We start from the raw sequence: 111,135 nt of genomic DNA, 5'->3' as shown, positions 1-111,135 counted from the left end.
CGCGCCCAGCAGGGCCAGGCGCGTGCCATCCGGCTCGGTGAACGAGACCTCCTGGGTGCGTGGCAGGTTCTTGCTGACCTGGGTGATGAGCAGGCTTTGCAGGCTGTAGGTGCCGATGACGAAGCCGACGATATGGCCGCTCTGGGTCAGCGGCAGGCAGACCTCCATCATCTCGGTGCCCATGCCCTCGGACAGCAGCTGGAAGTAGCTGGGCGAGTAGGCGGGGCCATTGAGGCGGCGCGCATGGGTGCAGGTCAGCACGGCCTCGGGATGGGTGTTGTGCGTGCGCAGCTGGTCTTCCCATTGCACGTTGCGGTAGGGCGTCTCCGCATGGGAGCGCACCTGCAGGCCCGCATCGCGCCATTCGATGCGCATGAGTTCGCGGCGTACCTGCAGCAGCTCGGCGGCGCGCGTCTTCCATTCGGCGGGGTCGTTGTCGGGCGCGTTCAGTGCCTGCAGGTCCTGCAGGTTGCGGTTGAGCGCGGCGCGGATGTCCGCCACCGCGTTGGCCGTGTCGCGCTCGAGCTTGTCCTGGACCTGGGAGGCTTCGTAGCGCCCGGCCAGCCAGACCATGGTGATGAGCATGCTGACGACCAGGGCCACCAGCAGGCTCCACAGCGACCAGCGGCGCCAGGCCGTGCGCCAGCGGCGCCAGGGCCAGCGGCCTTCGGCAGCGGGTGCGGTGGACGGGTGCAGCGCAGTCACAGGACGCGGTGCTCCAGGGCCGGAAGCTGGCGGCGCACATGCGCCAGGCGCTCGCGCGAGATATCGCCCAGCACCACGCCGGCCCCCTCGGCCTGCCGGGCCAGCACCATGCCCCAGGGGTCGGCCAGCAGGCTGTGGCCCCAGGTGCGGCGGCCGTTCTCATGGTGGCCACCCTGGGCGGGGGCCAGCAGGTAGGCCTGGTTTTCTATCGCGCGGGCACGCAGCAGCACCTCCCAGTGCGCCAGTCCCGTGGTGTGCGTGAAGGCTGCGGGTACGAGCAGCAGGTCCGTTCCCTGCTCGGCCAGGCGGCGGTAGAGCTCGGGAAAGCGCAGGTCATAGCACACGCTCAGGCCCAGCCGCCAGCGCTGGCCGTCGCGCGAGGTGATGTCGCAGGTCACGGGCGTGCTGCCGGCCTGGACCACGGCGGCCTCGGTATAGCGCTCGCGGCCGTTGTCGTAGTGGAACAGGTGGATCTTGTCGTAGCGTGCCACGCATTCGCCATGGGGCGAGAACACCAGCGAGCTGTTGAGCACATGGGCTTCGTCATCGGCCACCAGGGGCAGGGTGCCGCCGACGATCCACAGCTCCAGCTCACGGGCGGCCCGGCCCAGGAAATCCTGGATGGGCCCCAGGCCGAAAGCCTCGCGGTAGGCGAGCTTGTCGGTATCGCGCAGGCCCATGGCGCAGAAGTACTCGGGCAGGGCCGCGAGCTCTGCACCCTGATCACGCGCCTGGCGCAACAGGGCCAGCGCCTGGTCGAGATTGGCGCGCACATCGGGTCCCGACACCATTTGCAGGGCTGCGACTTTCATGGGTTCTCTCCTGTGGTGGCTGGCTCGCCGGGGTTGGCAGGCACGCCGGATGAAGGTACGGTCCGGCGCCGAGGCAGCGCCGTGACCTGGGGGTCGTCCCAGCTGCCGTCGATGCGGAACTCCTTGGTGGCCGCGGCGATCAGCGGCCCGCGCAGCAGCACCTGCGCCAGGAAGCTGCCCAGGCCGACCACGGGGTTGATGGCCGTGGCCACCAGGGATGCCGTCATGGCATTGATCTCCGGCACGACCACGACATGCAGATTTTGCGTCTCCCGGACCAGGTCGGCCGTGCCCTCCATCAGCACGGCGGCATTCACGCCCTTCATCTGCATGTTGTTGGTGCGCGCCACGCCGTCCGTGATCTGCACGTCGCCACGCATGAAGTCGAAGGCGAAGCCGTTGCTGAACACGTCTCGAAAGTCCAGGGTCAGCCGCCGGGGCAGCGCCTGCAGGCTGAGCACGCTCAGCAGCTTGGCCAGGCCCGGTTCGGCCTTCAGGAACTGGCCGTTCTGCACGTCCAGATGCATGCTGCCCGAAAGGCTGCGGAAGTCGGGCGTGATCGGCGAGCCGGTCCAGCCCGCCGAGCCTTGCAGCGCGCCCTTGCCATTGCCCACCACGCCGGGCATGTCAAAGCGCGTGAGCAGCTTGCCCACGTCGCGCAGATCGAGCTGGAACGCCAGCTGGCTGCGCCCGGGATGCTCGGCCTGGCCCTGGGGAAGGCGCCACTGGCCGCTGGCCGTCAGCGTGGCCTCGGGGGTGGAGATGTTGAAGCGCGACAGCTGCCATTCACGCGTCGCGGCATGGCCGGGCACCGGGCGGTTGCGGGCCTCCACCTCCAGCCGGCCCAGCGCGTGCCCCGACAGGTGCATGTCCTCCACGACGATCTGCAGTGCGGGCAGGGCGCGCGGACCTTCGCTGAACAGGGCGTCCACCCGTTCGGAGCGGGCCTCCGGCACCGTCAGCCGCGACAGCCGGGCCACCAGTTGCCCTTCGGGCTCGCTGTCCGTGCCTTCGCGAAAGCCTACGTAGCCATCGAGCTCCCTCGACGTGAGGTTGCTGTGCCAGGAGCCACCATCGCGCGAGATGCCCGCCACCACCTCATGCAGCTGCCGGCCCTTGGCCTGCAGCTGTCCGACGCGCAGCGTCAGCCGATCGGGCAGGTACTGGCGCGCGGGGTCGGCTGCGCCGACAGGCTCCGGCTTTCCTCCGGCGGGCTGGGGGGCCAGCGCCAGCCAGTCGTCGATGTTGAAGGCGGGCAGCTGTACGTGGGCCTGCACGCCCTGGCCGGAGGCGGGCGCCGCGCCTGCGTCCTGGCCGATGAGGATGCTGCCGTGCAGCACGCGGCCTTGCGGGCCGCTGATGTCGCGCTCATAGAACACCGAGCCCGTGCTGCCCAGCTGCACGCTGATCTGATCGCGCAGCGGGGCATCGGGCGAGGCAAAGGCTGCGGGGGCGAGCTGGTGGCTCACGCTCAGGGGCTGGAGGGCCTCAGCCGCCTTGCCCAGCGGCGCGGGCAGGTCGATCCGCATGCCCTGCAGGCTGGATTGCACCTGGATCTCCGGCAGGCCGCGGCGCACCTTGAGCAGCAGGGAGTAGGGCGACTGGCCCTCGGCATGGCGCGCCAGGTCGGCCACCCAGCCCAGTTCCCGGGCCTCGCGCAGTCCCTGTGCCGTGGCCGTGCCCTGTATACGCACCTTGACGGAGGACTCCGTGGCAGGGGCATTGCGCGCCAGCGCCTGCATGCCGCCGTCGGCGCGCAGCTCGCCGCCCAGGGCGCGCGCCTGCAGGCCGACCAGCGAAAATCCGGACTCCGAGAACTTGACGGCGCCGCGCAACTGGCTCAGGTGCGGTGTCTCGGCATCGAGCTGCAGCGAATTGCCGGCCAGCGTGACCTGCCCGGACACCTTGCTGCGGTCCAGATGGTCGATGGGCAGGTGCAGCTGCAGCGCCAGCTGCGCGGCACCCGTGGCTTCGCTGGTATCCAGCACATGCCCGGTCAGCGTCGACAGCGCCGAGGTCTTGACCACGCCCAGCATGTCGGCCAGCGGGCCCTGGCCCTTGGCCGTGACGGCGACCTCGGTATGGGAGAGGTCGGCGATGCCGGCCTGGATGTCGCGCATCTGCAGCTGGGGGTAGCCGGCGAAATGGCCGCGTGCGTTGCGCACGGCCATGGCGGAACGGTCGAAGACCAGCTCTCCCGACAGATCGACCAGCGCGGGCCAGGGCGCCTCGCCATGCGTGAGCAGGTGGGCCGGCACGTATTCGTAGTGCACGTCGTGCAGCTTGGCGGCGATGTGGAACTCGCCCTGGCTGGGTTTTTCGGCGGGCACATGGTCGAGGTCGCCACGCACCTTGAAGTTCACCGTGCTCGCACGCCCGGCGTGTATGGCTTCGCGCACGTAGTGGCGCGCGTCGGCGGGGATCTCCAGCGGCAGGTAGCGGTGCACGCGCGTGCCGTCGGCATTGCGCAACTGGCCCTGCAGGTCCAGCACGCCCGGAAAGCGCGGCTGCCTGTCGCTGCCCTCTCCCGTATGCCATTGCGCGCGGGCCTCGCCCTCGGTGTCGGCGTTGGCAAAGCGCAGGCTGGGCACCTGCACGCTGATGGCCTGGCCGCGCAGCTGCCAGCGCAGGCTGGCCTGAAGGTGATGCAGGGGGATCTCGGGTTCCTCGAAGACGCCGGGAAAGATCAGTGCCGCCGCCTGCTGCTGCGTGGCTTGCATCTCCAGCTGGGCCTGGCCGCCATCCTGGTCCAGCGTGAAGCGTGCATCCAAGCCCTTGACGCCCGGCATGCCGGGCTCGGAGGGCCCTTCGGGCGAGGCCACGCCATTGAGCGACAGTTGCCGGAACTCGCCGCTGGCCTTGTACTGCGGCAAGGATTCCAGCGGGCCGCGCCAGCTGGCCTGGAAGTGGCGCAACTGCCCTGCGGGGTCCAGGTCGGCGAGGTGCTGCTGCACGGCCTCGGGAAGCGGCAGGCGCCGGCCCAGCTGCGCGAGGATGGCCAGGTCGATGCCATCGGCCTGCACCTCGCCTTGTTCGCCCAGCGGCCCTTGGGGACTGGCGCCCGCAGGGCTGTAGCGGGCGCGCAGATTGCCGGCTGGCCAATGCAGGCCGTCGCCCGTGGAAAACGACAGGTTCCGGGCCGCGAAACGCCAGCCATCCTGGTGCTGCAGGCTCAACCTGCCCGTCAGGGCCTGCAATTGCACGGGGGCCAGGTTCTCGCGCCACTGCATCTGCAGTGCGTTCACGGCCACATCGGCCGTGGCCGCGACGGGCTGACCCTGGCGCAGGTCGATCCATGCGCGCAGCGCACCCCGGCCCTGCTGCAGGCGCAGGCCGGAGGTGTCTATGTACTGTCCCAACTGGGACAGATCGATCTGCGTGAACATCGCATGGGCCTGGCCGCTCCAGCGCCGCCAGTTGCCTTCGTGGGTGGACAGCAACGGCTCGCGGAACAGCCCGGTCAGCGTGAAGCGCTCGCCCCAGCCCTCGGGTGGCGTGGCGTCCAGGCGCAGCCCGTGGCCCCAGCCCTTGTTGCGCAGAACCAGATCCACGTCCCGCAGGGCCAGCGGCGGGGCCTGGCGCAGTTCATCCAGCCACAGCAGGCTGCCGCCGCGCAGGGCCAGCTCGGTCTGCGAGAACAGCCAGTCGGCTGCGGCATTGTCCCCGCCGGCCGAAGGGCCGATCTCGATGCCGGCGACGAAGACGCGGCCATCGGCAGCGCGGCGGACCATGAGTTCGGGGCGGTCTATGTAGATCTGCTCCACGCCCAGGCGCATCAGCGAACGTGCCGAGACGGCCACCACCACGCTGGGCAGGCGCAGCGCATGCGCGGCATGCGCGGGGTCCTCGACGACCACGTCGCCCAATTCGAACCGGGGAACCAGTCCTTCGCTGTGCGCCGTGATGCTGCCTATGTGCACGGGTAGGCCCAGCGTGCGTGAGGCCAGGGATTCCAGCTGAGGACGCCAATCGCCGATTCGCGGCACAATCCAGCCATGGAGCACCCCCCACACGGAGGCCAGGACCAGCCAGAAGGCCAGGACCAGCCCCAGTGACCACCGCGCAAGGCCGGCCATCCAACGGATCGGGCGTGTGGGGTGCGGTTTCGGTTCGATCATCGGCGGCATCAGCAATGACGGGAATTATGACCGGCACCCTCAGGGGCCGGGCGGTAACCAAGGGTTGCTGCGATTCCCCAGTGCGTGAGCGGCCGCTTCCTTCGCGTTCCGTATGCAATCCTCAGAGCAAGCAATGGCAGGCACGGCCTTGAATGTCCCCGCACAGGCCGCCTACTCCCGTTTCCACCAAAGGCTGCACCGCCGCTATGGCGACGAGCTGAGCCTGTTGCCGCCCGGCCCGCCCGAGCGTGCGACCATGGAGCAGGCCCTGGAGGCCCTCTTGCATCGGGGGCTGGACCTTTCGGCCGGTCTGCGCGTGCTGCGCCAGCTGGTCATGGAGCGCACCATGGTGCTCGACTGCGAGCAGCAGGCGCCGCTGGCCGTGGTCACGCGCGCCGTGACCGAATTGGCGGAACTGGCCCTGGAGCGCGCCTGCATCCAGGTCCGCGCCGAACTCGACGCCCGCCATGGTGCACCGCAAGGCGCCGAAGGCCGGCCCGTGCAGCTGTGGATCATCGGCATGGGAAAGTTCGGCGCGCGTGAACTCAACGTCTCCAGCGACATCGACCTGATCTACGTCTATGAGCAGGATGGCGATACCGCCGGCCTGCCCGACGGCCGGGGTGTCATCTCCAACCATGAGTACTTCGCGCGCGCCGTCAAGGGCATCTACGGCCTGATCGGCGACACCACCGAGCATGGCTTCGTCTTTCGCGTGGACCTGGCGCTGCGGCCCAACGGCAATTCCGGGCCGCCGGCCGTCTCGCTGTCTTCGCTGGAGGAATACCTGCAGACCCATGGCCGCGAGTGGGAGCGCTTTGCCTGGCTCAAGAGCCGGGTCGTGGCGCCGATGGACAGCGTGCGCTCCCCGCAGGTGCAGGCGCTGCGCGGCGTGGTCCTGCCCTTCGTCTTCCGGCGCTACCTGGACTACTCGGTCTTCGATGCGCTGCGCTCGCTGCACCGCCAGATCCGCGAGCACGCCTCGCGGCGCAGCGCGGGTCATCCGGGCCGCGCCAACGATGTCAAGCTCTCGCGTGGGGGCATCCGGGAGATCGAGTTCACCGTGCAGCTGCTGCAGGTGGTGCGCGGCGGGCAGTTCCCCGAGCTGCGCTGCCGGCCTACGCTGGAGGCGCTGCAGCGCCTGGCGCGCGCCGGCCTCATGCGCCAGGACGTCGCCGAGGCCCTGGCGTCGGCCTACACCTTCCTGCGCCGTGTCGAGCATCGCATCCAGTACCTGGATGACCAGCAGACCCATGTGCTGCCCACGCGTGACGACGATCTGGAGTGGATCGCGCGCACCATGGGCCATGCCGACGCCTGTGCCTTCCTGCACCAGCTCGATGCCCACCGCGAGAAGGTGGCCGAGGAATTCGATACCCTGCTGGGCGGTTCGGCCCCGCAGTCCTGCAGCTCGGGGCGCTGCAACGGCGGGGGGGCCGGCCAGGCCACGCCCCGCGAGGTCGATGGCCTCATGGAACAACTGCCCCAGGCCCTGGCCGCGCATGTGGCCGACTGGCGAGGGAATGCCCGTATCGAGGGCCTGCGCGACGAGACGCGGGCACGCCTGTTCCGCCTGGTGCAGCGCACGGCCCAATGGGTGGCCGAGCGCAATGTGCCCGAGGATGCGGCGATCCGCTTCCTGAACTGGCTGGAACCGCTGCTGCGCCGTGAGAGCTATCTGGCCCTGCTGCTGGAGCGCCCGGCCGTGCACGAGCGGCTGCTGCATCTGCTGGGCGCGGCACGCTGGCCCGCGCGCTACCTGCAGCAGCACCCTGGCGTGATCGACGAGCTGGCCAACGATGCCATGCTGGGCGAGCGCTTCTCCCCCATGGACTTCGAGCACGAGCTTGCCCTGCGACTGGCCGCCCTGCAGGCCACGGGCGAGGACGATGACGAAACCCTGCTGAACCTGCTGCGCCGTGCCCACCATGCCGAGGTCTTCCGTACGCTGGCGCGTGACATCGAGGGCCGCATCACCGTGGAGCAGGTGGCCGACGACCTCAGCGCGCTGGCCGACTGCGTGCTGCGGGTTACGGCCAGCTGGTGCTGGAGCCGGCTCAAGAACCGCCACCGCGAGTCGCCGCAGTTCGCCATCATCGGCTACGGCAAGCTTGGCGGAAAGGAGCTGGGCTACGGCAGCGATCTGGACATCGTCTTCGTCTTCGATGACGACGATGAGCGCGCTCCCGAGATCTATGCCGCCTTCGTTCGCAAGCTCATCAACTGGCTGGCGGTCAAGACCGGTGAGGGGGATTTGTTCGAGATCGACACCGCGCTGCGTCCCAACGGCAACTCGGGCCTGCTGGTGACCAGCTTCGCCTCCTATGCCAATTACCAGCAGCAGCGCGGCAGCAATACGGCCTGGACCTGGGAGCACCAGGCCATGACCCGCGCGCGTTTCGTGCTGGGCAGCGACGATCTGCTGGCGCGCTTCGATGCCGTGCGCGAGGCCGTGATCACGGCGCCGCGCGATGCGGTGGCGCTGGCCGCCGAGATCGTGGCCATGCGCGAGCGCGTGCGCGGTGCCCATCCGGTGCGGGGTGGCCTGTTCGATGTCAAGCACAGCCCCGGAGGCATGGTGGACGTGGAGTTCGCCGTGCAATTCCTGGTGCTGTCGCAGTCGGGCGAACACCCGGAGCTCGTGGCCAACGTGGGCAATATCGCGCTGCTGCAGCGCGCCGAACAGGCGGGCCTGCTGCCGGTCGGCGTGGGCAGGCAGGCCGCGAGCGCCTACCGCGAGCTGCGCCGCCTCCAGCACGTGGCACGGTTGGACGAGCGCTCCGCACAGCTCGAACCCGCGCAGGCCGAGCTGTTGAGCGCGCCCGTCATGGCCTTGTGGCAGGCAGTGTTCGCCAGGGCCACGGCGGGCTGAAGTCGCCGACGAAACCGGGGTGAAATGGCGCGGCAGACCATGCTGTCAGCATCGGTGGATGGCCGCCTACAGGCAAAAGGCGGTCATCCTCAAAATGTTACATTTTTCCGGCCCACGGCCCCTGGAACTTCTGCAAAAGTAGCTCATCTATTGAACAGCTTGTCGAGAGAGGGTATCCAGGATCACATTTCACGTTGCGAAGTCTCTGGGGCCACAGTGCTGAACTGTTCCGCCCGAAGCGCTTCTCCTCCCTCCCTCTCTTTATTCGTTTCGGGATGCTTCGCAACTTTTTTATGCCGACAAAAAGGCCACCCTCGGGTGGCCTTTTTGCATGGCGGCTGCAGCCTGGCGGCCGTCAGGGCTGCACGGGCCGCGTGGCGGCAAAGCTGGGGCGTTCGGCCAGCTTGGCCTGCAGCGTGGCCAGGTTGGGGTGCTCGGTGCGCCAGTCCAGCTCGGGAAAGCGGAAATCCAGCCAGCCCAGCGCACAGCCCACGCACACGTCGGCCAGGGTGAAGTGGATGCCGCAGCAATAGGGCTTGTCGCCAAGGCCCTGGGACATGACGTGCAGCGCGGCCCGCACCTTGGCGAGCTGTCGGTCTATCCAGGCCTGGCAGCGCTGCTCTTCGCTACGACCGTCCCAGGTGGCTTCCAGGCGGGCCAGGGCGCCAGCATCCAGCACGCCATCGGCCAGGGCTTCCCAGGTCTTGATTTCGGCGCGCTCGCGGCCGGTGCCGGGAATCAGCTTGCCCACGGGCGAAAGTGTGTCCAGATATTCGACGATGACGCGCGAGTCGAACATGGCATCGCTGCCGTCCATGACCAGGCGCGGCACCTTGCCCAGCGGGTTGCCGGTGCCGGGCGAAAGCTCGCGGCTCCAGGGGTTTTCCTCGACGAACTGATAGTCGAGCCTTTTCTCGGCCAGGACGACGCGGACCTTGCGGACGTAGGCGCTGGTGGAGGAACCTATCAGTTTCATGGCTGTTTTCCGTGGACAAGAGGCGGCCCATGGGCGGGCAGCCGATTCTATGCGCTGCCCGGCGATCTCCCCCCGGCCCCCGTTTTTGCCGCGCGCACCTACAATCACGGCCCATGAATCTGCCGCACATCTCCGCCCTTTCCCCGCTCGACGGCCGCTATGCCGCCAAACTGTCCCCCCTGCGCCCGATCATGAGCGAGATGGGATACATGCACCGCCGCGTGCAGGTGGAGGTGGCCTGGTTCATCGCGCTGTCGGATGCGGGCTTTGCCGAGTTCAAGCCCCTGACCGAAGGCGCGCGCACCTATCTGCAGGATCTGGTGGCGAACTTCTGCGAGGCCGATGCCGTGGCCATCAAGGAGATCGAGAAGACCACCAACCACGACGTCAAGGCCGTGGAGTACTGGATCAAGGGCAAGTTCGATGGGCGTCCCGAACTGCTCAAGGCCGCCGAGTTCGTGCATTTCGCCTGCACCAGCGAAGACATCAACAACACCAGCCATGCCCTGCAGCTGCGCGCCGGCCGCGACACCGTGCTGCTGCCCGCCCTCGCCGGCATCACGGCCAAGCTGCGCGAGATGGCCCATGCCCATGCCGCCGTGCCCATGCTCAGCCGCACGCACGGCCAGACGGCCAGCCCCACCACGGTGGGCAAGGAAATCGCCAACGTGCTGGTGCGCCTGGAAAAGGCCGCCGCGCGCATCGCCGAGGTCCGCATCCTGGGCAAGATGAATGGCGCCGTCGGCAACTACAACGCCCACCTCTCGGCCTGGCCCGAGTTCGACTGGGAAGCCTTCAGCAAGAACGTGATCGAGTCGCCCGAACCCCGGGGCCTGGGCCTGGCGTTCCAGCCCTACTCGATCCAGATCGAGCCGCACGACTACATGGCCGAGCTGTTCGACGCCATCGCGCGCGCCAACACCATCCTCATCGACTTCTCGCGCGACGTCTGGGGCTATGTGTCGCTGGGCTACTTCAAGCAGCGCCTGAAGGCGGGCGAGATCGGCTCCTCGACCATGCCGCACAAGGTCAACCCCATCGACTTCGAGAATGCCGAAGGCAACCTGGGTCTGGCCAACGCCCTGCTCAGGCACCTTTCCGAGAAGCTGCCCATCTCGCGCTGGCAGCGCGACCTGACGGACTCCACCGTGCTGCGCAACATCGGCGTGGCCATGGGCTACGCCACGCTGGCCTACAGCTCGCTGATGACGGGCCTGAACAAGCTCGAGCTCAACGAGGAGCGCCTGCAGGAAGACCTGGACCAGGCCTGGGAAGTGCTGGCCGAGCCCATCCAGACCGTGATGCGCCGCTATGGCGTGCAGGGCGCCTACGAAAAGCTCAAGGAGGTCACGCGTGGCAAGACCGTGCAGGCCGAAGACCTGCACCGCCTGATCAACGGCCTGGAGATTCCCCAGGCCGACAAGGACCGCCTGCTGGCCATGACGCCCGCCTCCTACGTGGGCAAGGCGGCCGAGCTGGCGCGCCGCGCCTGAACGCAAGCAGGTGGCAGGCGGGCCCGGCACGTCCCTGCGCTCCAACAATTTCGATGCCTTCAGGCTGCTTGCAGCCCTGCTGGTCATCTGGAGCCACCAGTTCCCGGTCCTGGGGCAGCCCGTCCCACGGCTGCTGTATGACGAGCCTGGAGCGCTGGGCGTAATCATCTTCTTCGCCATCAGCGGCTATCTGGTCACGCTGTCCTGGTTGGCGGATCCGCACATGGGCCGATTTGCCATGCGCAGGGCACTGCGCATCTGGCCGGGCCTGGCCGTGGCGACCGCCTTGTGTGCGCTGGTGCTCGGACCGCTGGTGAGCACGCTGCCTTCGGCGGTGTACTTCCGGCACCCGCTGACATGGGACTACTTCAGCAATCTCTGGTTGCAGGTCCGCTACGAGCTGCCCGGTGTGTTCGAGGCCAATCCATGGCGATCTTCGGTCAATGGCCCGCTGTGGACCATACCGCTGGAGGTGGGGTGCTACGCGGGGCTGGCCGTGATGGGAGCCCTGGGCCTGCTGCGCTGGCGCCTGGTGGCGCCTGTGGTGTTCCTGGCGCTCCTGGTGGCCTTGTGGTGGCGCTACAGCATCGCGCCAGGCGATCCCGTGCCGCCCTGGTCCTTCGCCCTGCAGTACGCCATGGTGTTCTCGCTGGGTGCGACGCTGGCCTGCTGGCGCCAGCTGTGGATTTCCCGACGCATGCCGGCCCTGGTCGTGCTGCTGGCAGCCTGCTGGCTGCTGCATGCCACGGCTCCGCTGGTCCTGGTTCTCCAGGCGCCTTTGCTGGCATTGGCCGTGGTGTCGGTGGTGCTGGGCTCCGCCTCCACGCCCGGGGTGCGGCAGGCGGGCCGCTTTGGCGATTTGTCCTACGGACTGTACATTTACGCCTTTCCGATGCAACAGGCCGTGGCCTGGTATTTCTCTGGCCAGCCCGGTTTCGGCGCGGCACTGGCCTGGAGCCTGGCTGGCACGACCCTGCTGGCCGCGCTGTCCTGGCATCTTGTCGAGAAGAAGGCCCTGGCTTTCAAGCCGAGTAGGCCCGATCCGGTGCCTGCATCCCATGTGTCCCTGGCACCGTAGTCCGCAACGGACGCTGCCGCCCTTCAATTTCCCATGGCCCTCAAATCCACCATCTTCAAGGCGAACCTGTCCATCGCCGACATAGACCACGGCTACTACGCCGACCATGCGCTGACCCTGGCCCGCCACCCCAGCGAAACCGACGAACGCATGATGGTGCGCCTGGTGGCCCTGGCCCTCAATGCCCACCAGCTCAACGACATGTGCAATGGCGATGGCACGCTGGCCTTCGGCGCCGGCCTGTCCGACCCCGAGGATCCCGATGTCTCGCTGACCGACTTCACGGGTGCCAAGCGCCTGTGGATCGAGGTCGGCCAGCCCGAGGAAAAGCCCATCGTCAAGGCCTGCAACAAGTCCGATGCCGTGGTGCTGTATGCCTTTCACCATGCGGCCGAGGTCTGGTGGAAAGGCCTGGAGGGCAAGCTGGCGCGCCAGGACAAGCTCCAGGTCTGGCGCCTGCCCTCCGAAACCTCCCAGTCGCTGGCGGGCCTGGCCGAGCGCAGCATGCAGCTGCAGGCCACCGTCCAGGAAGGCGCACTGACGCTCAGCAGCAACCTGGGCACGGTCTTCATCGAGCCGCTGCGCTGGAAGTAGGCGGCCGGCAGGCCCAGCCTCAGCCGGGCAGCTGCATGCGCACGGCCTGGGCGAAGGCTTCCACGGTCCAGCCCGCGCCCAGCAGCATGCGGCGCGTGGACAGCCTGTCCATCACATCGTCAGGAACATCCTGGCCCAGATGGATCAGGGACTTGCTGTCCGTGATGCCCACATAGCGGCTGTCGTAGCGCCGCGCCAGATGGTTCCACAGGCCGTGGGCCCCCGGCGATTGGCGCGCTCCGCTGACCAGGCAGGTGCCCGCGTCCAGCACGCTGCGGTAGACGGCGCTGGCGATGCCGCGCCGCTGGTAGGCCGGGGCAAAGCGCGAATGCGGCGAGCGCACGCGTCGGTCGGTGCGCTTGTCCACCTCCACCAGGCGATTGAACACCGTATAGCCCGCCAGGCAGCGCCTGTCCATGTCTTCCACATAGGCGAACCATTCCCCATCGGCCTCTCGCCAGTGCAACTGGAACTGTGGGTCGTGCAAGGGGCGGCGCTCCAGGCCGTGGAGCTTGTTGCCGGGCTGGTACAGGCGCTCGTGGATGGCCTCGAGCTCGCCCTCCACCAGGGGCTGCATCACATCGATGCGCAGCTCGGCGACCGGGTTCACGGCAGCGGGCCGCGCCAAGGCGCGGATGACCACCGCGTGGCCCCACGCGCGCAAGAGGGTGGAAAACGACGGCCCGCAGGGGGCGAGTGAAAGACAGGTCACGGCAGCGCTCGCTTCGTCGGCGGCCCCGGCCCTGGATGGTCTGGCCGGAACGTGAAGATCCAATCGCCCGCGGGCTCGGGGCACCGGGCGGCACGGAAAGGCGGATTCAGTGAAGCGGCACTGCCCGGTTCCGCTCAGGGCAGCGCGTCAAGGCCGTGCGGCCTGTCTGGGGCCGATGTTCAGCCGCGCGGCGTCCCGCTCACGCAGGCGGGCGGCCGTCGCAGGCCATGCCCTGCCGGCAGGAGCGCGCACGGGCTCCCGCCCTTGCCCGCGCGGGCAAGGGCCACAGTGGCGGTCGACGGCTGTCTGGGGCATGGCGGCCGATGTTAGGCCCTCTGCAACATCGCACTGCTCCGGTGCGGTATCCGGAGGTCAGGAGGGCCTGTGCTTGCGGTCTGCCCGTTCGGCCGCGCGTTCGGCATAGCGGGTGAAGCGCCAGGAGTCGCCTTCCACCGTGATCCGGCGCCATACGGCACGCTTTTGTGCCGGCTCCATCGCCGTCCACAACTGCACTTCGTCGAAGCTGCGGCCGCAGCCCTTGCACTTCTCGTCACCCTGGCTGGTCGAGCAGATGGCGATGCAGGGCGTGTCGGGCGTGGTGTCGTACCAGGCCAGCCAGGCGGCCATGGCGTGCGAGGGAAAGCCCTCAACCTGTACCTCGGCCTCATGCCAGAAGATCATCAGTGCATAGACTTCGGCCAGCGCCCGCACCTCGGGCGACAGCAGCACACCATCCGGCGAAGGGCTGCGCGCGCGCCAGTAGTTGATGGCGGCCTCTATGTCGGTGATGTGCAGTGTGGTCATGGATGGTCAAGGGGAGGGACAGCGATGATAAGACGCATGCACGCCTGCGGCCGGGTGGCGCCACAACACTCCGTCGTTCGCAGGGTTGCTATTGAAAGAGAAGCTGCATGGTTCGTTCCAGAAATGCTCTGATCGATGCCGCACTTGTGCTTCCCGTGGAAATGAAGGGTTTTTTGACTTGCCTGCCTTGCTGGCTTTGTGTTGCAATCCACGGGTTCGAAGGGGAGTAGCTCTCTGCCGGCAGTGGTGGTTTCCTGCAAAGCCACGGTGCCGGCATCGGAATGGTCGTCAATACGAAGCGCAAGCTTCCGGCCTTCCGGGCTGCGGTGCATGCCGCTGCCGAGCAAGACCTTTGATGGACCTGATGACGGTCGATCAAGGTGCTTTCCCCTGAGCCAGGCATGTCCTTGCCCGGGTAGGTGCTGCGGCGTTGCATCGGTCTTTCTGTGCCGGTGGGTGACTTTCCTGGAGGGAGGAGTCCTCGCCGGCTGTATTCAACAGCGAGGACCTTATGGACTTGGACTTTCTGACTCACGCCCCGTTCTGGGTGGCCCTGGGCCAAATCATCATCATCGACATCCTGCTGGGCGGGGACAACGCGGTCGTGATCGCGCTGGCCTGCCGCAAGCTGCCGCCCGCGCAGCGCAAGAAGGGCATCATCTGGGGTACGGCGGGTGCCATCATCCTGCGCGTCATCCTGATCGCCTTTGCGATGACGCTGCTGGCGCTGCCCTTCCTGAAATTCGTCGGCGCGCTGCTGCTGGTCTGGATCGGCATCAAGCTGATCGCCCCCGATGAGGACGGCCACGACAACATCGAAGGCAGCGACAAGCTGCTGGCCGCCATCAAGACCATCATCGTGGCCGACCTGGTGATGAGCGTGGACAACGTGATCGCCATCGCCGGCGCGGCGCAAAGCTCGGGCGAGCACCAGCTGCTGCTGGTGGTGCTGGGCCTGCTGATCTCGATCCCCATCATCGTCTGGGGCTCGCAGTTGGTGATCAAGCTGATGGAGCGCTTCCCCGTCATCATCGTGGCTGGCGGCATGCTGCTGGGCTGGATTGCCGGCGGCATGCTGGTGACCGACCCCGTCTTCGCCAATACCGAGAAGTGGGATTGGATGGTCAAGCTGCCCCAGACCGACATGCTCAAGTACGGCGCCAGCGTGTTCGGTGCCCTGCTGGTCCTGGCGCTGGGCAAGTACATCGCCTCGCGTCGCGCGGCTCCCAAGGCGGATGCCCACGGTGCCTGATTCCGCGAAAAGTTGAGGTTGGCGCCGGGTCGGCCTGATTGGCGATCCGCGCCGATTCGCCACAATCTACGGCAAGGGCAGCTTTTGGCTGCCCGCCGAACCCACTTCCCGCAAACCCAGTTCGACAAGGACTTGCTTTGAACCCCATCATCGTCTACGTGGATGACGCTTCCTACGCCCTGCCGCTGGTCCAGGCCCTGGCCGCTTCGCCACAGGCCCGGTCCTCGCACTGGCTGCTGGTGGCCTGCGCGCCGCGGATCACCCACCGCGTCAGCAAATGGGTGAGCCACAGCGCGCGCGAAAGCTGGCGCGGCAAATGGGCCGACAAGCTGTTCGCCCAACTGGTGCCGGTGTTCGGTGCCAGCGGTGGCCAGATCACGCCGGTGCTGGCCAAGGGCCCCCTGGCCGATCTGGTGGCCCAGCTCCAGCAAGAGCATGGTTCGGCCCAGATCGTCGATGCGCGCCGTCCCAAGCAGGAAGCCACGGCGCCCGCCGTGGCGCCTGCGGCCCCGCTAGGCCGGCGCTGGAATCTTCCCGGTACGCTGGCGGCCATCGGTGCGCTGATGGGCCTGGTGTTCGAAGAAGCGATGATCTGAGAGGAATCGGCTCCCCTTGAGCGGCTGCGCCGCTTCCCCCAAACCGGGGATGCCGTTTTTCATGGGGTTCCCGGCCCACGGTATGCAGTGCGCCAGCGCAACCCGAGAACCAGTGCCTGCTGCTATGCTCGCCCCATGAAAATCCTGATCAAGTGGCTGCTCAGCGCTGGTGCCCTGCTGGTCGTGGCCTATCTCTACGGTGGCGTCCAGGTCAACAGCTTCGGCTCGGCCATGATCGCGGCGCTGGTCATCGGCCTGCTCAATGCGGTGCTGCGTCCCATCCTCGTGGTGCTGACGCTGCCGGTGACCATCGTGACGGTCGGGCTGTTTCTGTTCGTGGTCAACGGACTGATGTTCTGGGCGGCCTCGGGCCTGCTCAGCGGCTTTCACGTCGCGGGCTTCTGGGCCGCCATGCTGGGCGCGCTCATCTACTCGCTGCTGGGCCTGGCCATCGAGTCACTTCTCGCGCGCTTGTTCCCTTAGCAGCTCCTCGACGGCACGCAGCCGCGTGTCCACGATGGAGGCCTCGATGAAATCCACCTTGGGTCCGCCCTTGCGCGCCAGTTCCTGCGCGGCCTTGAAGCGGTCCACCGCCGCCGCGTAGTCGTAGTGCGCCACCTGGGCCTCGGCCTCGGCGCGCAGCGCCCGCAGCTCCTGTCCCTGGCCACGCTGCACCTGTGCCAGGAGCTGCCAAGCCGTGGCATCGCGCGGGTGGTCCGTCACCCAGGTCTGCAGCGGGCCGGCCATGCTGGCGGCACCCTGCTCGCGCAGCAGCACCTGTGTGCGCATCAGCAACTCGGGCCTGCGCGATGCGCGGCTTTCCGTCACGGTGACCGTGGCCAGGCTGGGGCCGCTCTCCGTTGCCGCAGGCTCGGACTGCGAGGGTCGGGCCACGGCAGGCGGAGCCGAGGGCACGGACAGAGGTGGCAATGCCTGCAAGGCGGCCGCAGGCTGGTCTGCCGTCAACTCCAGCTCTGCCTGGAGCAGCCGCGCCTGCCGCAGGGCATCGGGATTGGTGGCCGTGGCTTCGAGCAAGCGCCGGGACATTTCGCGTGCCTCGGTCCAGTCGCGCAGCTGTATGGCGCTCAGTGTGGCCGCATAGAGCTGTGCCACCTGCTGCGCGGCCGCCTGGCTGCCGAAGCTGGTCGAGCGCGGCTGCTCGGCCCACTGGCGCAGCACATCCACGCCAGGGCGGGACAGCACGCGGGCGCGGGCGGCCATCATCACATGCTCCAGCGACGGCGCGGGAGCCGGTGCGATGCCGCGCGGCAGGCGTGAATGCATGTCGGCCATGCGCTCCGTGGTCAGCGGATGGCTGCGCAGATAGGGCCAACTGCCGTTGTCATTGAGGCGATTGGCCTGCTGCAGCTTGTCGAACATGGTCACGAAGCCCTGCGGGGCAAAGCCGGCGGGTGCCATCAGCCCGTAGCCCATGCGGTCGGCTTCGCGCTCCATGTCGCGCGAGAAGTTGAGCTGGTTCTGCACGGCCAGCGCCTGGCCGCCCATCATCATGGCCATGGCCGCATCGGGGCTGCGACTGGCCGCCAGCGCACCCAGGATCATCGAGCCGATCATCAGCGGCGTCTGCTTGCCCTGCTGGGCGATGAGCCGCGCGATATGGCGCTGGGTGACGTGGCTCAACTCGTGCGCCAGCACCGAGGCCAGCTCATCACGCGTGCTGACCACGCCGATCAGGCCCAGGTGCACGCCCAGGTAGCCGCCGGGCAGCGCGAATGCATTGACCGATCGGTCGCGTCCCAGAAGGATCTGCCAGGCGAAGCGTTCCTCCAGCTCGTCCGACAGTTCGCCCCGCGTGCGCGCCGCATCTACCAGGTGCTGCCAGATACCTTCCACATACTCCTGCAGCACCGGGTCGTCGATGTAGTCCGGATCGCGGTAGAGCGAGCGGATGATGCGGTCGCCCAGGCGCCGCTCGTCGCTGGTCGTGGTGGCCGCGCCATCGCCCAGCGTGGGCAGGCGCAACTGGGCCTGCGCGGGCACGTGGGTTGCGATGGCGATGGATGCCGCGAGCAACTGCAGGCCGGCGGCGATACGTGTCTTCAGGCGTGATGGGCGCATGGGCGGTTGGGAGACCAAAAGGCCGGGCCCTGCACCTGGGTGCCGGGCGGTGGAACACCCCACTATGATGCCTCGGTTCGCCGAACGTTCATGGCGGGGCTGGCGCAAGGTGCCTGAACCCGCCTGGCCGGCCAATGCATTCCCAGGAGTTTCCATGTCTTCCCTCACCCATTTCGACGCCCAGGGCCAGGCCCACATGGTCGATGTAGCCGCCAAGCCCGCCACCCACCGCGTCGCCGTCGCCGAAGGCCGCATCGCCATGCAGCCCGCCACCCTGGCCATCATCCAGGGCGGCACGGCCAAGAAAGGCGACGTGCTGGGCATTGCCCGCATCGCCGGCATCATGGCGGCCAAGAAGACCAGCGACCTGATCCCGCTGTGCCATCCGCTGGCGCTGACGCGCGTGGCCGTGGACTTCGAACTGCTGCCCGATGCCTCGGCCGTGCGCTGCATGGCCACCGTGGAAACGGTGGGCCCCACGGGCGTGGAGATGGAGGCGTTGACGGCGGTCCAGGTTGCCCTGCTCACGGTCTATGACATGTGCAAGGCGGTGGACAAGGGCATGGTGATGGAGGGGGTGAGGGTGGTGGAGAAGCGGGGGGGGAAGTCGGGGAGTTTCAAAGCGTAGTAGTGTCTTGTGGACAAGCCTGCCGGTTTTCAACCCAGAAGACGTTCCACGGAAATCGCGACGATAAAACCCGTCAATGCGCCCGCTGCAATTTCTGCACGCGTGTGGCCCATGCGCTCACGCAGGCGATCTTGGTGCGGCCTTGCAGCCGCAAGCTCATTGATGGCCTTGGCCTGTTTGCCAATCTGGCGGCGCAGGCTGTTGGCATCAAGCATTACGATGAACGCCAGGGTGATGGCCACACCGAACGCCGGGTGGTCAAGGCCCTCCTTCAGGGCGATCAACGTGGCCATGCTGCACACGATGGCGCTGTGGTTGCTCGGCAGCCCTCCGTAGCCAATCAGGTCGAACGCGAAGCGCCGAGTGTTGAGGCTGTTGATCAGGAACTTTGCAGCCCCAGCGACTAGCCAGGCAAGAAGCGGGGTGACGGCATAGGAATAGCTCATGGCAGCCTGACCGTGGGCCAGAGCGCCCAGCCGCAAACAACAACCCACAGAATGACGGTCGCCAGCAGTTGCCAGTCAACCAGCAATGCATCCGTAGGCGACTCGCCGCCATCCAGCGCCTCCACAACGAACCAGTAGCGGAATAGTCCGAACAGCACGAGCGGGATGGTGATGACCAGTTCGGACTTCTCCGACATGACGAACATGCTGTAGAACAAGAGCGCACCGGTGGCCGACATTTCTGCGTACCGATCGACGAGGGCGACCGAATATTTTTCCAGCACCTTCCGGCCCTTGCTTCCACTGAGGCTCAGCTCCTGCCGCCGCTTGACGGCCGCCAGATACAGGGCAAGGCACAAGGTCGTGATAAACATCCATGACGATACGGGTACGTCAAGTGCCATGGCCCCGGCATACACCCTCAGTACGAAGCCTATGGCGATGGTGAAGATGTCCACCACCGGCTGATGCTTGAGCGCGAAGGTGTAAGCGAGGTTGAGCACCAGGTATGCCGCAATGACGGCGCCGATCTTCGGTGCAACGACCAGACCGCAGACGAGTGCGACATAAAGGACGCCTAGCAGCATCAGGGCTGCTCGCACCGACACGATACCGGCAGCCAGCGGGCGCGTTCTGGACTTGGTCGGGTGCAGACGATCACGCTCGATGTCGTGTATGTCGTTGATGATGTAGGTGGCGGAAGATGCCACGCAAAACATCGCTGTTGCCAGCACAGCATGCATGATAGCCGTCAGTTCCAGGAATTGCCCTGTGAAGACCAGCGGTGCGAGCACGAAGCTGTTCTTGATCCACTGCTTGGGCCTCATCAGCCGCAACAAGCCCAGCAGTTGGGTCTGAGATGAGGTGGGTGCTACGGTATCATGGACCATTTTGAATGCCGGTATGTGAATCATGCGTTCTTCAACCAAACTGACGCTTAACTACGGCATTTTCGCACTAGTAGCCGCCTTGGCAAACATCTTTGCTCAGGATCTTGTGGTTCGAATCTACAGCGGCGCATTTCACGTGTTGATATCGATCATCCTGGGAACGGGGGTGGGGCTTTTTGTCAAATATTCGCTTGATAAGCGTTATATCTTCAATTTCAAGCCGAGAAGTGCAGTGCACGACGCCCGGGTTTTCATGCTCTATACGGTAATGGGGGGGATGACAACCATGATATTCTGGGGTTTTGAGCTGGGTTTTCAATATTATTTTGAAAGCAAGGGGATGCGTTATCTTGGCGGGTGTATTGGTCTGGCCATAGGGTATCTGTCCAAGTACCATCTGGACAAGCATTTTGTTTTTTCCCAGGAGATAAAATGAGGGCGGTATCTTCCTGGGGACGCCTGAGTGCACTTCCTCATCATGTTGTGGAACTGCAAAATGCAGCTGGCGTGGGAGACGTTCTGCTCAACAGCCTGCATCCAGGGCTGGCTCATGGTATGGGGCGTAGCTACGGGGATGTCTGTCTGAATCCTGGAAGAACGCTATGGAGTACATTGAAGCTCGATCATTTCATTGCCTTTGACAGGGAAAATGGTCGGCTGACATGCGAGGCCGGCGTTCTCTTGCGCGATATACAAAACCTCGTGGTCCCTTGTGGTTGGATGTTGGCGGTCAGCCCAGGAACTCAAATGGTGACTGTCGGGGGGGCGATCGCAAATGATGTGCATGGAAAAAATCATCATGCTCATGGGAGCTTTGGGGATCACGTCCTAGGCCTCACTTTGTTCCGCACGAATGGGGAAGTCATACACTGCGGACCGCATGAGCGTTCTCCGTGGTTTGAGGCAACGGTGGGTGGCTTGGGATTGACCGGGGTGATTGCGAGGGTTGAAATTCAGCTTCGAAGGATATCTGGTCCATGGATCAATGCGGAGACAGTGCCTTATGCTAGTCTGGATGAGTTTTTACTGATTTCCGATGGGTCGGAGAGTGACTGGGAGAACACGGTTTCATGGATTGATTGTCTTTCTGGCACGCAAGGGCGTGGCATATTTGTCAGAGGTAATTTTGCTGAAGAAAATTTGCAGAAGCGCCATCCACATCAAGGCCGTCAGATACAGGTTCCGGTGACGCCTCCATTTTCCATGGTGAACGGATTTTCACTCAAATTATTCAATAATGCCTACTATTTTTTGAATAAGAAAAGAGCCGGCAGAAGTCTGATTCATTATGTTCCATTCTTGTATCCACTGGATAATTTGTTGGAGTGGAATAGAATATATGGGCCCAAAGGATTCTATCAGTATCAGAGCGTGATTCCGCGAGATGTAGCTCATGATGCGGTAAAGGCCATGCTCAATGAAATCGCCAAGGATGAAAGCGGATCTTTTTTGGCGGTGTTGAAGACGTTTGGTCGGAGAAAATCGGTTGGCATGCTCAGTTTTCCCCGCGAAGGAGTGACTCTTGCACTGGATTTTCCTGACAGGGGTCGGCGCACCTCTGAATTGTTCCAGCGGCTGGATGCCATCGTGCGAGAAGCTGGAGGAGCCATCTATCTGGCCAAAGACGCACGTGTGCCTCGAGACTTGTTCGAATCAGGATATCCCCGCCTGGGGGAGTTCTTGAAATATAGAGATCCTGGAATAAGTTCCGGGCTCTCACAGAGGTTGATGGGAGGTTGAATTGTCGATCAGAAAAAAAATCGTGATTGTGGGCGCCACATCACTGATTGCACAGCACTGTGCACGGCTGTGGCTGAGGGAGGCTGCTGTCGATCTTGTCCTTGTGGGGCGGGACGAGGAACGGATTGGCGTGGTGGCAGATGATCTCAGGGTGAGGAATCCTGGCTGCAATATCAGTGTGAAGATACTTGCGGATTTCATGGATGTTTCTGAAATCGGCGGGCTTGCGCAGCAGGTTGCCGATCAGAGGCGCGTCGATATATTATTGATCGCCCATGGATCCTTGCCTGTGCAGTCCGAATGCCAGGAGTATTTGGATATTTGCAGATCTGCGCTGGAGACCAATGGCCTTTCGCCTGTCCTGTTTGCAGAGGCCTTTGCAAAGCAAATGGAGAAACAGAATCACGGAACCATTGCATTGATTGGTTCTGTCGCAGGAGATCGGGGGCGGCGGTCCAACTATGTCTATGGAGCCGCGAAAGGCATGATTGATCGATATGCCCAGGGCTTGCGGCACCGGTTCGCCGGAAAGGCGTTGAAGGTCGTTCTGGTCAAGCCTGGGCCTACGGATACGCCCATGACGGCGAGCATGAAGGATCGCGGCGCACGGCTGGCTCCTGTCGAGAATGTGGCCAAGGAGATTGTCGACGGTATCTACCGTGGAAATTCCATAATCTACTCACCTCGAAAATGGCGGGTGATCATGTGGATCATTGTCCGTATCCCGGATGTGATCTTCAAGAAGCTAAATATATGACTCTGTTTGGAGTCAGGGAGGTCACACAGGCTAGGTCACCAAGACGGATATATTGATATAGGAATTTTCGTATCCGCACCTTATGCTGGTGGCCCACCCCTAAGTAGTGCTATTCCCCGTCAGGGGGCTGGCGTGCGGTGGTACTTTAAAGCGATATCAGTGCCGCACATGATTGCCAGCGCCCATCGTCGACCATTGATCGTACCGCCCAGCCCTGACTAATACCTGTGGAGCCTGCCGGGCATTTTGTACTTTTGATATGGACTGATGTATCGTCTGTATTTTTGCAAAGATTAATCTTTGCAATGCCAGGATTCTTTCTTCAGATGGCTCAGTTCACCATTGCTGCAGAGCATTTTTTTATAGTCACTGCGCATTTTTTCAAGCGTTGCTCTGTAACTGGGTGGGTAACGGTCGCGAGCTTCATTGAAGAGGATTTCTGATCCGGGCTCATCACCCAAAGAGAAGGTAGCAAGTGATTTGAGATAGATGGCGTAAAAGCCATTCTTGTCAAAATTCAGTGCTATATCAATATATTTCTTCGACTCCTCGAAATGCCCTAGATGAAGAGTTGCCTCGCCCAAGGCAGAGAAGAATGCGTGATAGACGGATCTGTAGTTTTCTCTTGTGGCTTCTATATCTTTCAGAACTTGATAATTGTTTTCCAATAGGTATTTGTTCAAGATGGCTATCGCCTGATTGTATTGGCCTGCGTCGATGTAGGCTTGGGCTTTGATGACCGAGAGACGGAGGTGCAGCCCTTCATCAATCTCCTGGTTTCCCGACTGCGCATATGCTTCATCGGCCTTGTTTATGGCCATTTCTGGCATCCCATTTTTCAGCATGGCAAATGCAAGAGATGCCTTTGCCGCAGGATCTTTGGCGTTTTTTATGTCAACCCAGGTCCACAGTGAAAGATTGTCTTTCCAAAATGGAATTGTCGTTTTTGTAATGATGATGGATCCGGCTAAATAAAGCAGGGCAATTGAGATTGCTAAGCCTTTAGGGGTTGAGGATTCTGCCAAAAGCGCTGTGCAGCCAATTATTAATAAGACCAGCGGGAATGTCAGAAATCTATCTTGGCCAATCGAGCCTGCAATTGTGAGGGGGATGATGTGCAGAACAGGCAGGAGTGAAATGAGAAATAATACGAAAAAACAGCATTTTTTGCTTTGTTTTATTATGGATGTGATCGAGAAAATTATGAAAAAAATCAAAGAGATCATTCCAGCTGAGATCTCGATGATTCCCATTTCCTTGGGAAGTAATTTGTGATATGGATTGATTGAGAAAAATGGAAATACAGCCATCTTCACGTAGAAAATGATTGTGCAGCCAATATAGCTGATGTACTTTAAAACATCCCCGTCATAACTCTTTATGAGGGAGTCATCTACATGGACGATATTTGGAATATACGCTGATTTGATTATGGCGTATAAAATAGTGAATACGCACATTAGTGCGCAAATGATGATTGTATTGGGTGATGTTCTCAGTTTTCCATGCTCTTTTAAAAGAAAATGATCAATTACCAGTATGATTGCTGGCATTGTGAATATCATTTCCTTGGAAAATGTGCCAAGTGCAAAGGAGGTCGTAACCAGGGCTATCCTGGAGATGCCTGTTGTACTGAGAAAAAAATAAATGCAGGCAATTGAGAAAAATGTGACAAGCAGGTCGAATCTGCCTGCAACCCATATGGATGACTCAACCAATGCTGGGTGTGCAAGATAGATAAGTGCTGCAATCAGTGGTGCGATCGTATTCTTTTTGATCTCCAGTACTGAGAAGACCTTTCTCATCAATAGCAAGAGAAATATTGTATTTGCCGTATGAATTGAAATATTGATGATGTGGGATATCTTGGGATTCACCCCAAAAATCCAGAATTCTATTGCAAAGGTCAGTAGGGCGAATGGCCTGAAATAAGTGGTACCGGGTATTATGGGCTTGACAATTGCCTCAAGCCATCTTGAGGGATCCCGCAGGCCGTCTGAGCTCAAGAAGAGATTATTGTCATCCCATACATAATCCAGATGGAGTATCTGGGGGAAATAGATCAGTGCGGCAATCAGTAGGATTGCAGGGACAAGGAACTTATGTATTTTCTGCATAATAAAAAAAGCCCGCTGCTGCGGGCTTTTTTCTATTTGGTTGCTAATGCTTAGCGGCACTCGGCAGGTGCATACTTTGCAGGCAAAGTACCCGTTCCAGCTGCACCCAGGCCTCGAGTACCGGCTGTCGTTGCAGTGGTCGAGCCGCAAGCCCAGTCAATAGCACCTTGCTTGCCGTCAGCCAGAGCGACTTTTTGCACATTGGGCGTAAAGATCAAGGTCTTACCACGCACGTCAGTGGGGAAGCCGGCAGAAGTGCCACTTTGAAGCGTCACCGTGATTTGACCAGTTGCGGAGTCAACGGTCATGTCTGCGACATACTTGGTCGCTTTTTCATTAGTGGGCTTGGCATTGAACGTGGCGGCAGCGGCCTGCATGCCAGAGAAGCCGTCAGTCTGGAAGGCTTCACTGATCAGCGACTTGGGCGAAGTGGCTTGGATCACGGCCTCGCTGACCTTGGAACGCACCGTGTAATCCTGGTAAGCCGGCAGCGCCACGGCTGCCAAAATGCCGATGATCGCCACGACGATCATCAGTTCGATCAAGGTGAAACCTTGCTGGATGGAACGCTTCATGAACTTCTCCTCATAGGGGTTGATTGCTCGCTCTATTGAGCAAGAGCCGTGCCAGCTACGCTGAAGGACGGAAGATCCTTGCAATGTATGGTTTGGTTGCAACTTACACGGTTGCCGCGCATTCTCTGACAAATTGATCCAAATCTGTGTGACATTTTTGTCAACGATCTTGCGCTTGCCAAAGATGCACGGACGAGGCTGGCCGGCAGGCCCTTCAGGCCACCAGGAATTGCATCTGCGTGCCGGCCAGCTCCATCGTGTCGCCATGCTGGAGCGGCGTGGGGCGGCGGCCGATTTCCTGGCCGTTGAGCTTGAGGCTCAAGGGGTCGCCTTCCAGCTGTGCCAGCACGAAGCCATGGGGCTTCTGGGTGATGGAGGCGACGGCGACGCCGGGCTTGCCCAGGGTGGTGACGACCTTGACCAGCGGCACTTCGCGGCCGGCGGCGTTGCCGTTGAGCATGCGGATGGCGGCCTGGCGCGTGGCCAGGCCGGCCATGGAGGGCGGCAGGGTGTGGTCGAAGCCCGAGGGCGTCTCGGTGCCGAACTGCGAGGGCAGGTCGGCCTCCGCCAGGGGCGCGGGGCGGGTGGCTTCCACGGCTGCGGCGATGGCGGCCAGGGCCGACCGCGAGGAGGCGCTGGCCTGCTGCTGCACGAAGCGGATCTTGTACTTGCCGATGTCCAGCAGGTCGCCGTGGTTCAGTGCCTGGCGCAGTACGGGCTGGCCGTTGACGTAGGTGCCGTTGGTGCTGCGCAGGTCCTCGATGATGACGGTGCCGTCGACGATGCTGAGCACGGCGTGCTCGCCACTGACGGCCAGGTTGTCGATCACGATGTCGTTGTAGGGGCGCCGCCCGAGCGTGGTGCGCTCCTTGGCCAGCTGCACTTCCTTGATGACGGCGCCGTCGATGGAGATGACCAGGGTCGGCATGCTCAAAGCTCCTTTGTTCTGCCCGGGAGGCGCCATGCACTGGGCGGTCCGGAGCTGGGATGTAGTCAAATATTATGGCTGCGGCCCATGGGGCATGGGGCTGCTTCATGGTATTTGATACAGACTATGGACAGTCTTTGTCTGATTGTCGATGTTGTGAGAATTTTTGACAATTGGATGTCTGCCGGCGCCTGCTGCAAGATCGCCCGTAGGCTGGAAGGCGCCGCTGGTCGCCGTGCCACGATCAATCGATGGTCGTTCCGGGCGCTGCGGGCGAGCTGGCCTGCATCTCCAGCAGCACGGCACTGATGTTGTCATGTCCGCCGGCCTCATTGGCCGCGGTGATCAGGGCCGTCAGCAGCACGGGCAGCGGGTCCGCGCGGGAAAACAGCCGTGCGATGGCCTCGTCGTCGAGCATGTCGGTCAGGCCGTCGGAGCACAGCAGGACGCGGTCGCCGACCTGCAGCGGCCATTCGTTGAAGTCGGGCTCTATCTGCGCGGTGACGCCCATCGCATGTGTCAGCAGGTGGCCCAGGCCCGACTGGCGCGCTTCATGGTCCTGGATGCGGCCGGCGTCGATCTCCTCCTGCAGCCAGGTGTGGTCGCGCGTCAGGCGCAGCAGTCGGCCGTCGCGCCAGCCATAGGCCCGGGAGTCACCAAGGTGGGCCAGCATCAGTCGACCGGGCAGCAGGGCGGCCGCGATGATGGTGGTGCCCATGCCCCGGCAGCCCGGTGTTTCCTGCGCGGCATTGAGGATGGCGGCATTGGCCAGGTGCAACGCATCGTTCAGCGCGCGATGCAGCTCCTGGCGCGCCTGGGGGCCGTCATCAGCGGGCGCATGGATGGCAATGCTCTGCAGCGCCGCGGGCACCAGGCTGGTGGCCATGGCGCTGGCGACCTCCCCCGCGTTGTAGCCGCCCATGCCGTCGGCTAGCACCGCCATCGGCCAGGGGCGGGCATCCGGCTGGATGCTGACGGCATCCTCGTTGTTGTCGCGGCGCCGGCCCACGTCGGTGCGCGCGACCATGGTGCAATGCCGTGGCGGCCTTTCCTGGGGGGCGGGCTGTTCCGGGGTCTGGGGGGCGCTGAACATGGTGGCGGAGGAAGGGGCGCGGCATGGGCGCCATCAGTCCCTGGTGTGCGAAGGCCTGGGAGGAGCGTTGGCGTACAGCGTAAATGAAAAAGGGGTGCAAGGGGAGCCGGCCGTCGGCGCGTCGGCTTGACGCCACATCAAGGCAGGGCTGCACCAAGCAAAAACGCACTGCCGAGGCAGTGCGTTCGAGTCGGTGGAGGCGACCTTGTCTTCTTCAGGCCTGGGCCGCGTGCCGGGCGCTGGAGCGGGCCTGCAGGAGCTTGCCCACGCCCACGACCAGCACGGCGCCGGCTGCGGCGGCCGCATAGTGCAGCCAGGGATGACCGATGGCGTAGTCGTGCAGCAGGCGGTCGTTGACGATGGTCTCCCCGCCGACCCAGCCGATCAGGGCCGCGCCCAGCGTGACGATGACGGGAAAGCGCTCCATGAGCTTGATCATCAGCGTGGAGCCGAAGATCACCAGCGGGATGCTGATGGCCAGGCCCAGGATCAGCAGGACCATGTTGCCTTGCGCGGTGGCGGCCACGGCGATCACGTTGTCCAGGCTCATCACCAGGTCGGCGATCAGGATGGTGCGAATGGCCGTCATCATGCTGCCCTGGCCCTTGGATTCACCCTCATCCTCTTCCTCGCCGGTCAGCAGTTGCAGGCCGATCCACAGCAGCAGGCAGCCGCCCACGATCTGCAGGAAGGACAGCTCCAGCAGCTTGGCCGCGACCACGGTCAGGATGATGCGCAGCACCACGGCGGCGCCGGAGCCGAACATGACGGCCTTCTTCTGCTGCGCGGGGGGCAGCGAGCGCGCTGCGAGGGCGATGACGACGGCGTTGTCGCCGGACAGGATGATGTTGATCCAGACGATCTTCAACAGGCCGATCCAGAAGTCGGCGCTTTGCAGGTATTCCATGATTTCTCCGCTGTTATGAGTCGAAAAGCGCCAGGGCGTGGGCCGCTGGCGCTTTTTCTTTTTTTGGAGCTGACAGTGTAGGGCGGACTTGCCGCCTTACCGATTCGTAATTCTGCGTAATTTCTGCTGCGGGCACGCCCGCAGAGGTGGTGCAGAACCCGTGCCGTTTACAGCAGGCCCTTGAGCAGGCGGCCCATTTCGGAAGGATTGCGGGTGATGGTGAAACCGCACTCTTCCATGATGGCCAGCTTGGCGTCGGCCGTGTCGGCGCCGCCGGAGATCAGCGCGCCGGCGTGGCCCATGCGCTTGCCGGGAGGGGCGGTGACACCAGCGATGAAGCCGACGATGGGCTTCTTCATGTTGTCCTTGCACCAGCGGGCGGCTTCGGCTTCGTCGGGGCCGCCGATTTCGCCGATCATGATGACGGCGTCGGTGTCGGGATCGTCATTGAAGGCCTTCATCACGTCGATGTGCTTGAGGCCGTTGATCGGGTCGCCGCCGATGCCCACGGCCGACGACTGGCCGATGCCCAGTTCGGTCAGCTGTGCCACGGCTTCATAGGTCAGCGTGCCGGAGCGGCTGACCACGCCGACGCGGCCTTTCTTGTGGATGTGGCCGGGCATGATGCCGATCTTGATCTCGTCGGGCGTGATCAGGCCGGGGCAGTTGGGGCCCAGCAGCAGGGTACGCTTGCCGCCGGCGGCTTCCTTGGCGCGCATCTTGTTGCGCACTTCCAGCATGTCACGGACGGGAATGCCTTCGGTGATGCAGATGGCCAGGTCCAGGTCGGCTTCCACGGCTTCCCAGATCGCGGCGGCAGCACCTGCGGGGGGGACGTAGATCACGGAGACCGTGGCGCCCGTGCCTTGCGCGGCTTCCTTGACGGAGGCGTAGATTGGCACGTCGAAGATCTTCTCGCCGGCCTTCTTGGGGTTCACGCCCGCCACGAAGCAGTTCTTGCCGTTCGCGTACTCGATGCACTTTTCAGTGTGGAACTGGCCCGTCTTGCCCGTGATGCCTTGGGTGATGACCTTGGTGTCTTTGTTGATGTAGATAGACATGGTGTGTTCTCCGGGCCAGCTTACTTGACGGCTTCGACGATCTTCGTGGCTGCTTCAGCCATGGTGTCGGCGCTGATGATGGGCAGGCCGGATTCGGCCAGCATCTTCTTGCCCAGCTCTTCGTTCGTGCCCTTCATGCGCACGACCAGGGGCACCTGCAGGTTCACGGCCTTGCAGGCGGTGATCACGCCGGTGGCGATGGTGTCGCACTTCATGATGCCGCCGAAGATGTTGACCAGGATGCCCTTGACCTTGGGGTTCTTGAGCATGATCTTGAAGGCTTCGGTGACCTTCTCGGGGGTGGCGCCGCCGCCGACGTCCAGGAAGTTGGCCGGCTCGCCGCCGAACAGCTTGATGGTGTCCATGGTGGCCATGGCCAGGCCTGCGCCGTTGACCAGGCAGCCGATGTTGCCGTCCAGGGAGATGTAGGCCAGGTCGAACTTGGAGGCCTCCACTTCAGCGGGATCTTCCTCGTCCAGGTCGCGCAGGGCCACGATTTCGGGCAGGCGGAACAGGGCGTTGGAGTCGAAGTTGAACTTGGCGTCCAGGGCGATGACGTTGCCCTTGCTGTCGCGGTTCAGGGGGTTGATCTCGACCAGCGAGGCATCCGTGTCCATGTAGCACTTGTAGAGCTTCTGGCAGATGTCCACGAACTGGGCGGTGGAGTCGGCGGGCATGCCGATGCCCTTGGCCAGCTCTTCGCCTTGCGCCTGGGTCAGGCCGACCAGGGGGTCGACGAAGATGGTGATGATTTTCTCGGGCGTGGAGTGGGCCACTTCCTCGATGTCCATGCCGCCTTCGCTGGAAGCGATGAAGGCCACCTTCTGCGTGGCGCGGTCGGTCACGCACGACAGGTAGTATTCCTTCTGGATGTCGGCGCCGTCTTCGATGTACAGGCGGCGGACCTTCTGGCCTTCGGGGCCGGTCTGGTGCGTGACCAGCTGCATGCCCAGGATCTGGCCGGCCAGTGCCTTGACGTCGTCGATGGTCTTGGCGACCTTCACGCCGCCGCCCTTGCCGCGGCCACCCGCGTGGATCTGGGCCTTGACGACCCACACCGGGCCGCCGAGCTTCTGGGCCGCTTCCACGGCCTCTTGCACTGTGAACGCAGGGATACCGCGAGGTACAGGCACACCAAACTGACGCAAGATTTCCTTGCCTTGGTATTCATGAATCTTCATGATGTCTCTCTCAAACAAATAGGGGGGGATTGACCCGGTAGCCCTGGGGTGCTGCCTCAAGGCGGAGTGACCTGGCAATCGCCGAATGTACCATGCTGCACTGCGCCATCCGACACGCCCCCATGCGCAGAATCCACAATTTCCCGCGGGCCAAGCAGCCTCCCGGAATCTGTGCAATGCCTTGATATGTCAAGGAAAAGACGGCTTCCTGACATTTCATCCTGGCGCCCCAGCTCTTTTGTCTTATAGAGGAATCATGCGGTGCTCCGCGGTAGTTTTGTAACAGCCGCGTGGCGGGCGGCCCGCACCCATGCGCCTGCCGTTTTGCGACAACGCCCCCAGGGAAACCCGGTTTCGGTGAGAATCCGCAACTGGAACGCGGCAATGGTGCCGCAGCGGCCCCAAGAAGGCCGCGCAGCAGGAGAAACACAGCGATGGCAAAAGTCTTTATCGATGGCGAGGCAGGCACGACAGGGTTGCAGATCCGTGAGCGTCTGGTCGATCTGCCCGGCGTGGAGCTGGTCAGTATTGCCCCCGAGCTGCGAAAGGATCCTGCCGCCAAGCGTGCACTGATCGCCGGCGTGGACCTGGTCATCCTGTGCCTGCACGACGACGCCGCCCGCGAGACGGCGGCCATGGTCGACGCCATCGAGGCCGAGACCGGCCGCACGATCAAGATCATCGACGCCTCCACGGCCCACCGCGTGGCGCCGGACTGGGTCTACGGCTTCCCCGAACTGCGCAAGGGGCAGCTGGAGGCGGTGCGCGCCGCCAGGCGCGTGTCCAATCCCGGCTGCTACGCGACCGGCGCGATCGCGCTGCTGCATCCGCTGGTGGCTGCGGGCCTGATTCCGGCCGACCATGGCCTGAGCCTGCCTTCGGTGTCGGGCTATTCGGGTGGCGGCCGCAGCATGATCGAGGCCTACGAGGCCGGCACGGCGGCGCCCTACGAGGCCTATGCGCTGGGCCTGTCGCACAAGCACATCCCCGAGATCCTCCAGTACACGGGCCTGACGCGCCGCCCCGTGTTCATTCCCGCCGTGGGCAATTTCCGCCAGGGCATGCTGGTGCAGCTGCCGCTGCATCTGGACCTGCTGCCGGGCGCGCCCAAGGCGAGCGACCTGCACGACGCGCTGGCTGCCCACTACGCGGCGACCAACACGCCTGCACAGTGGGTGTCGGTGCTGCCCCCGACCGAGGACCTGAAGCTGGCCGCGGACACGCTGACCGACACCAACAAGCTGGAGCTGCGCGTGTTCGCCAATGAGCAGTACCGTCAGGCCGTGCTGATCGCGCGCTTGGACAACCTGGGCAAGGGCGCCAGCGGCGCCGCCGTGCAGAACCTGCAGATCATGCTGGGGCTGTGAGCCCATCGCCGTCCTCGCCGGGCCGGCAGGGCCCGGTCTGGGGCCATGCCCTGGCCCTGGCCGTGCTGTGCCTGCTGGTCGCGCTGTTCGTGTGGCAGCTGCGGCCGGCGTTGCCGTCCTCGTCGCGCCTGCTGCTGAGCCCGCTGCTGGGCAATATGGAGGCCTGCCTGGTACAGGACGGCGTGCGGGCGGATTTCCCGAAGGAGTTCCAGCAGGTGCCGGCCGGTTGCCTGGGGCCGAAAGGCTCGGCCGCCGGCATGGTGGACGCCACACTGCGGCGACTGGGCCGACCGCAAGGCGACGGGCTGGAGCTGGGCTATACGCTCAGCGTGCCGCTGCTGCGCTACGTGCGATGGAACGGACAGGGCTGGGAGGTGCGCGGCGAGGCGCTGGACCGCGTGGTGCGCACGGTGGCGCAGGCGCAGCGGCCCGTGGTGCTGTATCTGTTCGCCACGCACTTCGAGGTCCACTCCCAGGCCGAGGAGCGCCTGGCCGCCGATCCCGCCAACCTGGCCTGGACGCCCAAGGGCCCGCTGCCCCTGGACACCTATCTGGGCGCCCGCATCTTCCCCTGGTCGGTCGCCCGAAAGGACAACGAGGTCACGCGCGTGCGCCAGCTCGTCGTCGATGCCCTGGCCGAGCGCATGTGCGCCGCGGGCGACGCCGCCATGCGTCCGCTGCGTGCCATCACCGTGCTGGGCGAGACGCACCAGCTGTTCCCGGGCTTCGAGGCCGGCATGGGCTTCGCGGCCGAGGGCTATGCCGTCAGCGACTACAGCCCCGCATCCGTGGCGGGCTTCCATGATTTCCTGCGCAGGCGCTATGGCGACGTCGCGCGTCTCAATGCCCACCTGAAGTCGGAGTTTCCCAGCTTCGACGCGGTCGAGCCGCCCTCGCGCAACATCCGCACCGAGCCGCTGCGGAACTACTTCCAGCACATCGACAGCTATGCGGCCGGCACCGTGCCCGTGTCCGGCTGGGTCCATGTGCCCGATGCACGTCTGCAAAGGCGACTGGCGGTAGCGGTCTTCGTGGACGGCAGGCCCTACGCGCATGCCCCCGTGCACATGCATCGCCAGGATGTGGCGCAGGCCAAGCCTGGATTCCTCACGCCCGACGTGGGCTGGCGCGCCGATATCCGCTACCCGGCGCTGGGCGAAGGCCTGCACCGCATCGATGTGGTCCTGCAGGCGGGCGGGCGCAGCCTGGGCCTGCTGGCCACCCGCCAGATCGCCGTGATGGACCGCAGCCAGAGCGAGCCCAGGCCCCATGCCGCCGAGGCCTTGCCCGACTTTGGCCCCTTGCCTTCAGGCCTGGAGTTCTGGGTGGACAGTCCGCAGGACCGGCTGGCCCTGTTCCACAACCCGCTGGCCACCGACTGGAACGACTTTCGCGCGCAGCAGGTGGCCGACTACATCCAGGCCTTCTCCGACCACATCGGCCACGGCTGCCTGGGTCGCATCCCGCGCTTCGCTCACCAGCTCAATCCCCATGCCAACCCCAGTTGGGACGCCAACCGCTATGCCGTGGAGCGCAGCCTGCAGCGCATGCCCGGGCTGGCCCTGGGCGTGAGCCTGTATGGCGAGGACACCTATGGCCCGCTGGTGGGCCAGATGCTGCGCCGGTACGGGCATACGGCCTATGGCGTGACGGAATTCCATCCGCTGGTGGCCCTGTCGCCGCAGCGGTTGGAGAAGGTGCTGGCCATGCACCGCCGCCAGGGCGCGCGTTTCCTGTCCTTCTTCATGGAGGCCCGGCCCGAAGGGGCGGCAGGCACGCAGTCAAGCAACGAGTTCTCGTTCGACGCGGACAACCCTGCGCATGGTTCGGACAGGCTGTACCGCTCGCTGCGCCAGGTGCTGGCGCCGCACTGACCGCCCCGCGCAGCGTTCCCATGGCATCCGTGCAGAGCCACTCCCCAGCGTCGGCCGGCCGGGCCACGGCCATCGGCCTGCTGGCCGTGGTGTGCTGGAGCTGCACCGTGGGCCTGATGCGCTCGGTGGCCGAGCCGCTGGGCGCCGTGGGTGGGGCCGCCATGCTCTACACGGTCAGCGCCATCTGCGTGGCTGCCGTGCGGGGCTTGCCAGGGCCCGCGCGGTGGCGCGCCATGCATCCTGTCTATCTCTGGGGCTGCGGGCTGCTGTTCGCGGTCTATGAGATCTGCCTGTCGCTGGCCATAGGGCTGGCGCAGGACCGGTCCCAGGCGCTGGAGCTGGGACTGATCAACTACCTGTGGCCCAGCCTGACCATCGTGCTGGCCGTGCTGCTGCGCCAGCAGAGCGCACGCTGGTGGCTGTGGCCCGGCGTGCTGCTGTGCCTGTGGGGATTGACGCGCGTGCTGGGCGGCGATTCCCTGCATTGGCAGGACATGGCCGGCCACATGCGGGCCAATCCGCTGGCCTATGGACTGGCTTTCGGTGCGGCCCTGCTGTGGCCTTGCTATTCGTTGCTGGCCAGGCGCTGGGGTGGTGGCCACAACGCGGTGGGCCTGTTCCTGGTCTGGACCGCGCTGGCGCTGTGGATCCAATGGCTGTGGCTGGGCGGCGAGGGCGGCATGCACTGGTCGGCCACGGTCGTGCTGCAACTGCTGGTCGTGGGCGGCCTCACGGCCATGGGCTACAGCTGCTGGGAGCATGGAATACAGCATGGGCACCTGGCCGTGATGGCCGCGGCTTCGTACTTCACGCCGGTGTTCTCCGCCCTGCTGGCCAGCGCCTGGCTGCAGGTGCGGCCGGGCTGGGGCTTCTGGCAGGGCGTGGCGCTGGTGACGCTGGGCTCGCTGGTGTGCTGGGCGGCCACGCGACGCGTGGGTTAGGGCCTGATCACTCCAAATCCCCATCCTCGGCGCGGCCGCGCACCACCTTGCTGGCGATCTCGCCACCAAAGCCGCGCGATGCCAGGAAGCGCATCTGCTTGAGCCGCTCCTGCGGTGTGGCAGGCGCAGTGCCGAAGCGTTGGCGCCAGACGGCGAGGGCGCGCTGCAGCTCGGTGGCGCGCAATTGCTCCGTGGCGGCGCGTACCAGTGCATCATCCAGCCCCTTGCTGCGCAGCTCCTGTGCCAGGCGTGCCGTGCCGAAGCGCGCGGCCTTGCTGTGCAACACGGATTCGGCCACGCGCTCGGCGCTGATGAAGCCGCGCTGCTCCAGCGCATCGAGCATGGCGCCCAGGTCCTCGCCTTCCTGCACATGGGCGGCGAGCTTGCGTTCGAGCTCCAGCCGTGAATGCTCACGCTGGGCCAGCAGCTTCAGCGCGCGGCCCTTGAGCGACAGCTTGGCGAATCCCATGCCGCATCTTCTCCTGAATCATCCTGAATAAAAAAGGCGCAGGCTCGCACCTGCGCCAAGATGGCTAACCAGTCTGTGCAGGCGCCGTGGCTCCTGCGTCGGGGGCCGGGCTCAGGCCTCGATCACGCCGTCCTTGTCGGCCTTGGCCTTGCCAGCCTTGGGGGGCTTGGCCGCAGCTTCGCCGCCGGCCGTGGGCAGCAGGGCGATGCCCAGGCTGTCACGTACCTTGTTCTCGATCTCCACGGCCAGATCGCGGTTCTCGCGCAGGAACTCGCGGGCATTGTCGCGGCCCTGGCCGATCTTCTCGCCGTTGTAGGCATACCAGGCGCCCGACTTGTCGAGGATCTTGGCGTTGACGCCCATGTCCAGGATTTCGCCTTCGCGCGAGATGCCCTCGCCGAACAGGATGTCGAACTCGGCGGTCTTGAACGGGGGCGAGACCTTGTTCTTGACGACCTTGACCTTGGTCTCGTTGCCGATGGCCTCGTCGCCCTTCTTGATGGTGCCCGTGCGGCGGATGTCCAGGCGCACCGAGGCGTAGAACTTCAGCGCATTGCCGCCCGTGGTGGTCTCGGGGCTGCCGAACATCACGCCGATCTTCATGCGGATCTGGTTGATGAAGATGACCATGCAGTTGGTCTTCTTGATGGTGCTGGTCAGCTTGCGCAGGGCCTGGCTCATCAGGCGGGCCTGCAGGCCGGGCAGCTGGTCGCCCATCTCGCCTTCGATTTCTGCCTTGGGCGTGAGGGCCGCCACCGAGTCCACGACGATCAGGTCCACGGCGCCCGAGCGCACCAGGCTGTCCACGATCTCCAGGGCCTGCTCGCCGGTGTCGGGCTGACTGATCAGCACTTCGCTCAGGTTCACGCCGAGCTTCTGGGCATAACCGGTGTCCAGCGCGTGTTCGGCGTCGATGAAGGCGCAGGTGCCGCCCTGCTTTTGCATTTCCGCGATGACCTGCAGGGTCAGCGTGGTCTTGCCCGAGGATTCAGGGCCGTAGATCTCGACCACGCGGCCGCGCGGCAGGCCGCCGACGCCCAGGGCGATGTCCAGGCCCAGCGAGCCGGTGGAGACGACCTGGATGTCCTCGATGGCCTCGCCTTCGCCCAGGCGCATGATGGTGCCCTTGCCGAACTGCTTTTCGATCTGTGCGAGCGCGGCCTGCAGGGCCTTGGCTTTTTCACTGTTGGCGGTGGTGACGGCGGTGTTCATGCGGACTCCTGGGTTAGGTATGGGATCAGCTCTGTATTTGCATTCAGGCTGGATGCTTGAACAGTAGTTTATGGGCTTGTTGCTTTGCTTTTTCAATAAATTTGGTCAGTTTGCCTGACTTGTTGGAATTCATCCCACAATGCGCCCATGAGCGAACTGTCCCCTGTCACACCACCGGCCGATGCCTGGCGCCTGACCCACCTGGGCCGCCTGCTGGGGCACGCCATGCGGCGTTTCGATGCCCGCGTGCTGCAACTGATGGCGCGCGATGTGGAAGTGCCGCTGGCGCTGTCCAATCTCGCGGCGCGCGACAAGGTGGGCGCGGCCCATATCCACATCACGCGCCACCTGTCGCTGGCGGGCGATCGCCTCACCGATCTGGCCGAGCGCGCGGGCATGGCCAAGCAGTCCATGGCCGATCTGGTCGCGCAGTGCGAGGCCTGGGGCCTGGTCACACGCGAAAGTGACGAACGGGATGCCCGCGTGCGCCGTATCCGCTTCACCCCGGCGGGACTGGCCTGGCTGCAGGCCTTCCATGACGCCGTGGCCCAGGCCGAGGCCGAATTCCGCGAAGAGGTGGGCGAGGACATCGCCACCGTGGTGGCGCTGGGGCTGGAGGCCTACGCGGGTGGCGGCTCACTCGGGTAAGGTCGCTGCCGGCGCCGGACGACGCATCCTAGAATCCCGGGGATCAAAGGCGCGCATTTCCAACTCCCAGAGCGCGCCTGTATTTCAGGAGACATCCCCATGCGCATTCTGATTGCCGAAGACGACCAGGTCCTGGCCGATGGCCTGCTGCGCAGCCTGCGCGGCTCGGGCGCCGTGGTCAGCCATGTATCGAATGGCAGCGAGGCCGATACCGCGTTGATGACCAGCAGCGAGTTCGACCTGCTCATCCTGGACCTGGGCCTGCCCAAGATGCATGGCCTGGAAGTGCTCAAGAAGCTGCGCGGGCGCGGCGACGCACTGCCGGTGCTGATCCTCACGGCGGCCGACAGCGTGGAGGAGCGCGTCCAGGGATTGGACTATGGTGCGGACGACTACATGGCCAAGCCGTTCGCCCTGTCCGAACTGGAGGCGCGCGTGCGCGCACTGACGCGGCGCGGCATGGGCGGGGCCAGCAGCACCATCAAGCACGGGCCGCTGGTCTATGACCAGGCGGGCCGCGTGGCCACCATCGACGGCAAGATGGTCGAGCTGTCGGCGCGCGAGCTGGGCCTGCTCGAAGTGCTGCTGCAGCGCGCGGGCCGCCTGGTCAGCAAGGACCAGCTGGTCGAGCGTCTGTGCGAATGGGGCGATGAGGTCAGCAACAATGCCATCGAGGTCTACATCCACCGGCTGCGCAAGAAGATCGAGCGCGGCCCCATCCGCATCGCCACGGTGCGCGGCCTGGGCTACTGCCTTGAGAAGATCGCCGCCTGAGGGGGCTGTCAGCCCCGGGTCGGCTTGCCTGCGCATAGTGGCGGCTGCCGCAGGGCCGTGAACCTGCCGGGAGGGCCGCTCGCCGATGAAAATCTTCCAGCGTGAACAGCGCTCCCTGTTCGGCGAGATCCTCGACTGGATGCTCACGCCGCTGCTGCTGCTGTGGCCCGTGAGCCTGGCGCTGACCTGGCTGGTGGCCCAGGGGCTGGCCAACAAGCCGTTCGACCGGGCGCTGGAGTACAACGCCCAGGCGCTGGCACAGCTGGTGATGGTGCAGCAGGGCAAGGTGCTGTTCAACCTGCCGCAGTCGGCCAGCGAGATCCTGCGTGCCGACGAGTCGGACACCGTGTATTTCCAGGTGCTGGGCGTCAAGGGCGAATACCTGGCCGGCGAGCGCGAACTGCCCCAGCCTCCCGAGTCCGATACGCCGGCCGGTGGGGGCGCGGTGCAACTGCGCGATGCGGAGTTTCGCGGCATCGACCTGCGCGTGGCCCATGTCTGGGTGCGCATGCCGCTGCCCGGCGAGCCCCTGGCCCTGGTCCAGGTGGCCGAGACGCGCGAAAAGCGCAGTGTGCTGGCCACGGAAATCATCAAGGGCGTGATGCTGCCGCAGTTCGTCATCCTGCCGCTGGCCGCGCTGCTGGTGTGGCTGGCGCTGGCGCGGGGCATCAAGCCGTTGCACCGGCTGGAGGAACGCATCCGCGCGCGCCGGCCCGAGGACCTTTCGCCCATCCACCACAAGGACGTGCCGCTGGAGGTCGTGCCGCTGGTGGATTCGGTCAATGACCTGCTGGGTCGGCTGGGCGATTCGCTGGCCACGCAAAAGCGTTTTCTGGCCGATGCGGCCCACCAGCTCAAGACGCCACTGGCCGGATTGCGCATGCAGGCCGAACTGGCGCAGCGCGAGGGCATGAGCACGCAGGAGTTGCGGCAGTCACTGGCGCAGATCGCGCGCTCCAGCATGCGTGCCACGCACACCGTCAACCAGCTGCTGGCGCTGGCCCGTGCCGAGAGCGTGGGCCGTGGCCTGGCCATGCAGCCATGCAACCTGGTGCGCATCGTCACCGACGTGGTGCGTGACTGCCTGCCGCGTGCCATGGACAAGCATGTGGATCTGGGCTACGACGGTGCCGAGGCCTCGGCGGCCGGCGTCTGGCTGCAGGGCAATGCCACGCTGCTGACCGAGCTGGTGCGCAACCTCGTGGACAACGCCATCAACTACACGCCTTCCAGCAGCGAAAGACCCGGCATGGTCACGGTGCGTGTGCTGGCCGACCCCTTCGGCCAGGTCCTGTTGCTGCAGGTGGAGGACTCGGGGCCGGGAGTGGCCGAGGCCGAACGCGAGCTGGTGTTCCAGCCGTTCTACCGGGTCCTGGGCTCGGAGGCCGACGGCTCGGGCCTGGGCCTGCCTATCGTGCTGGAGATCGCGCGCCAGCATGGCGCCCAGGTGCTGCTGGAGGATGCGCATCCCGGCCAGCAGCCGCCGGGCGCGCGGTTCAGCGTGCGCTTCACGGCGCTGCGCGCGCCGCCGAGGTAGGAGGCGCTGGCGGATCGGAGGGGGCTGATTCACCGGGGGCCACGGGTGCGACGGCCACCCGGCCCGGTGTCTGCGCCGCGTGGTCCACCAGCCAGTTGCGGAAGATGCCCAGCGTGCCGTGGTTGGCGCGGTCGGCCGGATAGCACAGCCAGTAGCCCAGGGCGCTCTGGTAGCCGTGCTGGGGCAGGGGCTCGTGCACCAGGCCGGCCGCGATCTCGTCCTCCACCAGGCAGCGCGGCACCAGGGCGATGCCCATGCCGGCCATGACGGCGCGGATGATGGTCTGGAACTGGTCGAACTGCGGGCCCGCGAACGGACTGATGCCGTGGATGCCGTGGGCCTCGCTCCAGCGCGCCCATGCGTCGGGAATGGTCACATGGCGCAGCCGCGTGCAGCGCGCCACGTCCTGGGGGGTGGTGATGCGTGCCTCCGGCCCCGCGCCGCGCGGCGGCGCGATCAGCGCCACCTGGCGTCCCACCAGATAGTGGGCGTGGGCGCCGCTCCAATGCCCGTCCCCGAACAGGATGGCGCAGTCCAGCCCGGGACTGTCAAATTGGTAGCTGTGTACGTAGGGTACAAAGTGCAGCGTGATCTGTGGATAGCGCTGCTGGAACTGGGGCAGCCTGGGGATCAGCCACTTGGCCGCGAAGGTCGGCAGGGACGACAGGTGCAGCGCGCCTCGGCTGTCGTCGCTGGTGATGAGTTCGAGGGTGGCGGCCTCCAGCTGGCCCAGCAGGGCGCGCACTGCGCGTTCATAGCGCTCGCCCGCGGGCGTCAGGCTCAGCCGCTTGCGCTCGCGTTCGAACAGCGCCACGCCCACCCACTTCTCCAGCTCCTGGATCTGCTTGCTGACTGCGCTTTGCGTCAGGTGCAAGGCCTCGGCCGCGCGCGAGACGCCCCCGAAGCGCACCACGGTGGAGAAAGCGCGCAGCAGATGTATGGGCGGGTTGAGGCGGCGCAAACTCATGACAGGGATATGATGAAAGTATTCCTGTTCGGAATATTAACAGGCACAGTATTTGCTTTTTTTGTGGGCAGATTTCTTTTAATCTGAACTTGTTTGTAAGAAAGACCGTATGCAACGACGCCATTTCCTCGCTTCCATCGCCGCTTCTTCTGTCGTTCCTGGAATGTCCTTTGCCCAGGAAACCTCGCGCCCCCTGCGCATCGTTGTCCCGTTCCCCGCCGGTGGCTCCACCGACATGGTCCCGCGCAACATGCAGGACGTGCTGCCCAAGCTGCTGGGCGGCCAGGCCGTGGTGATCGAGAACAAGGCCGGCGCGGGCGGCTCCATCGGCATGGCCGAAGTGGCTCGCGCCACCGACGGCGTGACCTTCGGCATCGCCACGCTGTCCACCCACGGCGTGAACCCCGCCGTGTTCAAGAAGCTGCCCTACGACGCCATCAACGACTTCGTCGGCGTGACCGAGATCGTCAAGGCGCCCGGCGTGATCGTGATCAACCCCAAGCTCGTGCCGGTCAACAACTTCGCCGAGTTCGTGAAATACCTCAAGGCCAACCCCGGCAAGGTCAGCTTCGCCACGCCCGGCAACGGCACCATCGGCCACATGTGGGGCGCCCAGTTCATGAAGAGCACGGGCACCGAGATGCAGCACATTCCCTACCGTGGTGCGGGCCCGGCCATCAACGACGTGCTCGGCGGCCAGGTGCCCGTGTACTTCGACCAGGTGGCTTCCTCGCTGCCCCACATCAAGGGTGGCAAGGTCAAGGCCCTGGCCGTGTCCTGGCACGAGCGCCTGGACGTGCTGCCCGAGGTGCAGACCTATGCCGAAGCCGGCCACGCCGACCTGAACGATCCCTCCTGGTTCGGCCTCGTGGCTCCCAAGAGCACCCCGCCCGAGCAGGTCGCGCGCGTGCAGAAGGCCATCGTCGCCGCGCTCAAGGACCCGGCCGTGCAAAAGCGCATGGCGGCCCAGGGCCTGTACATCTCCGGCACCAGCAGCGAAGCCTTCACCAAGCAGATCGCCAGCGAAGTGGCCAAGATGAAGAAGGTGGCCGCCACCGCCCAGATCCAGCTGGATTGAAGTTCCCCCTGAGGCGCTGATGCGCCTTCCCCCTCTCTGCTCGCTACGCGAGGGAGGGGGACGACGCCCTCGCTGCGGGGCGGCCCTTGCTCGGCGACCCTGGCCTGGGGCGCGCCGGTTGCATGGAGGGGCGCCCGCAGCGCTGCGGCGCAATGCGTAAACGAGACAGACCCATTCCTCATGCATCCCGTCCTGCGACTGATCAGTCAGAACTTCCTGCAATCCCTGCCCGGTGCGGCAGGCTCCGGTGCGGCCGGCCCAGGTGCGGCCGATGCCGCGCAGCCCATGGTGACCAGCGTGGCCGGCACCAGCGCCGTGGTGCTGGACTCGCCACACAGCGGCACGGTGTATCCGGCGGACTTCGGCTCCTGCCTGCCGCTGGCCACGCTGCGCCAGGCCGAGGACACCCATGTGGAGAAGATCTACGCCTTCGCGCCCGGCCTGGGCGTGGGCTGGGTGGAGGCGCATTTCCCGCGCATCTACCTGGACGCCAACCGCGACACCACCGAGATCGACACCAGCATGATCGAGGGTGATTGGCCCCTGCCCGTGACCACGGACCCGGTCGTTCTGCAGAAGGTGCGCCTGGGCAAGGGCCTGATCTGGAAGTTCACCGACGAGGGCGTTCCCATCTATGACCGCCTGCTGCCCGCCGATGAATTGCTGCGGCGCATCGAGCGCTGCTGGAAGCCCTACCACGCGGCCGTCGAGCGGGCCATCGACGCGGCCCATGCGCGCCATGGCTACAGCATCCACATCAACTGCCATTCCATGCCCTCCGTGGCCGCCAGCCATGCCACGCTGCATCCGGGGCTGGTGCATGCGGACTTCGTCATCGGCGACCGCGACGGCAGCACGGCCAGCCCCGCGCTGTCCGAGCGCATCTGCGCCTTCCTGCGCGAGCGCGGCTACAGCGTGGACTACAACCACCCCTACAAGGGCGTGGAGCTGGTGCGTCGCTACGGCAAGCCCGCCGAGCACCGCCACAGTATCCAGATCGAGATCAACCGCAAGCTCTACATGGACGAGCAGACCCTGGCGCTGGACCAGGCCGGCTACCTGCGCCTGACGACGGACCTGAAGGTGCTGGTCGAACAATTGATGACCACCGATCCGCGCAGCCTCTGAACCGCGTCCGGGTGGAGGCGAAAAAAGGCCCGCCGGTCCTGGGATCGGCGGGCCTTTTTTCCCGGTGGCGTGCTCAGTTGGCGGCGAGGTTCAGGCTCTTGAGCAGGCCGGACCAGCGCTGGGACTCATCGGCGATGAAGCGGGCGAACTCCTCGGGCGTGCTGGGCCGGGGGTCCATGCCCTGGGCCACGAGCTTGTTGCGCACCTCGGGGTCGTTCAGCGTCCTGATCAGCGCCTCGCTGAGCTTTTTCTGTATGTCGGCCGGCAGCTGGGCCGGTGCGACCAGGCCGTACCAGGTGGACATGTCATAGGCCGGCACGCCGGATTCGGCGATGGTCGCGATGTCGGGCGCGGCGGCCGAGCGCGTGCGCGTGGTCACGCCCAGGGCGCGCAACTGTCCGCGCCGTACCAGCGGCATGGCGGTGGGCAGGTTGGGAAAGGCCAGGGACACCGTGCCCGACAGCAGGTCGGGCATGAGGCTGCCCGATCCCTTGTAGGGCACGTGGACCATGTCCACCTTGGCGTAGTACTTGAACATCTCGCCCGACAGGTGCACCGAGGCGCCCACGCCCGACGAGGCGAAGTTCAATTGGCCGGGGTGGGCCTGCGCATAGGCGACCAGCTCCTGCACGGTCTTGAATGGCGAGCTGGCGGGCACCACCAGCACGTTGGGCGCGCTCAGCACCTGGCCTATGGGCGTGAAGTCACGGACCGGGTCGTAGCGAGCCTCCTTGTACAGCAGCGGGTTGGTGGCGTGTCCTATCGAGGTGTAGAACAGCGTGTAGCCATCGGGCTCGGAGCGGCGCACGACATCCGTGGCCAGGTTGCCGTTGGCTCCGGGCCGGTTCTCGACCACGAAGGACTGGCCCAGGATCTGGCCGAAGGACTGGGCCAGGATGCGCGCCACGGCATCTCCGCTGCCGCCGGGCGTGAAGCCCACGACGATCTTGACGGGCCGGCCGGGATAGTCGCTGGCGTGCGCGCTCCACGAAGCGGCCAGCGTGCCGGCGGCCAGGGCCGCCAGCAGGGCGCGTGCCAGGCGCCGGGGGGACAGGCGAGGGAACATGCTCAGGCCTCCATCAGTTGCAATTGGGAAAGGTCTTCCAGTTCGGCATGCGACAGGCCCGGCACGCGGTCCACCACGCGCAGGCCCAGCGGCACCACGGCCAGCGTGGCCAGGTCGGTGTAGATGCGGTCCACCACGCCGGCGCCGGTCAGCGGATAGCTGCAGCGCTCCACCAGCTTGGACTGGCCCTGCCGCGTGCGGTGCTCCATCATCACGAACACCTGTTTCGCGCCCTGGGCCAGGTCCATGGCACCGCCCACGGCGGGGATGGCATCGGAGTCCGGCGTGCGCCAGTTGGCCAGGTCGCCGCGCGCCGAGACCTGGAAGGCCCCCAGCACGCAGATGTCCAGGTGTCCGCCACGGATCATGGTGAAGGAGTCGCCGTGGTGGAAGATGGAGCCGCCCGGCAGCAGTGTCACATTCTGCTTGCCCGCGTTCACCAGTTCGCTGTCCACCTCGTCGCCCACGGCCAGCGGGCCCATGCCCAGGATGCCGTTCTCGCTCTGGATGATGATCTCGCGGTCGACCGGCAGATGGTTGGCGATGACCATGGGCTGGCCTATGCCCAGGTTCACATAGGCACCGTCGGGGATGTCCTGCACGATGCGCCGGGCGATCTCGTCCACGGTGCGCGGCGTGTAGCGGCAAGAGCTGTTCATGATGGACCTCCTGGGGTGCGGACCACGCGCCGCACGTAGATGCCGGGCGTGACCACGGCTTCGGGATCGATGCCGCCCAGCGCCACGATGCGCGAGACCTGGGCGATGGTGCAGCGCGCCGCCGTGGCCATCAGCGGGCCGAAGTTGCGGCCCGAGCGGCGGTAGGTCAGGTTGCCCCAGCGGTCGGCCACCTCGGCCTTGATCAGGGCGAAGTCCGCATGCAGCGGATATTCGAGCAGGTACTCCTTGTCGCCGATGCGCCGGCATTCCTTGCCTTCGGCCAGTTCCGTGCCCACGCCCGTCGGGGTGTAGAAGCCCGCGATGCCGGCGCCCGCGGCGCGGATGCGCTCGGCCAGCGTGCCCTGGGGCACCAGCTCCAGCGCCAGGCGCCCCTGGCGGTAGAGGTCGTCAAAGGCGCTGGAGCCCGGCTGGCGCGGAAACGAGCAGATCACCTTGCGGACCTGTCCTGCCAGCACCAGGCGGCTGATGCCCTTGCCCTGGCTGCCGGCGTTGTTGCTCACGATGGTCAGGTCGCGCGTGCCGCGCTCGACCAGGGCATCGACCAGCTCGAACGGCAGGCCGGCGCCCCCGAAGCCCGAGATCATGATGGTGGCGCCGTCCTGGATGCCATCCAGCGCATCGGCCAGGCTGTATGCGATTTTGTTGATCATGTCGGAATCCTGCTAGTGCACAACATGCTGCGGGGCCAGGCTCAGGACCTCAGGGGCTCGAAGACCGGCACCGGGTAGTCGCCGTCGCTGGGCTCCAGGCGCAACTGCACGGCATCGCCTATGGACCATTGCTCCGGCGCGCGCGCCACGAGGTGGGTCAGCATGGTCGGGCCCTCGGCCAGCGTGACGAAGGCCAGCACCACCGGATGCTCTCCCCCGCCCTGGCGGACCACGGTGTACGAGTACACCGTGCCCCGGCCCGGCGAAGGGTTCCAGTCGATGTGCTGGCTCCAGCAAAACGGACAGGCTGCCCGGGGGTACCAGTGGGCCAGCCCGCAATCGCGGCAGCGCGGCACCAGGAACAGGCCCTGGCGCGCCGCATCCCAGAAATGCTGCGTCTCGGGCGTGGGGATGGGGGCGGGGCGCAGCGCCGCAGGCCGGGGTTCACTCATGGTGGATTCACTCCCTTTCCAGGATCAGGGTGGCGCTGCCATGGCGCGTGGCCAGCATGCCGCCCGTGCCCTGCGCCAGGGCCAGGCGGCAGTCGGGGACCTGGACGGCGGGATGGGCCTCGCCGCGCAGCTGGCGCACCGCCTCGATCACCTTGGTCATGCCGCCCCGGTTGCCCGGGTGGTTGTTGCACAGGCCGCCGCCATCGGTGTTCACGGGCAGGCGGCCCACGCCGGAGATCAGGTTGCCGTCCGAGACGAAGGCGCCGCCGCGGCCCGGTGCGCAAAAGCCCAGGTCCTCCAGCTGCATGAGCACCGTGATCGTGAAGCTGTCGTAGATGGAGGCGTACTGGATGTCGGCGGGCGTGACACGGGCCTCGGCGAAGGCCTGGGCACCCGACCAGCGCGCGCCTGAATGGGTCAGCACCACATGGCCGCCCGCGCCATGCTTGACGGCCTCGCCCGCGCCACGGATCTTGATGCGCGGGCGGTCCAGGCGCCGTGCGATCTCGGGCCGCGCGACCACCAGCGCGCCGCCACCGTCGCTGACCACGCAGCAGTCCAGCCGGTGCAGCGGGTCGGCCACCATCGGGGACTCCAGCACTTCCTGGACCGTCACCACCTTGCGCAGCATGGCGTCGGGATTGTGCTGGGCATGGTGCGAGGCCGCCACCTTCACCCAGGCCAGCTGCTCGCTGGTCGTGCCGTACTCGTGCATGTGGCGCCGTGCGCACAGCGCATAGCCGCTGGCGTTGGCAATGCCGTAGGGGTACTCCCACTGGAAGTCGGGCTGGGAAGGGTGGCGTACGCGTGCCACCGTGCCCGTGGCGATGCCCTCGCTGCGCGGGCGGCCCGCCAGCGTGATCAGGGCCACATCGCACTTTCCCAGGGCGATGGCCTGGGCCGCATGGCTGACCAGGGCGATGTAGGAGGCGCCGCCGATGTCGGTCGAATCCACGTGGCGCGGCTGCAGGTTCAGGTACTCGACCATCGAGGTCGGCCCCATCCCCGGCGCATCGGCGGAGCAGAAGTAGCCATCGATATCGGCCGCCGTGAGGCCCGCGTCGGCGATGGCGCCGCGCGCCACGTCGGCATGCAACTGCGCGACCGACAGCTGCGGCGCCTTGCGCAGCGGGTGCTCGAAGGCGCCGACGATGTAGGCCTTGCCATGGATGTCCATGCGGTGCGCTCCAGGGAGGATTGAAAAATAGAAGACATTTCTATTTTTCTGGGGATTAGAATTTCCCACTGTTTTGATGTCATCCATGAAAACCCTTTGCCCATGACCCGCAGCGCACCAGACAAGTCCGAAAAAGCGGAAGGCGTGGCCGCCGTGAACCGTGCGCTGGCCGTGCTCCAGGCCTTCGAGCGCGCGCCCGAGGGGCAGACGCTGGCCATGCTGGCGACGGCCACGGGGCTCTACGAAAGCACCATCCTGCGGCTGCTCGATTCACTGATGGGCGCGGGTTTCGTCAAGCGCCTGCCGGATGGGCGCTATGTGGTCGGCCCCAGGGTGCTGCCCCTGGCCGAGATGTACCGCCAGTCCTTCCGGCTGGCCGACTACGCCCTGCCGCGTCTGCGCCAGCTCGTGCAGCAGTCCGAGGAATGCGCGGGCCTGTATGTGCGCGAGGGCGACCGGCGCGTGTGCCTGCACCATGTGCAGCCGCAGCGCAGCGTGCGCACCCATGTGCTGGAAGGGGAGATGTTCGTGCTGGACCGGGGCGCCGCGGGCCGCCTGATCCTGGCGCTGGACGATGCGCTGCCGGGCGAGCCCTATGAGCAGATCCGCAGGCAGGGCTATGCGGTCACGCAGGGCGAACGGGACCCGGAAAGCGCGGCCATCGCCTGCCCGGTGTTCACGCGCGGCACGCGGCTGCTGGGCGCCGTCTCCCTGGCCATCCCGCTGTACCGCTGCTCCGACGAGGTGCTGCGGCGCCTGCTGCCCCTGGTACGGGCCCAGGCCGAGGCCCTGACGCAGGACCTGGGCGGCATCTCGCCCTACGCGGGCATCGTGGACTGAGCCTGCGGATCAGCAGGGCTTGAACGGCTTGCCCTCGAAGGCCTTGCCGCCCATGGCCTCGACCTGGCTGCGCAGCGCCGGCGTGGCCTGGGGCAGGCGCAGCGTGTAGAGCGTCACGTCGGGGCGTTCCTGCACCACGCGGGCCGTGCGCACGCCCTGGCGGGCGAAATTGGTCAGCTCGCGCGTGGCCGCTTCCTCGGTGGAGAAGCGCCCCAGCGACAGGCCGGGCTCCAGCGCGCCACCCGCGCGGTCGAAGTCGATCTTGCGTGCGCGCAGTTCGGCACGCTTGCGTTCCAGGAATTCGGCATCCGGGAACTTGCCCATGTAGACCATCCAGCGGCCGGGCTGGTGCGTGCTGCTCAGGTCCCACTGGTCGCTGGCCACCTGGGCCACGAGGCCCCGGCGCAGCGCCTCGGCATGGCGGTCCTCGATGCCCGTCGCCACGAGGCAGATGGTCGGCTGGCCCCCGGCTTGCGCCGGCGCGGATGCCGGTGTCGGTGCGGGGGGGGCGGTGGAAGGCGCCTCGCCGCCGGGGCTGGCGGCGGGCGTGTTGTCCACGCTCAGCAGACCCAGTGCCTCGGGGCGCACCTGCTGGTTCAGGCGCTCGGGCTCGCTTTGCCTGGCCGGAGCCAGGCCCAGGGCCTCCAGATGGCCGTGGCCCCAGAGGTAGTAGCCGGCATTGGCCAGCACCAGCAGCAGGAAGGCAATTCGCAGCATGTCGTTTCTGGGGCCCTGGGCCCCGGTGCATCGTTGGCGCTAGCCTACAACAGCCGGCCGCACGCTGATTTCCGAACTGGTGATGGCCTGCAGGCCGCGGGCCGTGCGCACCAGCAGCGCGCCATCGGGGCCCACGCCCTCGGCCGTGCCGCTTTCGCCATCGCTGAGATTGACGGCACGCCCGCGCAGCAGGTCGCGCTGGGCAAAGCGCTCGGCCAGCGGCGCGAAGCCCTGGCGGGCAAAGGCCTGGATATCGGAGACCAGGGCCGGCAGGATGCAGGCCAGCGCGGTCGGCGCGTCCAGGCGCTCGTCCAGCTCCAGCAGGCTGGCCGGGGGCGTGCGCATGCCCTCGCCGGGGCGCGGGCGGATGTTCAGGCCGATGCCTACCACCACGTAGCGCGGCGTGCCGGGCGCATGCGGGGCGCTGCCGACGAAGCTGGCGGTCTCGATCAGGATGCCGCCGAGCTTGCGGTCGCCGTCGATCCACAGGTCGTTGGGCCATTTGAGGCCGATGCGCGGGCGCTGCGAGCCCGGGGCGGGCAGTTGCGGCTGCAGGCTTTGCGCCACGCTCAGGCCGACGGCCAGCGACAGGCCCGACCAGTCGGCGGGCGCCAGCGGCATGCCCAGCGAGAACGTCAGCGAATCGCCCACGCCGCTGGTCCACTCGCGGCCCAGCCGGCCACGACCGGCCGTCTGCAGCTCGGTCACCAGCAGCACGGGCTCGTTGCGGCCATCGCGGGCACGGGCCATCAGTTCGGTATTGGTGGAGCCGATGCTGGGCACGATCTCCACCGAGAAGCCCGGCAGCCGCGGCTCGATGGCCTGCCACAGGGATTCGGCGGGCCAGTGGATGGGGGACGATGCCATCATGCGCCGGCCTTTGCGGAGGGGCTGCGCGGCTTCGTGGATGCCTTGCCCGTGCTGGCCTGCGGCTTTTTTGTCCGCTTCGCCTTCGCCGGCCGGTCCGATGCAGGCGGCGCGCTGGCGGGCAGCACGTCGCCGGGCATGGGCGGGCGCCAGCCGCGCTTGGGTGCAAGCAGCGTGCCGCGGCAGCTGGCGGCGCCGCACCAGCAGGGATACTCGGCCTTGAGCTTTTTCGTGTAGGGCTCGTCGATGATCAGGCCGTAGTCGTAGCTCAGCTCCTCGCCGGCGGCGATGTTGCGCAGCGCGACGATGAAGATGCGGCCATCGCGCTCGTCCGTGTAGCAGTTGGGCGCGCAGCTGTGGTTGATCCAGCGCGAGGAATTGCCGCCGTGGTTGGCGTCGATCACGCGGTCCTCGTCCACATGGAAGTAGAAGGTATGGTTGGGCTGGCTGGGGTCGTGCGGATGCCGGTCCTGGGCTTCCTGCCAGCTGATGATTTCCCCCACGTACTCGACGAGGACTTCTCCTTCGGCAAGATCCTGCATGGCGAACACGCCCTTGCCATGGACTCCCGAGCGGCGGGTCTGGATGCGGCGGCCGCCCGATGGGGCCAAAGCTGTGCGGGGCATGGTTTCTCTGATAACTTGAATGGGCACACATGCGCGTGCGCGTACACGTACGTACACGCGTGAGCCATGGATTGTAGAAGCGCAGGCCACGACATGCAGGGCCTGCGGTGAATGACGAGCACACACAATGACAAAGACCCTGGTGATTGCTGAGAAGCCTTCGGTCGCGCAGGACATCGTCCGCGCGCTGACCCCTGTGGCGGGCAAGTTCGACAAGCACGATGAATATTTCGAGAGCGAGCACTACGTCGTGACCAGCGCCGTGGGCCACCTGGTGGAAATCCAGGCGCCCGAGGAATTCGACGTCAAGCGCGGCAAATGGAGTTTTGCCAACCTGCCGGTGATTCCGCCGTATTTCGACCTCAAGCCCGTGGACAAGACCAAGGGCCGGCTCAATGCCGTGGTCAAGCTGGCCAGGCGCAAGGACGTGACCGAACTCATCAACGCATGCGACGCGGGCCGCGAAGGTGAGCTGATCTTCCGTCTGATCGAGCAGTACGCTGCGGGCGCCAAGCCCGACGGCAAGGGCCTGGGCAAGCCCGTCAAGCGCCTGTGGCTGCAGTCCATGACACCCCAGGCCATCCGCGACGGCTTCCAGAACCTGCGCAGCGACGCGCAGATGCAGGGCCTGGCCAGCGCCGCGCGCAGCCGCTCCGAGGCCGACTGGCTGGTGGGCATCAATGGCACGCGTGCCATGACGGCCTTCAACTCGCGCGACGGCGGCTTCTTCCTGACCACCGTGGGCCGCGTGCAGACGCCCACGCTGTCCCTGGTGGTGGAACGCGAGGAAAAGATCCGCAAGTTCGTCAGCCGCGACTACTGGGAAGTGCATGCCGCCTTCGACGCGCAGGCCGGCCAGTACCTGGGCAAGTGGTTCGACCCCCAATGGAAGAAGAGCGAGGACGCCGAGGCGCGCGCGGACCGCATCTGGAACCAGCGCGATGCCCAGGCCATCGCCGATTCCGTGCGCGGCAAGCCGGCCCAGGTCACCGAGGAATCCAAGCCCACCTCCCAGGCCAGCCCGCTGCTGTTCGACCTGACCAGCCTGCAGCGCGAGGCCAACGGCAAGTTCGGCTTCTCGGCCAAGACCACGCTGGCGCTGGCGCAAAGCCTGTACGAGCGCCACAAGGCCCTGACCTATCCGCGTACCGACTCGCGCGCCCTGCCCGAGGACTACCTGCCCGTGGCGCAGCAGACCTTCGCCATGCTGGCCACCAGCGGCATGCGCCACTTGGCGCCGTTCGCCCAGCAGGCGCTGGACGAGCACTACGTGCGCCCGACCAAGCGCATCTTCGACAACAGCAAGGTGTCGGACCACTTTGCCATCATCCCGACCACGCAGGCGCCCAGCGGACTGTCCGAGGCCGAGCAAAAGCTCTACGACCTCGTCGTGCGCCGCTTCATGGCCGTGTTCTTCCCCAGTGCCGAATACCAGGTCACCACGCGCATCAGCAAGGTGGAACAGCACAGCTTCAAGACCGAAGGCAAGGTGCTGGTCAAGCCGGGCTGGCTGGCCATCTACGGCAAGGAAGCGGCCAACGAGGTCGAGGGCGGCAAGGATGGCGACAAGGGCCAGCCCCTGGTCGCCGTGCAGCCCGGCGAGCAGCCGCGCGCCGGCCAGGTCGATCCCAAGGGCCTCAAGACCAAGCCGCCCGCGCGCTACTCCGAAGCCACGCTGCTGGGCGCCATGGAAAGCGCGGGCAAGCAGGTCGAGGACGACGAATTGCGCGAGGCCATGCAGGAAAAGGGCCTGGGCACGCCTGCCACGCGCGCGGCCATCATCGAAGGCCTGCTGACCGAGAAGTACATGCTGCGCGAAGGCCGCGAGCTGATCCCCACGGCCAAGGCCTTCCAGCTCATGACGCTGCTGCGCGGCCTGGGCGTGGAGGAACTCTCGCGCGCCGACCTCACGGGCGAGTGGGAATACAAGCTGGCGCAGATGGAAAAGGGCCAGCTCTCGCGCGATGCCTTCATGCAGCAGATCCAGTCCATGACGGAAAAGCTGGTCAAGAAGGCCAAGGAGTACGACCGCGACACCGTGCCCGGCGACTACGCCACCCTGTCCACGCCTTGCCCCAACTGCGGCGGCGTGGTCAAGGAGAACTACCGCCGCTACGGCTGCACCGGCAGCGACGGCCAGGGCGCGGGCTGCGGCTTCTCCTTCACCAAGTCGCCGGCAGGCCGCACCTTCGAGACGGCCGAGGCCGAGCAACTGCTGCGCGATCGCCGCCTGGGTCCGCTGGAGGGCTTCCGCTCCAAGGCGGGCTGGCCCTTCGTGGCCGAGGTCGCCATCGTGCGCGATGAGGAAGCGGGCAACTACAAGCTGGAATTCGACTTCGGCGACGACGCGGCCTCCGAGGAGACGGGCGAACTCGTCGATTTCGCCAGCCAGCAGCCGCTGGGCCCCTGTCCCAAGTGCGGCGCGCCGGTCTACGAGCACGGCAGCAACTACGTCTGCGCCAAGGCCGTGCCCACGCTGGCCCAGGCCACGCCCAGCTGCGACTTCAAGAGCGGCCAGATCATCCTGCAGCAGCCCATAGAGCGCGAGCAGATGCACAAGCTGCTGCAGACCGGCAAGACCGACCTGCTGGACAAGTTCGTCTCCAACCGCACGCGCCGCAGCTTCAAGGCCTTCCTGGTCTGGGACGGTGCCGCCGGCAAGGTCAACTTCGAGTTCGAGCAGCGCGACAGCAAGTACCCGCCGCGCAAGACGGCGGCCGCCAGGAGCGCGCCAGCCAAGAAGGCGCCCGCCGCCAAGAAGGCCGCCACGAAGACGGCTGCCAAGACGGCCACCAAGACCGCGCGCAAGCCGGCGGCCGGCACGTTGCAGCCCAGCGCGGCCCTGGCCGCCGTCATCGGCGAAGGCACGGTGGCGCGCACCGAAGTGGTCAAGAAGCTCTGGGACTACGTCAAGGCCCAGAACCTGCAGGACCCCAAGGACAAGCGCGTCATCCGCGCCGATGACAAGCTGCGCCCCGTCTTCGGCAAGGACAGCGTGAACATGTTCGAGCTGGCCGGCATCGTCGGCAAGCATCTGGCGTAAGGCGCCTGCCCCGACCTGATCCTGCGATCCGCTTGCACACCTTGCCGTAGCGGGTCGCAGGCCTGACACGGGCGCAACACATGCTTGGGCTAATCTAGCGGGCATGGATACCGAAATGCCTACCCCGGCAGCGGCCGCCGCCGCTGCTTCCTCCCCGGAGCCCTCGCGCTCCATCCGCCTGGACGGCGCCTCCAACTTCCGCGACCTCGGCGGCTATGCGGGCCTGGATGGCCGGCGCGTGCGCTGGCGCACGCTGTTCCGCGCCGACCACCTGGCCGGCCTCAGCCTGGCGGACCTGGGCGTGCTGCAGGGCCTGAAGCTCGCGCGCAGCGCGGACTTCCGGGGCAAGATGGAAAGCGCCCACCTGGCCTACGAGTGGCCGGGCATTGCGCGCCATGCACTCATCGTGGAGCCCACGGTGGTGCAGCGCGCCAGCGCCCTGATTGCAGCAGGCAACGACCTCACGGCCGCCCATGCCGAGGAGCTGATGCAGGACACCTACCGCAGCTTCGTGCACGACTACGCCCCGCGTTTCGCCCAGCTGTTCCAGCTGCTGCTGGACAGCCAGGATCCACTGGTCTTTCACTGCACGGCCGGCAAGGATCGCACGGGCTGGGCCGCCGCCCTGCTGCTGACGGCCCTGGGCGTGGACGAGGACACCGTGATGCAGGACTACCTGCTCACCAACCAGCTCTACCAGCGCCCGGCCACCACCTTCGCCCCCATGCCGGCCGAGGTGATGGACGTGCTGTGGCGCGTGCAGGCGTCCTACCTGGCGGCCGCCACCGACATGGTGCGGGCCGACTTCGGCGGGATGGAAGCGTATCTGCGCGATGCGCTGGGCATCGACAGCGCCGCGCGCGAGCGGCTGGCTGCGCTCTATCTCGAAGCCTGATGACCTTCGCTCACGGTGCGGCGGGGTGGCACGGCTAACATGGGCCGTGCCGGCCTGTTGTGCCGGAGTTCAAGGAGATTGCGATGAAGTACGGCATGCGTGGGCTGGCCGCGATGGCGCTGGTGGCCTTGAGTGTGGGTCTTGCTGGTTGCGCGGGCGGGGTGCCTGGGGATGTGGCGGGGAGCCAGGCGTCCAGTGCCAGTGGGGTGACGGTGTTTGGGACGGTGGATGCCAATGTGAGTCATACGCGGACTTCGCGGTGACCTGTTTTCTTGCCTGATCTGGGCTGATCTTCTGGACTGATTTTTGCTGCTTGCCTTTGCGGCGGTCAGGAGCCGGGTTTCGGCCCGGCGGCCGACCGACTTTCTTGCCGCGCGGCAAGAAAGTAGGCAAAGAAGCGCGCCCCGCACTGCCCACGACCCTTCGCTTCGCTACGGGCGACCTGCGTTGGGCAGAAGGGGGAAGGCTGGGGAACAGCCAGCAGCCAGCAGCCAGCAGCCAGCAGCCAGCAGCCAGCAGGCTCAGGGCTGGATCGGCGTGATCACCACGCCGGTGCCTGCGGGGGCGTCTTCGCCGCCGGGCAGGGCGGGGTGGGCTTCCTGCACTGCGCGCTGGTCCGTGGGGCCCAGCGTGCCCTGGGTGAGGGGACGTTGGGGGCGGGCAGGGCGGGGTGCTTTCGATGATTTCCTCGCCGGGTGACAGGCCCGGGCCCAGGGGCTGTTCGGGCTCGGGGGCGGGTTCCGGGGTCGCAGCGGGGTCCGGCGTGGCCGGTGGCTCGGGCTGGGCGGGGGGGCTGGCGGTCGGGCCACCAGCCCTGCATGCGGTCGCGCAGGCGGCCCACCATGTCGGACCACCAGTGGTTCTGCTCGGGCGGTTCGAAGCGGGCCTTGGCGTCGATGACGGGGCTGCGCAGGGCGCGCGACATGAAGTCGCCCACCATGGGCAGGGCGCTGCGCGAACCCTGGCCCCAGCGGTCGCTGCGCAGGGTGATGCGCGCATCGTTGAAGCCGGCCCAGGCGCCGGCGACGATCCCGGGGTGCATGAGGATGAACCAGCCGTCGGCATTGCCCTGCGTGGTGCCGGTCTTGCCGGCCACGTCGGCGTGTATGCCGTAGCGCTGGCGCACGGCCATGCCGGTGCCCTTGTCCACCACGGCCCGCAGCATGTCCACCAGGGCGTAGGCGTGCTCTTCGTCCAGTGCGCGCTCGGGCTTGGGCGGGCTGAATTCGGCGAGAACCTTGCCGTCGGCGTCCTCGATGCGCGTGACCATCATCGGGGGCAGCCAGCGGCCGCCATGGGCCAGGCTGGCATAGGCGTTGACCATTTCCAGCAGCGAAACGGGGCTGCTGCCCAGGGCCAAGGCGGGAACTTCGTCCAGCGGGCTCTGGCGCACACCCAGGGCGCGTGCCAGGCGCGCCACGCGGGCGGGGCCCACGGACTGCATGACCTCGGCCGTGATGGTGTTCTTGGAATAGGCCAGCGCATCGCGCAGCGTCATCTCGCGGCCCGTGGGGGGCGTGGCGTCGGTGGGGCGCCAGACCTCGCCGCCGGGCAGCTTGATTTCCACGGGGCCGTCCACACGCTTGTCGTCGGGGCTGGCGCCCTGCTGCAGGGCCGCGCCATAGACGAAGGGCTTGAAGGTCGATCCCGGCTGGCGCCGCGCCTGCTGCACATGGTCGTAGGCGTCCTGCGTGAAGTCGCGGCTGCCCACCCAGGCCAGCACCTCGGAGCTGCGCGGGTCCAGAGCCACCAGGCCGGCCTGCACGCGGGTCTTGTCCTCGCGCAGCTGCCGCATGAAGGCCTTGTCGGCCAGCAGGGCCTTGAGCGTGTCCTCCTCGCTGGCCTTTTCCCTGTCCTTGCCGGCCGCCTGCTTGCGCGCGGCGCGCCAGGCGGGGCTTTCGCGCACCAGCTGCTGTACCAGCGGGTTGGCGGCGTTCCAGCCGTCGCGCTGGCTCCAGGCGCCGTTGGCCACGCCCTGCAGCGTGCGCGTCTGGCGCGCCACGGCCTGGTTGGCCCAGGTCTGCAGGCGCGAGTCGATGGTGGTGTGCACCACCAGGCCGTCGGTGTAGATGTTGTAGTCGTTGCGGTCGGCCCAGTCGATCAGCCACTTGCGCAGCTGCTGCGCGAAGTGCGGGGCCATGCCCTGCGGCTCCTCCTGGCGCTCGAAATCGATGCGCATCGGGCGCTTGCCGAGTTGGTCGAACTCGGCCTGCCGCAGCACCCCGCGCTTGACCATCTGCGACAGCACCGTGTTGCGGCGGTACAGCGCGCGGTCGGGGTTGAGCACGGGGTTGTAGTAGCTCGTGCCCTTGAGCATGCCCACCAGCGTGGCGCTTTCCAGCACCGTCAGCCGCGCGGCCGGCTTGTCGAAATAGGTGCGTGCCGCCATCTCGATGCCGAAGGCGTTGTACAGGAAGGGCACGGTGTTCAGATAGGTCTCCAGGATCTCGTCCTTGGTATAGAGCGCCTCGATCTTGAAGGCCGTGATCGCCTCCTTGAGCTTGCGGTTGAGCGTGGGCGCGCGGCCGATCTCGGTGGGGTAGAGGTTGCGCGCCAGCTGCTGGGTGAGGGTCGAGCCGCCCTGCGGGTCACCACGCAGCGTATGGACCACCGAGCCCAGCGTGCGGCGCCAGTCCATGCCGTGGTGTTCGTAGAAGCGGTGGTCTTCCGTGGCGATCAGCGCCTTGATCACCGAGGGCGATATCTCGTCGAGCTTCACCCATTGCCGGTTGCTGCGCTTGAACAGCGCGATCTGCCTGCCGTCGGCGCTCATGACCTGGGCCGGCTGCTCCAGCTTGGCCTTGCGGATGTCGCGGATGCCGGGCGTGAACGGAATCAGCAGCAGCACATACAGCGCGAACAGCAGCGGCAGGGCGGCCGCGAACAGCAGCCATTCGCGCCGCGTGGGCCAGCGGCGCCACCAGGGCAGGGCGGCCACGCGCTGGCCGATGCGGCTGCCCAGCAGTCTGTGCCAGGCCGCGCGCAGGGCCTCGGGCAGCTTCAGATCATGGAAAGAAAAGCGCATGTTGCAAGACGGCCCCGATGCCGGGACATCGGGGCCGAAAGAGGCGGGACCATTCCGCGAAGCCGAGAGAATGCCCAAAAAAGCGGCACCCCGCTTGCGCGGGGTGCCTTTCCTATGGGCCAAACCCCGGTATTGTCGGGGCGGCGGGCGCGGACGGGAAGCCCTTACTTTTCCAGCCAGTCGGACAGCTCGTCCGCATGCTCCTGCTCCTGCTCCAGGATGGACTCGATCAGCCGGCGCGTGGTCGGGTCCTTGTCGCCGATCAGGTCGATCATCTGGCTGTAGGCCTCGATGGCCACGCGCTCGGCGATCAGGTTGGTGCGGATCATGGCCTTCAGGTCGGTCTCGCCGTTGTAGTCGGCATGGCTGCGCTGGGCCAGGGTCTGCGGGTTGAAGTCGGGCTCCCCGCCCAGTTGCACGATGCGCTGGGCCAGCTTGTCGGCATGGGCCATCTCCTCGTTGGCATGCACCAGGAATTCGTCGGCGATCGCCGGCGAGGCCAGGCCCACGGCCGTGAAATGGTGGCGCTTGTAGCGCATCACGCAGACCAGCTCCGTGGCCAGGGAGTCATTCAGCAGCTTGATGATGTCTTCGCGCCAGGGACCGAAATGGGGCGTCACGGCGCCATCGTCCAGGCTGCGCTTGGCGGCCTCCAGGCCCTTGAGATCCAGGGCCAGGTGGCCATTGGAGGAGGTGGATTGGGGTGCGATGGAAGTGCGGGGCATAGTGGTCTCTTGATCGTGGGAGAAGAAACGACGGCGGGCAAGGCGCCTTTTCGGCCTGTCGGTGCCAGCCAGCGGGCAACGGGGCGGGCTGCGGTCCGCCCAGGCCCTCCAAGGTACGGCCACGGGCGCGGGCTGTCTGTGAGACAAGCTCCCGTCACCGTGCCTGAACAGCGCGTCAGCGCCTGTCCCTCGGGGGCTGCGCTACCATGGTCCCTCCATCCCCAGGGAGCCACGCATGACCGAGACCGCCACCGACGCACCCCGTTCGGCCTACGACTTCGAGGCCACGTCCATCACGGGCCAGGCCGTGCCCCTGTCGGACTACCGCGGCAAGGTGCTGCTCATCGTCAACACCGCCAGCGCCTGCGGCTTCACGCCGCAGTACGCGGGGCTGCAGGCCTTGCACGAGCAGTACGGCGAGCGCGGCCTGGTGGTGCTGGGCTTTCCCTGCAACCAGTTCGGTGCGCAGGAGAAAGGCAGCGAATCGGAAATCGCCAGCTTCTGCGACCTGAACTTCGGCGTGCGCTTTCCGCTCATGGGCAAGATCGACGTCAACGGCGCCAACGCCCATCCGCTGTACCGCTGGCTCACGGCCGAGGCGCCGGGCGTGCTGGGCACCAAGGCCATCAAGTGGAACTTCACCAAATTCCTCGTGGGCCGCGACGGCCAGGTCATCCGCCGCTATGCGCCTCAGGATGCGCCGGCCAAGCTGTCCACGGACATCGAGGCCGCCCTGGCGCTCTGACGCGCCGATACGCGCTGATCGGGCCTGTCCATCAGGGTTTCACGCAGGGCCGGCAGCGCGGGACGGCCGCACGTCATGGTTAGCATGCTCCTTGACACCACAACAAGGAGACAACGCCCGTGAAAGCCTTCCGCCGCACCGCCCTCGCCCTGTTCACCGCCTGCACCCTGCCCATGATCGCCCTCGACGCCGCCGCCCAGGACAAGCCCGTGGTCCAGTTCATTGCCACGGGCGGCACCATCGCCATGAAGATCGACCCGGTGAAGAACGCGCCCGTGCCCGCGATCTCGGGCGACGACCTGCTGGCCACCGTGCCCGACGTGGGCACGTACGCGCGCATCCAGGTCAACAACCTGTCCAACGTGCCCTCCGACTACATGGACCCGGCCCGCTGGGTGCAGCTGACCCAGGCCGTGCAGGCGGCGCTGGCCCGGCCCGAAGTGGCCGGCGCCATCGTCTCGCATGGCACGGACACGCTGGAGGAAACCGCCTTCTGGCTGGACCTGACCGTGCAGTCGCCCAAGCCCGTCGTGCTCATAGGCGCGCAGCGCAATGCCTCGGTCTCGGACTTCGACGGCCCGCGCAACCTGCTCAATGCCGTGCGCATCGCCGTGGACCCCCAGGCCCGCGACAAGGGCGCCATGCTGGCCATGAACAACCAGATCAACGCCGCGCGCTACGTCACCAAGACGCACACGGCCAACGTGGAAACCTTCCGCTCGGGCGAGTTCGGCTTCCTCGGCGAGGTCTACCCGGACCGCGTCCGCTTTGCCTCCGTCCCCGCGCGCCGGCAGCACCTGCCCATCCAGGCCCAGACCATGCCCGAGGTCGAAATCTTCCCCATGTACGGCGGCGCCAACGGCCAGGCCGTGCGCCAGGCGGTGGACCGGGGCGTCAAGGGCATCGTCATCGACGCCCTGGGCATGGGCAACATGAACGTTGCCATGCTGGACGCCGCCAGGTACGCCATCGGCAAGAACGTGCCCGTGGTCGTCAGCACACGCGTGCACAACGGCCGCGTCATGCCCAGCTATGGCTTCGAGGGCGGTGGCAAGACCTCGTTCGAGGCCGGCGCCGTCATGGCGGACGACCTGCGTGCGCCCAAGGCGCGGATCCTGCTGATGCTGGCGCTGCAGGCGGGAGTGACCGGGCAAAAGAACCTGCAGGCGGTGTTTGACCGCTAAGCCACGGCAGGCACGGCGGCGGCGGGCCTGCGGGGCCGCCGGTCCATGTCGCTGGATGCCGGCCCTGTACCTCAGGAAAACACAGGCCCCTGGATGAGCCTCAGGCATTGCGGGGCGACGAGTGGCACTGAAAAAATGGCGCCACTCGTGCTGTGAAGCACGGCGGCATCTCCATCGAGGCGTGCGCTGCAAAAAGGGTTGCAGTTGTCCAGGAACAGGAACCAGCGCAATTCACCCTCCAGAAAGAGGCCGGCCACGCCGTCCGCGCCGAAGCTGCCTTCGCCAAACCGGAGCTGATGGCCGCCACGGCAGGCCTGCCCAAGATAATCGAATTCAATGGTGCCGGTGTCTTCGGTATCCAGCCTGTCCAGCCGGGTTCGTCCCAGCACCTGGATGCCCGCATTTTCGGGGGTTGCATAGGCAAGAAGGAAGACCTCGCCATCGGCAAGAAATATCCCGTTGACAAGCGGGCATCGATGCCGCTTCACGATATCCTGAAAATTCATGCAGGGCTCCACCGGCTTTCAGAACCCCGGACCAGGGCGTGGCGCCGGACAGGCGGGCTTGGCGGCATCATGCGATCAGCGTTCCTGCGTGAATTCCATGGATCGGGTGGCATGGATTCTTCCCTTCAGTTTCAGGTATTCCCTGATGCCGAAAACATGGTCGACAAGATGGCTCTCGAAGATGGAGAGCACAGGCGCAGGCACGATGCCAAGGCCATGGCCCTGCATGGCCCGTACCGGGGAGTGGACATCCTCCGGAAATCTCCAGACAGAGCTTCCGTCCAGGGCGGCGTAGTAGAGCCTCTCGTCATGGAAATTCCGGATGTTGCAGAACAGGATCGGTGTCGCTGACAGGATGCCGCTGAAAAATGCCATCGTGTCCGACCCGCTTTTCAGGGGCAGATACTCTGCCCGCTTGGTATGGGTGTCGAACTGCTTGAAAAGATCGACAAGACCGCCATATCCCGCGCGGCAGATTTCCGCGAGGCCCGCGGACTCGATGTGCATGGATTTCCTTGTCTGAATGCCTCTGGCGGAGCCGATATCCTCGGGCCTCTCCCAGATGGAGTCATGTTCGTCGCAGAAAAAGTACACCTTGCCGGTGCCGAGGCCCGGCACCTTCACCAGTTCGACACCATCGCTTCTTCTGTGGTGGTGGTCAGGGTCTTGATGTATGAGGCGGGTGATCTTCATCTGGGTTGTCGAGGAAATGTTCCGACCGAGGATGTGAAATGGCCATCCGCTGAGGATCTTCCAGATCTGTCCAGCCTTCCACGCAGGCCTCGAGCATGTCCCCTGCATTAATGTCTTTTGCATCTTCCGTCATTCCTTGATGCCGGATATGGTGGCGCCTTGCTGGAGAAGGTCCAGCATCCTGACTTGAGCATCGGCCAGTTCCAGCATGCTTGATTGATATTCTTCCTGGGAGGACGATGGAGGGGCCTTTGCATGATCCATGTAGTTCAGTGCCCTTTCAGCGCAGTTGGCGATGTACTGGGCATCATCGATCTGATAGCCGACAAGCATGCTGCTGAGCGCGCCCAATAGCTCGTCACCACCTTCCATGATATCTTCCAGCCCCATTCTATCTGCCTTTGATATGTATTCTTCCAAAATGAAGGGGTCATCTTTCGATGACCGGATGAAATCAATGGAAGACTGAATGAAGTCGAACATTTCGCGAGATTCCAGACTGTCGAATCCCTGTGTGATGTCCGGCTGACGGAATATGAAGTCCACGCACCAGGATCCGAATTTCCCCTTGTTTTTCTTGCTCAGATTGGATAGTGATTCCTCAATTCTGTCCATGTGCTGAATCATGTCAAGCATATACGCCTTTCCTCTTTCATGGGATGGATGCTGGGAGATCCTGAACGATTGCTGCGCGCCAGCCTTCTGTGTTCTGTTGCCGGCTGGCGCAGGGGATTACCCAAGATGGAATTCCAGCATCTCTTCGAAGCTGGAAAACAGGAGTTCCTCTTTTCCATTGTCATGGTCGAAGAGGAATATTTTTCCTGATTCAGTGGTATAGATCGGGTTGCCTGATCCATCCATGGAGATGACACAATAATTCCCTTGAATAGGCCACCGGCCTGCCTTGAAATCGTTGGTCAGTTCGGCGATGCTGGTTTTTTCCAGCAGCTCGTTGTTGTGCATTCCATATATGGATATTCCGGCATAGCATCCGCCAAAATTCTCCAAAAACAGCTTGTAGCTTTCTTCAAAGGAAAATCCAAGGGCGGCTTCAGCAGATTTGATATCCTCAGGGGTGTTGGGTAGCAAGGAGTATTGATATTGTGATAGGTAGTCGGCAACTCTATCCAGCAGATCTTCTTTCATGAAATATTACTCGATGATCGGAGAATAATTGCACTCCTTGGACCCTATCAGCGTTTCGACATTGCCAAGAGCTTGAGGTCTCTTGTTGAAGATATCTTGAGGCTTCAAAATCAACTCCTTGAAGTCATTTCTTCTTCCTTGGCTCGATCCAGGATATCAAGAACCCTGCGGCGCCAAAGACATCATTGATTCTAGGCAGGTCTTGCGCATCGACATCCATCCTGTAGACGGAGCCGCCGACCTTCTTCAGCATATCATTGCCAAAGCTGTTGAAAATGAAATCTCTCAACGGCAGGCCGCCTGCTTTCTGAGACAGCTGGTTCTCGGAGAAGTAGTTTATCGGATAGATCATTCTGGGGCTCCTGATGACTTCAGTCCCTGAAATATATGCCGAAAAATTCCCTCTTTCATTCTTGAAAATTGTCGATGACAAATGATAGGAGACCCCTTTGGCAGCATCTCCTGTGCAGCATCTGAATCCATAGGAGGGTGACAGGATTCCTATAAATCTTTCCGCCACGAGTTCCAGCTTGTTGTTGAAGGTTCTTTCGGGGAAGTGCAGTGTTACAGTGGAAAGGCCGCCATGATCCCTGCTGTTGTAATACATGGCATAAATATTTTCAGATCCTAGATCTTCTTCATTCGACATGTTGAATGAAGATATGTCCCCAGTTGCCAGGCCCTTCTCAAGCTTGATTCTGCTGATGGATCTGGAGCTGAAATCACCGGGATGATCGGCCTTTCCTTGAGGCAATGAATACAAGTAGTCAAAGTACTTTGATTTCAAACCTGTGGCTGTCTCCATTTCCTGGAAATTTCTATAAATCTCCATGGGGCTGGATACTTTTACATCGTAGAGATGGTAATTGACATGCATTTGTCGCCTCCGTGTTCCCTGCGGTATTCTTATACCATCGTTTGATATTTTTTGATTGTCTTTCTGTTCTGCACGAGGCCTGCTAGGCATTGAATTCAGTGAATAGATGCTTTTCGCCAGGCGATTTCCATGGACCTTTCAGATAGATCTGAGGTGCCTCGCCTCAGTAATATCGCATATCGATGCTCATATGGTTTTAGATATGTATTTCTTGAGGTGGGTGGTTTTCAAAGACATGGACATCCTCCAGGTCGCATTCGAAATACCCCCATTTTGCCAATTGGCCTTCAGCCATTCAGAAGATAAAACAAATCCCTCTTTTTCTTGGGGTGAGGATTCTTTGGGCAGCCAGGTATACAAGTATCCAGCCTTGTAGCCAGAGCACACCAGGAGTGCAACTGCTCTTCCATCGTCTTGCAGGATTTGCACGACGATGAAATCAAAAAGTTCCTCATCTGGAGGCAATGCCTTGCACCTGAGTACATTGCCTGTGGCAAGGTCATGGCTGTATTCTGTTAATTTCCCCAAAGGCTTTAGCATCTGATGTTGTGCCTTGCTGGTTTATCCGTGTGTCTGCCTGGATTCTTTGATGTTTTTCAGGCCATTTTCCAGAATGGAGAGGTTTTTCAGATTTCCATCTCTGTCCCTGGCCTTTTGCCAATTCGGTATTGTCTTGCTGAACATCTCGTCGCCGATATCAGTGACATCCGATCTCATCAGTGAAAGGTCCATGAGAACATTTCCGTTCTCATCAAAGGGATTCACAAGCAGCAGGTTGTTTTCATGTAGAAATCTGAAAATGACGATAGAGCTTTCAAGAACCTGTTTTCTCCATGTGATGTTTTTGGAGGACTGGTAGATGTCATTGATTGACGGCCAAATAAGATGATCTTGCATATGTTTGCCTGGATGGAGTCAACGCTTGCGATCTTGCAATGCTGCGGTCTTCTGTCAGTCTTCTCTACCTGGGGGAAGCTAAATATACTCCGGCAACCGCAGATCGTTTCCTGTTTTTATGGCGGGGCTATTCCGTTGTCGGTTCTCGCCTTCCTCGGCGGCTGTGGATTGGATGCGTGAATTTCTGAGTTCATTCCTCCATCTCTCCCATTCTTCGGTGACCGTGCTGCCCCAGGTCCTGTAGCTGGCCTGCCAGACCAGCCGGCCCTGGCTGTTGCTCAGCTCCTCGGGCATGCCACTTGGTCCTTGCGCAGCTTGGTCTGGCTGCCGGTTTACTGGCATTCTGTGCCGGAATTTATGGTTCAGAGATAAAAATATCTAGACCATTAATTAATAAATAACAAACATGAAATCAATGGATATCGTTTTCAATATCTAAAAGACCTCTATATTTCGAGAATATCTCCATGGCAAAGAAATTTCCATTTATTAAATCTTCATAAATACCCAAATTTTCAGACCATTCACGAAATAATAAATAGAAATTGGAGCCATTCAAGCTGGATTCATCAAAAGTTGCCTTCCAATATTTGGAAATACTTCCGTCTATCAAGCGAAAGAATTCCGAATACACTGGAACAGGATATAATGAGTCTTTGTTTTCATATATATAATAAAAAACCTTCCCCTCCCAAAAGGCGAGGCCTTGGACAATATACTTTCGCCCTATTTCTATGTTTTGATTTTCAGGGGAAGACATAAATCTCACTAGATTATTCTCCAGGAAAGAAGCTTCATCCAGGAAATTTCTTATTGCCTTTATAATCATGGCTTACTCCTAAGGTTTTTCTCCCGGAGAGACACTTGGCTCCACTTTTTTTGCATAGTCCCCGATGCTGTTCGGAGTCATTTTCTTAAACTTGAAGTCGGCTGTTTTCCCAGTTTTAGGATTGCGAACATAGTGAGCGACAGAGTCTTTGCATCAGCCGATTTGACTCCCATTTTTTCCAGCCAGAGTATCTGGGATTCTTCATATTGTCCATAATTTTATTGCCCGCACCCGTTTTTTCGCCTCCAGTGCAAAGCTATCTTGGATAGAAGAAGGTTTCCTGGCGAATGGGCCTTTTTCGTATCTTTCAGTATTGTCGTTTCTATATCTATCCGATTTTGGGCAATACGCCAGCCCCCAAGGATCAATCCAAGCAATCGGATTAGGTGAATAACTCCCTAAATTAATCCCGCCATCCAACCCGATCGGATCCGGGCAGATGAACCGCCCCACGTCCGGATCGTAGTACCGGAATGTGTTGTAGTGCAGCCCCGTCTCCCTGTCCAGGTACTGGCCCTGGAAGCGCAGGTTCTGCTGCTTCTCCGTCTCGGACTGTGGCGTGTCGCCCTGGTCCAGCGGGTGCAGGCGCTGGCCCGCCAGGCCCTTGATCTCCCATTCTTCGGTGACCGTGCTGCCCCAGGTCTTGTAGCTGGCCTGCCAGACCAGCTGGCCCTGGCTGTTGCTCAGCTCTTCGGGCATGCCCACCTGGTCCGTGTGGAAGTAGTAGACCTTGCACAGCCGGGCGTCGTCGTTGTCTGCCGGCCCATGGGTGGCGGTGGCCCAGCCTTCTATCCGCAGATCCTGTGCGCGTTGTTGCGCCTCGGCGTTCAGCGAGGCCCAGTAGCGGCGTTCGAGGTCGGTGGGCTCGGAGGCCGGGGGCTCGGGTGCTGTCGTTGCCGCTGGCGCCGTGGCCTGTGGGTCGTCGGTCGTGCCCAGGCCACCTTGCGCGGTGGGCTCCCCGTCCGCATCAGGCGCTACTCGCAACTGGACGCCTATCGGCGCGGTGACCTTGAGTCCTGAGCGCGATGGTGTTGTTCAGCACTACACGGAAGGGATTAAAGACCAAAAAACTCAATGAATGAGGCGACAACTATCTTGACACGCACCGAGGGTCTAGGGCGTAGCGTGTGCGTGCGTTGCCTTGGAGGCGCAGGGTTTCGCGGTGCACTCGGCGTTCACGTTGAAAGTGGGTAGTAGATCTTCAGCGCTACTTCCTCTGAGCCGTCACTCCTGTATCGGAATCCATCCATGACAAAGATACACCATTTGAAATCTTTGCACCAAATATATGAATACTCATAATTAAAGAAGGCTGTAATATTATTTATAACATCAATCAATTCCTTCTTGCTAACACAAAACACAGGATCAGCATCGCCGTTATATTTATAATGCCGCAAAACATAGTATTCATCATCCAGAAGAATATCATTAAATGAATTAGTTGATATGATTAGTCCTTTGTCAAAAGAAAATGGTCTTTTAAAGGAGAAATCTTTTTTTTCCTTTAATTTCCCATTGTTGAAGTATTTTTTCTTTACTATTCCATTTTTAAAGAATTTGAAAACAAGAAATTTCAACAATCTTTTTGAAATTCCCCCATCGACCAAGGTGCCCGGAGCAAATTCCTTCAATTTAACCCCCTATGAATATATGACCTTGATTACGTCCATTATCAGTTTTCCATTTAATATGCGGCAAATCGTTACCAACATCTGCTTCACCCTCCTGCCAGCGATCGCGAGAATTTCTATATGTTCCGTCTCTTCCTCTACCGGGTTGCGGCTGATGAACCTCATAGCCTTTCTCATACGGGGACGATTCATACATTTTTCGCCGATTCATTCGCAACCCGGCATCCCTCATCAACGCCCTTGCATCTGCCATATTGGCCACGCGGACATCCCCACGCCCTGATTTTCTGAGGGAGGCAACGGCGTCATCCCAGCCTTTAGTCCCTGGCTTTACTACTGGTAGTTCACTGGATTTTAGGGGTTTTCCCGCGGAATTGACTCGTTGCCCGGTCATACGACAGGTGGGATTCCACCCCCAAGGATCAATCCAAGCAATCGGATTCGGCGAATAACTCCCTAAATTAATCCCGCCATTCAACCCGATCGGATCCGGGCAGATGAACCGCCCCACGTCCGGATCGTAGTACCGGAACGTGTTGTAGTGCAGCCCCGTCTCCCTGTCCAGGTACTGGCCCTGGAAGCGCAGGTTCTGCTGCTTCTCCGTCTCGGACTGTGGCGTGTCGCCCTGGTCCAGCGGGTGCAGGCGCTGGCCTGCCAGGCCCTTGATCTCCCATTCCTCGGTGACCGTGCTGCCCCAGGTCCTGTAGCTGGCCTGCCAGACCAACTGGCCCTGGCTGTTGCTCAGCTCCTCGGGCATGCCCACCTGGTCCGTGTGGAAGTAGTAGACCTTGCACAGCCGGGCGTCATCGTTGCCTGCCGGCCCATGGGTGGCGGTGGCCCAGCCTTCTACCTGCAGTTCCTGGGCGCGCTGTTGCGCCTCGGCGTTCAGTGAGGCCCAGTAGCGGCGTTCGAGGTCGGTGGGCTCGGATGCCGGGGCTTCTGCGGTTGCCGCCGGAGCGGTGGCCTGTGGGTCATCGGTTGTGCCCAGGCCGCCTTGCTCGGTGGGCTCCCCGTCCGCATCCAGCCGTGCCAGCGGGACGTAGCTGTCGGGCTCGTACACGTAGCTGATGGTGCTGGCGCCCCGGCGCTCTTCGATCAGCCGCATGCCTTCCCACAGGAAGACCGTGGTGCCGAAGCGGTCGTGCTTGGCCACGCGCCGGCCTATGGCGTCGTAGTCGAAGCGCACGGTCTGGGTGCTGGCGTGTTCGGTGCCCGGGCGCCGCGTGGTGGTGACTTCGGTGAGCTGGTTGTCCTCGTCCCAGGCAAAGCGCTGGTCGGTGTGCCTGCCGCTGAGCTTGCGGATCAGGCGGCCGTGGCCGTCGTAGTAGTAGCGCTTGTCTTCGAATACGCGCACCAGGTTGTCGCGCACGTAGCCGGCCTGCAGGTGCTGGGTGCGGCTGCGCAGCAGGGCCTGGGCCTGGTTGTCCAGGATGTTGCCCGCGGGGTCGTATTCGAAGTGTTCGCTGTGGGCGGCGGGGCCTGCCTGGGCCATGCCTGCGAAGGGCTGGCGGGTGCTTTGCTCCACGCGGCCCGTGGCGTCGTAGCGGTGGGTCGTGTCGCCGCGCAGGCTGTGGCGGGTCTGCCGCAGTTCCCCGACCTTGTCGTAGGCGTAGGCCTTCATGAGGCCGTCCAGCGTGCTTTGCTGGGGCGTGCCCGCCGACTGCAAGGCCTTTTGCCATGGCGCGTCACCGCTGCCGTAGGGCTGGTGGACGATGCCGGCCGATTTGCTCCAGGCCCCTGTGCGCCGGCCCAGGGGGTCGAGTGCGTAGCGTGTGCGCGCACCGCCCTGGGTGCGCAGGGTTTCGCGGTGCAGCGCGTCGCGCTCGATGTCGCTGATGAGCTGGTGCACGGCCAGGGCGTCGGGCACGCTGGTGTCGCGCTGGCTGTAGTTGATCTGGTGCAGGTGGCCGGAGCCGCAGTGCAGGTAGTTGAGCGCGCGTTCCATGCCCGGGCTTGCGGGCAGTCCGGGCAGGATGGTCTGGGTGCGGTTGCCCAGGGCGTCGTGGCTGTGGCGCAGCTGGTGGCTGGTCCCGGTGGTTTCGTCGGTTGCCGTTTCGGTGATGACGTTGCCGGCCAGGTCGTACTGGAAGGCGCTGGTGTGCAGGGGTTTGAGGCTGCCGTCGGCCTGCACTTGCAGTCTGGTGGCCGACAGCAGCTGGTCCAGCACGTCGTAGCGGTAGTGGGTGTGGTGGCTGGCCGTGCGCTTTTCGATGAGGCGGCCCACGGCGTCGCGCAGCAGTTCGGTGCGCCGGGGCTGGGGGCCGCTGGTGTCGGCGGCGCCGTCCACCTGGCCGCCCCAGCCGGGGATTTCCGGGGTCTGGCCGGCGCCGGCCGTGCCGTCGCCGACCAGCAGTTCATCGCCCATGGCGGGCCAGTGCGTGACGGCCACGGGCCAGCCGGTGGCGTCGTATTCGACGGTGACGCGCTGGCCGCCCACGCGGGTTTCCTGTACCAGCCGGTCGGCGTCGTCATAGGCGAAGCGGAAGGCTTCGCCGTTTTCGTTGATGAGGCTGGACAGGCGGTGGGCGCCGTCGTAGGTGAACAGGACCTGGCGGCTTTCGGCGTCTTCGTGGGCGGTGAGCTGGCCGTAGGCGTTGTAGGCGTAGGCGGTGGTGCGGCCCAGGGCGTCGCTGCTGCGCACCAGTTGCCCGGCGGCGTCCCAGTCAAAGCTGTGGTGCGAGTTGTCGGGCAGGTTCAGGGTGCGCAACCGCCCTTGCGCGTCATGGCGCAGGCCGGTGATCTGGCCCAGCGCATCGACGCTGCGCGCAGGGTGGCCACGGCCGTCCCAGTCATGGGTGGTGGTGCGGCCCGAGCAGTCGGTGTACTGGATGAGCTGTGCCCGCGCGCTCCAGCGCAGCTCGGCGGTGCCTCCTCTGGCATCGGTGATGCGCACGGGCAGGCCCCGGTTGTCGTTGAGGTATTCGGTGGTGCCGCCGTCGGCCCCGGTGTGGGCCAGCAGGTTGCCGAGGCGGTCGTAGCGCCAGGACAGCCGGCTGCCGTCGGGCAGCAGTTGCACGATGGGCAGCGCCCACAGGCCCAGCCAGGTGGTGCGGGTGACGCGCCCCAGCGGGTCGGTCTGCTGCGCCAGGTTGCCGTGGGGGTCGTAGGCATAGGTGGTGCGCCGGCCCAGGGCGTCGGTGGAGGCCAGCAGCTGGCGCAGCGCATTCCATTCCTGCGCCAGGCGCTGGCCTTGGGGGCCGGTGGCGAGGGTGATGTTGTAGGCCCGGTCCCATTGCCATTCGTAGCTGCGGCCCAGGTGGTCGGTGGCCTGGGTGTGGCCTCCTGCCCGGGCCATGGCATCGGTATCGGCATCGGTATCGGCATTGCCGGCTTCGGCGGGCGCCGCCTGGCTGTCTGGGGCTGGCAGGCGGTAGCTGATGCGCCACTCATGGCCGGCGCTGTTCCATTGCCGCACCACGCGGGGGTGGTCGGCGAACGGGGCCCATTCGTAGTGGCTGCTCAGGCCGGCGGCGTTGCGGTGCTCGGTCATCAGGCCCGCGGCGTCGTAGGCGAAGCCGCGCACGCTGCGGCCTTCGGCGTCGAGCACGGCGCTCAGGCGGCCTTGGCTGTCGTACTGGTAGCGCACCAGTGTGCCGGGGGTTTCGCCGGGGGCGACGGTGGCGATGTCGATCTGCGCGATGCGGGCGTTGTGGGGGGTGCCCGCGCCGCTGGCCTGTGCCTCGGCCGGTGCCTGCGTGTAGCTCAGTTGCAGCCGGCGTCCGGTGCTGTCGGTGATGCCGTCCAGCAGTCCGTCGTGGCGGTATTGCAGGCTGATGTGGTTGCCGTTGGCGTCCTGCACGCGCGCCAGGCGCCAGGTGCTGGGCGCTTCGGGCATCTGGCCCGCGGTCGCGGGCTGCTGCGGCTCGAACAGGCGGTACAGGCCGTCTGCGCCTTCGACCACGTATTGGCCGTCTTCGGCGCGGATGAGCTTGTAGCCTTCGGCGATGTTTTCCTGGGCATGGCCGGGCTCCAGCGGCTCCCATGGAACGGGGCGGCCCTGCTCGTCGGTGTAGCAGGCGCTGCCGTCCGCGGCGATGTCCAGCCGCACGAAGTATTCCCCGCCCCAGCCGGGGCCGTGGCCGGTGTCGCCACGGGTGTCCATGCTGTTGTAGAAGCGCCGCCAGCGCAGGGGCAGCGGGCCGGGCAGCTCGAAGTCGGTGTCCAGGTCGCCGCTGAGGATCTTGGCGCCCGTGGCCGCGTGCACGGGGCCGCCGATGGCGCCGATGACCATGCCTATGCCCGTGCCCAGCAGCATGCTGCCCAGGCAGGGCAGCTTGGAGGCCAGGGTGCCCGGCGCCTTGAGCAGGGCGCGGATGCCCAGGCCGCCGACGACCAGGCCCAGCACGGTGCCGGCCATGCGCGAGATCAGGGGCACTTCGTCGGCGACCTTGCGCAGGCGTGCCTTGGGGTCGCCCACGAAGACGTCGGGCGAGCCGTCGAAGATGGTGGCGCCGCATTCCACCGCATCGCCCTTGCGCGCGAAGTTCACCTGGTTGACGAAGACGGTTTCCGAGCCTTCGGCGATCAGGATGAGGGGCGAGTCCCTGGAGCAGGTGACTTCATCGACGGGCAGCGCGGCCGAGGCGCGGGCCGCGCCCGTGGACTTGCTGTTGACGAAGACGTTGGGGGAGGCGGTCTGTATCTTGCCGGTCACCGTGTAGGTGTCCGGCATGTATTTGTCCACCAGTTTGGACCCGATGGTGCTTCCGATGCTTCCCGCGATAAGGGAGACGGCGCCGCCCGTGGTGAGCAAGGTGGTACCGGCCACCGCGATCAGCGGCAGGGCCATGCCTCCCGTGACGACAACGGCGCTCACGGCCAGGCAGGCCACCGCGCCCGCCACCATGCCGCCGATGACGCCTCCGGCCACCTTGGCCCAGAACTTGGCGTGCGCGTTGCTGTGCGCGATGGGGTCGTGAAGTCGTGCTGCGGGAGATCCGGGCATGGCGTGGTGCTGGGGGTCGTTGCGGGGTCAGGCCAGCACGCAGCTGGCCAGCGCCTTGTGCCATTGCGCCAGCTCGTGCTCCGTGAAGGGCTTGAAGGCGTTGGCCGTGAGGATGAGCACGCGCGGTGTGTCCGGCAGTTGCACCACGGCCTGGCGCTGGAAGACGTCCCTGCCCTGTTGCCGGAAGCTGGTTTCGATCTGCAGGCCCATGGCGTGCGGTGCGCGCTGGCCCCATTGCGCGGGGCTGCGCGAGATTTCCCGGAACTTGCTCGACTGGCGCGAGAGGTCCTTGAGCTGGCGGGACACGAAGCCCTCCAGCGCTTCTCCTTCGAGCAGCCTGTCGCGTGTGATCACGTAGGAGACGCCCGTGCCGTCAGGGGACATGAGCATGTGGACGGAACGGTCGATGAGTTCGTCGGGCAGTTCGAACGAGGCCTCGTTGCAGGTGTATTTCATGGCGTTCAGCAGTTCAGGAAGATGTTCTGGCCCTGTTGGTCGAGGTCGTCGTCGAACTTGACCAGGCCCTTTTTGACGCCAACGATTTCGATGTCGCCCTCGCCGGTGATCTTGATGTAGGCCTTGCCCTTGCCGGCCACCAGCGTGATGCTTTCCTCCGCCTCCAGCCGGATGTGCTTGCCCGCCTTGACCAGCACCGAGTCGCTGCTGGCCCGCACGCTCACGTTCTGCTCGGCCAGCACCGAGGCGTCGGCCGTGGTGGAGGTCAGGGTGGCGTTTTCCTTGGCCACCAGGTTCAGGTTGCCCGTCTGCGCCTCGTGGGCGATGTCCCCCTGGGTGACCGTGGTGCGTTGCCCGCCGCCCGTGACGTGGGTGAGCATGCCGCCCTTGGCCAGCAGGGTCAGCTGGTCCTGGGTGGAGGTGGTGACCGGGCCCGTGCCATGCACCGATACGCTCTGGCCGGAGCTGATCACCACCGGCTTGGGGCTGATCATGGTGTGCCCCTCGGGGCTGACGATGGAGACGATGGGCTGGTTGATGTCCTGCGACTTGGCCCGCATCTCCAGGGCCTGGGGCATGGCGGGGTCGGTGTCCAGCGGCATCCTCAGTTCCGGGCCGGCGCCGGACTGGCTGCCACCGGCCACGAAGTCCGCCACGGCGGCGGCCATCTGTCCCAGCGACTTGGCGGCCGCCACCTTGCCCACCATGGCCTGCACGCCCGAGGCCAGTTCGCTCATGTGCGACTGCTTGAGGTTGTTGATGGCGCCAATGACGGTCTCCATGGAGCTGACCGCGCTTTTGGCGTCCGCCATGAGGGCCTGCACGGACTCCAGGCTGGCACCCATGCCGGAGAAGCCGTCGGGGTTGTCATGCGCCAGTTTCTGCTTGAAGTCCTGCGTATAGGTGGTGATCAGCAGTCCCTTGTCCGCACGGATGGCCCCCCACTCGTTGGTGCGCAGCTCGAAGCCATAGCTGCGCTTGGCCTCCGTGCTCTGGTTCATGAGGTAGCCCATGTGCAGATGGGTGTTGCCGTAGTCGCTGGACAGCTCCAGGTGCTCTATGCCCTTCTTGTCCTCGAAGCGCAGCATGTTCTTGCCGCCACCGCCCTTGCTCCAGTTGGTCTTGGTGCCGGATTGGGTCTTGTGCCGGGGCAGCTCCCAGGGCGGCATCTGCAAGGCGTTGTAGACGCGGCCCGTGATGATGGGATGGTCCGGGTCGCCGTTGAGGAAGTCGACGATGACCTCCTGCCCTATGCGCGGGATGTGCATGCTGCCGTAGCCCGCCCCCGCCCAGGTCTGGCTGACGCGGATCCAGCAGCTGGAGTTCTCGTCCATCTTGCCGTAGCGGTCCCAATGGAACTGCACCTTCACGCGGCCGTACTTGTCGGTGTAGATCTCCTCGCCCGCGGGGCCCGTGACCACCGCCGTCTGCGGGCCCGTGGTGTGGGGCTTGGGCGTGCTGCGCTGGCTGCGGTAGGCCACGCTCTTGGGCACGGTGGCGAAGCTGATGCGGTAGGTGGTGGGGCTGTCCGTGCCCGCGCGCTTGGAGCGGCCGCTGCCGCCCGCGCCGTCGCTGCGGCGCACGTTCTCCTCGAAGCGGTAGGTGGCCGACTCGATCAGGTAGGGCTTGTTCTGGTCCTGGCGCGGGTACTTGCTGAGCGTGAACAGGTAGCCCGGCGCGATGTTGCGCGCGTTGCCCTCGCCCTGCGCCATCTCGCGCTGCGCCTTCTGCTGCTCGATGCGCACGCGGGCATAGTTCTCGCCATCGCCCTGCTGGGTGTAGCCGCCGGGCCAGTCGAAGATCTCGCGGCTGTCCTCGGTGTGGCCCGCAGGCTGGCGGTGGCGCGTGGTCAGGTCGGCCTTGGGGCGTTCGAAGTCGTAGTCGTCGGCCTCGAAGTGGCCCGAGGCGATGTCCTCGGCGAAGGTCCAGCCATCGATGTGGTCCTCGTCCTTCACGTGGGCCGCGCGGTCGCCCGAGTAGTAGGGGATGGTGGCAGGTCCGTTGGGCAGCGGGCTCAGCGAGCCGATGTCGTCGGCCAGCACCAGGGTGTGGCTGCCCTGGCTGTGGGAGAAGAAGAAGAAAATTCCCTCTTGCTCCATGAGGCGCGAGACGAAGTTGAAGTCCGACTCGCCGTACTGGACCATGTAGACCCACTCACGGTAATGGCCGGTGAGCTTGTTGTCGATGGAAAAGCCATAGGGCGCCAGCACTTCCTGGATGATGTCCGGTACCTTCTTGAACTGGAAGATCTTGAAGTCCGATCGGCGCGTGGCATGCCATAGCCAGGGGCGCAGCAGGGCTTCGTAGCTGAAAAAATCCCCGTCTCTGCCGGTGTAGGTGAATTGCGTCACCTGGCCCGAGAGATAGCGCTTTCCACCCCCGCCCGATTCCGTGGTGAGATCGATCTCCACGCTCATGTCCTTGCCCAGCAGGGCCTTGGCGGAGATGGAGGAGCTTTCGCTGATCAGGCTCACGCGGAATTCGAAGAGGCGGGAGATCTGCTCCTCTCCGGACAGGGTGCGGAATTCCAGTTGGTCGCCCAATGGGCTGTGGGCGATGAAGGTGCGATTGGACATGGGTTCTCCTCTCCCTCTGCGAACGCGAAATTGGCGCCATCATATGGCCAAATAAAATTGAAACGAATTGTCAGCAAATTCCGTCTGCGGATTCGGCGGGGGGCAGGACGGGAATGGCGAATCCCTGGAGCAGGGGCTGCAATGGGGCGGGCGGTGTGTGCCTGAGGCAATGGCCGTCTGGCGGGTTGTGCCGCATGCGGATGAGCAGGTGGCTCGTCTGCGCGCTGGCGAAGAAGGCATGGCGATAGCGCGATTGGAATTCCTGCCAGCACGCGATACCCATTTGCCGGGTCAGGACCTGCTCCACATGGGCCCAGGCGGGCTCAAGGCAATCGGCATAGCTGCGACGCCTCAGTGACCATTTCTTGTGCTGGAGCTGGCCTGGCTGTCCCGCGACGAGAAACAGGCCGTCGCTGCCCAGGCGGGGTATGGGATGGATGCTGAGGCGCACATGGACGAGAGGGGGCCGCATGGCGTCGAACCAGGCGTCAAGCAACTGCCGGTACATGGCATCACGCGCGGCATCGGTCTCGGGCAACCGGCCGGCATGTTCCAGCAGTTCTGGAAACCTGCGCATGGCGTCGGCCGTGGCTTCGGGACACTGGATGACGAACCGGTCCTGGCAATGGACCTGAAACTCCTGGCGGGCGGCGATGGCCTGTTGCCAGGCCCCCTCGATGCCATGGACCTGGATGGAGAAGGTCCTGCTGAAACGCTTCCCGTGGCTGATCAGAATGGCCGACCATGCGGTCAGCTTGCCATTTTTGCGGATGCCGTAGACGCCGGTGACGCCTGAGGTATTGGTCTTGCGCAGCTGGGTATTGAGAGCCATGCGCGTGGAAGGTGGAAAGAGGCGCATTGCCGCATCGCGGTAGGCCTGGGCCATCAGCAGTGCCTGGGCCTTTCCTCCATAGGTGCTGTCGAAGAAATAGCGCTTGATCGCGCGCTTGCGCCGTGTGAAGTTGACGGCCCACAGCGGGCCCTGCGCATTGTTTTGCGAAAACATCTTCGTGCGCGTGATGCTGTATTGCGCAGGAATGGAAAGCGCCTGGTCGCCATCGGTGGCCTGGTCTTTCGGCACATGGGTACCGCCCCCATGGGGGGGTGTGGCGCCATCCGTCTGCATGGAGTCCATTGCGCTGTCCAAATGAAGTTCAGGGATGGCGTGAGTCTATGGGTCCATTGGCGGAGGCGCGCGAATTTCCCTGTGCAGTTAATGGGAGTCCTAGGAATGGAGGGGTGTGAAACTTCTGGTTTCATGTTTTCCCCCTATCCGTCCGTGGGCGGATTCCTTTGCTGCTATTGCGCTGCGGAAAGGCGGATGATGTCTTATGGAGTGGCTGAATGCTTTGTCAATGGATTTGAATGTAATTCTTGGTTTTTAGGACTGGTCTTATCAATCGTTTCCTGGAAATGCCATGAGTCCTGGAATGCCACCCTGGCTTGTCCGGCTTACGACGCGATCACCAGCCTCGAGTACCCCACTGCCGCCGACTTTTCCACCTTCACCTGCACTGCGATCCTGTCCTTCAAGGCTTCCACATGGCTGATGATGCCGATCGTCTTGCCACCGTCATTGAGGCGGTCCAGCGCGGTGAGGGCGACTTCCAGCGTATCGGCATCGAGGGTGCCGAAGCCTTCGTCGAGGAACAGGGAGTCGATGGAGGTCTTGTGGCTGACCAGGTCCGACAGCGCCAGGGCCAGGGCCAGGCTGACGAGAAAGGCCTCGCCGCCCGACAGGGTGCGTGTGTCGCGCGGAGTGTCGCCCTGCCAGGTGTCCACGATCTCCAGTTCCAGCTCGCCTCCGGGCCTGCGACGCAGCAGATAGCGGCCGTGCAGGCGCGCCAGGTGGATGTTGGCCAGGTGCAGCAGATGGTCCAGCGTCAGGCCCTGGGCGAAGCGGCGGTATTTGTCGCCCCGGGCCGAGCCGATGAGGCTGTCCAGGTGCTGCCAGAGGTCGCTGTCGCTGGCCTGGGCGGCGATCCGCTCGAACAGGGCCTGCTGGCCCTGGCGGCGGCGTTCGTCGTCGTCCAGCCGGGCGCGGACGCCGCCCAGTTGTTCGCTGAGGGCGGTGCCACGGTCTTGCAGTGCCTGCAGGCGGGCCTGGATCTCGTCGGGCGGCAGGTCGGTCAGGGCCTGCGATTGCAGTTGCCTGTGTTCGCGCTGCGCGGCTTCCAGCAGGGTGGCCGCGCGCTGTTGCGCGGACTGCAGTTGCTGGCGCAGCGTGGCCAGGCGCTGGCGCTCGGGCGCGGGCAGCAGCGCCTGGGCGTAGGCCGATTCATCCGCGAAGGGGCTGGCTGCCAGGGCGGCCCGCCATGCGGACAGGGCCTGGGATGCCTCCTCGTGTTGACGGGTCAGTGCGGCGCGGGCCTGTTGCTGCCGGCCTTGCAGGGCATCCCGTTGCTGGGTGGCGGCGGCGATGTCGCCGGCGCACCGGGACAGGGCCAGGGGCAGTTGCTCCAGCGGTGGCAAGGCGGGTGAAGGCGCTGCATCGTCCGGGTGTCGCAGGGCTTCGGATTGCGTCTTCCACTGGGTGGCCCAGTGTTGCGCCTGGGCTTCGGCGGTCTCGCATTCCCTGTGCTGCACGGCCAGGGACCGGGCCAGCTGCTGCAGGTCGCGCTGTGCCTGCTGCCAGTGCTGCCATTCGGCCTCGCGCGCCTGCAGCCAGGGCGGGACATCGTCGGGCAAGCAATGGCCGCTTTCGTGCAGCGAGGCCTGCAGCTGCGCATCCAGCGCCCGGGCTTCGTCCTGAAGGCGGGCAATGGATTGCAGCAGTTCTTCCCTCCGTGCGCGGTTGTCGGCCAGGGCCTGTTGTTGCAGTGCAAGCCGGCCTTGCGCGGTCTGCAGCACATGGCTGCCGTGCTGGAGCGCCTCCCGGGCCTGCCGCACGGCCTGCTCGTCCTGGTCGGCCGCCTGCACGGCGTGCCTGAGCTGCTCCAGCTGACGGGCGCAGGCCTGGGCCGATGCGGCCAGGGGCTCGGCCTGCCGCCAGCTGTCGGCCGTCAGGGGCAGGGCCTGCGCCAGGCCCTGCCATGCGCCGTGCCAGCGTGCGATGTCCTGGTCCAGCTCATCGGCCTGGCGCTGGCGCGCGGCCTGGGCGGCCGTGGTGGCCGCGAGCGCGGCACGGGCTGTTTCGCCCTGGGTTTGCAGGGTGTCGAGCTCTTCCTGCTTGCGGTGCAGCGCGGCTTCGGTGGCCGAGGCGTCCAGCGCCTCATAGGCGGACACGGCGGGATGCTCGTGCGCGCCGCACAGCGGGCAGGGCTGGCCCGGCTGCAGGGCGTGGCGGTGCTCGGACAGGCTTTGTATGCGCTGCTCCTGGGCCAGCAGTTGCTGCTTGTCCGCAACCTGTTCCTTGACGCTCTTGTACTGCTGCCGCAGGGCGTGCAGCGCCTGGTCCTGTGTCCGTGCCAGGGCCTGGCCATCGCGCAGTTCCTGCTCCAGCGCGGCTTGCTGGCGCGCGAGTTCACGGCGCTGCGCGGCCTGGGATTCGGCCTGGCGCCACAGGTGCATGCGCTCCTGCTCGGCCTGCTCGCGCGCGCGCAGCTCGGCGATGCCGCCGATGCCCTGAAGGCGCTGCGCCTGCTCGTCCTGCGCGCGCTGCAGTGCGGCGTGGGCGCGGTCACGGGCCTCGCTGGCGGCCTGCACCTGGGCGGCGCAGGCCTCGGCTTCGTGCGCGATGTGCACCTGGTCGGCATCGAGCTTGTGCAGGGCTTGCTGCTGGCCGGCCGCTTGCTGCTGCTGGCTGGCGCGCAGCTTGAACTGCTGGCGCCAGCTGCCCAGCCGTTCGCCCAGCAGCGCATGGGACGCATGGGCGGCGCAGAACTGCGCCAGGCCCTGGTGCTCGGCCTGCTGGCGGGCCAGGGTGTCCCGCGCGGCCTGGGCCATGCGGGCGGACAGGGCCTGGGCATGGCGGTGCTGCTCCAGCAGCCGGGACTGGGCCTGCCGTTCCTGGTCGCCGAGCTGCCGCAGCTGCTGGCTGCCTTGCTCGCAGGCTGCCGTGGCGCGCTGCCAGGCCTGGTGCAGCGGCTGCAGGGCCTGCGCGGGATCGTCGTTGGCCAGGCGCTGCAGATCGGGTGCGGCCTGCTCCAGCGCGCGGGCGGAGTCGGCGCAATCGGCCTGGGCCGTCTGCAGCGCCTGTGCGGCCTGGGCCAGTTGCTGCTGCCATTGGTGCTGGGCCTGGGTGCGCAGGGTTTCTGCCAGCAGCGCGGCCTGTTCGTCCACCATGCTTTCCGCCTGGGCCTGCAGGGCGTCGCGGGCTTCGGGCGTCAGGAGTTGAACTCCGTCGGCCTGGGCCTTGAGCTGGTCCAGGCGCTGGCGCGCATCGCGGGCGTGCTCGAAGACCCTCTGCGAGATTCGGCCGTAGATCTCGGTGCCGGTCAGCTCTTCGAGCAGGCCGGCACGCTCGTTGGCGCCGGCTTCGAGAAAGGCGGCGAAACCGCCCTGGGCCAGCAGCATGGATTTGGTGAAGCGCGCGAAGTCCAGCCCCGTGATGGCGGCCATCTGGTCGAGCTTGTCCCGGGTCTGGCTGCTGAGGATGGTGCCGTCGCCCCGGGCCAGTTCCACCCTGGGGGCCTGCAGCGCGCCGTCCGCCTTGTCGCGCGCGCGGCGCTGGCTCCAGAAGGCGCGATAGGCCTGGCCCTTGACCTCGAACTCGACCTCGGCCAGGCAGTCGGCCGTGTGGCGCGTCATGAGCTCGTTGGCCGAGGCCGAGATGCTGTCCAGCCGGGGTGTCCGGTGGTACAGCGCCAGGCAGATGGCGTCCAGCAGCGTGGACTTGCCCGCGCCCGTGGGGCCGGTGATGGCGAACAGGCCGTTGCCCGCGAAGGGTGCCTGCGTGAAATCGATGCGCCATTCGCCCTTGAGGGAGTTGAGATTCCTGAGCCGCAGCGTGAGGATCTTCATGCGCCGGCCCCCTCCTGCCCATGGGCCGTGGCGTCGGAATCCAGCCCCTGGACCACGGCGCGGTAGCGCTGCGTGAGGGCCTGGGCCATGGCGGGCTCCAGGGCTTCCAGCGCCAGACGGCGTTCGAAGACTTCGTCGGGGCTGATCTCGTGCAGCGATTCGCCGCCCAGGGCGGCGATGCCGGGCGCCAGCCGGCCGCGCTGGCGTCTGACGCGCAGCAGCTCCAGGGGCAGGCCTTCGGCCAGGGTCTGGACCCGCTCGCCGAGGTTGGCGAGGTAGTCGTCCTGTTCCACCACGACTTCGAGCCAGACGCTCCGACCCTGTCCGGCTTCGGCCACCGCCTTCATCAGCGCGGGCAAGGCAGCCAGGCTGCCGCTGACCGTGGCCAGGGGTTGGAAGCAGGGCACGGGCAGGGGGGTGACGGCGCGCAGTCCGCCAGGGTCCAGGTCCACCAGGAGCATCTGCTTGGCCTGGCGCGATTCATCGAAGCTCAGTGCGATGGGGGAGCCGCTGTAGCGGATGTGCTCCAGCCCGCCGACCTTCTGCGGCTGGTGGATATGGCCCAGGGCCACGTAGTCTGCGGGGGGAAAAGCCGAGGTGGGGAAGGCGTCCAGCGAGCCCACGTAGATTTCGCGCACGGATTCGCTGCTGCTGGCGCCCACGGTGGTGAGATGGCCCGTGGCGACGATGGGCAGCGCAAGCCCCAGCGCGGCGCGGCGCTCCAGCGCGGCCGCGTGCACGGCCTGGTAGCAGGACTGTATGGCCGATTGCAGGGCCTGCTGCTTTTGCTCTGCGCTCTGACCTGCCTGGCTCTGCACCAGGTCGCGCGGGCGCAGGAAGGGCAGGGCGCAGACCAGGCAGCCGGGCTCGGCGGGCTGGCCGGGCCGGCGCCGCAGCGGCAGCGGCACGACATGGCTGCAGGCCTCTCCCACGGTGGCGACCACGGTGGTGTCCAGGCAGGCCAGCAGGGCCCGGCTTTCGGCCAGCGTGGCCACGGAGTCATGGTTGCCGCCCAGCAGCAGCAGGGCCACGCCCTTGGCGTGCAGGCCCACCACGAGCTGGCTGTAGAGTTCGCGCGCATGGCTGGGCGGCGAGCCGGTGTCGAAGATGTCGCCCGCGATGAGCACGGCGTCCACTGCCTGGACATCCACCTGTTCCAGCAGCCAGCGGATCAGCGCGGCATGTTCGGCCTGGCGGCTCTTGCCCATGAAGTGCTGGCCCAGGTGCCAGTCGGAGGTGTGAAGAAGGCGCATGTGCCGAGTATCGGTGCAGTGTCCGGCCGGTGCGCCTGGGCGGCCTTTGGGGGGCGGTGCGCCTGGGTGACAGCCTCGTGGCCCGTGGCGGCTAACATCCCAGCTCCCATTCAACAAAGGAGGCACAGGCATGTTCAGCCACGTCATGGTCGGGGTCAACGACCTCGAAAAGTCCAAGCAGTTCTACGACGCCTTCCTGGGCGCGCTGGGGGTTGCGCCGGGCATGGCCAACAAGAACCGCTATTTCTACCGCAGCGCGGGCGGCACCTTCGCCATCTCCACGCCCATCAATGGCGAGTCCGCCTGCCATGGCAACGGTGCGACCACCGGCTTCGTGGCGCAGTCGCCCGAGCAGGCGGATGCGGCGCATGCCGCCGGGGTGGCCGCCGGCGGCGTGACCTGCGAGGACCCGCCGGGCTGGCGCGAGGCGTCGCCGGGCGGTCGCCTGTACCTGGCCTATCTGCGCGACCCCGACGGCAACAAGCTGTGCCTGCTGCACCGTCCGCCCAAGGCCTGACGGCCTGAAGGCGCGTGCAGGGCGGTGTGGTGGCCGGTGTCCGCCGGCCAATACCGCACCGCAGCACGCACCACCCCCTCTGGGCCATACTCCCGCCCGGCGGTGCCGTCCCTGGCGCCTTCTTCAAGGAGCATGCGTGCAATCGGCAAGTGACCAGTGGTTTGATGAGGCGTACTACCAGCGCTATTACTTCGACAAGAAGACCAGCGTGGTCGACACCGAACATGTGAACCGGCTGGGCGCTTTCGTGTGCTCCTACCTGAGCTATCTGCGCCTGCCCGTGCGGCGCGTGCTCGATGTGGGCTGCGGCATCGGCCTGTGGCGCGAGGCCGTGCAGCGCCACTTCCCGGGCGCCAGCTACCACGGCGTGGAGTTCAGCGAGTACCTGTGCGGGCGCTATGGCTGGGAGCGCGGCTCGGTGGTGGACTATGCGGCGCATGATCCGCACGAGCCCTTCGACCTGGTGATCTGCCAGGGCGTTCTGCCCTACCTGAGCCCGCCCGACCTCAAGCGCGCACTGGCCAACCTGGGGCGCCTGAGCCGTGGCGGCCTGTATGTGGAGGCGGTGGCGCGCGAGGATTACGAGCGTGGCGTGATCGACGAGGACTTGACCGATCCGCGCCTGTTCCGTCACCGGGCCGAGCTGTACCGGCGCGGCCTGGCCGAGCATTTCAGGGAGCTGGGCGGCGGCGTGTGGCTGAGCCGCCGCGCCGAGCTGCCGCTGTTCGAGCTGGAGTGCGTGGGATGAACATGGAACCGGCTTGCACCGCATCCTCCGCTGTCGATCCCCCCGGGGCAGACCGTCCGGCAGCCGCTCCGGTGCCGCTGTCCTTTCTGCGCGGCGTGGACTCCGGCGTGGCCCCGCATGCGGTGTCGCGCCTGCGCACGCAGCGGCTGGCGCGCAGCACGCGCCCGTTCCTGTCGCGCGGCGGGCCGCGCGGCGAGCGTTGCGAGGGTTGCCGGTTGCGCCCCTCGCACTGCATCTGTGCCCTGCGTCCTCTGCTGTCCACGCAGGCGGGCTTTTGCCTGCTGATGCACGATGCCGAGCCGCTCAAGCCCAGCAATACCGGCTGGCTGATCGCCGACGTGGTGGCCGAGACCCATGCCTTCGGCTGGGCGCGCACCGAGGCCGACCCGGGCCTGCTGGCCCTGCTGGACGACCCGCAATGGCAGCCCTTCGTGGTCTTTCCGGGCGAGTTCGTCGAGCCTGCAGAGCGCGTGGTGCATTCGCTGCCTCCGCCCGCGACCGGGCAGAACGTGGTGGCGCAGCGGCGCCCGCTGTTCATCCTGCTGGATGCCACCTGGCCCGAGGCACGCAAGATGTTTCGCAAGAGCCCCTGCCTGGACCGCTTTCCGGTGTTGAGCCTGCATCCCGACCAGGTGTCGGGCTACCGGCTGCGCCGCTCCCGGCGCGAGGACCATTTCTGTACCAGCGAGGTGGCGGCCCTGTGCCTGGAGCTGACCGGCGATGCCCGGGACCGGCGCGCGGGCCGTGCGCTGGAGAATTATCTGGCGCTGTTCACCGAGCACTACCTGCGCGCCAAGAACCAGCAGCCGGTGGATGCGGGCAGCGCCGCGCTGCGCGGCCTGCGGGATGCGCTCTCGTCCGCATGTAGGCCGGAGGATTAAAAAAGATAGCGGGTAATTCTTGTCCTGATTGGGGTTTCCGCCGTTTTGTTCCAAATTGTTGATGGACCGCGCTTCATGCCTTGGGAGGGCAGGGGTCTCTGGCAGGGGGCGGCATGGAGAACCTCCTGTTACGTTCCCGCGCCGGGGCGCTGCCCATACTCGCGGCGTGCGAAGAAAGACGGATGGGAGGGTGCCTGCGGATGGATATGCCCACGCGAGCCCGCCTGTCGGCGGTGATGGCTAGAATCGGATTTCGCTGAAATTCATCGGCCTGGGCCCGCGCATGCGGGGCAGGTTCGTGCACGCAGGGCCCGCCGTCGAGGTGGCCCGCATCCCTCGGGAAGGCAGCAGCCGCAGCACGTGGAGCCTGCTTGCCGCATCCTCCGGGAACCTTGGGCCGTGCCGTCTCTCTTATCGCGCTGGAACATGCGTTGCGCCCCCGCCAGGGCCGGCCGCGCCATGTCCGCGTGCTCCATTTTCCATATGGGGTTTGTTCATGGCCGGGGCCTGCGCCCCGGTGTTGGAAAGGTGTCTGGTTTTGGTGGTGAAGGACTTCAAACTGCGCTACAACAGCGCCCTCGACGGGCTGCGCGGCGTGGCGATCTTGCTGGTCATCCTGTCGCATGCCCATGTGCCGCTGTTCGATGGCGCATTCTTCGGCGTGGACCTGTTCTTCGTGCTCAGCGGCTATCTGATCACCTCGCTGCTGCTCATGGAGCATGACGCCGAAGGGCGCATCGGCTTCTGGCGCTTCTACCGCCGGCGGTTCTTCCGCCTGATGCCGGCGCTGGCCCTGTTCCTGGCCGCCTACTGTATCTTCGCGCCCATGCTGTGGCCGGACCTGACCGACATCTATACCGATGCGCTGGTCTCCATCCTCTATCTGGCCGACTACGGCATCGCCTTCTTCGACAGCCCGGACACGCTGCTGCACATGTGGTCGCTGTCGGTGGAGGAGCATTTCTACCTGGTCTGGCCGCCGTTGCTGGTGCTGCTGCTTCGCTTTTCCAGGCGCGGCCAGCTGTGGCGCCCCATCGCGCTGCTGTGGGTGCTCAGCTGGCTGTGGCGCGTGTACTGGGTGGACCAGGGCCAGCATTTCTACGAGATCTTCTTTCGCTTCGATACCCGCGCCTCGGGGCTGTTCGCCGGCGCGCTGCTGGCCGCGCTGGTGATCGAGCGCCCGGACTTCATGGCCGCCGTGAAGGCCCGCATGCACCATGCCATGTGGCTGCCGCTGGCCGTACCGCTGCTGATGGCGCTGGAATGGGACAACCAGGACGCCATGGTCTGGGGCATCACCGTGGTTGAATGCGCGGCCGTGGTGGTGCTGGTGGCGGTCAGCCAGGGCTCGGGCCTGGTCTACGACATGTTGTCGTCGCCCGCGCTGGTGAAGCTGGGCCGCCTGTCCTACGGCGTGTATCTGTGGCACTACCCCGTGGTGCGCTATCTGCGCGCCGATCACTCCTGGCCCGTGGTGGTGGTGCTGGGCCTGGCGATCTCGGTGGCACTGTCGGCACTGAGCTTCTACACCATCGAGCGCTGGGCGCTGCGCATGCGCGATGGCGAATCCGGGGATTCGGGACGCCGGCGGCACGCCCAGCCGGCCTGAGTGCCTGCGAGGCTGCAAAAAAGGGAACGTGCGAGCACGTTCCCTTTTTTCATGCGCGGGCCGGATGATGCCCTGCTGTCAGAACCCGGAGCCGGGTTGTGCCAGGTAGTGCGATTCCTCGGGCGTGCTCGGGCGGCCCAGGATGGGGTTGCGGTGCGGAAAGCGTCCGTAGCGCGCGATGACTTCGCGGTGCCGGTGCGCGTAGTCCAGCGTGCCCGCCAGGAATTCGCGCGTGCCGTCGTCGGCGCCATCGGCCAGCGCCTGGAAGGCGGCCACGCTGCGGTCCTGCAGGGCCATGTCCTCGGCGTGCTCCAGCGGCAGGTAGCAGAAGATGCGCGCCACGTCGGGCAGGTCGGCATGCCTGTCGTGGCCCAGGTCCATGCCTTGAAGTGCCAGGCGCAATGCCTGCGGGTCGCCGGCGAAGCTGCGTGGCGTGCCGCGGAACAGGTTGCGCGTGAACTGGTCCAGCAGCACGAGCAGCGCCAGCCGGCCCAGCGGCGTGGCGGCCCAGCCGTCCAGGTGGCCGGCCAGCGCCTCCTCGACCAGGGGGCCGAAGCGCTGGCGGATTTCGGCGTCGGTGGCATCGGACTTGACGAACCACAGCTGCCTTCGGGCCAGGGCGCCTGCATTGTCGGGGTGCGCCGAGCCCAGCCAGTAGGCGAGCACATCGGCGATGCGGGGATCGGTGGAGAGGGTGTTGCTGCTCATGGGAGGCTGGCGGATGAAGAGGCCTTCGATTGTGCAGCCCGCACCCGCCGCGGGGCGAAGGCCCGCGCAGGCCGGCCCTTCATGGCGGATGTGGATGGCGGGTCGCCGCCAGGATGGGCACCGCTTGTGCAAAGGTTTTTCAAGAGGATGGGAACAGGGTTGTCCAGTGATTTTCCATGGCTTATGCACAGGTGGTTCATGGATTTCCATTGGGGCTGCCTATTGATCAGGCGGAAAGAGACTTCATGTTGGCATGCGCGATGTGGCGAAAGCCGTCGGAGATGCGCGTGTCATCTGCGGCGCACGCCCAGAAGCGGCATGCCAGTTCCAGGGCCCGGGGCCATTCGGCCAGCGTGGTGGCCGTGGGGGGCGGGGCCGTGAAGTCGCGCTCCACGATCTCGCCGTTGATGGGCATGTAGAGCATGGGCAGCATGTCGTAGGTGGGCGACAGTGCCCAGTCGCCCTGCGGGTCGGGCAGCACGAAGGAGATGTTGCCGTAGTGCCGGTCGTTGTTGGCGATGAGCAGGCCATAGGCCTCCAGCAGCCGCAGGCTGCGCGCGTCGGCCCCGGTGATGAGCCCGCGCTCGGCCAGGCGGCCGGCGGTGGCGGCCCAGTTGTCTTCCTGGCCTACGTACTGGGCATCGAGCACCCGCAGCGACACCATGCCGATGCGGCCGGGGTTGCGGCCCGGTGGTGGTGGCGCGGCGTCGGCTGCCGGCTGGCTGCGGTCGAAGCGCTCGGATTCGAGAAAGGCGCGGCCACCGTCCAGGAACAGCCGCGTGCGCGCGGCGGGCAGGCCCTCGCCGGCCAGGACCTGGAGCGCCAGGTGCTCGCAGACCAGCAGGTCGCGTATGCGCTGCTCGGCCGGCGCGCTTCCCGCGGGCGAGAACTTGACGATGACGCTGTGCCCGGCCGTGGTGCAGCAGAACTTGGGTTGCTCGCCGCCCGCGGAGGAGCCTGGATGGGTGCCCTGCAAGGCTTGCATCGCCAGGCGCGGATAGTCGGCCGGCGAGTCGGCGCGCAGCGTGCGGCCCGGCAGGGTGAAGAAGCGCTCGAATGCGGCTTCGCCCACGATGAGGTTGCCCGGCAGGTCCTCGCCGAAGCGCGCCAGGGCGCGCAGCACGTCGTCCTCGCCCCACTGGCGCGGATCGCCGCCCAGCTGCAGCTCGGGGTGGTTGTGCGCGAAGCTGCGGCCGATGAAGCCCTGAGGCCGCATGTCGTCGAGGAACCAGGGCAGGCCGTCGTGCTGCTCGCTGTGTCCGTCGGCCTCGTCCACCCAGAAGCCGCCGCCGTGCAACGCGATCATGCGGCCGAAGGGGGTGGCATGGCCCCCGGCGTCCACGCGCATGATGGCCACCTCGGTCCCCACGCCGGCCACCTGGCGCGGCAGCACATAGCGCTGGGAGCGCGCCGCGCCCACCTTGCGCACCTGGCCCGAGTGGACCAGCGGGGACAGCGCGCGCGACACCGTGGGCTGGCTCACGCCCAGCAATTGCTGCAGCTCGCGCGCGGAAAGCACGCCGCCCTGGCGGCGCAGCGCCGCCAATACCTGGGTGGAGAGTTCTTCCAAGGCCATGGAGAATCAATTCAAGAATAGATGTACGAGCGCATGAATCTAATGAAAATCAATGGTTTGTACAAATTTCTGAATGAATACATGAATAGATAAAAAAACCGCGCCCAGGGGCGCGGCAAGGCTGGATGGCCGAACGGACCGTTCAGAAGGAATGCGTGATGCCCAGGCTCACGCCGCTGGCGCGGTTCTTGTTGCCCGCGCCCTGGTAGCCGTTCTTCCACCGGGTCGCGTCCAGCTCCAGGAACAGGCTGGTGCGCTTGGACAACTGGTAGTCCACGAAGCCGATCAGGCGCTGGAAGCCGTCGTCGCCCTGGTTCGTGCGCGCGCGGTCCACCTTGTAGTAGCCGCCGTTGAGGCCGATGACGGGCGTGATGGCGTAGCGCGCGCCCAGGGCCAGGATCTTGTGTGTCGTGGTCGCCGTGTCGCTGGTCTCGGCCTTGTTGCGGCCGTAGTTGAGCATCAGGCGCAGGTCGCCGCGGGTCCAGGCGCCGCCGATGTTGGCGGCGTCCAGCGTGCGGCCGTTGGCATCGTGGAACTGGGTATAGGCGCTGGTCAGCACCAGGTTGTCCTGGCGCCAGTCCAGGCCCAGGCCGCGCGTGTCCAGGCGCGAGGCCGAGACGCCGGTCTCGCCAAAGCTGTACATGGCGCGTGCCGTGAGGCCGCCGAAGCTGCCCGAGTACTTGATGGAGTTGTTGACGCGGTTGGAGCCGACCTTGGTGTTGGTCGCCCCCCATTCGTTGTTCAGGCCGTGGCCCGTGAGGCTGGTGACCTGGATGTTGGGGTTCAGGCCCGCGAAGCGCAGCGCGATGGGATCGACCAGGCCCACGGAGTCGGCGATCAGCGTGTTCTGGCGGCCTGCCGTGACCGTGCCCCAGGGGCCCGACAGGCCGACGATGGCCGCGCGGTCGAAGGTGCCGGCCACGCCGCCGATGCCACCCACGTCGGCGCCCAGGGTGGACTCGAGGTTGAAGAGGGCGCGCAGTCCGCCGCCCAGGTCTTCGCTGCCGCGAATGCCCCAGCGGCTGGTCGGGCCCACGCCGCTGTGGACCGAGCCCATGCTGCCCGCGGCGGGCGCATTGGCGCCCGACAGGCCGCTTTGGGCACGCACCGACAGGTCGATGATGCCGTACAGGCTCACGCTGCTGGTGGACTGGGCCAGGGCGGGCGCGGCCACGATGGCGCAGCCGGCCGCCGCCAGGGCGAGGGCGGTGTTCCTTTTCATCTTGTCTCCTTGGTTTCTTCGGAATGGGGGAACTTTTCGAGCGGCCGAGTTTCCGTAAGAGGCCATGTCTTGCCTATGCCGCGAGGGCACTAGCAGCTATGCCCTTTCGCGCGTGGGGTGAAGGCCGTGACGCCCCGGCCAACACCCTCTGGCTGGAAAGGGGATACGGCCTGGGAAGACAATGCAATCATCAAAAAACATAGCGCCATCTGCCTGTCATGCGTGGCGCTGCAGAGTCCTGTTGGTTTCTTAAGAGTCCTGGATAGACGTGATGAATCGCCGCTCTTGGTTGATGGTGGTCGCAGCAGGCTGTAGCCTGGCAGCGACCGGGTGTTCGGGTAAGTCCGTACCGGGCAACGTCACGGTTTCGCGACAAAGGCTGCAGGAGGTGGTGGCCTCGCGCTTTCCCCGGCAGTTCCCCGTGGCCGGCATGCTGCAACTGCAGCTGCATTCGCCCACGCTGGCGCTGCTGCCCGAGCGCAATGCGCTCAATGCGGTGCTCCAGGCCCAGCTGTCGGGCCCCGTGCTCAAGCAGGCCTACGCGGGCCATCTGGACCTGGACTTCGCACTGCGCTACGAGCCCACGGACCGCACGCTGCGCGCCCATCAGATCAAGGTCAACACCCTGGTGATCAATGACCTTGCGCCGGCCATGAGCGACATGCTCACCACCTATGCCGGCGCGCTGGCCGAGCAGGCGCTGGGCCAGCTGGTGCTCTACCAGCTGCAGGACAAGGAACTGGCCCTGGTCGATTCATTGAACCTGGAGCCCGGCACCATCACGGTGACGCCCGAAGGCCTGAGCGTGGCCCTGGTCCACAAGGCCGTGGCGCCCCGCTGAGGCGCCAGGCCGGCGGCAGCGGTAGGATGCTGCGGCCATTGATTTTTGCGTCCAGCCTTCGAGGTGACCCATGACTTCAGAGAATCCGCTTTCCGCCTTTTCCGTCACGCGCAAGTGGCCGGCTGTCCATCCGGACCGCATCCAGCTGTACTCGCTGCCCACGCCCAATGGCGTCAAGGTCTCGATCGCGCTGGAGGAGATGGGCCTGCCGTATGAGGCGCACCGCGTGGGTTTCGAGAACAACGACCAGCTCTCGGCCGAGTTCGTCGGCACCTTCCCCAACAACAAGATCCCGGCCATCATCGACCCGCAGGGGCCGGGCGGCCGGCCGCTGGCGCTGTTCGAGTCGGGCGCCATCCTGGTCTATCTGGCCGAAAAATGCGGCAGCCCCCTGCTGCCCGCCGATCCGGCCGCGCGCTATGAAACGCTGCAGTGGCTGATGTTCCAGATGGGCGGCGTGGGGCCCATGTTCGGCCAGCTGGGGTTCTTCCACAAGTTCGCCGGCAAGGACTTCGAGGACAAGCGCCCGCGTGACCGGTACGTCAAGGAGTCGCAGCGCCTGCTGGGTGTGCTGGAGCAGCGCCTTGCGGGCCGCTCCTGGGTGATGGGCGAGCAGTTCACCATCGCCGACATCGCCCTGTGGCCCTGGGTGCGCAACATGGTGGTGGATCAGGGCTACAACGCGGCCACGCTGCTGGGCTGGGAGCGCTTTCCCGCGCTGCAGCGGGTGCTGGCCGCCTTCGTGGAGCGTGCGGCGGTGCAGAAGGGCCTGGTGACGCCCCCGCGCAACTGAGGCGGCAGGGCCGTCGTTGCATTCCTGGGCCGCACTGTCCCAGCCATGGTGGCTTTCAAGGCGGGCATGTCGCCCGCATCTGGCAGAGAATCCAGCCTCACAGGAGCCACCACGATGACCGCAACGAACCCCATCCTCCAGACCCAGCCGCTGGGCCCGCTGTGGCCCACGATGGACCCCTTCCTGTTCTGTGCCCACCATGACGATGCCTATCCGCCCGGCGATGGCCGCCTGGGCGTGCAGGCCGTGGAGTTCGAGGGCCGGCAGATGGGCAGCGACTTCAGCCGCAAGGACGGTTTTTCCATGTACCACGGTGAGAGCGTGCCTGGCTTCCCCGGCCATCCGCACCGCGGTTTCGAGACCGTGACCCTGGTGCGCAAGGGCCTGATAGACCACTCCGATTCGCTGGGCGCGGCCGCGCGCTTCGGCGGCGGCGACGTGCAGTGGCTCACGGCCGGCAAGGGCATACAGCACTCGGAGATGTTCCCGCTGCTCAACAGCGATGCGCCCAATCCGCTGGAGCTGTTCCAGATCTGGCTGAACCTGCCCGCGCGCTCCAAGATGGTGGAGCCGCACTTCACCATGTTCTGGAACGAGCGCATTCCGCGCCTGGAGCATGCCGATGCCGCAGGACGCAAGACCGTGGTGACCGTGGTCGCGGGACCCTTGCCCGGCGCGGACGCCCCCCTGCCTGCGCCGCCCGAGTCCTGGGCTTCCCAGCCCGAGGGCGATGTGGCCATCTGGACGCTGCGCCTGGAGCCCGGTGCCCGCTGGATCCTGCCGCGCGCGGCAGGCAAGGACACGCAGCGCATGCTGTACTTCTTCGCGGGGCAGTCGCTGCAGGTCGGCCCCGCGACGCTGAGCCAACATGCGGCCCTGCACGTGGATGCCACGGCGGACTGGGAACTGCACAACAGCGGCTCCGACACGGTCGAATGCCTGGTGCTCCAGGGCCGGCCCATCGGCGAGAGCGTGGCCCAGTACGGTCCCTTCGTGATGAACACACAGCAGGAGATCATGCAGGCCATGCAGGACTACCGCCGCACGCAGTTCGGCGGCTGGCCCTGGGGCGAGCAGGATCCCGTGCACGGTTCCGAGCATCGGCGCTTCGCGCGCTATCCGGGCGCCACGGCCGACGAGCATCCGCCGCTGCAGGCCTGAGCGCGTGCATCAGCCGCCGTGGAAGTCCGCTGGCGGCGGCGCGCGGCCCAGCTCCTCGAGTACCTTGAGCGTGACGGCCATGCCGGTATTGCCTGCGGGCACGCCGGCATAGACGGCCGTCTGCAGCAGCACTTCGCGGATGGTGTCCAGGTCCAGGGGCGCGGCCTCGCTGTCGGCCGGATCGGCCAGCAGGCCCGTGCGGATGTGCAGCTCGAACTCCTCCCAGCGCCCCATGGCGGCCGTGATGGCCAGCACCATGATGCGCCGCGTGCGGCGCTCCAGGCCGGGGCGGCTCCAGATGCCGTCCCAGGCATAGTCCGTGATCATGCGCTGGAACTCCACGTTCAGCGTGTTGGCGCGCGCGATCGACCGCCGCACCCATTCATCGCCCAGCACGCGGCGGCGGTTGTCCAGGCCGCGCTGCAGGCGGGTGTCTCGGGGTTCGTCCATGGTGGATTCCTGTATCAAGGTTCTTCGCGGCCGGGCATGTCCGCCAGCAGGGCCAGGCATTCGCGCCGGGAGGCCTGCACGGCACGGGACGGATCGCAGGCCTGGGCCAGCGCGGGCCTGGGCGCCAGCGCCTGTGCGAGTCCCGGATGCGCCTCGGCCCAGTCGGCCAGCAGATCCGGGAGTTCACGCCCTTGCTCCAGTGCCAGCGGCGCCAGCCGTTCCACGGCGGCCTGCGCCTCGGTCTTGCCGACCAGGGGTGCGAGCGCATGCACGCAGGCCTCGGAGAACACCAGTCCGCGCAGGCTGGCGACATGGCCCAGCATGGCTGCCGGGTGCACCCGCAGCGACTGCGCGGCCTGGCGCAGCGCGGACGCCGCGCCATGCACATGGCGCCACAGATCGGGCCAGTGGGCTGCCTCGGCCTGCCATTCGCCCAGGGCCCGTTCATGGGCCTGCGCCATGCAGCCCAGCAGCAGGCTGGCGAGATGAGGCACGGCCTGGGCCTGGGCCACGGCCTGCATGCAGTGCACGGGATTGCGCTTGTGCGGCATGGCGCTGGAGGTGCTGCCGCGCGGTGCCTCGCTGATCTCGCCGACCTCGTACTGGGACATCAGCGACCAGTCCCTGGCCAGCTTGGCCAGGCTGCCGCCGCACACGGCCGCCTCCATGGCCAGCCGCATCCAGTCGTCGCGCTGCGTGTGCCAGCTGCGGCCGCAGGCCGACAGGCCCAGGTGGCCGGCCATGGCCTGCTCGACGGCGTGCCTGTGCGTTCCCAGCACCGCGCCGTTGCCCACGGCGCCGCCCAGCTGAACGCACAGCGAGGACCGCGCCAGTGCCTGGAGCTGGGCGATGCTGCGCCCGATGGCGGTGGCCGACTGCGCGCATTTGAAGCCGAAGCTCGTGATCTGGGCGGGCTGCATCAGGCTGCGCGCGAGCATGGGCGTGGCCGCATGCGCATGCGCCAGATCGATGAGCGCGGCCTGCAGTGCGTGCAGCTCGGCCAGCAGCGCGGCCAGCGCCTGCGTGGTCAGCAGCGCCTGGGCCGTGTCGACCGCGTCCTGGGTGGTCGCGCCCCAATGCAGCCAGGGCAGGGCTTCGGGCGCATGGGCTTGCAGCCACTGCTGCAGCGGGCGCACGACGGCCATCGCCAGCGCGCCCGTGGCACGTGCCTGCTCGACCAGGGCGTCACGCTGCACGGGCGCCTGGTCACAGGCGCGGGCGATGGCCTGGGCCGCCTCGGCGGGGATCAGCCCGCATTCGGCCTGGGCCTGGGCCAGCACGGCCTCGAAGCGCAGCAGGGCGTCGATGCAGCGCGCATCCGAAAACCAGGTGCCACCATCGGCCGGGCCCAGAAAATCCTTCATCAACGACATGCTGCTCCCGCCGCTCTCAGGCCGTCGCGCCCGAGGCCTTGATCACCGCGGCCCACTTGGCGCTTTCCTGGCGGATGCGGGCTCCGTACTGTGCGCTGTCGCCCAGCAGCGGCACGGCACCCTCCACCCCCAGCCGCGCCTGGAAGGACTCGGAGGAGGCCACCTTGAGGATGTCGCGTCCCAGCGCGGCCACCGTGTCCGGGGGCGTGCCCTTGGGCGCGAGGATGCCGTAGGTCAGCGAGCTTTCGAAATCGGCCAGCGCGCGCACGCCGGACTCCGCCACCGTGAGCACATCGGGCAACTGGGGCTGGCGTTTGGCACCGGTGACGGCCAGGGCCCGCAGCTTGCCGGCCTTGACCAGGGCCATGGCGGCGGGAATCACGCCGAAGCTGAAATCCACATTGCCGCCGGCCAGGTCGGTCAGCGACGGTGCCGTGCCCTTGTACGGCACATGGATGGCCTTGGCGCCCAGCGCGTGGGCGAACATCTCGCCCGTCAGGTGGCCGCCTGTGCCCGAGCCGCTGGAGGCGAAGGTCATCTCGCCGCTGCGCTTGCGCATCTGCTCGGCCAGATCCGCCACGCTGCGCACTGGCGAGGCCGTAGGCACCACCAGCAGCAGGGCCGAGGAAGCGAACATGGCCACGGGCTGCAGGTCGGTGGCCGCGTTGAACTTCAGGCCCGCGTACAGCGAGGGGTTGATGGACACGGTGCCCGTGTGGCCCAGCAGCCAGACGCTGCCATCGCCAGCCGCGCGCACCACGGATTCCGTGCCCAGGTTGCCACCCGCGCCTGCCTTGTTCTCCACGATCATCCCGTATCCGAACGATTCATTGAGGCCGTGTGCCATCTGGCGCGCGAACACATCGTTGCCGCCGCCCGGTGCGAAGGGCACGACGAGCCGGCTGCCCCGGCGCTGGGCCCGGGCCGGCAGGGCGGCAGCGGCCAGGGCGGCGCCTGCGGCGGACAGCCACAGCCGGCGTGACGATGGTGCAAGGCAAGGGCGTCGGGAATCCATGCGTGTCTCCTGGAAATAGTCGTTGCCACGCAGTGTGAACCTGTCGCGCCTGGGAAAACAGCAGCTGCGGCTGCTTTGTGATCAAAGAAAATATGTGCAATGGACATCAGGTACATACACAATTTCTTGCGTGTTGTGAACACGGGCTCCATGTCCGAGGCCGCACGCCAGCTGGACCTGAGCCCTTCGGCCATTGCCCAGCAGATGCGCGTGCTGGAGGGCGAGATGGGCGCGGCGCTGCTGGTGCGCCAGGGCCGCAGCGTGCGTGCCACGGCGGCGGGCGAGCGCCTGTTCGAGCGCGGGCGGCAGCTTCTGCAGGAGGTCGAGGGCCTGCGCGAATGGGTGGCATCGGACACCGATGGCGGCGAGCTGCGGCTGGGCACGGTGAACACGGCGCTGCATGGCTTTCTGCCCGCCGTGATGCGCGCCTTCGTGGACCGCCATGCGGATGTGCGCATCAGCGTGCGCGCCGGCCTGACCCCCGAGCTGTACACGGCCCTGTTGCAGTCCGAGCTCGACGTGCTGCTGTGCCTGAAGCCCTCGTTCGACCTGCCCAAGTCCGTGTGCTGGGCCGAACTGCGCCAGGAGCCGCTGGTCGTGCTGTGCCGCGCCGCGGATGCACACGAGGATCCGCTGGCGCTGCTGCGCACCCGGCCGCTGGTGCGCTATGACCGCTCCCTGGCCGGCGGGCGGCTGGCCGAGCGCTACCTGCGGGCCCGGGGCATCGCGCCCCTGGAGCGCATGGAGCTGAATTCGGTGCTGGCCGTGGCCATGATGGTGGACCAGGGCCTGGGCGTGGGCCTGGTGCCCGACATAGGCGCCGTGCTGGGCCAGGGCCGTGATGTGCGCGTGCTGGCGCTGCCGGAGCAGGGTGACGGTGGTGAGGGCCAAGGGACGGCCGATGCACGCAAGGTGGGCCTGCTGTGGCTGCACACCTCGGCCCGCGCGCGCTGGGCGCGTAGCCTGTTGGAGTGCGCGCGCGAGTGCCTGGGCGCAGGACCGCTCAACTGAACTGCGTGAACAGGAAGTCCACCACGGCGCGCACGCGCGGCGCCAGCGAACGGCCGCGCGGGTACAGCAGGTAGAAGCGGTCGTCCTCGCCGCGCTCCTGGTAGGACTGCAGCAGCGGGACGAGGGTGCCGCGCTCCAGGTCGGCGGCGATGTGGAAATGTGCCAGCCGCGCCACCCCCAGTCCCAGCAGTGCAAGGCTGCGAAGCAGTTCGCCCTGGTTGGCGCCGATGTGGCTAGGGATGTCGATGGTCCTCAGGCCTCCCTCGTCATGGAAGGTCCAGCGATTCCACTGCGTGCGGATGGTGAAATTCAGGCAACGGTGGTGCAGCAGGTCTTCCGGCCGCGCGGGATGGCCAAAGCGCTCCAGGTACTGCGGCGCGGCCGCGATGACCCAGGGCCTGTGCATCAGCGGGCGGCCGATCAGCGTCTGCTCCGTGGGGCGGCCGCTGTGGATGGCCACGTCCAGCCCCTGGCGTATGAAGTCGCCGCGCTCCGTGCCCAGCACGAAGTCCAGGTGCAGGCGCGGGTGCCTGTCCAGCAGCAGCGGCAGGCGCGGCGCCACCAGGTACTTGGCCGTGGTCAGCGCCGTGTGGATGCGTACCGTGCCCGAGATCTCGGCATCGGCCACGCGCACCGAGGCCTCGGCATCCTCCATGGCTTGCACCACCTGCTGGCTGGCCTCACGAAAGCGCTCGCCCTCCTGCGTGAGGCGGATGGCGCCAGCGATGCGCTCGAACAGCCGCACGCCCAGGCGCGCCTCCATGCGCGCGATGAGCTTGCTGACCGTGGAGGGCGCCAGTTGCAGGCGCCGTCCGGCGCCCGAGAAGCTGCCCTCCTCGACCACGCGCAGGAACACCGTCATCTGTCCGAACTGGTCCATGAACGTCCCCCGGTCGCCCTGTGAATTTCGTTCACATGCGCTATGGCCGCGCATGCGTTGTCTCGTGCAGGGCCACTGTACAGAATGGTTTCGACGACCAGAACGGAGACAACACCGATGAGCCAGAACCGAATCCTGCGCATAGGCGCGGGCGCCGCCTGGTGGGGCGACCGCATCGAGCCCGCAGCCCTCAATGCAGAGCATGGCGCGCTCGACTACCTGTGCTTCGAGACCATGGCCGAGGCCACGGTGTCTGCCGCCCAGGTGCGTGCGCGGCGCGACCCGTCCTTTCCCGGCTACGACACCTACCTGGACGAGCGCATGCGCGCCGTGCTGCCGGCCTGCATGCGGCAGGGCACGCGCATCATCTCCAACCAGGGCTGGATCAACCCGCAGGGCGCGGCACGGCGCATCGTCGAGTTGCTGGACGAGCTGGGCATTCACGGCGTCAAGGTGGCGGCCGTGGGCGGCAGCCTGATCACCGACCGCGTGTTGTCGCTGGCGCCCACCATCCTGGAAACCGGCGCCTCCACGCAGACGCTGGCCGACACGCTGATCTCGGCCGAGGCCTACCTGGGAGCCGAACCTATCGTGCAGGCCCTGAAGCAGGGCGCACAGATCGTGGTCACGGGGCGCGTGGCCGATCCCTCGCTGTTTCTTGCACCCATGGTGCACGCGTTCGGCTGGGACCCGCTGGACCACGCGCGCATCGGGGCGGGTAGCGGCATCGGCCACCTGCTGGAGTGCGGTGCCCAGGTCACGGGGGGCTATTTCGCCGATCCGGGTCTCAAGGACGTGCCCGAGCCCTGGAACCTGGCCTTTCCCATCGCCGAGGTCGATGCCGATGGCGGCGCCACCCTCACCAAGGTCCAGGGCACGGGTGGCATGGTCACGGTGCAGACCGTCAAGGAGCAGATGCTCTACGAGGTGCACGACCCCGCCAACTACATCACGCCCGATGTGGTGGTCGACTTCACGCAGGCGTGCATCGTGCAGGCGGGCCCGGACCGTGTGCGCGTGACGGGCCTCACCGGCAAGCCGCGCACGCCCACGCTCAAGGTGTCCATGGGATGCACCGAGGGCTTCATCGGCGAGGACATGTTCTTCTACGCAGGCCCCGGCGCGCTGCGCCGCGCGCAGCTGGCGCGCCGCATTCTGCAGGAGCGCTTCGACATCGTGAAGCTGGAGGCCGAGGAGATTCGCATCGACTTCCTGGGGCTGAACGCCGTGCACGGCGCGGCCACGCCGCAGTCGGCGCCCGAGCCCTACGAAGTGGCGGTGCGCGTGGCGGCGCGCACCCGCACGCGTGAGCAAGCGGCCAAGGTCGGCCGAGAGGTGGATGGCATGGCCGTATCGGGCATTGCCCATACGGGCAAGCGTGTGCCCCACCAGGAGCGCACGCGCGAGGTGATCGGCGTGTGGTCGGCACTGGTTGCGCGCGAGCAGGTGCCCGCGCACATCGACTATTTCACCAGCTGAACGGGAGGCAGGCATGACCGGCAAGGTACGACTGGAACAGGTGGCGCATGCGCGCTCGGGCGACAAGGGCAATACCTCGAACATCGCCGTGTTCGCCTATGAGCCCGCGCTGTACCCGCTGCTGTGCGAACAGCTGACGGCCGAGCGCTTCAAGGCCTTCCATGGGGGGGCCATCACGGGCGAGGTGCTGCGCTACGAGGCCGCCAACCTGCATGCGCTGAACTTCGTCGCCCACGGCGCGCTGGGGGGTGGCGTGTCGCGCAGCCTGTCGGTGGACAACTATGGCAAGGCGCTGTCGGCGGCCATCCTCGGCTTCGAGCTGGAAGTCCCTGTCGAACTGCAGCCACTGCTTCACCAGCGGGCGCCGGGCTGAGCTTCGCCGACTTGCACCGCAGGCAAAGAAAAAGAGGAGACAAAGACATGGCATTGCAACCCTTCCGAGCGCTTGCAGCGCTGGCTCTGGCCTTAGGGGCGGCACTGGCCCCTGTGCAGGCCGGCGCACAGGCCTATCCGTCCAGGCCCGTGCGCATCGTCGTTCCCTACCCGGCCGGGGGCACCACGGACATCATTGCGCGGCTGGCGGCGGCCCAACTGACGGAGCGGCTCAGGCAGCCCTTCGTGGTGGAGAACCGCGCGGGCGCCAGCGGTGCCATCGGCTCGGCGGCCGTGGCCCAGGCCGCGCCCGATGGCTACACCCTGGTCATGGGCACGGCCAGCTCGCACGGCATCAATCCGGCGCTGCAGAAGAACCTTCCCTACGACGCCGTGCGGGACTTCTCGCCCGTCACCCTGGTGGCCAGCACGCCCAACATCATCGTGGTCCATCCCGGGGTGCCCGTGAAGACGCTGGCCGAGCTGCTGGCGCTGGCCAGGGCGCGGCCCGGGCAGGTCAACTTCGGCTCCACCAGTGCCGGTGGCTCACCCCACATGAGCGCCGAGCTGCTCAAGATGATGGCCGGCGTGGACATGGTCCACGTGCCCTACAAGGGCGCATCGCCCATGCTCACCGACCTCATGGGCGGGCAGATCCAGGTGGGGTTCGACAACCTGCCCTCGACCATCGCCTTCGTGCGCAGCGGCAAGCTGCGCGCGCTGGCCGTGACCACGGCGCAGCGCTGGCCGGGCGCGCCCGAGATTCCCACGGTGGCCGAAAGCGGGGTGCCCGGCTACGAGGTTTCGGGCTGGTTCGGACTGCTGGCGCCGGCCGGAACGCCACGTGCTGTACTCGATGCGCTGCAGTCGGCCATCGCCCAGGCGGTGCAGGCTCCCGAGGTGGCCGGCCAGCTGCGCGGCCTGGGTGCCGAGCCCGTGGCCAGCCGGCCCGAGGCCTTTGCCCGGCAGATCCGCACCGACGTGGACAAGTGGCGCGGCGTGGCCAAGGCCACGGGCGTGACGCTGGAATAGCCCGGGTCGCCGACAATGGCGGCTTTGCGCGGCGCGCCTTCTGCGCTGCGGTTTTCCAAGGCCTTTGCCATGAACATCACCAAAGACACCGCCGTCACCATCAACTACAAGATCACCGACAAGCTGGGCAAGCTGCTCGACAAGGGCGACGTGGCCTATCTGCACGGCGGCTACGACAACATCTTCGCCAAGGTGGAAGCCGCCCTGGACGGCAAGGCCGTGGGCGACACGCTGACCGTGGACCTGGCCGTGGAAGACGCCTTCGGCGCGCGCGACGAGAGCCTGACCCGCACCATTCCCAAGGGCGAGTTCCCGCCCGGCGTGAAGGTCGGCGGCCAGCTGCGCGGCACCAACGACCAGGGCCAGCCCCAGATCTACCACGTGGTCAAGATCAAGGGCCCCGTGGTGCTGCTGGACGGCAACCACCCGCTGGCCGGCATCGCGCTGCGCTTTTCCTGCAAGGTCAACGAAGTGCGCGCGGCCAAGCCCGAGGAAATCGAGCACCGCCACGTGCATGGCGGCCACGGCCACCACCACTGAAGCCTGGCGGCCGGGCTACACCGTCTCCAGCGCCAGCAGGGCGGTGGCCGTGTTGGAGATCGGGATGTGGTAGTTGCCATGCACGCGGCGCACGCCCGGCGCGGCCGTGGACAGCGCGCCGCGCATGGCCAGCCACATCAGCAGCTCCACGCCCTGCGTGCCGGTTTTCTCGACCAGCTCGTGCACGCTGAACTGCGTGGCCCACTCGGGGTTGGTGGCCATGCTTTCGAGGAACTGCAGATCGAAGGCCTTGTTGATGAAGCCTGCGCGTTCGCCGTCGAGCTGGTGCGACAGCCCGCCCGAGGCGATCACGGCCACGCGCTCGCTGCTGTCCCAGCGCGCGATGGCACGGCCCACGGCCTGGCCCAGCGCATGGCAGCGCCGTGCCGAGGGCAGCGGAAACTGCACGGTGTTGATGCACACGGGCACCACGGCCACCGGGCAGTCGCCCTCGGGCCAGAACAGCTTCAGTGGCAGCGTGCAGGCATGGTCCACCAGCATTTCCTGGCAGGTCACCACGTCGAAATCCTCGCTCACCAGGGCATTGATCAGATGCCATGACAGCCCGGTGTGCCCGCGCAGCGGCGCCAGCGTGGGAATGCCCCAGCCTTCGTCGGCATTGCTGTACTGCGCGGCCGCGCCCACGGCGAAGGTGGGCATCTTGTCCAGGAAGAAGTTCAGGCCGTGGTCGTTGTAGAACATCACGACCACGTCGGGCCGCTGCGTGGCCAGCCAGTCGCGGATGGGTGGAAAGCCGTCGAAGAAGGGCTTCCAGTAGGGCTCGTTCTGCAGGCCCTTGTGGATGGCGTTGCCGATGGCGGGGATGTGCGAGGTGCCCAGACCTCCGATGAGATGTGCCATGGAAGATGTCTCCTGTCGTCTTCGGGATCGTGGGGTCAGGCGTGCGAGCGCAGCATGGCCTGGAACTCGGCCTTGGTCATGCCGGTCTGCTGGGCGCCGATGTCCTGCATGTCCAGGTGGAAGATGCCGGCCAGCTTGGCCAGGTAGTAGGCGTTGCCCCCGGCCGCGATCATCCGCAGCACGTCGCGGGCGCGCACGGCGGCGGCCTGGGCCTCGTCCAGTCCGTAGCGGCGCATGTAGGCCTCTTCATCGGCCAGGAAGGCCTGGCGGTTGGCCGCCTCGTTGAAGGAAAAGCACATCTTGTTGAGCGCGTAGCCCTTGCGGGCCTGCACGCCGTCGAACAGGACGGTGCCGGGAATCTGTGGCTGATCGGCCATGCCTTGTCTCCGGTGTTTGCGTTGGATCAGCGGCAGTGTCCGGCGCGCATTGCCAAAGATAAAGCCGTTGCCAATCATGCGATCCATGAGCGAAATCGATTGGTCCCACCTGGACGGCCGGCTGCTGCAACTGCTGGTGGCCGTGCTGGAAACCGGCAGCGTCACCGGCGCGGCACAGCGCCTGGGGGTGACGCAGTCAGCCGTCAGCCATCTGCTGGACAAGCTGCGCGCCATCACGGGCGACCCGCTGTTCGTCAGGAAAGGCCGGGGCATCGCGCCCACGGCCCACGCCCGTGCACTGCTGGAGCCCGCGCGCGAGATGCTGGCGCGCATGCAGCGCTTCAGCCAGGGCCCGGGATTCGACCCCGCCTGCTGGCGCGCCGAGGTCACCATCGCCGCCAACGATTTCCAGCGCGAGCTGCTGCTGCCCGCGCTGGCGGCGCGCCTGCGCGCGGCCGCACCGCTGAGTGCCTTGCGCATCATCGACAGCGGCGCGCCCGATGCCGGACTGCTGCGCTCCAACGCCTGCCTGCTGGCGATCAGCCCGCGTCCGCCCGATGCCACGGACATCCTGCAAAAACGCTTGTTCAGCGATGCGTACGCGCTGTTCCATGACGCCAGCGTGCGCAGCGCACCGGTGGATGCCCAGGCCTATCTGCGCGCTGAGCACGCCACCGTGGCCTACGCTCCGGGGCAGGGGCTGGACCTGGACCAGCAGTTGCAGGCGCGCGGATTGACGCGCCGCTTCGCGGTGCGCGTGCCGGGCTTTGCGGCGCTGGCCGCCTTCGTGCGCGGCACGCCGCTGCTGGTCACGGCGCCCTCGCTGCTGGGCCGCACGGCCCTGTCATCGCTGGCCAGCGCGCCTGTGCCGGTGGAATGTCCACCCCTGCCCATGTACATGATCTGGCATGCGCGCCACCAGGCCGACCCGGCCCACGCCTGGCTGCGCGGTCAGCTGGATCAGGTGGCGCAACAGGTGCTCGGCCCGGCGGGGCCGTCAATGCCGGCGCAGCAATGCGCGGCGCAGCAGGCGCGCTGCCCGGTTGCGGATCTGGAAGGGGCTGTGGCTCACGGCCGGGCTCACGCGGGCGCGTGAGCAGGCGGCCAGGAAGTCGCGCAGCAGCACGCTGTCGTCCAGCGTGCTGGTGTCCGGGTTGCGGAACTGGAACTCCGGATGCCACTGGGTGGCTGCGATGTAGCTCTTGAGCGTGCCGGGCTTGCGGAAGATGGCCTCGGGAATGCGGTCGGGAATGCTCCAGGCCTCGACGTCGAACTCGGGCGCCACATCCTTGATGCCCTGGTGGTGGATGCTGTTGACGCGCGCCCGGTCCAGCGTGGGGTACAGCGCCTCCAGCCGGCTGCCGGGAACGATGGCGATGTCGTGGTAGTGGCGGTCGTACTCGGTGGGGTTGCGGTGCAGCTGGGAGCCCGGCACCTGGGTCTCGATGTCCTGGTAGAGGGTGCCGCCAAAGGCCACGTTGATGAGCTGCAGCCCGCGGCATACGCCGAAGATGGGCTTGCCCGCCTGCGAAAAGGCCTCGACCACGGCCAGGTCGTAGAGATCGCGCACGCGGTCGCCCAGCCATTCCGGGCGCAGGGGTTCCTCGCCATAGCTGCCGGGCCAGACATCGGCGCCGCCGTGCATGACCACGCCGTCCAGCCATTCGGCATAGTGTTCCAGCGTGACGTCGCCGCGCGCCGTCTCGCCCGTGGGGCAGGGCACCATGACCACCATGGCGCCGGCCGACATGATCCAGTGCGCGATCGACTGCTCCACGTACTGCAGCGTCTTGCCCGTGAACAGCGGACGCTGCGGGTCCGCATGGGAAAAGCAGGCCGACAGGCCGATCTTGAGGCGGCGGGAAGCAAGAGGGCTCATGGAGTGCGCGTTGGCTTGAAATCCTGATGCTCCGTTGTAAGCGCAATCGGGGGCCGGTGGTGTAGGAGGGCGGTGAACTCCCTCGAACGTCTCAGGGCCATCCCCGCGAATAGGTGTAGATGAATGCAAGAGTTGTCTTGAGGCATCTCAAGGTTTGCATGGGCGTTTTCCCGGGCGCTGCGCCTGCGGGTGTAGCCTGCAGGCAGGGGTGGGGCAGGTGAAAAACCTGACGGCGCAGGGTGCGACTTGCTGTGCAGTTGGCGCGCATGGCGTTACGATGGATTCGCCAGTTCTTCAATGGCCCCGACAACCCCGCCGCGCCGGTGGTGCGGCTTTTGGCGACTAGGAGGATATGCATGCAAGTTCAGGTTCATGCCGACGATTCGATCCAGGGTGGAGAGTCCTTGGCGCAATGGGCGCAGGAAGAGATCAACGCCAAGCTGGCGAGACTGAAGGACTATGTGGTGCGTGTGGAGGTGTTCCTCACCGGCGTCGATGCGCTCAAGACCACGGGTGGCCCCGGCAAGCGCTGCGTGCTGGAGACGCGGGCCAATGGTCGTCCGCCGATCGCCGTGAACGCGGAGGCCGAGAAGGTCAAGGACGCCTTCAATGCCGCCATCGAGAAACTGCGAAGGGCCGTGGAAACCGACCTGGGCAAGCTCAAGGACAAGCATGGCCGCGACAGTGTGCGCGGCGTGGAGGATGGTACCGAGGTGGATGCGGCCAGCGCGGCCTGACCCTCGTCATCTGTCGGCAAGGCGCCCCGTTCGGGGCGCTTTTGCGTTCATGGGGCCTGTTCAGGCTCCGTGAGGCCGCTTTCAGGTGGCGCTCAGGGCGCCAGGCGCGGTCAGCTTGCCTGCGACGAGCAAGGCCTGCATGCGGCCCTGCTCCATGATGCCCAGCTCCTCGGCCACCACGGCGATGCGCTTGCCGCTGGCGATGGCCGCCTTGGCGATGGAGGCCGACTTCTCATAGCCGATCAGCGGGTTGAGGGCGGTCACCAGGGTCACCGATTCGGCGATGCGCGTCTCCAGCAACGCGGCATTGGCCTCGATGCCTTCCACGCAGTGCACCTGCAGCGTATGGCAGGCACGGCTCAGGTGACCCAGGCTCTGGTGCAGGGACCAGGCCATCAGCGGCTCGAAGGCGTTGAGCTGCAGCTGGCCGGCTTCCGAGGCCATGGTGATGGCCACATCGTTGCCGATCACCTCGAAGCAGACCTGGTTGACGACTTCCGGGATCACCGGGTTGACCTTGCCGGGCATGATGGAGGAGCCGGCCTGGCGGGCGGGCAGGCGGATGTCGCCCACGCCGGCCTGCGGCCCCGAGGACAGCAGGCGCAGATCGTTGCAGATCTTGGAGAGCTTGGCGGCGATGCGCTTGAGAATGCCCGAGATATCGACAAAGGCGCCCGTGTCCGCCGTGGCCGCGATCAGGTCGGCCGCGCGCGTGACGGGGATGCCCGAGATGCGCGCCAGCGCCGGCACGACCGCGTCGGCGTAGCCCACGGGGGCATTGATGCCTGTGCCGATGGCCGTGCCGCCCAGGTTCACTTCGGTCATCAGGGCAGCGGATTCGCGCAGGCGCTTTTCATCGTCGGCGATCATGGCGGCAAAGGCGTTGAACTCCTGGCCCAGCGTCATGGGAACCGCATCCTGCAACTGCGTGCGCCCGATCTTGAGGACCTCGGCGAACTCGACGGCCTTGGCCTGGAAGGCGCCACGCAGGGCGGTCAGTGAGGCCAGCAGCTCCTGGATGCCCAGGTAGGTGGACAGCTTGACCGCCGTGGGATAGGCGTCGTTGGTGCTTTGCGATGCGTTGACATGGTCGTTCGGGTGGATCACGTCGTAGCGGCCCTTGGGCAATCCCAGGTGCTCCAGCGCACGGTTGGCGATCACCTCGTTGGCGTTCATGTTGGTGGACGTGCCGGCCCCGCCCTGGATCACGTCCACCACGAATTGTTCATGCAGACGGCCCGCGATCAGGTCGTCACAGGCCTGGGCGATGGCGCCGGCCTGGGTGGAATCAAGAGCGCCCAGTGCCTGGTTGGCCTGGGCGGCGGCCTTCTTGACGAAGGCCAGGGCGCGTATGAGCTGGGGCATGCGGGCCACGCTCTGGCCCGTGATGGGGAAATTCTCCACGGCGCGGGCCGTGTGCACGCCCCAGTAAGCGTCGGGAGGGATGGTCTTGATGCCGATGAAGTCTCGTTCTTGGCGCATGGCGGAATGGAAAAGCGTGGATGGATGGAAAAACGCCGCCTGCATGCAGGCGGCGTTGGCCGGGGCCGGGCGCATTATGGGATATGCATGAGGTGCAAAGTTTTGTGCATAACATGCATTCATGCGCTCTTTGGCATTCATCCTGCGATGAAATTCATCGAACGGTATCCAAAATCGGTATTTTTTCGATTTTTCCTGGATCGATCATGATTGCGATATCGCACCAAAATGGTGCGATATCGCGGCGCTTCGGACGGCCTCAGCGCGAGGCGCGCAGTACCACGCCATCCAGGGATGGTGCGTGCAATGGCTTCAGCGGCGACTCCAGCGGTGGGCCGAAGCGACGCTCGGCGCCCTGCGGCAGGGCATGGGCTCCCGTCTGCGCCTCGGCTTCCCACTGGGCGCGGGCTTCGGCGATCTCCTCGCGGGTGCGCGCCACGAAGTTCCACCACAGCACGATGGCTTCGTCCAGGGGTTCGCCGCCGATGACCAGCAGCCGGCTGCCCGGCGCGGCCCCGATGTCGACCGACGGCGTGCCCACGGGCAGGTAGAGCAGTTCCTCGACCGGCAGCGGCTGCCCGGACACCTGCACGCTGCCTTCGAGGCTGAGCACCGCGTGCTCGAAGTCGGTGCGCAGGGCCAGCGTGGCACGGGCCGGGCCGGCATCCGCGCCTGGGCTGCCGGCGGCATGCAGGTCCACGCCCATCAGCGGCGTGTGCACCTCGGCGGGGGAGACCAGGCCCAGCGCCTCGCCGGCCAGCACCGTGGCCGTGAAGTCTCCCACCGTGGTCTGCGGCAGTTGCGGGTAGTGCTGGAAGCGCGGCGGACCATTGCGGTGCGACTCGGGCAGCGCGATCCACAGCTGGGCCGCGTGGATGTGCGAGGGCGTCTGGCTTTCCTCGGAATGGGCGATGCCGTGGCCGGCCGTCATCAGGTTGACCTGTCCGGGTCGGATGATCTGGGTGTTGCCCAGGCTGTCGCGGTGCAGCACCTCGCCTCGGATCATCCAGGTGAAGGTCTGCAGCCCGATGTGGGGATGCGGGCCCACCTGCATGCCCGGCGGCGCGGGGTCGGCCGGTCCCGCGTGGTCGAGGAAGCACCAGGCCCCGACCTTGCGCAGGGCGCGCTGGGGGATGGCGCGCTGGATGGGAATGCCGCCGACATCGGCGGTGCGGGTGGGAAGGTGCTGGGGCTGGGATGTGTCGGGCATGGGGGGACGGGCCTGGTTCATGGGGAGCCGCCAGTGTCACGCAGTGCCGCGGCGCATGCAAACCAGGACCGCAGACATTGGGCCTGTTTGCTGACAGGGGATTCCCAGGAACATTGTTTACATTCGAGGAACGGCCCGGCGCCCGCCCCCTCGGCGGGCGCCGGCCTCACTCTTACAGGAGAAAACGCCATGAATACATCCGTACAGACGCATCCCGAAGCCGCCGAAGAGGCCGTCCAGAGCGCCGTGGAGGTCCAGCGCTTCCCCGAGAAGTTCGAGGCCACGGTCACGGGCAATGTGCAGCACCGGGTGGGCGATGGCCCGCTGGAGGACATCCCGCGTGGCACCCGGGTGCAGGTGGCCACGGCCATCGGCAGCTATGTGCTGTCCTGGACCCAGGAGGAGCAGCCGATCACCGTCTCGCTGGCCAAGCGGGAGTTCGAGCTCTACGTCGATACCGGGGAGATCGAGGTCCGCCAGGATTGAGGCCTTCCATGGCCACGCCCTCGCCAGGGCCTCGCGGCATGCCTGCCGCGGGGCCTTTTGCATTCCGGCAGGGCGGATGATCAGGCGGCGGACGCGGTCGGTGCCTCCAGGGCTGTCTGGATCCTGACTTCGCCGGCCAGCAGCTTGTGCACGGGGCAGGCCTCGGCCACCTGCAGCAGGCGCTGGCGCTGCTCGTCATCCAGCGGGCCGCGCAGCGTGATCTGGCGTTCGATCAGGTTGCCGCTGGCCGGCGTGCCTTCGGGGTTCAGGCGCAGCTGTACATCCACCTGCTCCAGCTTCCATTGCTTGCGCGCCGCATACATCTGCAGCGTGACCGTGGTGCAGGCGCCCAGGGCCGACAGCAGCAGTTGCAGCGGACTGGGTGCCGTGTCGCCACCGCCCTTGTCCGCAGGTTCGTCCACATGCCAGCGGTGGCCTTGCGGATCGCCGAGCGTGACGCGATAGGGGGTGTCCGTGCTGGTGGCGTGGGCGCTGTGGATCATGAAAAGTCCTTTGTCGAAGAGGAGCCAAAAAAGATCACTCTACGCCTGCATCAGGCGGAGTGCTTCATGCGCAGGGGGATTCTGAGATAGCGCATGCCATTGGCCTCGGCCTCGGGCCATCGGCCCGCGTGCACATTGACCTGGATGGAGGGCAGCAGCAGCGCGGGCGCGGACAGCGTGGCATCGCGCTTTTCACGCATGGCCACGAAGCCGGCCTCGTCCACGCCCGTGTGCACATGCACGTTGCCGGCACGCTGCGCGGCCACCGTGGTCTCCCAGGCGTAGCGGTCGCGGCCCGGCGCCTTGTAGTCGTGGCACATGAACAGCCGCGTCTGCGCCGGCAGTTCCAGCAGGCGCTGGATGGAGCGGTACAGCGTGCGCGCGTCGCCACCGGGGAAGTCGGCGCGCGCCGTGCCGTAGTCGGGCATGAACAGCGTGTCGCCCACGAAGACGGCGTCCGCGACGCGGTAGGAAACGCAGGCCGGCGTGTGGCCCGGCGTGTGCAGGACCTCGATGCGCAGTCCGCCCAGGGGCAGGCTGTCGCCGTCGGCCAGCAGCCGGTCGAAGGGCTGCCCGTCCTCGCAGGCCGGCAGGTTGAAGACGGGCCGGAAGATGCGCTGAACCTCGCGGATGTGCTCGCCCACGGCGATCGGGGCGCCCGTGCGCTCGCGCAGGTGGGGTGCCGCGCTGAGGTGGTCCGCATGGGCATGGGTCTCCAGGATCCAGCGCAGCCGAAGTCCCTGTGCCTGGAGCGAGGCCAGCACGGCGTCGGCCGACGCCGTGCTGGCCTCGCCGCTGGCGTGGTCATAGTCAAGCACGGGATCGATGACGGCGGCCTCGGCGGTGTGCGCATCCCAGATCAGGTAGGTCACGGTGTGGGTGGCTTCATCGAAGAATGGCGCGATGCGCAGCGGCGTGGTCGTGGTCATGGAGTCGCTCCTTGTCTTGGCGTGCCGGGATGCAGGCGTACGGCAATTATATTAGAATACTCTAAATTAGATTGTTCTTAATCAATCATGACCGAACCCTCCCTCCCGGCCGAACAGGCCTTCTTGCAGCAGGGCGCCGCGCGTGCCGCCGCCTTGCTGCGCGCCGTGGGCAATGAAAACCGCCTGCTGGTGCTGTGCCTGCTGATCGAGCAGGGCGAGCTGTCCGTGGGCGATCTGCTGGAGCGGATACCGCTGAGCCAGTCGGCGCTGTCCCAGCACCTGGCCCGCATGCGCGAGGAGGGCCTGGTCACCTACCGCCGCGAGTCGCAGACGCTGTACTACCGCATCGCCAACCCGGACGTGCAAAAGCTGGTGGCCACGCTCAAGAGCATCTTCTGCGCCTGAAATCCGCCGTTCCCGAGGAGCTGATCCATGTCCCTTTCTTCCATCTCTTCCCAAGCCGCACGCCAGATGCTGGAGCAGGGCGCCTGGCTCATCGACATCCGCGCGCCGGACGAACATGCACGCGAACGCATAGACGGCGCCCGCAGCATGCCCATGGATCGCCTGGGTGCGGAGGCCCTGGCCGGCGCGCCCGGTGCCGTGGTCTTTCACTGCCGCTCCGGCCACCGCACGCGGCTCAATGCCCAGGCGCTGGCGGCTGCCTTGCCGCCCGGCTGCGCCGGCCATGTGCTCGACGGCGGCCTGGACGCCTGGAAGGCACAAGGCCTGCCTGTGCTGCGCGACCGTCGCCAGCCGCTGGAGCTGCAGCGCCAGGTGCAGCTGGGTGCAGGCGGGCTGGCGCTGCTGGGGGCCGTGCTCGGGGCCACGGTCTCGCCGTGGTGGCATCTGCTGTCGGCCTTCGTGGGATGCGGCCTGATCGTGGCCGGCGCCACGGGCTTTTGCGGCCTGGCGCGCGTGCTGCTCAAGGCGCCCTGGAACCGGCGCCTGGCGGGACAGTGACGGGTTTTCTCTGAACCCTGCCTGACGCCGGCATCGAGGCCCCCAGGTTCCCCTGTTCGAGGGACTGTGGAGATCCCCGGACGGCAGTACGATAGCCGGATGACATCTGTTCACGCCCAACGCCGCGCACGCTTGGCCGCCCAGTTGGGCGCCGGCGGCATCGCCATCATCCCCACGGCTCCCGAGCGCCAGCGCAACCGGGACACCGGCTACCTGTACCGCCACGACAGCTACTTCTATTACCTGACGGGCTTTGCCGAGCCCAACGCCTGCCTGGTGCTGGCGGCCGACGGCACCAGCGTGCTGTTTTGCCAGCCCAAGGACCTGGAGCGCGAGATCTGGGACGGCATCCGCCTGGGCCCCGAGGCCGCCGTGGCCACGCTGGGCGTGACCCAGGCGTACTCCAGCGCCGAGATCGACACGCGGCTGCCGCGCCTGCTGGAAAACCGTGGCCGCCTCTGGTATCCGTTCGCCACGCACGAAGGCCTGGCGGTGCGCGTGGAAGGCTGGCTGGGCCAGGTGCGCGCGCGTGTGCGCTTCGGTGCGCTGTGCCCGGCCGAGCAGGGCGACCTGTGCACCCTGCTCGACGAGATGCGCCTGGTCAAGGACGCCCACGAGCAGGACATCATGCGCCGCGCCGCCGCCATCAGCGCCCAGGCCCATGTCCGCGCCATGCAGCGCTCGGCGCGCATGCTGCGCGCGGGCCAGGAAGTGCGCGAGTACCACCTGGACGCCGAGCTGCTGCACGAGTTCCGCCAGCAGGGCTCGCAGTACGTGGCCTATGGCTCCATCGTGGCGGCTGGCGCCAATGCCTGCGTGCTGCACTACCAGGCCGACAAGGCCCCCGTGCGCGCGGGCGAGCTGGTGCTGATCGATGCCGGCTGCGAACTCGACGGCTACGCCAGCGACATCACGCGCACCTTTCCCGCCGACGGCAAGTTCACGGGACCGCAGCGCGCGCTCTATGAATTGGTGCTGGAAAGCCAGAAGGCGGCCATCGCGGCCACGCGCGCCGGTGCCCGCTTCAACGACCCGCACGATGCCACCGTGGCCGTGCTGGCGCAGGGGATGCTGGACCTGGGGCTGCTGGACCGTGGCGTCTATGGCAATGCCCAGGACGTGATCGAGCAGCGCGCCTTCTTCCAGTTCTACATGCACCGCACCGGCCACTGGCTGGGCATGGACGTGCACGATTGCGGCAGCTATGTCGAGCCCTCGGAGCTGGGCCAGTCGCACGAGCGCAAGGACCCGTTGTCGGGCGAGACCATCACCAACCGGCCCAGCCGCATCCTGCGCCCGGGAATGTGCACCACCATCGAGCCGGGCATCTATGTGCGGCCCGCCGCCGGCGTGCCCGAGCAGTTCCACAACATCGGCATTCGCATCGAGGACGATGCCATCGTCACCGAAACGGGCTGTGAGCTGATCACGCGCGGCGTTCCCGTGGAGCCTGGCGAGATCGAGGCCCTGATGCGCGATTGACCGCGCCAGACCACGCACCAACGGCAGCCCGTCCATCCCCATGACCACCCCATCGGCCCATGCAGCGCCTGCCCTGCCTCGCCTGAGCTGGCGCATCTTCGCGGTGCTCTGGCTGCTGGGGCTGCCCGGCGTGGCGGCCCTGGCCTGGTTCGTGCTGCCCGAATGGGCGCGCCTGATGGGCCTGCCGGTGGAGCCGCTGGCCACCCCGCTGACGGGCATCGCCGTGATGGCCTTGTTGCTGGCCCTGCCCGTGGGCCTGGGGGTCTGGCTGGGGCCGCGCCTGGGGTTGTCGGCGCCGCTGCTCACGACCTGGATCGCCGGGCGCTCGCCCCAGCGTGCCGTGCGCTATCTGACCTTGCCCGGCCTGGCTGGCGGTGTGGTTGGCGCGGCCTGGCTGGTGACCCTGGCGCTGGCCTGGCCCGATGACCTGACCCTGATCGACCCGGTCTATGCCATGCCGCTGGGCGCCAAGATGCTGTATGCGGGCATCACGGCGGAACTGGTGATGCGGCTGGGCGGGATGACCCTGGTGATGTGGCTGCTGTGGCGCTGGAGCGGGCGCACGGACCGACGCCCGGGCTGGACGCTGGGCTGGTGGTCCGTGCTGTTGTCCGCCCTGCTGTGGGGCGGACTGCAGCTGGCGCTGGCCTGGAGCACCTGGGGCGGTCTGTCCGATGCGCTGGTGTTGCAGTTGCTGCTGTTCGAGGTCGTCCACGGCGCGGTGGGGGGCTTCCTGTTCTGGCGCTATGGCCTGGAAGCGGCCATGGTCGCGCACGCAGTCACCTATCTGCTCTCGCACGGCCTGGTCTGACGGTGGCCGCACCCCGGGTGCCGGCCTCACGCCAGCCGCAGCGCACCGAACAGGCCCTCGCTCTCGTCGGCGGGGCCGGCGGCGAAGTACAGGGCGTTGCTGTCACCCAGCGCCACGCCGTTGCCGAACTGAAGGGCCCAGAGGCCGGCGATGGCGACCGGCCGGTCCTGCGGATCGCGCAGATCGTCCACATAGCGGCCGCTGGCCAGGTCGAAGGCACAGATGCGGCCCGCACCGCCGAAGTTGCCGATCAGCAGGCAGCCCGACAGCGGCCCGAAGTCGGGTGGTGCGATGGCCACGCCCCAGGGCGCGTTGAGCCGTCCGCCGTCGGCATAGATGCGCACCAGCCGGCCGTCGAGGTCGAATTCGGCCAGCTTGCCACGCGCGGGCCGATTGCCGCTGGCGGCCTCGGCCTCGGCGGCCATGGCGTCCTCCTCTCCTGCATGAAAGGCACTGGCATCCAGCGGGTTCGGCCGGCTCATGGCGTAGAGCACGAACACGCGGTCACGCACGCCATCGTTGACGACCTGGATGTTGAACGGCACGGGGTCTCCGGGCCGCGCCGCGCCGGCCGGTCCGCTGGCGAAGGGGTTGGTGAAGCCCAGGGTCGGCACCAGTTGCCACTGCGCATCCAGCGTGCGGATCTGTGGCTGGTCGCCGAAGTCGGCCAGCCACAGCCGGTCCCAGCGCCCCGTGTGCAGTGCCGCGCCGAAGAAGGCCATGCCCCGGCCGGAGCCATCGAAGACCTCGACGGCCGGGCCATCCACGCGCACGATGGCACCGGTCCCGGCTTCGCGCTCGGTCCAGGCACTGACGCTGCCGCTGTCGGTCACGAAGACGAAACGCGCCGAGCCGTCGAGCATGCGGGCCCCGGCCGGCTGGCCGCGCACGCGAAACAGGCTGGCGTCGAGCGGGGCGCCGTTGTAGACCACGCCCGTGATCTTGCCGGCGCTGTCCTCGCTGGTCAGGGAGTCCGCGCCCGGCACCGTCACCTTGCGCAGTCCGTCCTGGTGTAGCTGGCGCATGGCGGGATCGGGCGAGCGCGTGACATCGCCCACGTACTGCCAGGAAATGCCGCCGCCGCCCACCCAGAAATGGCCTCCCGCGCCGGCGGGGCGGATGGCGATGCCCCAGCCGTTGACGAAATCGGGTTCGGTAAAGCGCGCACCGTAGCGGGCGTGGCTGGCCAGCAGGCGGGTCTGGTGGTAGCGGTTGGAGGCCTGCGCGGCGCCTCCGCCACCGCCGCAGGCGGTCAGCACCGAGGCGGTGATGGAGCCCAGGGCCCCCAGGATCAGGTCTCTTCGTTCGGGCATGGCGGTTCCCTTCGGAAATGCAAGGCGGTTCATGGCTGAGCATGCGAAGTCACCGGGATGGACGCACAAGGCCTGGCTG

General features: G+C 66.0%; 104 protein-coding genes (1 of these 104 only partly in view). 43 read left to right on the top strand and 61 right to left on the bottom strand.

The genetic code is table 11. The features are described 5' to 3' along the window. The 3 genes in view from L1Z78_RS26700 to L1Z78_RS26690 are tightly spaced (each overlapping or abutting the next) and all read right to left on the bottom strand, a layout consistent with a single transcriptional unit that may run on beyond the window. A protein-coding gene (locus tag L1Z78_RS26700) for a PAS domain S-box protein (protein ID WP_234639343.1) crosses the window boundary here: on the bottom strand, positions 1 to 705 show its beginning. The gene continues 1,401 nt to the left of window position 1, outside the view; the window shows 705 of its 2,106 coding nt (coding positions 1-705); its start codon is at positions 703 to 705; the stop codon falls past the left edge of the window. Beyond that, positions 702 to 1,517: a carbon-nitrogen hydrolase family protein gene (locus L1Z78_RS26695; protein WP_234639342.1), complete on the bottom strand. Its 816-nt coding sequence runs from the start codon at positions 1,515 to 1,517 to the stop codon at positions 702 to 704. The genes L1Z78_RS26700 and L1Z78_RS26695 overlap by 4 nt, the downstream gene beginning before the upstream one ends. Beyond that, complete coding sequence (locus L1Z78_RS26690; protein WP_234639341.1) at positions 1,514 to 5,635, bottom strand: YhdP family protein; 4,122 nt, start codon at positions 5,633 to 5,635, stop codon at positions 1,514 to 1,516. Before L1Z78_RS26690 ends, L1Z78_RS26695 begins: the two co-directional genes overlap by 4 nt. A 133-nt stretch (positions 5,636 to 5,768) precedes the next feature. Between L1Z78_RS26690 and glnE the strand changes: the two genes are divergently transcribed. Further along, positions 5,769 to 8,507, top strand: a complete 2,739-nt coding sequence (glnE, locus tag L1Z78_RS26685; protein WP_234639340.1) for a bifunctional [glutamate--ammonia ligase]-adenylyl-L-tyrosine phosphorylase/[glutamate--ammonia-ligase] adenylyltransferase — start codon at positions 5,769 to 5,771, stop codon at positions 8,505 to 8,507. Positions 8,508 to 8,862: 355 nt separating this feature from the next. Here the strand turns inward: glnE and L1Z78_RS26680 are convergent, their stop codons facing one another. Then, a complete protein-coding gene (locus L1Z78_RS26680; RefSeq protein ID WP_234639339.1) occupies positions 8,863 to 9,483 on the bottom strand; it encodes a glutathione S-transferase family protein in 621 nt (206 codons plus the stop codon). A 113-nt stretch (positions 9,484 to 9,596) separates the two neighbouring features. On the opposite strand from L1Z78_RS26680, the gene purB reads away from it, so the two are divergent. From purB to L1Z78_RS26665, 3 genes are read left to right on the top strand one after another with little or no spacing between them, the layout of a single operon-like run. Beyond that, the gene (gene purB / locus L1Z78_RS26675; RefSeq protein ID WP_234639338.1) at positions 9,597 to 10,976 is read left to right on the top strand and encodes an adenylosuccinate lyase; all 1,380 of its coding nucleotides are present in this window, start codon (positions 9,597 to 9,599) and stop codon (positions 10,974 to 10,976) included. Positions 10,977 to 10,986: 10 nt separating this feature from the next. After that, positions 10,987 to 12,054: an acyltransferase family protein gene (locus tag L1Z78_RS26670; RefSeq protein WP_234639337.1), complete on the top strand. Its 1,068-nt coding sequence runs from the start codon at positions 10,987 to 10,989 to the stop codon at positions 12,052 to 12,054. A 33-nt stretch (positions 12,055 to 12,087) separates the two neighbouring features. Then, positions 12,088 to 12,648, top strand: a complete 561-nt coding sequence (locus tag L1Z78_RS26665) for a YaeQ family protein (RefSeq protein WP_234639336.1) — start codon at positions 12,088 to 12,090, stop codon at positions 12,646 to 12,648. Positions 12,649 to 12,667: 19 nt separating this feature from the next. On the opposite strand, the gene L1Z78_RS26660 is transcribed toward L1Z78_RS26665, so the two are convergent. Further along, a complete protein-coding gene (locus tag L1Z78_RS26660) occupies positions 12,668 to 13,360 on the bottom strand; it encodes an N-acetyltransferase (RefSeq protein ID WP_234639335.1) in 693 nt (230 codons plus the stop codon). A 372-nt stretch (positions 13,361 to 13,732) separates the two neighbouring features. Then, positions 13,733 to 14,164 (bottom strand): DUF3717 domain-containing protein, encoded by a 432-nt coding sequence (locus tag L1Z78_RS26655; RefSeq protein WP_234639334.1) that lies wholly within the window; start codon positions 14,162 to 14,164, stop codon positions 13,733 to 13,735. Between the two features lie 511 nt (positions 14,165 to 14,675). Between L1Z78_RS26655 and L1Z78_RS26650 the strand changes: the two genes are divergently transcribed. The 3 genes from L1Z78_RS26650 (at position 14,676) to L1Z78_RS26640 (ending at position 16,495) form a co-directional block, all read left to right on the top strand. Beyond that, a complete protein-coding gene (locus tag L1Z78_RS26650; protein ID WP_234639333.1) occupies positions 14,676 to 15,416 on the top strand; it encodes a TerC family protein in 741 nt (246 codons plus the stop codon). 137 nt (positions 15,417 to 15,553) lie between these two features. Next, a complete protein-coding gene (locus L1Z78_RS26645; protein WP_234639332.1) occupies positions 15,554 to 16,012 on the top strand; it encodes a hypothetical protein in 459 nt (152 codons plus the stop codon). 135 nt (positions 16,013 to 16,147) lie between these two features. Then, positions 16,148 to 16,495 (top strand): phage holin family protein, encoded by a 348-nt coding sequence (locus tag L1Z78_RS26640; protein WP_234639331.1) that lies wholly within the window; start codon positions 16,148 to 16,150, stop codon positions 16,493 to 16,495. Here the strand turns inward: L1Z78_RS26640 and L1Z78_RS26635 are convergent. Beyond that, on the bottom strand, positions 16,469 to 18,091 hold the full coding sequence (locus tag L1Z78_RS26635) for a M48 family metalloprotease (protein ID WP_234639330.1): 1,623 nt from the start codon (positions 18,089 to 18,091) through the stop codon (positions 16,469 to 16,471). The genes L1Z78_RS26640 and L1Z78_RS26635 overlap by 27 nt on opposite strands. 154 nt (positions 18,092 to 18,245) lie before the next feature. On the opposite strand from L1Z78_RS26635, the gene moaC reads away from it, so the two are divergent. Next, the gene (gene moaC, locus L1Z78_RS26630; protein WP_234639329.1) at positions 18,246 to 18,719 is read left to right on the top strand and encodes a cyclic pyranopterin monophosphate synthase MoaC; all 474 of its coding nucleotides are present in this window, start codon (positions 18,246 to 18,248) and stop codon (positions 18,717 to 18,719) included. 29 nt (positions 18,720 to 18,748) lie between these two features. Here the strand turns inward: moaC and L1Z78_RS26625 are convergent, their stop codons facing one another. Together L1Z78_RS26625 and L1Z78_RS26620 are read right to left on the bottom strand one after the other, a co-directional pair. Beyond that, positions 18,749 to 19,165: a divergent PAP2 family protein gene (locus L1Z78_RS26625; RefSeq protein ID WP_234639328.1), complete on the bottom strand. Its 417-nt coding sequence runs from the start codon at positions 19,163 to 19,165 to the stop codon at positions 18,749 to 18,751. Then, the gene (locus tag L1Z78_RS26620; RefSeq protein WP_234639327.1) at positions 19,162 to 20,079 is read right to left on the bottom strand and encodes a decaprenyl-phosphate phosphoribosyltransferase; all 918 of its coding nucleotides are present in this window, start codon (positions 20,077 to 20,079) and stop codon (positions 19,162 to 19,164) included. The genes L1Z78_RS26625 and L1Z78_RS26620 overlap by 4 nt, the downstream gene beginning before the upstream one ends. Here L1Z78_RS26620 and L1Z78_RS26615 point away from each other — a divergent pair. From L1Z78_RS26615 to L1Z78_RS26605, 3 genes are read left to right on the top strand one after another with little or no spacing between them, the layout of a single operon-like run. Continuing rightward, a complete protein-coding gene (locus L1Z78_RS26615; protein WP_234639326.1) occupies positions 20,078 to 20,491 on the top strand; it encodes a GtrA family protein in 414 nt (137 codons plus the stop codon). The two genes, L1Z78_RS26620 and L1Z78_RS26615, sit on opposite strands and share 2 nt — an antisense overlap. After that, entirely contained in the window at positions 20,488 to 21,795 is a 1,308-nt protein-coding gene (locus tag L1Z78_RS26610) for an FAD-binding oxidoreductase (protein ID WP_234639325.1), read from the top strand. Before L1Z78_RS26615 ends, L1Z78_RS26610 begins: the two co-directional genes overlap by 4 nt. A gap of 1 nt (position 21,796) precedes the next feature. Further along, complete coding sequence (locus L1Z78_RS26605; RefSeq protein WP_234639324.1) at positions 21,797 to 22,552, top strand: SDR family NAD(P)-dependent oxidoreductase; 756 nt, start codon at positions 21,797 to 21,799, stop codon at positions 22,550 to 22,552. A 293-nt stretch (positions 22,553 to 22,845) separates the two neighbouring features. Here L1Z78_RS26605 and L1Z78_RS26600 read toward each other — a convergent pair whose 3' ends face one another. The 7 genes from L1Z78_RS26600 to sucC form a co-directional block, all read right to left on the bottom strand. Further along, positions 22,846 to 24,669: a tetratricopeptide repeat protein gene (locus tag L1Z78_RS26600; RefSeq protein WP_234639323.1), complete on the bottom strand. Its 1,824-nt coding sequence runs from the start codon at positions 24,667 to 24,669 to the stop codon at positions 22,846 to 22,848. Positions 24,670 to 24,719: 50 nt separating this feature from the next. Continuing rightward, positions 24,720 to 25,244: a pilin gene (locus L1Z78_RS26595; protein ID WP_234639322.1), complete on the bottom strand. Its 525-nt coding sequence runs from the start codon at positions 25,242 to 25,244 to the stop codon at positions 24,720 to 24,722. A 214-nt stretch (positions 25,245 to 25,458) separates the two neighbouring features. Continuing rightward, positions 25,459 to 26,172, bottom strand: a complete 714-nt coding sequence (locus L1Z78_RS26590) for an FHA domain-containing protein (RefSeq protein ID WP_234639321.1) — start codon at positions 26,170 to 26,172, stop codon at positions 25,459 to 25,461. Between the two features lie 244 nt (positions 26,173 to 26,416). Beyond that, on the bottom strand, positions 26,417 to 27,199 hold the full coding sequence (locus L1Z78_RS26585; protein ID WP_234639320.1) for a PP2C family protein-serine/threonine phosphatase: 783 nt from the start codon (positions 27,197 to 27,199) through the stop codon (positions 26,417 to 26,419). A 280-nt stretch (positions 27,200 to 27,479) separates the two neighbouring features. Continuing rightward, positions 27,480 to 28,172 carry a TerC family protein gene (locus L1Z78_RS26580; RefSeq protein WP_234639319.1) on the bottom strand — a complete coding sequence of 231 codons (693 nt, stop codon included), beginning with the start codon at positions 28,170 to 28,172 and terminating at the stop codon, positions 27,480 to 27,482. A gap of 167 nt (positions 28,173 to 28,339) precedes the next feature. Then, positions 28,340 to 29,233, bottom strand: a complete 894-nt coding sequence (gene sucD / locus L1Z78_RS26575) for a succinate--CoA ligase subunit alpha (protein ID WP_234639318.1) — start codon at positions 29,231 to 29,233, stop codon at positions 28,340 to 28,342. A 20-nt stretch (positions 29,234 to 29,253) separates the two neighbouring features. Beyond that, positions 29,254 to 30,414 carry an ADP-forming succinate--CoA ligase subunit beta gene (gene sucC / locus L1Z78_RS26570; protein ID WP_234639317.1) on the bottom strand — a complete coding sequence of 387 codons (1,161 nt, stop codon included), beginning with the start codon at positions 30,412 to 30,414 and terminating at the stop codon, positions 29,254 to 29,256. A gap of 434 nt (positions 30,415 to 30,848) precedes the next feature. On the opposite strand from sucC, the gene argC reads away from it, so the two are divergent. Genes argC through yddG form a run of 3 tightly spaced genes read left to right on the top strand, consistent with a single transcriptional unit; the run spans position 30,849 to position 34,596 of the window. Continuing rightward, positions 30,849 to 31,781, top strand: a complete 933-nt coding sequence (gene argC, locus L1Z78_RS26565; RefSeq protein ID WP_234639316.1) for an N-acetyl-gamma-glutamyl-phosphate reductase — start codon at positions 30,849 to 30,851, stop codon at positions 31,779 to 31,781. Further along, on the top strand, positions 31,778 to 33,655 hold the full coding sequence (locus tag L1Z78_RS26560; RefSeq protein WP_234639315.1) for a hypothetical protein: 1,878 nt from the start codon (positions 31,778 to 31,780) through the stop codon (positions 33,653 to 33,655). The genes argC and L1Z78_RS26560 overlap by 4 nt, the downstream gene beginning before the upstream one ends. A gap of 20 nt (positions 33,656 to 33,675) precedes the next feature. Further along, on the top strand, positions 33,676 to 34,596 hold the full coding sequence (yddG, locus tag L1Z78_RS26555) for an aromatic amino acid DMT transporter YddG (protein ID WP_234639314.1): 921 nt from the start codon (positions 33,676 to 33,678) through the stop codon (positions 34,594 to 34,596). Between the two features lie 7 nt (positions 34,597 to 34,603). Here yddG and recX read toward each other — a convergent pair whose 3' ends face one another. Together recX and recA are read right to left on the bottom strand one after the other, a co-directional pair. Further along, positions 34,604 to 35,065 carry a recombination regulator RecX gene (recX, locus tag L1Z78_RS26550; RefSeq protein ID WP_234639313.1) on the bottom strand — a complete coding sequence of 154 codons (462 nt, stop codon included), beginning with the start codon at positions 35,063 to 35,065 and terminating at the stop codon, positions 34,604 to 34,606. Between the two features lie 111 nt (positions 35,066 to 35,176). Beyond that, positions 35,177 to 36,277, bottom strand: coding sequence for a recombinase RecA (gene recA, locus L1Z78_RS26545; protein ID WP_234639312.1), 1,101 nt, complete (start codon positions 36,275 to 36,277; stop codon positions 35,177 to 35,179). A 147-nt stretch (positions 36,278 to 36,424) separates the two neighbouring features. On the opposite strand from recA, the gene L1Z78_RS26540 reads away from it, so the two are divergent. From L1Z78_RS26540 to L1Z78_RS26530, 3 genes are all read left to right on the top strand, one after another. Continuing rightward, on the top strand, positions 36,425 to 36,925 hold the full coding sequence (locus L1Z78_RS26540) for a MarR family winged helix-turn-helix transcriptional regulator (RefSeq protein WP_234639311.1): 501 nt from the start codon (positions 36,425 to 36,427) through the stop codon (positions 36,923 to 36,925). Positions 36,926 to 37,024: 99 nt separating this feature from the next. Then, positions 37,025 to 37,699 (top strand): response regulator transcription factor, encoded by a 675-nt coding sequence (locus L1Z78_RS26535; RefSeq protein ID WP_234639310.1) that lies wholly within the window; start codon positions 37,025 to 37,027, stop codon positions 37,697 to 37,699. A gap of 85 nt (positions 37,700 to 37,784) precedes the next feature. Then, a complete protein-coding gene (locus L1Z78_RS26530; protein WP_234639309.1) occupies positions 37,785 to 39,236 on the top strand; it encodes a sensor histidine kinase in 1,452 nt (483 codons plus the stop codon). Here the strand turns inward: L1Z78_RS26530 and L1Z78_RS26525 are convergent. Further along, complete coding sequence (locus L1Z78_RS26525) at positions 39,208 to 40,203, bottom strand: LysR substrate-binding domain-containing protein (protein WP_234639308.1); 996 nt, start codon at positions 40,201 to 40,203, stop codon at positions 39,208 to 39,210. The genes L1Z78_RS26530 and L1Z78_RS26525 overlap by 29 nt on opposite strands. A 109-nt stretch (positions 40,204 to 40,312) precedes the next feature. Here L1Z78_RS26525 and L1Z78_RS26520 point away from each other — a divergent pair, with 109 nt between their 5' ends. Together L1Z78_RS26520 and L1Z78_RS26515 are read left to right on the top strand one after the other, a co-directional pair. Then, positions 40,313 to 41,281: a Bug family tripartite tricarboxylate transporter substrate binding protein gene (locus L1Z78_RS26520; RefSeq protein WP_234639307.1), complete on the top strand. Its 969-nt coding sequence runs from the start codon at positions 40,313 to 40,315 to the stop codon at positions 41,279 to 41,281. Between the two features lie 180 nt (positions 41,282 to 41,461). Beyond that, entirely contained in the window at positions 41,462 to 42,409 is a 948-nt protein-coding gene (locus L1Z78_RS26515) for an N-formylglutamate amidohydrolase (protein WP_234639306.1), read from the top strand. Positions 42,410 to 42,482: 73 nt separating this feature from the next. Here L1Z78_RS26515 and L1Z78_RS26510 read toward each other — a convergent pair whose 3' ends face one another. The 5 genes from L1Z78_RS26510 to L1Z78_RS26490 are packed head-to-tail and all read right to left on the bottom strand — an operon-like array spanning position 42,483 to position 46,434. Beyond that, on the bottom strand, positions 42,483 to 43,475 hold the full coding sequence (locus L1Z78_RS26510; RefSeq protein ID WP_234639305.1) for a Bug family tripartite tricarboxylate transporter substrate binding protein: 993 nt from the start codon (positions 43,473 to 43,475) through the stop codon (positions 42,483 to 42,485). Positions 43,476 to 43,477: 2 nt separating this feature from the next. Further along, a complete protein-coding gene (locus L1Z78_RS26505) occupies positions 43,478 to 44,134 on the bottom strand; it encodes a 3-oxoacid CoA-transferase subunit B (protein WP_234639304.1) in 657 nt (218 codons plus the stop codon). After that, a complete protein-coding gene (locus L1Z78_RS26500; RefSeq protein WP_234639303.1) occupies positions 44,131 to 44,805 on the bottom strand; it encodes a 3-oxoacid CoA-transferase subunit A in 675 nt (224 codons plus the stop codon). The genes L1Z78_RS26505 and L1Z78_RS26500 overlap by 4 nt, the downstream gene beginning before the upstream one ends. Positions 44,806 to 44,846: 41 nt before the next feature. Continuing rightward, positions 44,847 to 45,257, bottom strand: coding sequence for a Zn-ribbon domain-containing OB-fold protein (locus tag L1Z78_RS26495; protein ID WP_234639302.1), 411 nt, complete (start codon positions 45,255 to 45,257; stop codon positions 44,847 to 44,849). Between the two features lie 7 nt (positions 45,258 to 45,264). Then, complete coding sequence (locus L1Z78_RS26490; RefSeq protein WP_234639301.1) at positions 45,265 to 46,434, bottom strand: thiolase domain-containing protein; 1,170 nt, start codon at positions 46,432 to 46,434, stop codon at positions 45,265 to 45,267. Between the two features lie 102 nt (positions 46,435 to 46,536). Between L1Z78_RS26490 and L1Z78_RS26485 the strand changes: the two genes are divergently transcribed. Continuing rightward, positions 46,537 to 47,274 (top strand): IclR family transcriptional regulator, encoded by a 738-nt coding sequence (locus L1Z78_RS26485; RefSeq protein ID WP_234639300.1) that lies wholly within the window; start codon positions 46,537 to 46,539, stop codon positions 47,272 to 47,274. Positions 47,275 to 47,283: 9 nt separating this feature from the next. Here the strand turns inward: L1Z78_RS26485 and L1Z78_RS26480 are convergent, their stop codons facing one another. From L1Z78_RS26480 to L1Z78_RS26470, 3 genes are read right to left on the bottom strand one after another with little or no spacing between them, the layout of a single operon-like run. After that, positions 47,284 to 47,991 (bottom strand): SPOR domain-containing protein, encoded by a 708-nt coding sequence (locus tag L1Z78_RS26480; protein WP_234639299.1) that lies wholly within the window; start codon positions 47,989 to 47,991, stop codon positions 47,284 to 47,286. 39 nt (positions 47,992 to 48,030) lie between these two features. Then, complete coding sequence (locus L1Z78_RS26475; RefSeq protein ID WP_234639298.1) at positions 48,031 to 48,861, bottom strand: biotin--[acetyl-CoA-carboxylase] ligase; 831 nt, start codon at positions 48,859 to 48,861, stop codon at positions 48,031 to 48,033. Next, positions 48,858 to 49,484, bottom strand: coding sequence for an SET domain-containing protein (locus L1Z78_RS26470; RefSeq protein WP_234639297.1), 627 nt, complete (start codon positions 49,482 to 49,484; stop codon positions 48,858 to 48,860). The genes L1Z78_RS26475 and L1Z78_RS26470 overlap by 4 nt, the downstream gene beginning before the upstream one ends. Before the next feature lie 127 nt (positions 49,485 to 49,611). On the opposite strand from L1Z78_RS26470, the gene L1Z78_RS26465 reads away from it, so the two are divergent. Beyond that, positions 49,612 to 52,527, top strand: a complete 2,916-nt coding sequence (locus L1Z78_RS26465) for a DNA topoisomerase III (protein WP_234639296.1) — start codon at positions 49,612 to 49,614, stop codon at positions 52,525 to 52,527. A 115-nt stretch (positions 52,528 to 52,642) separates the two neighbouring features. Next, the gene (locus L1Z78_RS26460) at positions 52,643 to 53,422 is read left to right on the top strand and encodes a tyrosine-protein phosphatase (protein WP_234639295.1); all 780 of its coding nucleotides are present in this window, start codon (positions 52,643 to 52,645) and stop codon (positions 53,420 to 53,422) included. 541 nt (positions 53,423 to 53,963) lie between these two features. Here L1Z78_RS26460 and L1Z78_RS26455 read toward each other — a convergent pair. Beyond that, complete coding sequence (locus L1Z78_RS26455; protein ID WP_234639294.1) at positions 53,964 to 56,447, bottom strand: transglycosylase domain-containing protein; 2,484 nt, start codon at positions 56,445 to 56,447, stop codon at positions 53,964 to 53,966. A gap of 164 nt (positions 56,448 to 56,611) precedes the next feature. Beyond that, on the bottom strand, positions 56,612 to 57,172 hold the full coding sequence (locus tag L1Z78_RS26450) for a ferritin-like domain-containing protein (RefSeq protein WP_234639293.1): 561 nt from the start codon (positions 57,170 to 57,172) through the stop codon (positions 56,612 to 56,614). Positions 57,173 to 57,407: 235 nt separating this feature from the next. On the opposite strand from L1Z78_RS26450, the gene L1Z78_RS26445 reads away from it, so the two are divergent. Together L1Z78_RS26445 and L1Z78_RS26440 are read left to right on the top strand one after the other, a co-directional pair. After that, on the top strand, positions 57,408 to 57,917 hold the full coding sequence (locus tag L1Z78_RS26445; RefSeq protein WP_234639292.1) for a glutathione peroxidase: 510 nt from the start codon (positions 57,408 to 57,410) through the stop codon (positions 57,915 to 57,917). A gap of 119 nt (positions 57,918 to 58,036) precedes the next feature. Continuing rightward, positions 58,037 to 59,101: an asparaginase gene (locus tag L1Z78_RS26440; protein WP_234639291.1), complete on the top strand. Its 1,065-nt coding sequence runs from the start codon at positions 58,037 to 58,039 to the stop codon at positions 59,099 to 59,101. Positions 59,102 to 59,172: 71 nt separating this feature from the next. On the opposite strand, the gene L1Z78_RS26435 is transcribed toward L1Z78_RS26440, so the two are convergent. From L1Z78_RS26435 to sbcD, 17 genes are all read right to left on the bottom strand, one after another. Next, a complete protein-coding gene (locus L1Z78_RS26435; protein WP_234639290.1) occupies positions 59,173 to 59,607 on the bottom strand; it encodes a hypothetical protein in 435 nt (144 codons plus the stop codon). Positions 59,608 to 59,682: 75 nt separating this feature from the next. Continuing rightward, entirely contained in the window at positions 59,683 to 60,300 is a 618-nt protein-coding gene (locus tag L1Z78_RS26430; protein WP_234639289.1) for a hypothetical protein, read from the bottom strand. 129 nt (positions 60,301 to 60,429) lie between these two features. Further along, positions 60,430 to 60,936 carry a hypothetical protein gene (locus tag L1Z78_RS26425; protein WP_234639288.1) on the bottom strand — a complete coding sequence of 169 codons (507 nt, stop codon included), beginning with the start codon at positions 60,934 to 60,936 and terminating at the stop codon, positions 60,430 to 60,432. 96 nt (positions 60,937 to 61,032) lie between these two features. Then, a complete protein-coding gene (locus L1Z78_RS26420; RefSeq protein WP_234639287.1) occupies positions 61,033 to 61,446 on the bottom strand; it encodes an SMI1/KNR4 family protein in 414 nt (137 codons plus the stop codon). A 124-nt stretch (positions 61,447 to 61,570) separates the two neighbouring features. Then, positions 61,571 to 62,323, bottom strand: coding sequence for a hypothetical protein (locus tag L1Z78_RS26415; protein WP_234639286.1), 753 nt, complete (start codon positions 62,321 to 62,323; stop codon positions 61,571 to 61,573). A 186-nt stretch (positions 62,324 to 62,509) separates the two neighbouring features. Next, a complete protein-coding gene (gene imm45, locus L1Z78_RS26410; protein WP_234639285.1) occupies positions 62,510 to 62,863 on the bottom strand; it encodes an Imm45 family immunity protein in 354 nt (117 codons plus the stop codon). Positions 62,864 to 62,884: 21 nt separating this feature from the next. Then, positions 62,885 to 63,220, bottom strand: a complete 336-nt coding sequence (locus L1Z78_RS26405; RefSeq protein WP_234639284.1) for a hypothetical protein — start codon at positions 63,218 to 63,220, stop codon at positions 62,885 to 62,887. 78 nt (positions 63,221 to 63,298) lie between these two features. Then, the gene (locus L1Z78_RS26400) at positions 63,299 to 63,514 is read right to left on the bottom strand and encodes an RHS domain-containing protein (protein ID WP_234639283.1); all 216 of its coding nucleotides are present in this window, start codon (positions 63,512 to 63,514) and stop codon (positions 63,299 to 63,301) included. Between the two features lie 118 nt (positions 63,515 to 63,632). Then, entirely contained in the window at positions 63,633 to 64,049 is a 417-nt protein-coding gene (locus L1Z78_RS26395; protein ID WP_234639282.1) for a hypothetical protein, read from the bottom strand. 201 nt (positions 64,050 to 64,250) lie between these two features. Further along, positions 64,251 to 65,033 (bottom strand): RHS repeat-associated core domain-containing protein, encoded by a 783-nt coding sequence (locus L1Z78_RS26390; protein ID WP_234639281.1) that lies wholly within the window; start codon positions 65,031 to 65,033, stop codon positions 64,251 to 64,253. Between the two features lie 191 nt (positions 65,034 to 65,224). Continuing rightward, on the bottom strand, positions 65,225 to 65,683 hold the full coding sequence (locus tag L1Z78_RS26385) for a hypothetical protein (protein WP_234639280.1): 459 nt from the start codon (positions 65,681 to 65,683) through the stop codon (positions 65,225 to 65,227). A 1-nt stretch (position 65,684) separates the two neighbouring features. Beyond that, the gene (locus L1Z78_RS26380; RefSeq protein ID WP_234639279.1) at positions 65,685 to 70,628 is read right to left on the bottom strand and encodes an RHS repeat-associated core domain-containing protein; all 4,944 of its coding nucleotides are present in this window, start codon (positions 70,626 to 70,628) and stop codon (positions 65,685 to 65,687) included. 27 nt (positions 70,629 to 70,655) lie between these two features. After that, positions 70,656 to 71,084, bottom strand: a complete 429-nt coding sequence (locus L1Z78_RS26375) for a DcrB-related protein (RefSeq protein WP_234639278.1) — start codon at positions 71,082 to 71,084, stop codon at positions 70,656 to 70,658. A 5-nt stretch (positions 71,085 to 71,089) separates the two neighbouring features. Further along, complete coding sequence (locus L1Z78_RS26370) at positions 71,090 to 73,660, bottom strand: type VI secretion system Vgr family protein (RefSeq protein WP_234639277.1); 2,571 nt, start codon at positions 73,658 to 73,660, stop codon at positions 71,090 to 71,092. Between the two features lie 70 nt (positions 73,661 to 73,730). Continuing rightward, a complete protein-coding gene (locus L1Z78_RS26365) occupies positions 73,731 to 74,795 on the bottom strand; it encodes a hypothetical protein (RefSeq protein ID WP_234639276.1) in 1,065 nt (354 codons plus the stop codon). A 317-nt stretch (positions 74,796 to 75,112) separates the two neighbouring features. After that, positions 75,113 to 78,562: an AAA family ATPase gene (locus L1Z78_RS26360; RefSeq protein ID WP_234639275.1), complete on the bottom strand. Its 3,450-nt coding sequence runs from the start codon at positions 78,560 to 78,562 to the stop codon at positions 75,113 to 75,115. After that, entirely contained in the window at positions 78,559 to 79,815 is a 1,257-nt protein-coding gene (sbcD, locus tag L1Z78_RS26355; protein WP_234639274.1) for an exonuclease subunit SbcD, read from the bottom strand. The genes L1Z78_RS26360 and sbcD overlap by 4 nt, the downstream gene beginning before the upstream one ends. A gap of 130 nt (positions 79,816 to 79,945) precedes the next feature. On the opposite strand from sbcD, the gene L1Z78_RS26350 reads away from it, so the two are divergent. The 4 genes from L1Z78_RS26350 to L1Z78_RS26335 all read left to right on the top strand — a co-directional run bounded on the left by L1Z78_RS26350 (position 79,946) and on the right by L1Z78_RS26335 (position 83,570). Beyond that, positions 79,946 to 80,332, top strand: a complete 387-nt coding sequence (locus L1Z78_RS26350; protein WP_234639273.1) for a VOC family protein — start codon at positions 79,946 to 79,948, stop codon at positions 80,330 to 80,332. Positions 80,333 to 80,468: 136 nt separating this feature from the next. Continuing rightward, the gene (locus tag L1Z78_RS26345; protein WP_234639272.1) at positions 80,469 to 81,080 is read left to right on the top strand and encodes a class I SAM-dependent DNA methyltransferase; all 612 of its coding nucleotides are present in this window, start codon (positions 80,469 to 80,471) and stop codon (positions 81,078 to 81,080) included. 2 nt (positions 81,081 to 81,082) lie between these two features. Beyond that, positions 81,083 to 81,961 carry a tRNA-uridine aminocarboxypropyltransferase gene (locus L1Z78_RS26340; protein ID WP_234642270.1) on the top strand — a complete coding sequence of 293 codons (879 nt, stop codon included), beginning with the start codon at positions 81,083 to 81,085 and terminating at the stop codon, positions 81,959 to 81,961. A 544-nt stretch (positions 81,962 to 82,505) separates the two neighbouring features. Next, positions 82,506 to 83,570, top strand: coding sequence for an acyltransferase family protein (locus tag L1Z78_RS26335; RefSeq protein ID WP_418921655.1), 1,065 nt, complete (start codon positions 82,506 to 82,508; stop codon positions 83,568 to 83,570). Between the two features lie 78 nt (positions 83,571 to 83,648). On the opposite strand, the gene L1Z78_RS26330 is transcribed toward L1Z78_RS26335, so the two are convergent. The 3 genes from L1Z78_RS26330 to L1Z78_RS26320 form a co-directional block, all read right to left on the bottom strand. After that, positions 83,649 to 84,278 carry a DUF924 family protein gene (locus tag L1Z78_RS26330; RefSeq protein WP_234639270.1) on the bottom strand — a complete coding sequence of 210 codons (630 nt, stop codon included), beginning with the start codon at positions 84,276 to 84,278 and terminating at the stop codon, positions 83,649 to 83,651. Positions 84,279 to 84,504: 226 nt separating this feature from the next. Next, entirely contained in the window at positions 84,505 to 85,854 is a 1,350-nt protein-coding gene (gene yjjJ / locus L1Z78_RS26325; RefSeq protein WP_234639269.1) for a type II toxin-antitoxin system HipA family toxin YjjJ, read from the bottom strand. Between the two features lie 142 nt (positions 85,855 to 85,996). After that, the gene (locus L1Z78_RS26320) at positions 85,997 to 87,076 is read right to left on the bottom strand and encodes a porin (protein WP_234639268.1); all 1,080 of its coding nucleotides are present in this window, start codon (positions 87,074 to 87,076) and stop codon (positions 85,997 to 85,999) included. Positions 87,077 to 87,368: 292 nt separating this feature from the next. On the opposite strand from L1Z78_RS26320, the gene L1Z78_RS26315 reads away from it, so the two are divergent. The 3 genes from L1Z78_RS26315 (at position 87,369) to L1Z78_RS26305 (ending at position 89,871) form a co-directional block, all read left to right on the top strand. Beyond that, positions 87,369 to 87,917 carry a DUF1439 domain-containing protein gene (locus L1Z78_RS26315; protein ID WP_326491988.1) on the top strand — a complete coding sequence of 183 codons (549 nt, stop codon included), beginning with the start codon at positions 87,369 to 87,371 and terminating at the stop codon, positions 87,915 to 87,917. Between the two features lie 70 nt (positions 87,918 to 87,987). Continuing rightward, positions 87,988 to 88,710, top strand: coding sequence for a glutathione S-transferase C-terminal domain-containing protein (locus tag L1Z78_RS26310; protein ID WP_234639266.1), 723 nt, complete (start codon positions 87,988 to 87,990; stop codon positions 88,708 to 88,710). A gap of 114 nt (positions 88,711 to 88,824) precedes the next feature. After that, complete coding sequence (locus tag L1Z78_RS26305; protein WP_234639265.1) at positions 88,825 to 89,871, top strand: pirin family protein; 1,047 nt, start codon at positions 88,825 to 88,827, stop codon at positions 89,869 to 89,871. A 9-nt stretch (positions 89,872 to 89,880) separates the two neighbouring features. Here L1Z78_RS26305 and L1Z78_RS26300 read toward each other — a convergent pair whose 3' ends face one another. Genes L1Z78_RS26300 through L1Z78_RS26290 form a run of 3 tightly spaced genes read right to left on the bottom strand, consistent with a single transcriptional unit; the run spans position 89,881 to position 92,709 of the window. Further along, a complete protein-coding gene (locus L1Z78_RS26300) occupies positions 89,881 to 90,321 on the bottom strand; it encodes a carboxymuconolactone decarboxylase family protein (protein ID WP_234639264.1) in 441 nt (146 codons plus the stop codon). A gap of 14 nt (positions 90,322 to 90,335) precedes the next feature. After that, positions 90,336 to 91,694 carry a lyase family protein gene (locus L1Z78_RS26295; RefSeq protein ID WP_326491959.1) on the bottom strand — a complete coding sequence of 453 codons (1,359 nt, stop codon included), beginning with the start codon at positions 91,692 to 91,694 and terminating at the stop codon, positions 90,336 to 90,338. 16 nt (positions 91,695 to 91,710) lie between these two features. After that, positions 91,711 to 92,709 (bottom strand): Bug family tripartite tricarboxylate transporter substrate binding protein, encoded by a 999-nt coding sequence (locus L1Z78_RS26290; protein WP_234639262.1) that lies wholly within the window; start codon positions 92,707 to 92,709, stop codon positions 91,711 to 91,713. Between the two features lie 99 nt (positions 92,710 to 92,808). On the opposite strand from L1Z78_RS26290, the gene L1Z78_RS26285 reads away from it, so the two are divergent. Next, positions 92,809 to 93,720, top strand: a complete 912-nt coding sequence (locus tag L1Z78_RS26285) for a LysR family transcriptional regulator (protein ID WP_234639261.1) — start codon at positions 92,809 to 92,811, stop codon at positions 93,718 to 93,720. Here L1Z78_RS26285 and L1Z78_RS26280 read toward each other — a convergent pair. Beyond that, positions 93,713 to 94,600 carry a LysR family transcriptional regulator gene (locus L1Z78_RS26280; RefSeq protein WP_234639260.1) on the bottom strand — a complete coding sequence of 296 codons (888 nt, stop codon included), beginning with the start codon at positions 94,598 to 94,600 and terminating at the stop codon, positions 93,713 to 93,715. The two genes, L1Z78_RS26285 and L1Z78_RS26280, sit on opposite strands and share 8 nt — an antisense overlap. A 117-nt stretch (positions 94,601 to 94,717) precedes the next feature. On the opposite strand from L1Z78_RS26280, the gene L1Z78_RS26275 reads away from it, so the two are divergent. The 4 genes from L1Z78_RS26275 (at position 94,718) to L1Z78_RS26260 (ending at position 98,023) form a co-directional block, all read left to right on the top strand. Continuing rightward, positions 94,718 to 96,079, top strand: coding sequence for an acyclic terpene utilization AtuA family protein (locus tag L1Z78_RS26275; protein WP_234639259.1), 1,362 nt, complete (start codon positions 94,718 to 94,720; stop codon positions 96,077 to 96,079). A gap of 13 nt (positions 96,080 to 96,092) precedes the next feature. After that, a complete protein-coding gene (locus tag L1Z78_RS26270; protein WP_234639258.1) occupies positions 96,093 to 96,452 on the top strand; it encodes a hypothetical protein in 360 nt (119 codons plus the stop codon). A 47-nt stretch (positions 96,453 to 96,499) separates the two neighbouring features. After that, positions 96,500 to 97,483 carry a Bug family tripartite tricarboxylate transporter substrate binding protein gene (locus L1Z78_RS26265; protein WP_234639257.1) on the top strand — a complete coding sequence of 328 codons (984 nt, stop codon included), beginning with the start codon at positions 96,500 to 96,502 and terminating at the stop codon, positions 97,481 to 97,483. A gap of 69 nt (positions 97,484 to 97,552) precedes the next feature. Further along, positions 97,553 to 98,023 carry an FKBP-type peptidyl-prolyl cis-trans isomerase gene (locus tag L1Z78_RS26260; protein ID WP_234639256.1) on the top strand — a complete coding sequence of 157 codons (471 nt, stop codon included), beginning with the start codon at positions 97,553 to 97,555 and terminating at the stop codon, positions 98,021 to 98,023. A 15-nt stretch (positions 98,024 to 98,038) separates the two neighbouring features. On the opposite strand, the gene L1Z78_RS26255 is transcribed toward L1Z78_RS26260, so the two are convergent. Together L1Z78_RS26255 and L1Z78_RS26250 are read right to left on the bottom strand one after the other, a co-directional pair. Continuing rightward, on the bottom strand, positions 98,039 to 98,884 hold the full coding sequence (locus tag L1Z78_RS26255) for a class III extradiol dioxygenase family protein (protein ID WP_234639255.1): 846 nt from the start codon (positions 98,882 to 98,884) through the stop codon (positions 98,039 to 98,041). A 35-nt stretch (positions 98,885 to 98,919) separates the two neighbouring features. Next, positions 98,920 to 99,261 (bottom strand): protocatechuate 4,5-dioxygenase subunit alpha, encoded by a 342-nt coding sequence (locus L1Z78_RS26250; RefSeq protein WP_234639254.1) that lies wholly within the window; start codon positions 99,259 to 99,261, stop codon positions 98,920 to 98,922. A 76-nt stretch (positions 99,262 to 99,337) separates the two neighbouring features. On the opposite strand from L1Z78_RS26250, the gene L1Z78_RS26245 reads away from it, so the two are divergent. Beyond that, positions 99,338 to 100,357, top strand: coding sequence for a LysR family transcriptional regulator (locus tag L1Z78_RS26245; RefSeq protein WP_234639253.1), 1,020 nt, complete (start codon positions 99,338 to 99,340; stop codon positions 100,355 to 100,357). Here L1Z78_RS26245 and L1Z78_RS26240 read toward each other — a convergent pair. Beyond that, positions 100,259 to 101,140 carry a gamma-glutamyl-gamma-aminobutyrate hydrolase family protein gene (locus L1Z78_RS26240; protein WP_234639252.1) on the bottom strand — a complete coding sequence of 294 codons (882 nt, stop codon included), beginning with the start codon at positions 101,138 to 101,140 and terminating at the stop codon, positions 100,259 to 100,261. The two genes, L1Z78_RS26245 and L1Z78_RS26240, sit on opposite strands and share 99 nt — an antisense overlap. Before the next feature lie 356 nt (positions 101,141 to 101,496). Here L1Z78_RS26240 and L1Z78_RS26235 point away from each other — a divergent pair, with 356 nt between their 5' ends. Next, complete coding sequence (locus tag L1Z78_RS26235) at positions 101,497 to 101,877, top strand: HPF/RaiA family ribosome-associated protein (protein ID WP_234639251.1); 381 nt, start codon at positions 101,497 to 101,499, stop codon at positions 101,875 to 101,877. 81 nt (positions 101,878 to 101,958) lie between these two features. Here L1Z78_RS26235 and L1Z78_RS26230 read toward each other — a convergent pair whose 3' ends face one another. Together L1Z78_RS26230 and L1Z78_RS26225 are read right to left on the bottom strand one after the other, a co-directional pair. Beyond that, entirely contained in the window at positions 101,959 to 103,359 is a 1,401-nt protein-coding gene (locus L1Z78_RS26230; protein WP_234639250.1) for an aspartate ammonia-lyase, read from the bottom strand. Positions 103,360 to 103,618: 259 nt separating this feature from the next. Beyond that, positions 103,619 to 104,569 carry a pirin family protein gene (locus tag L1Z78_RS26225; protein ID WP_234639249.1) on the bottom strand — a complete coding sequence of 317 codons (951 nt, stop codon included), beginning with the start codon at positions 104,567 to 104,569 and terminating at the stop codon, positions 103,619 to 103,621. Between the two features lie 189 nt (positions 104,570 to 104,758). Between L1Z78_RS26225 and L1Z78_RS26220 the strand changes: the two genes are divergently transcribed. After that, complete coding sequence (locus L1Z78_RS26220) at positions 104,759 to 105,055, top strand: hypothetical protein (RefSeq protein ID WP_234639248.1); 297 nt, start codon at positions 104,759 to 104,761, stop codon at positions 105,053 to 105,055. An 80-nt stretch (positions 105,056 to 105,135) separates the two neighbouring features. Here the strand turns inward: L1Z78_RS26220 and L1Z78_RS26215 are convergent, their stop codons facing one another. Continuing rightward, complete coding sequence (locus L1Z78_RS26215) at positions 105,136 to 105,558, bottom strand: OsmC family protein (protein ID WP_234639247.1); 423 nt, start codon at positions 105,556 to 105,558, stop codon at positions 105,136 to 105,138. A gap of 50 nt (positions 105,559 to 105,608) precedes the next feature. Continuing rightward, the gene (locus L1Z78_RS26210; RefSeq protein WP_234639246.1) at positions 105,609 to 106,487 is read right to left on the bottom strand and encodes an MBL fold metallo-hydrolase; all 879 of its coding nucleotides are present in this window, start codon (positions 106,485 to 106,487) and stop codon (positions 105,609 to 105,611) included. A gap of 87 nt (positions 106,488 to 106,574) precedes the next feature. On the opposite strand from L1Z78_RS26210, the gene L1Z78_RS26205 reads away from it, so the two are divergent. The 4 genes from L1Z78_RS26205 (at position 106,575) to L1Z78_RS26190 (ending at position 109,743) form a co-directional block, all read left to right on the top strand. Continuing rightward, on the top strand, positions 106,575 to 106,892 hold the full coding sequence (locus tag L1Z78_RS26205) for an ArsR/SmtB family transcription factor (protein WP_234639245.1): 318 nt from the start codon (positions 106,575 to 106,577) through the stop codon (positions 106,890 to 106,892). Positions 106,893 to 106,919: 27 nt separating this feature from the next. After that, positions 106,920 to 107,450, top strand: a complete 531-nt coding sequence (locus L1Z78_RS26200) for a rhodanese family protein (RefSeq protein WP_234639244.1) — start codon at positions 106,920 to 106,922, stop codon at positions 107,448 to 107,450. 99 nt (positions 107,451 to 107,549) lie between these two features. Beyond that, complete coding sequence (locus L1Z78_RS26195) at positions 107,550 to 108,932, top strand: aminopeptidase P N-terminal domain-containing protein (RefSeq protein ID WP_234639243.1); 1,383 nt, start codon at positions 107,550 to 107,552, stop codon at positions 108,930 to 108,932. A 40-nt stretch (positions 108,933 to 108,972) separates the two neighbouring features. Further along, the gene (locus tag L1Z78_RS26190) at positions 108,973 to 109,743 is read left to right on the top strand and encodes an abortive infection protein (RefSeq protein ID WP_234639242.1); all 771 of its coding nucleotides are present in this window, start codon (positions 108,973 to 108,975) and stop codon (positions 109,741 to 109,743) included. 26 nt (positions 109,744 to 109,769) lie between these two features. Here the strand turns inward: L1Z78_RS26190 and L1Z78_RS26185 are convergent, their stop codons facing one another. After that, positions 109,770 to 111,056, bottom strand: a complete 1,287-nt coding sequence (locus L1Z78_RS26185; protein WP_234639241.1) for a TIGR03118 family protein — start codon at positions 111,054 to 111,056, stop codon at positions 109,770 to 109,772. Positions 111,057 to 111,135 lie beyond the last annotated feature (79 nt).

Origin of the sequence: Delftia tsuruhatensis, assembly GCF_903815225.1 — a bacterium.
Classification (GTDB): Bacteria; Pseudomonadota; Gammaproteobacteria; order Burkholderiales; family Burkholderiaceae_C; genus Comamonas; species Comamonas tsuruhatensis_A.
Note: the sequence above shows the minus strand (reverse complement) of the source record. Positions and strands in the feature narration are given on the sequence as shown.

Bases quoted from the DNA above. Each gene is read 5' to 3' on its own strand.
- L1Z78_RS26245 (WP_234639253.1), top strand. From the start codon at position 99,338: ATGCGATCCATGAGCGAAATCGATTGGTCCCACCTGGACGGCCGGCTG.
- L1Z78_RS26215 (WP_234639247.1), bottom strand. From the start codon at position 105,558: ATGATCCACAGCGCCCACGCCACCAGCACGGACACCCCCTATCGCGTC.
- L1Z78_RS26455 (WP_234639294.1), bottom strand. From the start codon at position 56,447: ATGCGCTTTTCTTTCCATGATCTGAAGCTGCCCGAGGCCCTGCGCGCG.
- moaC (WP_234639329.1), top strand. From the start codon at position 18,246: ATGTCTTCCCTCACCCATTTCGACGCCCAGGGCCAGGCCCACATGGTC.
- L1Z78_RS26490 (WP_234639301.1), bottom strand. From the start codon at position 46,434: ATGGACATCCATGGCAAGGCCTACATCGTCGGCGCCTTCGAGCACCCG.
- L1Z78_RS26535 (WP_234639310.1), top strand. From the start codon at position 37,025: ATGCGCATTCTGATTGCCGAAGACGACCAGGTCCTGGCCGATGGCCTG.
- L1Z78_RS26400 (WP_234639283.1), bottom strand. From the start codon at position 63,514: ATGCCCGAGGAGCTGAGCAACAGCCAGGGCCGGCTGGTCTGGCAGGCC.
- L1Z78_RS26485 (WP_234639300.1), top strand. From the start codon at position 46,537: ATGACCCGCAGCGCACCAGACAAGTCCGAAAAAGCGGAAGGCGTGGCC.
- L1Z78_RS26275 (WP_234639259.1), top strand. From the start codon at position 94,718: ATGAGCCAGAACCGAATCCTGCGCATAGGCGCGGGCGCCGCCTGGTGG.
- L1Z78_RS26190 (WP_234639242.1), top strand. From the start codon at position 108,973: ATGACCACCCCATCGGCCCATGCAGCGCCTGCCCTGCCTCGCCTGAGC.
- L1Z78_RS26205 (WP_234639245.1), top strand. From the start codon at position 106,575: ATGACCGAACCCTCCCTCCCGGCCGAACAGGCCTTCTTGCAGCAGGGC.
- recA (WP_234639312.1), bottom strand. From the start codon at position 36,277: ATGAACACCGCCGTCACCACCGCCAACAGTGAAAAAGCCAAGGCCCTG.
- L1Z78_RS26185 (WP_234639241.1), bottom strand. From the start codon at position 111,056: ATGCCCGAACGAAGAGACCTGATCCTGGGGGCCCTGGGCTCCATCACC.
- L1Z78_RS26505 (WP_234639304.1), bottom strand. From the start codon at position 44,134: ATGAACAGCTCTTGCCGCTACACGCCGCGCACCGTGGACGAGATCGCC.
- yjjJ (WP_234639269.1), bottom strand. From the start codon at position 85,854: ATGGCCTTGGAAGAACTCTCCACCCAGGTATTGGCGGCGCTGCGCCGC.
- L1Z78_RS26610 (WP_234639325.1), top strand. From the start codon at position 20,488: ATGAGGGCGGTATCTTCCTGGGGACGCCTGAGTGCACTTCCTCATCAT.
- yddG (WP_234639314.1), top strand. From the start codon at position 33,676: ATGGCATCCGTGCAGAGCCACTCCCCAGCGTCGGCCGGCCGGGCCACG.
- L1Z78_RS26315 (WP_326491988.1), top strand. From the start codon at position 87,369: ATGGTGGTCGCAGCAGGCTGTAGCCTGGCAGCGACCGGGTGTTCGGGT.
- L1Z78_RS26220 (WP_234639248.1), top strand. From the start codon at position 104,759: ATGAATACATCCGTACAGACGCATCCCGAAGCCGCCGAAGAGGCCGTC.
- L1Z78_RS26200 (WP_234639244.1), top strand. From the start codon at position 106,920: ATGTCCCTTTCTTCCATCTCTTCCCAAGCCGCACGCCAGATGCTGGAG.
- L1Z78_RS26460 (WP_234639295.1), top strand. From the start codon at position 52,643: ATGCCTACCCCGGCAGCGGCCGCCGCCGCTGCTTCCTCCCCGGAGCCC.
- L1Z78_RS26380 (WP_234639279.1), bottom strand. From the start codon at position 70,628: ATGCCCGGATCTCCCGCAGCACGACTTCACGACCCCATCGCGCACAGC.
- sucD (WP_234639318.1), bottom strand. From the start codon at position 29,233: ATGTCTATCTACATCAACAAAGACACCAAGGTCATCACCCAAGGCATC.
- L1Z78_RS26655 (WP_234639334.1), bottom strand. From the start codon at position 14,164: ATGACCACACTGCACATCACCGACATAGAGGCCGCCATCAACTACTGG.
- L1Z78_RS26695 (WP_234639342.1), bottom strand. From the start codon at position 1,517: ATGAAAGTCGCAGCCCTGCAAATGGTGTCGGGACCCGATGTGCGCGCC.
- L1Z78_RS26300 (WP_234639264.1), bottom strand. From the start codon at position 90,321: ATGGACGAACCCCGAGACACCCGCCTGCAGCGCGGCCTGGACAACCGC.
- L1Z78_RS26665 (WP_234639336.1), top strand. From the start codon at position 12,088: ATGGCCCTCAAATCCACCATCTTCAAGGCGAACCTGTCCATCGCCGAC.
- L1Z78_RS26270 (WP_234639258.1), top strand. From the start codon at position 96,093: ATGACCGGCAAGGTACGACTGGAACAGGTGGCGCATGCGCGCTCGGGC.
- L1Z78_RS26585 (WP_234639320.1), bottom strand. From the start codon at position 27,199: ATGGTCGCGCGCACCGACGTGGGCCGGCGCCGCGACAACAACGAGGAT.
- L1Z78_RS26540 (WP_234639311.1), top strand. From the start codon at position 36,425: ATGAGCGAACTGTCCCCTGTCACACCACCGGCCGATGCCTGGCGCCTG.
- L1Z78_RS26210 (WP_234639246.1), bottom strand. From the start codon at position 106,487: ATGACCACGACCACGCCGCTGCGCATCGCGCCATTCTTCGATGAAGCC.
- L1Z78_RS26425 (WP_234639288.1), bottom strand. From the start codon at position 60,936: ATGCTTGACATGATTCAGCACATGGACAGAATTGAGGAATCACTATCC.
- L1Z78_RS26690 (WP_234639341.1), bottom strand. From the start codon at position 5,635: ATGATCGAACCGAAACCGCACCCCACACGCCCGATCCGTTGGATGGCC.
- L1Z78_RS26420 (WP_234639287.1), bottom strand. From the start codon at position 61,446: ATGAAAGAAGATCTGCTGGATAGAGTTGCCGACTACCTATCACAATAT.
- L1Z78_RS26305 (WP_234639265.1), top strand. From the start codon at position 88,825: ATGACCGCAACGAACCCCATCCTCCAGACCCAGCCGCTGGGCCCGCTG.
- L1Z78_RS26310 (WP_234639266.1), top strand. From the start codon at position 87,988: ATGACTTCAGAGAATCCGCTTTCCGCCTTTTCCGTCACGCGCAAGTGG.
- L1Z78_RS26240 (WP_234639252.1), bottom strand. From the start codon at position 101,140: ATGAGCCCTCTTGCTTCCCGCCGCCTCAAGATCGGCCTGTCGGCCTGC.
- L1Z78_RS26450 (WP_234639293.1), bottom strand. From the start codon at position 57,172: ATGCCCCGCACTTCCATCGCACCCCAATCCACCTCCTCCAATGGCCAC.
- L1Z78_RS26285 (WP_234639261.1), top strand. From the start codon at position 92,809: ATGGACATCAGGTACATACACAATTTCTTGCGTGTTGTGAACACGGGC.
- L1Z78_RS26650 (WP_234639333.1), top strand. From the start codon at position 14,676: ATGGACTTGGACTTTCTGACTCACGCCCCGTTCTGGGTGGCCCTGGGC.
- L1Z78_RS26235 (WP_234639251.1), top strand. From the start codon at position 101,497: ATGCAAGTTCAGGTTCATGCCGACGATTCGATCCAGGGTGGAGAGTCC.
- L1Z78_RS26635 (WP_234639330.1), bottom strand. From the start codon at position 18,091: ATGCGCCCATCACGCCTGAAGACACGTATCGCCGCCGGCCTGCAGTTG.
- L1Z78_RS26290 (WP_234639262.1), bottom strand. From the start codon at position 92,709: ATGGATTCCCGACGCCCTTGCCTTGCACCATCGTCACGCCGGCTGTGG.
- L1Z78_RS26525 (WP_234639308.1), bottom strand. From the start codon at position 40,203: ATGAGTTTGCGCCGCCTCAACCCGCCCATACATCTGCTGCGCGCTTTC.
- sucC (WP_234639317.1), bottom strand. From the start codon at position 30,414: ATGAAGATTCATGAATACCAAGGCAAGGAAATCTTGCGTCAGTTTGGT.
- recX (WP_234639313.1), bottom strand. From the start codon at position 35,065: ATGGGATTCGCCAAGCTGTCGCTCAAGGGCCGCGCGCTGAAGCTGCTG.
- L1Z78_RS26515 (WP_234639306.1), top strand. From the start codon at position 41,462: ATGCATCCCGTCCTGCGACTGATCAGTCAGAACTTCCTGCAATCCCTG.
- L1Z78_RS26595 (WP_234639322.1), bottom strand. From the start codon at position 25,244: ATGAAGCGTTCCATCCAGCAAGGTTTCACCTTGATCGAACTGATGATC.
- L1Z78_RS26230 (WP_234639250.1), bottom strand. From the start codon at position 103,359: ATGCGCCAAGAACGAGACTTCATCGGCATCAAGACCATCCCTCCCGAC.
- L1Z78_RS26620 (WP_234639327.1), bottom strand. From the start codon at position 20,079: ATGATTCACATACCGGCATTCAAAATGGTCCATGATACCGTAGCACCC.
- L1Z78_RS26625 (WP_234639328.1), bottom strand. From the start codon at position 19,165: ATGAGCTATTCCTATGCCGTCACCCCGCTTCTTGCCTGGCTAGTCGCT.
- L1Z78_RS26415 (WP_234639286.1), bottom strand. From the start codon at position 62,323: ATGCATGTCAATTACCATCTCTACGATGTAAAAGTATCCAGCCCCATG.
- L1Z78_RS26225 (WP_234639249.1), bottom strand. From the start codon at position 104,569: ATGCCCGACACATCCCAGCCCCAGCACCTTCCCACCCGCACCGCCGAT.
- L1Z78_RS26320 (WP_234639268.1), bottom strand. From the start codon at position 87,076: ATGAAAAGGAACACCGCCCTCGCCCTGGCGGCGGCCGGCTGCGCCATC.
- L1Z78_RS26530 (WP_234639309.1), top strand. From the start codon at position 37,785: ATGAAAATCTTCCAGCGTGAACAGCGCTCCCTGTTCGGCGAGATCCTC.
- L1Z78_RS26330 (WP_234639270.1), bottom strand. From the start codon at position 84,278: ATGAGCAGCAACACCCTCTCCACCGATCCCCGCATCGCCGATGTGCTC.
- L1Z78_RS26295 (WP_326491959.1), bottom strand. From the start codon at position 91,694: ATGTCGTTGATGAAGGATTTTCTGGGCCCGGCCGATGGTGGCACCTGG.
- L1Z78_RS26265 (WP_234639257.1), top strand. From the start codon at position 96,500: ATGGCATTGCAACCCTTCCGAGCGCTTGCAGCGCTGGCTCTGGCCTTA.
- L1Z78_RS26495 (WP_234639302.1), bottom strand. From the start codon at position 45,257: ATGAGTGAACCCCGGCCTGCGGCGCTGCGCCCCGCCCCCATCCCCACG.
- L1Z78_RS26475 (WP_234639298.1), bottom strand. From the start codon at position 48,861: ATGATGGCATCGTCCCCCATCCACTGGCCCGCCGAATCCCTGTGGCAG.
- L1Z78_RS26370 (WP_234639277.1), bottom strand. From the start codon at position 73,660: ATGTCCAATCGCACCTTCATCGCCCACAGCCCATTGGGCGACCAACTG.
- L1Z78_RS26195 (WP_234639243.1), top strand. From the start codon at position 107,550: ATGACATCTGTTCACGCCCAACGCCGCGCACGCTTGGCCGCCCAGTTG.
- glnE (WP_234639340.1), top strand. From the start codon at position 5,769: ATGGCAGGCACGGCCTTGAATGTCCCCGCACAGGCCGCCTACTCCCGT.
- L1Z78_RS26445 (WP_234639292.1), top strand. From the start codon at position 57,408: ATGACCGAGACCGCCACCGACGCACCCCGTTCGGCCTACGACTTCGAG.
- purB (WP_234639338.1), top strand. From the start codon at position 9,597: ATGAATCTGCCGCACATCTCCGCCCTTTCCCCGCTCGACGGCCGCTAT.
- L1Z78_RS26375 (WP_234639278.1), bottom strand. From the start codon at position 71,084: ATGAAATACACCTGCAACGAGGCCTCGTTCGAACTGCCCGACGAACTC.
- L1Z78_RS26365 (WP_234639276.1), bottom strand. From the start codon at position 74,795: ATGGACTCCATGCAGACGGATGGCGCCACACCCCCCCATGGGGGCGGT.
- L1Z78_RS26640 (WP_234639331.1), top strand. From the start codon at position 16,148: ATGAAAATCCTGATCAAGTGGCTGCTCAGCGCTGGTGCCCTGCTGGTC.
- L1Z78_RS26580 (WP_234639319.1), bottom strand. From the start codon at position 28,172: ATGGAATACCTGCAAAGCGCCGACTTCTGGATCGGCCTGTTGAAGATC.
- L1Z78_RS26395 (WP_234639282.1), bottom strand. From the start codon at position 64,049: ATGATTATAAAGGCAATAAGAAATTTCCTGGATGAAGCTTCTTTCCTG.
- L1Z78_RS26480 (WP_234639299.1), bottom strand. From the start codon at position 47,991: ATGCTGCGAATTGCCTTCCTGCTGCTGGTGCTGGCCAATGCCGGCTAC.
- L1Z78_RS26680 (WP_234639339.1), bottom strand. From the start codon at position 9,483: ATGAAACTGATAGGTTCCTCCACCAGCGCCTACGTCCGCAAGGTCCGC.
- L1Z78_RS26280 (WP_234639260.1), bottom strand. From the start codon at position 94,600: ATGGACCAGTTCGGACAGATGACGGTGTTCCTGCGCGTGGTCGAGGAG.
- L1Z78_RS26435 (WP_234639290.1), bottom strand. From the start codon at position 59,607: ATGAATTTTCAGGATATCGTGAAGCGGCATCGATGCCCGCTTGTCAAC.
- L1Z78_RS26430 (WP_234639289.1), bottom strand. From the start codon at position 60,300: ATGAAGATCACCCGCCTCATACATCAAGACCCTGACCACCACCACAGA.
- imm45 (WP_234639285.1), bottom strand. From the start codon at position 62,863: ATGCTAAAGCCTTTGGGGAAATTAACAGAATACAGCCATGACCTTGCC.
- L1Z78_RS26360 (WP_234639275.1), bottom strand. From the start codon at position 78,562: ATGAAGATCCTCACGCTGCGGCTCAGGAATCTCAACTCCCTCAAGGGC.
- L1Z78_RS26250 (WP_234639254.1), bottom strand. From the start codon at position 99,261: ATGGCCGATCAGCCACAGATTCCCGGCACCGTCCTGTTCGACGGCGTG.
- L1Z78_RS26500 (WP_234639303.1), bottom strand. From the start codon at position 44,805: ATGATCAACAAAATCGCATACAGCCTGGCCGATGCGCTGGATGGCATC.
- L1Z78_RS26615 (WP_234639326.1), top strand. From the start codon at position 20,078: ATGCGTTCTTCAACCAAACTGACGCTTAACTACGGCATTTTCGCACTA.
- sbcD (WP_234639274.1), bottom strand. From the start codon at position 79,815: ATGCGCCTTCTTCACACCTCCGACTGGCACCTGGGCCAGCACTTCATG.
- L1Z78_RS26510 (WP_234639305.1), bottom strand. From the start codon at position 43,475: ATGTTCCCTCGCCTGTCCCCCCGGCGCCTGGCACGCGCCCTGCTGGCG.
- L1Z78_RS26520 (WP_234639307.1), top strand. From the start codon at position 40,313: ATGCAACGACGCCATTTCCTCGCTTCCATCGCCGCTTCTTCTGTCGTT.
- argC (WP_234639316.1), top strand. From the start codon at position 30,849: ATGGCAAAAGTCTTTATCGATGGCGAGGCAGGCACGACAGGGTTGCAG.
- L1Z78_RS26260 (WP_234639256.1), top strand. From the start codon at position 97,553: ATGAACATCACCAAAGACACCGCCGTCACCATCAACTACAAGATCACC.
- L1Z78_RS26405 (WP_234639284.1), bottom strand. From the start codon at position 63,220: ATGCAAGATCATCTTATTTGGCCGTCAATCAATGACATCTACCAGTCC.
- L1Z78_RS26465 (WP_234639296.1), top strand. From the start codon at position 49,612: ATGACAAAGACCCTGGTGATTGCTGAGAAGCCTTCGGTCGCGCAGGAC.
- L1Z78_RS26600 (WP_234639323.1), bottom strand. From the start codon at position 24,669: ATGCAGAAAATACATAAGTTCCTTGTCCCTGCAATCCTACTGATTGCC.
- L1Z78_RS26340 (WP_234642270.1), top strand. From the start codon at position 81,083: ATGGAACCGGCTTGCACCGCATCCTCCGCTGTCGATCCCCCCGGGGCA.
- L1Z78_RS26590 (WP_234639321.1), bottom strand. From the start codon at position 26,172: ATGCCGACCCTGGTCATCTCCATCGACGGCGCCGTCATCAAGGAAGTG.
- L1Z78_RS26470 (WP_234639297.1), bottom strand. From the start codon at position 49,484: ATGCCCCGCACAGCTTTGGCCCCATCGGGCGGCCGCCGCATCCAGACC.
- L1Z78_RS26350 (WP_234639273.1), top strand. From the start codon at position 79,946: ATGTTCAGCCACGTCATGGTCGGGGTCAACGACCTCGAAAAGTCCAAG.
- L1Z78_RS26255 (WP_234639255.1), bottom strand. From the start codon at position 98,884: ATGGCACATCTCATCGGAGGTCTGGGCACCTCGCACATCCCCGCCATC.